Annotated in this window: 98 protein-coding genes, 1 tRNA gene and 1 riboswitch (1 of these 100 only partly in view); of the genes, 14 read left to right on the top strand and 85 right to left on the bottom strand. The window is 41.1% G+C overall.

The window, feature by feature from the left end; translation table 11 throughout:
* Positions 1–150: 150 nt before the first annotated feature.
* A complete protein-coding gene (locus BPR_RS05310; RefSeq protein WP_013280433.1) occupies positions 151–723 on the top strand; it encodes a GNAT family N-acetyltransferase in 573 nt (190 codons plus the stop codon).
* Here the strand turns inward: BPR_RS05310 and BPR_RS05305 are convergent.
* Genes BPR_RS05305 through BPR_RS05295 form a run of 3 tightly spaced genes read right to left on the bottom strand, consistent with a single transcriptional unit; the run spans position 718 to position 3,662 of the window.
* Positions 718–1,359 (bottom strand): trimeric intracellular cation channel family protein, encoded by a 642-nt coding sequence (locus BPR_RS05305; protein WP_026663600.1) that lies wholly within the window; start codon positions 1,357–1,359, stop codon positions 718–720. The two genes, BPR_RS05310 and BPR_RS05305, sit on opposite strands and share 6 nt — an antisense overlap.
* A 31-nt stretch (positions 1,360–1,390) precedes the next feature.
* A complete protein-coding gene (locus BPR_RS05300; RefSeq protein WP_013280431.1) occupies positions 1,391–3,160 on the bottom strand; it encodes a sensor domain-containing diguanylate cyclase in 1,770 nt (589 codons plus the stop codon).
* A gap of 16 nt (positions 3,161–3,176) precedes the next feature.
* Positions 3,177–3,662 carry a hypothetical protein gene (locus BPR_RS05295; protein WP_013280430.1) on the bottom strand — a complete coding sequence of 162 codons (486 nt, stop codon included), beginning with the start codon at positions 3,660–3,662 and terminating at the stop codon, positions 3,177–3,179.
* 200 nt (positions 3,663–3,862) lie between these two features.
* Between BPR_RS05295 and BPR_RS05290 the strand changes: the two genes are divergently transcribed.
* On the top strand, positions 3,863–4,810 hold the full coding sequence (locus tag BPR_RS05290; protein ID WP_013280429.1) for a NifB/NifX family molybdenum-iron cluster-binding protein: 948 nt from the start codon (positions 3,863–3,865) through the stop codon (positions 4,808–4,810).
* Between the two features lie 61 nt (positions 4,811–4,871).
* Here BPR_RS05290 and thiC read toward each other — a convergent pair whose 3' ends face one another.
* The 5 genes from thiC to thiW are packed head-to-tail and all read right to left on the bottom strand — an operon-like array spanning position 4,872 to position 9,032.
* Positions 4,872–6,176: a phosphomethylpyrimidine synthase ThiC gene (thiC, locus tag BPR_RS05285; RefSeq protein ID WP_013280428.1), complete on the bottom strand. Its 1,305-nt coding sequence runs from the start codon at positions 6,174–6,176 to the stop codon at positions 4,872–4,874.
* A 38-nt stretch (positions 6,177–6,214) separates the two neighbouring features.
* Complete coding sequence (gene thiD / locus BPR_RS05280) at positions 6,215–7,057, bottom strand: bifunctional hydroxymethylpyrimidine kinase/phosphomethylpyrimidine kinase (RefSeq protein ID WP_013280427.1); 843 nt, start codon at positions 7,055–7,057, stop codon at positions 6,215–6,217.
* Positions 7,058–7,059: 2 nt separating this feature from the next.
* Positions 7,060–7,692 carry a thiamine phosphate synthase gene (thiE, locus tag BPR_RS05275; protein WP_013280426.1) on the bottom strand — a complete coding sequence of 211 codons (633 nt, stop codon included), beginning with the start codon at positions 7,690–7,692 and terminating at the stop codon, positions 7,060–7,062.
* Positions 7,689–8,495 carry a hydroxyethylthiazole kinase gene (gene thiM, locus BPR_RS05270; RefSeq protein ID WP_013280425.1) on the bottom strand — a complete coding sequence of 269 codons (807 nt, stop codon included), beginning with the start codon at positions 8,493–8,495 and terminating at the stop codon, positions 7,689–7,691. The genes thiE and thiM overlap by 4 nt, the downstream gene beginning before the upstream one ends.
* Positions 8,496–9,032, bottom strand: coding sequence for an energy coupling factor transporter S component ThiW (thiW, locus tag BPR_RS05265; protein WP_013280424.1), 537 nt, complete (start codon positions 9,030–9,032; stop codon positions 8,496–8,498).
* An 88-nt stretch (positions 9,033–9,120) separates the two neighbouring features.
* A riboswitch (TPP riboswitch) is annotated at positions 9,121–9,225 on the bottom strand.
* Between the two features lie 185 nt (positions 9,226–9,410).
* Here thiW and BPR_RS05260 point away from each other — a divergent pair.
* The 3 genes from BPR_RS05260 (at position 9,411) to BPR_RS05250 (ending at position 12,096) form a co-directional block, all read left to right on the top strand.
* The gene (locus BPR_RS05260; protein WP_013280423.1) at positions 9,411–9,953 is read left to right on the top strand and encodes a QueT transporter family protein; all 543 of its coding nucleotides are present in this window, start codon (positions 9,411–9,413) and stop codon (positions 9,951–9,953) included.
* 197 nt (positions 9,954–10,150) lie between these two features.
* On the top strand, positions 10,151–11,572 hold the full coding sequence (locus tag BPR_RS05255; protein WP_013280422.1) for an amidophosphoribosyltransferase: 1,422 nt from the start codon (positions 10,151–10,153) through the stop codon (positions 11,570–11,572).
* Positions 11,573–11,703: 131 nt separating this feature from the next.
* On the top strand, positions 11,704–12,096 hold the full coding sequence (locus BPR_RS05250; RefSeq protein WP_013280421.1) for a pyridoxamine 5'-phosphate oxidase family protein: 393 nt from the start codon (positions 11,704–11,706) through the stop codon (positions 12,094–12,096).
* Between the two features lie 102 nt (positions 12,097–12,198).
* On the opposite strand, the gene BPR_RS05245 is transcribed toward BPR_RS05250, so the two are convergent.
* Both BPR_RS05245 and BPR_RS05240 read right to left on the bottom strand, forming a co-directional pair.
* Positions 12,199–12,828 carry a GDSL-type esterase/lipase family protein gene (locus tag BPR_RS05245; RefSeq protein WP_013280420.1) on the bottom strand — a complete coding sequence of 210 codons (630 nt, stop codon included), beginning with the start codon at positions 12,826–12,828 and terminating at the stop codon, positions 12,199–12,201.
* 149 nt (positions 12,829–12,977) lie between these two features.
* Positions 12,978–13,361 (bottom strand): heavy-metal-associated domain-containing protein, encoded by a 384-nt coding sequence (locus tag BPR_RS05240; protein WP_013280419.1) that lies wholly within the window; start codon positions 13,359–13,361, stop codon positions 12,978–12,980.
* 146 nt (positions 13,362–13,507) lie between these two features.
* Here BPR_RS05240 and BPR_RS05235 point away from each other — a divergent pair, with 146 nt between their 5' ends.
* Positions 13,508–13,747: a Fur family transcriptional regulator gene (locus BPR_RS05235; protein ID WP_013280418.1), complete on the top strand. Its 240-nt coding sequence runs from the start codon at positions 13,508–13,510 to the stop codon at positions 13,745–13,747.
* 6 nt (positions 13,748–13,753) lie between these two features.
* Here the strand turns inward: BPR_RS05235 and BPR_RS05230 are convergent, their stop codons facing one another.
* Together BPR_RS05230 and BPR_RS05225 are read right to left on the bottom strand one after the other, a co-directional pair.
* Positions 13,754–14,239: a hypothetical protein gene (locus BPR_RS05230; RefSeq protein ID WP_013280417.1), complete on the bottom strand. Its 486-nt coding sequence runs from the start codon at positions 14,237–14,239 to the stop codon at positions 13,754–13,756.
* 231 nt (positions 14,240–14,470) lie between these two features.
* Positions 14,471–16,729, bottom strand: a complete 2,259-nt coding sequence (locus tag BPR_RS05225) for a glycoside hydrolase family 31 protein (protein WP_013280416.1) — start codon at positions 16,727–16,729, stop codon at positions 14,471–14,473.
* A 162-nt stretch (positions 16,730–16,891) separates the two neighbouring features.
* Between BPR_RS05225 and BPR_RS05220 the strand changes: the two genes are divergently transcribed.
* The gene (locus BPR_RS05220; RefSeq protein ID WP_013280415.1) at positions 16,892–17,269 is read left to right on the top strand and encodes a CidA/LrgA family protein; all 378 of its coding nucleotides are present in this window, start codon (positions 16,892–16,894) and stop codon (positions 17,267–17,269) included.
* Positions 17,269–17,961 (top strand): LrgB family protein, encoded by a 693-nt coding sequence (locus tag BPR_RS05215; RefSeq protein ID WP_013280414.1) that lies wholly within the window; start codon positions 17,269–17,271, stop codon positions 17,959–17,961. Before BPR_RS05220 ends, BPR_RS05215 begins: the two co-directional genes overlap by 1 nt.
* Here the strand turns inward: BPR_RS05215 and BPR_RS05210 are convergent.
* From BPR_RS05210 to BPR_RS05195, 4 genes are all read right to left on the bottom strand, one after another.
* Entirely contained in the window at positions 17,958–18,554 is a 597-nt protein-coding gene (locus BPR_RS05210) for a TatD family nuclease-associated radical SAM protein (RefSeq protein ID WP_013280413.1), read from the bottom strand. The genes BPR_RS05215 and BPR_RS05210 overlap by 4 nt on opposite strands.
* A gap of 1 nt (position 18,555) precedes the next feature.
* Positions 18,556–19,068: a TIGR04002 family protein gene (locus BPR_RS05205; RefSeq protein ID WP_013280412.1), complete on the bottom strand. Its 513-nt coding sequence runs from the start codon at positions 19,066–19,068 to the stop codon at positions 18,556–18,558.
* Between the two features lie 92 nt (positions 19,069–19,160).
* Entirely contained in the window at positions 19,161–19,991 is an 831-nt protein-coding gene (locus tag BPR_RS05200) for a bifunctional hydroxymethylpyrimidine kinase/phosphomethylpyrimidine kinase (protein WP_013280411.1), read from the bottom strand.
* 123 nt (positions 19,992–20,114) lie between these two features.
* Positions 20,115–20,756: a YoaK family protein gene (locus BPR_RS05195; RefSeq protein WP_013280410.1), complete on the bottom strand. Its 642-nt coding sequence runs from the start codon at positions 20,754–20,756 to the stop codon at positions 20,115–20,117.
* 222 nt (positions 20,757–20,978) lie between these two features.
* Between BPR_RS05195 and BPR_RS05190 the strand changes: the two genes are divergently transcribed.
* Together BPR_RS05190 and BPR_RS05185 are read left to right on the top strand one after the other, a co-directional pair.
* Positions 20,979–21,539: a hypothetical protein gene (locus tag BPR_RS05190; RefSeq protein WP_013280409.1), complete on the top strand. Its 561-nt coding sequence runs from the start codon at positions 20,979–20,981 to the stop codon at positions 21,537–21,539.
* Complete coding sequence (locus BPR_RS05185) at positions 21,536–23,284, top strand: carbon starvation CstA family protein (protein ID WP_013280408.1); 1,749 nt, start codon at positions 21,536–21,538, stop codon at positions 23,282–23,284. The genes BPR_RS05190 and BPR_RS05185 overlap by 4 nt, the downstream gene beginning before the upstream one ends.
* A gap of 137 nt (positions 23,285–23,421) precedes the next feature.
* On the opposite strand, the gene BPR_RS05180 is transcribed toward BPR_RS05185, so the two are convergent.
* From BPR_RS05180 to BPR_RS05160, 4 genes are all read right to left on the bottom strand, one after another.
* Positions 23,422–24,360, bottom strand: a complete 939-nt coding sequence (locus BPR_RS05180; RefSeq protein WP_013280407.1) for a DHH family phosphoesterase — start codon at positions 24,358–24,360, stop codon at positions 23,422–23,424.
* Between the two features lie 133 nt (positions 24,361–24,493).
* Positions 24,494–27,478, bottom strand: coding sequence for an endo-1,4-beta-xylanase (locus tag BPR_RS20315; RefSeq protein ID WP_167531148.1), 2,985 nt, complete (start codon positions 27,476–27,478; stop codon positions 24,494–24,496).
* 276 nt (positions 27,479–27,754) lie between these two features.
* Positions 27,755–29,428: a DUF362 domain-containing protein gene (locus tag BPR_RS05165; protein WP_013280405.1), complete on the bottom strand. Its 1,674-nt coding sequence runs from the start codon at positions 29,426–29,428 to the stop codon at positions 27,755–27,757.
* A gap of 3 nt (positions 29,429–29,431) precedes the next feature.
* On the bottom strand, positions 29,432–30,574 hold the full coding sequence (locus tag BPR_RS05160; RefSeq protein WP_013280404.1) for a tocopherol cyclase family protein: 1,143 nt from the start codon (positions 30,572–30,574) through the stop codon (positions 29,432–29,434).
* A gap of 147 nt (positions 30,575–30,721) precedes the next feature.
* On the opposite strand from BPR_RS05160, the gene BPR_RS05155 reads away from it, so the two are divergent.
* Positions 30,722–32,140 (top strand): aldehyde dehydrogenase family protein, encoded by a 1,419-nt coding sequence (locus tag BPR_RS05155; protein WP_042256596.1) that lies wholly within the window; start codon positions 30,722–30,724, stop codon positions 32,138–32,140.
* 13 nt (positions 32,141–32,153) lie between these two features.
* Here the strand turns inward: BPR_RS05155 and BPR_RS21260 are convergent, their stop codons facing one another.
* Positions 32,154–33,470 (bottom strand): tyrosine-protein phosphatase, encoded by a 1,317-nt coding sequence (locus tag BPR_RS21260; RefSeq protein ID WP_013280402.1) that lies wholly within the window; start codon positions 33,468–33,470, stop codon positions 32,154–32,156.
* Between the two features lie 190 nt (positions 33,471–33,660).
* On the opposite strand from BPR_RS21260, the gene BPR_RS19675 reads away from it, so the two are divergent.
* A complete protein-coding gene (locus BPR_RS19675) occupies positions 33,661–34,818 on the top strand; it encodes a PqqD family protein (RefSeq protein ID WP_013280401.1) in 1,158 nt (385 codons plus the stop codon).
* Between the two features lie 4 nt (positions 34,819–34,822).
* Here BPR_RS19675 and BPR_RS05140 read toward each other — a convergent pair whose 3' ends face one another.
* The 59 genes from BPR_RS05140 to BPR_RS04850 form a co-directional block, all read right to left on the bottom strand.
* Positions 34,823–36,592 (bottom strand): ABC transporter ATP-binding protein, encoded by a 1,770-nt coding sequence (locus BPR_RS05140; RefSeq protein WP_013280400.1) that lies wholly within the window; start codon positions 36,590–36,592, stop codon positions 34,823–34,825.
* Between the two features lie 58 nt (positions 36,593–36,650).
* Complete coding sequence (locus tag BPR_RS05135; protein WP_013280399.1) at positions 36,651–37,076, bottom strand: hypothetical protein; 426 nt, start codon at positions 37,074–37,076, stop codon at positions 36,651–36,653.
* A 181-nt stretch (positions 37,077–37,257) separates the two neighbouring features.
* On the bottom strand, positions 37,258–38,004 hold the full coding sequence (locus BPR_RS05130) for an N-acetyltransferase (protein WP_013280398.1): 747 nt from the start codon (positions 38,002–38,004) through the stop codon (positions 37,258–37,260).
* A 49-nt stretch (positions 38,005–38,053) separates the two neighbouring features.
* Positions 38,054–38,563 carry a GNAT family N-acetyltransferase gene (locus BPR_RS05125; RefSeq protein WP_013280397.1) on the bottom strand — a complete coding sequence of 170 codons (510 nt, stop codon included), beginning with the start codon at positions 38,561–38,563 and terminating at the stop codon, positions 38,054–38,056.
* Positions 38,560–39,459 carry a GNAT family N-acetyltransferase gene (locus BPR_RS05120; protein ID WP_013280396.1) on the bottom strand — a complete coding sequence of 300 codons (900 nt, stop codon included), beginning with the start codon at positions 39,457–39,459 and terminating at the stop codon, positions 38,560–38,562. Before BPR_RS05120 ends, BPR_RS05125 begins: the two co-directional genes overlap by 4 nt.
* Positions 39,460–39,480: 21 nt before the next feature.
* Complete coding sequence (locus BPR_RS05115) at positions 39,481–39,849, bottom strand: GNAT family N-acetyltransferase (protein WP_013280395.1); 369 nt, start codon at positions 39,847–39,849, stop codon at positions 39,481–39,483.
* 4 nt (positions 39,850–39,853) lie between these two features.
* Positions 39,854–40,432, bottom strand: a complete 579-nt coding sequence (locus tag BPR_RS05110; RefSeq protein ID WP_013280394.1) for a TetR/AcrR family transcriptional regulator — start codon at positions 40,430–40,432, stop codon at positions 39,854–39,856.
* 263 nt (positions 40,433–40,695) lie between these two features.
* Positions 40,696–41,877, bottom strand: coding sequence for a MerR family transcriptional regulator (locus BPR_RS05105; protein WP_013280393.1), 1,182 nt, complete (start codon positions 41,875–41,877; stop codon positions 40,696–40,698).
* Positions 41,878–41,965: 88 nt separating this feature from the next.
* Positions 41,966–42,769, bottom strand: coding sequence for a hypothetical protein (locus tag BPR_RS05100; RefSeq protein WP_042256591.1), 804 nt, complete (start codon positions 42,767–42,769; stop codon positions 41,966–41,968).
* Between the two features lie 18 nt (positions 42,770–42,787).
* Positions 42,788–43,009 carry a hypothetical protein gene (locus BPR_RS05095; protein WP_013280391.1) on the bottom strand — a complete coding sequence of 74 codons (222 nt, stop codon included), beginning with the start codon at positions 43,007–43,009 and terminating at the stop codon, positions 42,788–42,790.
* A gap of 591 nt (positions 43,010–43,600) precedes the next feature.
* Positions 43,601–45,013: a 23S rRNA (uracil(1939)-C(5))-methyltransferase RlmD gene (rlmD, locus tag BPR_RS05090; RefSeq protein ID WP_013280389.1), complete on the bottom strand. Its 1,413-nt coding sequence runs from the start codon at positions 45,011–45,013 to the stop codon at positions 43,601–43,603.
* A gap of 137 nt (positions 45,014–45,150) precedes the next feature.
* Complete coding sequence (locus tag BPR_RS05085; protein WP_013280388.1) at positions 45,151–45,414, bottom strand: hypothetical protein; 264 nt, start codon at positions 45,412–45,414, stop codon at positions 45,151–45,153.
* Between the two features lie 177 nt (positions 45,415–45,591).
* A complete protein-coding gene (locus tag BPR_RS05080; RefSeq protein WP_013280387.1) occupies positions 45,592–48,135 on the bottom strand; it encodes a UvrD-helicase domain-containing protein in 2,544 nt (847 codons plus the stop codon).
* A gap of 52 nt (positions 48,136–48,187) precedes the next feature.
* Entirely contained in the window at positions 48,188–48,847 is a 660-nt protein-coding gene (locus BPR_RS05075) for a DUF1836 domain-containing protein (protein WP_013280386.1), read from the bottom strand.
* A gap of 54 nt (positions 48,848–48,901) precedes the next feature.
* Positions 48,902–50,590, bottom strand: a complete 1,689-nt coding sequence (gene recN / locus BPR_RS05070) for a DNA repair protein RecN (protein WP_013280385.1) — start codon at positions 50,588–50,590, stop codon at positions 48,902–48,904.
* Between the two features lie 90 nt (positions 50,591–50,680).
* Positions 50,681–51,130, bottom strand: a complete 450-nt coding sequence (locus BPR_RS05065) for an arginine repressor (RefSeq protein ID WP_013280384.1) — start codon at positions 51,128–51,130, stop codon at positions 50,681–50,683.
* Positions 51,131–51,190: 60 nt separating this feature from the next.
* Entirely contained in the window at positions 51,191–52,039 is an 849-nt protein-coding gene (locus BPR_RS05060; RefSeq protein WP_013280383.1) for an NAD(+)/NADH kinase, read from the bottom strand.
* Between the two features lie 2 nt (positions 52,040–52,041).
* Positions 52,042–52,944 carry a TlyA family RNA methyltransferase gene (locus BPR_RS05055; RefSeq protein ID WP_013280382.1) on the bottom strand — a complete coding sequence of 301 codons (903 nt, stop codon included), beginning with the start codon at positions 52,942–52,944 and terminating at the stop codon, positions 52,042–52,044.
* 26 nt (positions 52,945–52,970) lie between these two features.
* Positions 52,971–54,824: a 1-deoxy-D-xylulose-5-phosphate synthase gene (gene dxs / locus BPR_RS05050; protein ID WP_013280381.1), complete on the bottom strand. Its 1,854-nt coding sequence runs from the start codon at positions 54,822–54,824 to the stop codon at positions 52,971–52,973.
* A 32-nt stretch (positions 54,825–54,856) separates the two neighbouring features.
* A complete protein-coding gene (locus BPR_RS05045) occupies positions 54,857–55,798 on the bottom strand; it encodes a polyprenyl synthetase family protein (RefSeq protein ID WP_013280380.1) in 942 nt (313 codons plus the stop codon).
* 2 nt (positions 55,799–55,800) lie between these two features.
* Entirely contained in the window at positions 55,801–56,040 is a 240-nt protein-coding gene (xseB, locus tag BPR_RS05040) for an exodeoxyribonuclease VII small subunit (protein ID WP_013280379.1), read from the bottom strand.
* 64 nt (positions 56,041–56,104) lie between these two features.
* Positions 56,105–57,328 (bottom strand): exodeoxyribonuclease VII large subunit, encoded by a 1,224-nt coding sequence (xseA, locus tag BPR_RS05035; protein WP_081441740.1) that lies wholly within the window; start codon positions 57,326–57,328, stop codon positions 56,105–56,107.
* Entirely contained in the window at positions 57,318–57,719 is a 402-nt protein-coding gene (nusB, locus tag BPR_RS05030) for a transcription antitermination factor NusB (protein WP_013280377.1), read from the bottom strand. Before nusB ends, xseA begins: the two co-directional genes overlap by 11 nt.
* Before the next feature lie 57 nt (positions 57,720–57,776).
* Entirely contained in the window at positions 57,777–58,130 is a 354-nt protein-coding gene (locus BPR_RS05025; RefSeq protein ID WP_013280376.1) for an Asp23/Gls24 family envelope stress response protein, read from the bottom strand.
* 91 nt (positions 58,131–58,221) lie between these two features.
* Positions 58,222–59,700 carry a transglutaminase domain-containing protein gene (locus BPR_RS19670; protein WP_052301798.1) on the bottom strand — a complete coding sequence of 493 codons (1,479 nt, stop codon included), beginning with the start codon at positions 59,698–59,700 and terminating at the stop codon, positions 58,222–58,224.
* Positions 59,701–59,755: 55 nt separating this feature from the next.
* Positions 59,756–61,360 (bottom strand): peptide chain release factor 3, encoded by a 1,605-nt coding sequence (locus BPR_RS05015; protein ID WP_013280374.1) that lies wholly within the window; start codon positions 61,358–61,360, stop codon positions 59,756–59,758.
* Positions 61,361–61,683: 323 nt separating this feature from the next.
* Positions 61,684–63,774 (bottom strand): polyribonucleotide nucleotidyltransferase, encoded by a 2,091-nt coding sequence (locus BPR_RS05010; protein ID WP_013280373.1) that lies wholly within the window; start codon positions 63,772–63,774, stop codon positions 61,684–61,686.
* Positions 63,775–64,027: 253 nt separating this feature from the next.
* Complete coding sequence (rpsO, locus tag BPR_RS05005) at positions 64,028–64,294, bottom strand: 30S ribosomal protein S15 (protein ID WP_013280372.1); 267 nt, start codon at positions 64,292–64,294, stop codon at positions 64,028–64,030.
* Positions 64,295–64,679: 385 nt separating this feature from the next.
* Complete coding sequence (locus BPR_RS05000; RefSeq protein WP_013280371.1) at positions 64,680–67,892, bottom strand: cell surface protein; 3,213 nt, start codon at positions 67,890–67,892, stop codon at positions 64,680–64,682.
* 256 nt (positions 67,893–68,148) lie between these two features.
* Positions 68,149–72,813 (bottom strand): cell surface protein, encoded by a 4,665-nt coding sequence (locus tag BPR_RS19665; RefSeq protein ID WP_013280370.1) that lies wholly within the window; start codon positions 72,811–72,813, stop codon positions 68,149–68,151.
* 382 nt (positions 72,814–73,195) lie between these two features.
* Positions 73,196–75,820 carry a hypothetical protein gene (locus BPR_RS04990; RefSeq protein WP_013280369.1) on the bottom strand — a complete coding sequence of 875 codons (2,625 nt, stop codon included), beginning with the start codon at positions 75,818–75,820 and terminating at the stop codon, positions 73,196–73,198.
* A gap of 104 nt (positions 75,821–75,924) precedes the next feature.
* On the bottom strand, positions 75,925–76,833 hold the full coding sequence (locus tag BPR_RS04985; protein WP_042257631.1) for a bifunctional riboflavin kinase/FAD synthetase: 909 nt from the start codon (positions 76,831–76,833) through the stop codon (positions 75,925–75,927).
* A 24-nt stretch (positions 76,834–76,857) separates the two neighbouring features.
* Positions 76,858–77,817 carry a tRNA pseudouridine(55) synthase TruB gene (gene truB, locus BPR_RS04980; protein ID WP_013280367.1) on the bottom strand — a complete coding sequence of 320 codons (960 nt, stop codon included), beginning with the start codon at positions 77,815–77,817 and terminating at the stop codon, positions 76,858–76,860.
* Between the two features lie 81 nt (positions 77,818–77,898).
* Positions 77,899–78,855 (bottom strand): DHH family phosphoesterase, encoded by a 957-nt coding sequence (locus tag BPR_RS04975; protein ID WP_013280366.1) that lies wholly within the window; start codon positions 78,853–78,855, stop codon positions 77,899–77,901.
* 42 nt (positions 78,856–78,897) lie between these two features.
* Positions 78,898–79,326: a 30S ribosome-binding factor RbfA gene (gene rbfA / locus BPR_RS04970; RefSeq protein ID WP_013280365.1), complete on the bottom strand. Its 429-nt coding sequence runs from the start codon at positions 79,324–79,326 to the stop codon at positions 78,898–78,900.
* 114 nt (positions 79,327–79,440) lie between these two features.
* A complete protein-coding gene (infB, locus tag BPR_RS04965; protein WP_013280364.1) occupies positions 79,441–82,389 on the bottom strand; it encodes a translation initiation factor IF-2 in 2,949 nt (982 codons plus the stop codon).
* On the bottom strand, positions 82,389–82,754 hold the full coding sequence (locus tag BPR_RS04960) for a L7Ae/L30e/S12e/Gadd45 family ribosomal protein (protein WP_081441739.1): 366 nt from the start codon (positions 82,752–82,754) through the stop codon (positions 82,389–82,391). Before BPR_RS04960 ends, infB begins: the two co-directional genes overlap by 1 nt.
* Before the next feature lie 3 nt (positions 82,755–82,757).
* Complete coding sequence (gene rnpM / locus BPR_RS04955; protein ID WP_013280362.1) at positions 82,758–83,015, bottom strand: RNase P modulator RnpM; 258 nt, start codon at positions 83,013–83,015, stop codon at positions 82,758–82,760.
* Positions 83,016–83,051: 36 nt separating this feature from the next.
* Entirely contained in the window at positions 83,052–84,206 is a 1,155-nt protein-coding gene (gene nusA, locus BPR_RS04950; protein ID WP_013280361.1) for a transcription termination factor NusA, read from the bottom strand.
* 30 nt (positions 84,207–84,236) lie between these two features.
* Positions 84,237–84,701 carry a ribosome maturation factor RimP gene (locus tag BPR_RS04945; RefSeq protein ID WP_013280360.1) on the bottom strand — a complete coding sequence of 155 codons (465 nt, stop codon included), beginning with the start codon at positions 84,699–84,701 and terminating at the stop codon, positions 84,237–84,239.
* Between the two features lie 247 nt (positions 84,702–84,948).
* Positions 84,949–85,020: transfer RNA gene (locus tag BPR_RS04940), tRNA-Glu, on the bottom strand.
* Positions 85,021–85,344: 324 nt separating this feature from the next.
* Positions 85,345–86,013, bottom strand: coding sequence for a phosphatase PAP2 family protein (locus BPR_RS04935; protein WP_042256585.1), 669 nt, complete (start codon positions 86,011–86,013; stop codon positions 85,345–85,347).
* 50 nt (positions 86,014–86,063) lie between these two features.
* A complete protein-coding gene (locus BPR_RS04930) occupies positions 86,064–90,653 on the bottom strand; it encodes a PolC-type DNA polymerase III (protein WP_013280358.1) in 4,590 nt (1,529 codons plus the stop codon).
* A gap of 66 nt (positions 90,654–90,719) precedes the next feature.
* The gene (gene ispG, locus BPR_RS04925; RefSeq protein ID WP_013280357.1) at positions 90,720–91,784 is read right to left on the bottom strand and encodes a flavodoxin-dependent (E)-4-hydroxy-3-methylbut-2-enyl-diphosphate synthase; all 1,065 of its coding nucleotides are present in this window, start codon (positions 91,782–91,784) and stop codon (positions 90,720–90,722) included.
* A gap of 10 nt (positions 91,785–91,794) precedes the next feature.
* Complete coding sequence (rseP, locus tag BPR_RS04920; RefSeq protein WP_013280356.1) at positions 91,795–92,847, bottom strand: RIP metalloprotease RseP; 1,053 nt, start codon at positions 92,845–92,847, stop codon at positions 91,795–91,797.
* Between the two features lie 34 nt (positions 92,848–92,881).
* Positions 92,882–94,024, bottom strand: coding sequence for a 1-deoxy-D-xylulose-5-phosphate reductoisomerase (locus BPR_RS04915; RefSeq protein ID WP_013280355.1), 1,143 nt, complete (start codon positions 94,022–94,024; stop codon positions 92,882–92,884).
* A 121-nt stretch (positions 94,025–94,145) separates the two neighbouring features.
* On the bottom strand, positions 94,146–94,970 hold the full coding sequence (locus BPR_RS04910; protein WP_013280354.1) for a phosphatidate cytidylyltransferase: 825 nt from the start codon (positions 94,968–94,970) through the stop codon (positions 94,146–94,148).
* Positions 94,971–94,985: 15 nt separating this feature from the next.
* Positions 94,986–95,708, bottom strand: coding sequence for an isoprenyl transferase (locus BPR_RS04905; RefSeq protein ID WP_013280353.1), 723 nt, complete (start codon positions 95,706–95,708; stop codon positions 94,986–94,988).
* A gap of 210 nt (positions 95,709–95,918) precedes the next feature.
* Entirely contained in the window at positions 95,919–96,470 is a 552-nt protein-coding gene (gene frr, locus BPR_RS04900; protein WP_013280352.1) for a ribosome recycling factor, read from the bottom strand.
* 15 nt (positions 96,471–96,485) lie between these two features.
* The gene (gene pyrH, locus BPR_RS04895; RefSeq protein ID WP_013280351.1) at positions 96,486–97,184 is read right to left on the bottom strand and encodes a UMP kinase; all 699 of its coding nucleotides are present in this window, start codon (positions 97,182–97,184) and stop codon (positions 96,486–96,488) included.
* A gap of 20 nt (positions 97,185–97,204) precedes the next feature.
* Positions 97,205–98,239: a polymer-forming cytoskeletal protein gene (locus BPR_RS04890; RefSeq protein WP_042256580.1), complete on the bottom strand. Its 1,035-nt coding sequence runs from the start codon at positions 98,237–98,239 to the stop codon at positions 97,205–97,207.
* Between the two features lie 33 nt (positions 98,240–98,272).
* The gene (locus BPR_RS04885) at positions 98,273–99,253 is read right to left on the bottom strand and encodes a polysaccharide deacetylase family protein (protein WP_042256578.1); all 981 of its coding nucleotides are present in this window, start codon (positions 99,251–99,253) and stop codon (positions 98,273–98,275) included.
* 114 nt (positions 99,254–99,367) lie between these two features.
* Complete coding sequence (locus tag BPR_RS04880) at positions 99,368–100,048, bottom strand: hypothetical protein (RefSeq protein WP_013280348.1); 681 nt, start codon at positions 100,046–100,048, stop codon at positions 99,368–99,370.
* A gap of 133 nt (positions 100,049–100,181) precedes the next feature.
* Positions 100,182–101,801, bottom strand: coding sequence for a DUF5722 domain-containing protein (locus BPR_RS04875; RefSeq protein WP_013280347.1), 1,620 nt, complete (start codon positions 101,799–101,801; stop codon positions 100,182–100,184).
* Positions 101,802–101,842: 41 nt separating this feature from the next.
* The gene (truA, locus tag BPR_RS04870; RefSeq protein ID WP_042256575.1) at positions 101,843–102,595 is read right to left on the bottom strand and encodes a tRNA pseudouridine(38-40) synthase TruA; all 753 of its coding nucleotides are present in this window, start codon (positions 102,593–102,595) and stop codon (positions 101,843–101,845) included.
* 54 nt (positions 102,596–102,649) lie between these two features.
* Positions 102,650–103,834: an NAD(P)-dependent oxidoreductase gene (locus BPR_RS04865; protein ID WP_013280345.1), complete on the bottom strand. Its 1,185-nt coding sequence runs from the start codon at positions 103,832–103,834 to the stop codon at positions 102,650–102,652.
* 101 nt (positions 103,835–103,935) lie between these two features.
* Positions 103,936–104,511, bottom strand: coding sequence for an ECF transporter S component (locus BPR_RS04860; protein WP_013280344.1), 576 nt, complete (start codon positions 104,509–104,511; stop codon positions 103,936–103,938).
* A gap of 23 nt (positions 104,512–104,534) precedes the next feature.
* Positions 104,535–105,962 (bottom strand): 23S rRNA (uracil(1939)-C(5))-methyltransferase RlmD, encoded by a 1,428-nt coding sequence (gene rlmD, locus BPR_RS04855; RefSeq protein WP_013280343.1) that lies wholly within the window; start codon positions 105,960–105,962, stop codon positions 104,535–104,537.
* Between the two features lie 64 nt (positions 105,963–106,026).
* Positions 106,027–106,428 (bottom strand): hypothetical protein, encoded by a 402-nt coding sequence (locus BPR_RS04850; RefSeq protein ID WP_013280342.1) that lies wholly within the window; start codon positions 106,426–106,428, stop codon positions 106,027–106,029.
* 177 nt (positions 106,429–106,605) lie between these two features.
* Between BPR_RS04850 and BPR_RS04845 the strand changes: the two genes are divergently transcribed.
* Together BPR_RS04845 and BPR_RS04840 are read left to right on the top strand one after the other, a co-directional pair.
* Positions 106,606–108,264, top strand: coding sequence for a hypothetical protein (locus BPR_RS04845; RefSeq protein ID WP_013280341.1), 1,659 nt, complete (start codon positions 106,606–106,608; stop codon positions 108,262–108,264).
* 193 nt (positions 108,265–108,457) lie between these two features.
* On the top strand, positions 108,458–110,038 hold the full coding sequence (locus tag BPR_RS04840) for a serine hydrolase domain-containing protein (protein ID WP_013280340.1): 1,581 nt from the start codon (positions 108,458–108,460) through the stop codon (positions 110,036–110,038).
* Positions 110,039–110,089: 51 nt separating this feature from the next.
* Here the strand turns inward: BPR_RS04840 and BPR_RS04835 are convergent, their stop codons facing one another.
* The 5 genes from BPR_RS04835 to BPR_RS04815 all read right to left on the bottom strand — a co-directional run.
* Positions 110,090–111,430 carry a DUF4153 domain-containing protein gene (locus BPR_RS04835; protein ID WP_013280339.1) on the bottom strand — a complete coding sequence of 447 codons (1,341 nt, stop codon included), beginning with the start codon at positions 111,428–111,430 and terminating at the stop codon, positions 110,090–110,092.
* Positions 111,431–111,441: 11 nt separating this feature from the next.
* Positions 111,442–111,660, bottom strand: coding sequence for a helix-turn-helix domain-containing protein (locus BPR_RS04830; RefSeq protein WP_013280338.1), 219 nt, complete (start codon positions 111,658–111,660; stop codon positions 111,442–111,444).
* 10 nt (positions 111,661–111,670) lie between these two features.
* Complete coding sequence (locus BPR_RS04825; protein ID WP_013280337.1) at positions 111,671–112,150, bottom strand: DUF2975 domain-containing protein; 480 nt, start codon at positions 112,148–112,150, stop codon at positions 111,671–111,673.
* A 335-nt stretch (positions 112,151–112,485) separates the two neighbouring features.
* Complete coding sequence (locus tag BPR_RS04820; protein WP_013280336.1) at positions 112,486–114,354, bottom strand: glycoside hydrolase family 35 protein; 1,869 nt, start codon at positions 114,352–114,354, stop codon at positions 112,486–112,488.
* 275 nt (positions 114,355–114,629) lie between these two features.
* Positions 114,630–115,343 carry the final stretch of an ABC transporter substrate-binding protein gene (locus BPR_RS04815; RefSeq protein ID WP_013280335.1) on the bottom strand. Its footprint extends 930 nt past the window's final position, so only the last 714 of its 1,644 coding nucleotides appear in the window; the start codon falls outside the window, past its right edge; its stop codon occupies positions 114,630–114,632.

Below are 115,343 nucleotides of genomic sequence, written 5' to 3'. Positions count from 1 at the left end.
TCTTGAAATATATCCCCATAAAAATATCCGCCTATATTATACTAAAAAAGCGCTGTAATTTCCACTAATGTTAAATCGATATATAAGATTGTAAGCAATGCAAAACCATTGTATAATCTAAAACTAACGCTCTATTGTATGGAGGAAATTATGAAAATAGAAAAAGTCACTACAGAAGATGCAAGGGAGCTTTTAGATATCTACACTCCTTATGTCACAGACACAGCAATTACTTTCGAGTATGATGTACCATCCCTTTCAGAATTTGAAGAACGTATCAGAAATATCTCAGCCAAATTCCCATATATCAAGGCTGTAGATGATAATGGTGCAATACTTGGTTATGCCTACGCTTCAACTTTTAAAGGCAGAAGTGCCTACGACTGGTCTGTTGAGACAACAGTTTACGTCAGAAAAGATTCCAAGCGCTGCGGTGTAGGTTCTATGCTGTATGACACTCTAGAGAAATCTCTTGCAAAAATGGGCATATTAAACGCAAATGCATGTATCGCATATCTAAAAGAAGGTGCTACAGACGAGCACCTTACAAATGATTCCAAATATTTTCATGAAAAACATGGTTATAAACTGGTTGGAACTTTCCATGACAGCGGATTCAAGTTCAATACCTGGTACGATATGATCTGGATGGAGAAGTACCTTGGCCAGCATACCACATCACCTGCACCTGTCAGATTCGGGCAGTGGACCCTTGAATCATAAATTAACCTTAGGAAGATTCCAAAGGAAATGACGAGCCATAACTCTTAATACAATAACAAGTGCAAAGCTTAGGACCATGGCAAGATTCCATGTTCCAAGAAGTTCATGCATTATCACCATGAGGATGCCTCCTATTATGACAGGCAATGCATACACATGCTTGACAAAAATAGCCGGCATCTGATTGGAGAGAACATCTCTTAAAACGCCTCCTCCAACTCCTGTGATAAAACCAAGGAATACCAGGAGGAACAAGTCATCTTCATATCCAAAATTAGCGCCTATCATTACGCCATCTACCATAAAGGCTGCAAGACCGACTGTATCAAATATGAACAGCCCTCTGTCATATAATCCAGAAAACTTCTGGGGAATACCCTTGTGAAAATACATGATTCCAAAAACTATATTTGCTACAACCGCTGCCACAAGAACATAAAATGGATTGATAAACATCTGCGGCGGGAAATTTCCCATTATGATATCTCTTGTAAGACCGCCTCCACAGGCTGTTAATATCGCAAGAATATTAACTCCAAAGATATCCATTCTCTTCTGAATTCCGGTAATAGCTCCGGACACAGCAAAAGCTACTGTTCCAATAAAATCAAATATAACAAGTAAAGATAAAGACAATTTAAAAAATCTCCCAACCAAAAATATTTAGCTATTTAATGCAGATTCTGTTTTTGCCGCTTCCCTTGGCTTCATAAAGAGCCTGGTCAGCCCTGCAGAACACATCATCTGCGCTATCATCATTTTTAAACTCAGTCATTCCGACGCTGATTGTTCTATGCCCAATCGCACCAAACTCAGTATCAGCTATCTTCTGCCTGATCTCATCAAGAAGGTCTCTGGCCTCTTCAATAGAAACACGCGGACACATGAAAAGGAATTCCTCTCCGCCCCAACGGCCTATAAGAGAACTAGGAATTCTGCATATCTGCTCATTGAGCATATCGCTTATAGCGACAAGTATCTTATCTCCCTCGGCGTGTCCATAAGTGTCATTTACAACCTTGAAATCATCAATATCAGCAATTCCAAGTACTATGTCAATTCCCATAGTCTTGAAGGTTGCTATAGTACTACGAACAACTTTATCAATAACACGCCTGTTACTAAGGCCTGTAAGAGCATCGGTATCTGCAGCCTGACGAAGCTCATCGTTGGCCTGGCGCAGCTCTGCTGCCGTAACATTGATAAATGTAGCAAGTCTTCTGACCATTGAGATCTGACCATGCATTTTCTGCTCTTCACTCATCTCAATTGTCTTATCGCCTTCACCTGTAGGCTGGGCCTTGGCATGCTCGCCCTCTCTCATACTGATTGCTATGAGAGTGACATGATGCTCAATAAGATATTTACCCATGCGCATGATCTCGCCGCTTGAATAAAAGCCGGAAACAGGCGCTACCTGACTAAATGGCCCGGTTTCTTTATTGATAAGATATTTCCAGTATAATCTTCTGACGCCACATGAATACAAAAAGACTGCCTGTGGTGCGAAGTCTTTAACATGTTCTACAAGTTCTGCCACATCCCCTTTGATCACATCAGGGTCGCCATATGAAAGATTAACCTTGGTTCCCTTATCAAGATCAGCTGCAAGCAATATCGAGCCGCTCTCAGGATCGCAGGAAAACGGAAGTCTGAGCACATGTTGATCATGCTGTGTAGACATGATCGGGAATTCAAGTATATTGGAAAAGAAATCATCATTGGCCTGAATATCGAGGTACTTACTGTAAATCTGAGTAGCAGGAACGCCATCTAGTTCATACAGGCGTTTTCCCTCAATTCTGGTAGCTGTCATATCTTTGCCAAGAGGCTTCCATCCTATTGCATGCCTGACATCCACAACGAGATCGTCGCCTGAATAGGTAATAAGGAGAACACCTGCGTGGCTGATACTGTCCTCATTCATTACGCTCGTATAAATCTCAGATATTTCTACGTTGGCACTTCCGCCTCCAAATATCTTGACATCATTTCTGCATTTCTCGGCTTCATTGAGAATCGTATGCGAATTTATTGTTTTTAGGGTTATGAGGATTTCCGCAGCCTTAATATTTTCGGTTGAATCAATAACCTCCCTTATCCTGTTTCCAAGCGCTGACTCTCCGTCTGGTTCGCAGTCAAACAAAAAAGTGCATGTCTCAGTAGATTCAAATACCGATACTGCCATTACCATTCCGTAATCGGCCAGATGTCCATCACAGATATCTCCATTAGAGCTGGTTCCTCCAATGCTTGCATCCGGATAAACATCACGTATCATTCTCTGAACATGACTTATCTGCTCGTCATCAAAGACGATTGAATACAGGTGGAAAAGAATAGATTTATAAGGATGATCAGATGTGTAGCCGTAAACTGCCTTAAGAGCAACCTCTACATCCTCAACCCGCGTAAATTCGTAGTTAAACTGCCTCATTAGCCTTCCTCAAATCTCAATACTTTTTTTCATTACCGGCATATCTCGCCATGAGTATTTTAAAGAATAATGGTTGAAAAATAAAGATTAAAATATATCCGGCAATAAAACAGATCAAAAGTGATGGAAGAAACATGGAAAGAAGGTTTAACTGGGCCATGCCACCTGACTGCTTCATAGTCATCTGATAAGCAAGAAATACCATACAGAATGTCATCAAAGGCGTATAAATAAGATTTGATATCAGACTTGAAAACAGCCTCTCAGGAAGAGTTCCCTGCTTAAGGCCAAGCTTCCCCGCCAAACTATTAGTAACCTTGCCCATAGGAATAACAAATCCTATTATCATGCTGATAATAGTGCTGACAATAAAGCTGAGAATAAAGCCCGGCACAGTGAAATGACCTGAGAAAAGGGTTCCGATAAGAGACAGACAAAAGCTCATGAGCAGCCCCATTCTGATATTCATTCCTCGTCCTATTTTTTTCATTTTTTCTTCCATTTGAGACCTCCATTGTGTTTTTTATAGTAATTATTATACCTTTTTATCACTATTACGACAGCTATTTTTCCTTGTATTTTCAAGGTATTTGAACAAAACACTCAAATATGATACTATCGTTTAGTTGTATAAAATTCATGTAGAAGTTAAGGCTATGCTTTTACATATATTGAATTATTGAAAGACGAGGACAAACACTAATGAAAATCGCGGTAACATATGATAATGGCCAGGTATTCCAGCACTTTGGCCATACTGAGAATTTCAAATTTTACGAAGTAAATGATAACAATGAGATTGTTTCATCCAAGGTATCCGGCACAAACGGAACAGGTCACGAGGCTCTTGCAGACCTTCTTTCAGATGAGGATGTAGATGTACTTATCTGCGGAGGTATCGGTGGTGGTGCCATGGATGCTCTTGAGAGCAACAGCATCACAGTATGTTCAGGTGCTTCAGGAGATGCTGATGAAGCAGTTAAGAATTATCTCTCAGGTGCCTTAGAGAGCACAGGTGTTAACTGTGATCATCACGATCATCACCATGAGGATGATGCTCATGATGAGGTTTCAGCTCAGAATGAAGAAGATATTGAAGCAGAGTCCGGTTGCGGCGGATGCGGCGGTTGCGGAAGCGATGATGAGGAAGGCTGCGGCAGTGGCTGTGGCGGATGCGGCGGCGGATGTGGCGGATGCCACTCAGGCCCTCTTTTTGAAGGCAAGAATGTAGGCAAGACATGCCGTGTACACTACACAGGTACTTTCAATGATGGTACCAAGTTTGATTCATCTTATGACAGAGGTCAGACACTTGACTTTGTATGTGGTATGGGAATGATGATCCTCGGCTTTGATAAGGCAGTTGCCGAGATGAATGTTGGTGATATCATTGACATCCACCTTGATCCTAACGAAGCTTATGGTCCCTTTGATCCAAACGCTATAATCAAGCTTAAGATTTCTGACCTTCCCGGTTCTGAGGAGCTTAATGTTGATGAGAGAGTTTACCTTCAGGATGTATATGGAAGACCAGTACCTGTTAAGGTAATTGAGAAAACTGATTCCGAGATTACTTTTGATGCCAACCATGAGATGGCAGGCAAAGAACTTAATTTCAAGATTGAACTTGTAGAAGTTAAAGATAATTGATATTTTAATCAATGGCAAAGAGCCTTCGGTAATATCTCCGAAGGCTCTTTTACTTATAATCTTACAGAATATCTATGTGTTCACCGGCAAGTGCCTTGTTCATGCTGCGGACAGCACAGAATTTTCCGCACATTGAACATGTATCATCAAACTCAGGTGCTCTGTCTGCACGGATTGATTTAGCAGTTTCAGGGTCAATTGCACATTCCCACTGCTTATCCCAGTCAAACTCTTTCCTTGCTTCTGCCATTTCGTTATCAATATCCATCGCATGTGGAATCTTCTTGGCAATATCTGCAGCATGAGCTGCTATTTTAGAAGCAATTATTCCCTGCTTGACATCCTCAACATTAGGAAGTGCCAGGTGCTCTGCAGGTGTGACATAGCACAGGAAAGCGGCTCCTGCTGCCCCTGCAATAGCTCCTCCTATTGCAGAAGTAATATGATCATATCCGGGTGCAATATCCGTAACAAGAGGTCCTAATACATAGAAAGGCGCTCCCATGCAGATAGTCTGCTGCATCTTCATATTGGCCTCAATCTGGTCCATTGGCATATGTCCCGGACCTTCAACCATAACCTGTACATCCTTCTCCCAGGCCCTCTTTGTAAGCTCTCCAAGCCTTACAAGCTCTTCTATCTGGCAGACATCACTTGCATCTGCAAGGCATCCCGGCCTGCAAGCATCTCCAAGAGAAATTGTCACGTCATGTTCTCTGCATATATCAAGAATTTCATCATAATACTCATAAAATGGATTCTCCTCTCCTGTCATGCTCATCCAGGCAAAAACAAGTGAGCCTCCTCTAGAAACTATATTCATTTTACGCTTGTGCTTTTTGATCTGATCAATAGTCTTTCTGGTAATTCCACAGTGGAGAGTCACAAAATCTACTCCATCCTCTGCATGAAGTCTTACCACATCGATAAAGTCTTTGGCAGTAAGTTCAGATAAATCTCTCTGATAATGAATTACGCTGTCATATACAGGTACAGTTCCAAGCATTGCAGGACATTCTTCCACAAGCTTTTTTCTAAATGGCTGGGTATTTCCATGGGATGAAAGATCCATGATGGCATCTGCTCCCATATTAACTGCAGCCATTACCTTCTCCATCTCTACATTGTAGTCCTTACAGTCTCTGGATACTCCAAGATTTACATTTATCTTGGTTCTGAGCATTGAGCCCACTCCCTTAGCCACAAGGCTTTTATGATGTTTGTTTGCGCATATCGCAACCTGTCCCTTTGCAACAAGATTTCTTATTTCCTCAGGAGTCCTGTACTCATCTCTTGCGACCTTCTCCATCTCGGGTGTTATGATTCCCTTTCTTGCTGCATCCATTTGTGTTGTGTAATTGCTCATAGATTTTCCCTTTTCTTTTAGTATTATATTTTCATCATTTAATGCAAAAGAGGTCCTCTCCCTGACCCGAGTTTAAGACCTGCATCAATGCATTTTTCTATATATTTTTTGGCTTCTGAAACTGCGCTTTTCAGATCATGTCCATTGGCCAGATTAGATGCTATTGCACTTGATAACGTGCAGCCTGTCCCATGAGTATTAGGATTATCAAATCTCTTTCCTTCAAGCCATATAACCTGAAATTCAGTATCTATCGCATTTCCCAATGGTCTTATGCACAGAAGATCAGCTGATACATCCTCTCTTTCAAAAGAACTATGTCCGCCTTTTATCAGTACATTGCACCCATATTCGGACGAAAGCTTTTTGGCTGCATCTTCCATCGCTTCTCTGCTATCAATTAAAAACTCCTTATCCCCGCCTTCTTTTGTCGATAACAGTGTCTGTGCCTCCGGGATATTGGGTGTTATCAGAAGGCTGCGGCAAAAGAGCTGTTTTTTCAAATACTCCCTTGCTTCAATTCTTGTAAGTTCAGTTCCGGAAGTTGAACTTAGCACCGGATCAAGGACAACGTTTTTTAGACTGTATTTATCTATAGCTTTAGCTACAACCTCCATAACTGATCTGTCAGGCAGCATTCCTATCTTTACTGCATCAGGAGGTATATCCTCGCACACAGCCTGAATCTGTTTTTCTACAAAGCTCTTTTCAACCGGAAGGATACCGGTTATTCCAAGAGTATTCTGAGCAGTGAGTGCTGTTACAACACTCATTCCATACACCCTGTGCGCCTCCATTGTTTTTAAATCAGCCTGGATTCCTGCTCCTCCGGATGAGTCACTTCCTGCAATTGTCAGAACTGTCTTTTGCACAATACTCATGATCATTTTCCCGCCATATTAAGCTCTTCATAGGCCCTTTTAAGTTCACTTGCAGCAGTTCTGCTGTCAGGAGCCTTCATTATTGCTGTAACAACGCAAATACCAGCAATCGGAACACCTTTTAGTACCTGAATATTATCTTTATTAAGTCCTCCAATGGCATTGGCAGGGATCGGTACAGCTTTACAGATATCCCTTAATGTATCCACCGAGGTAAGGACTGTTTTTACCTTGGTTGTTGTCGGATAAATTGCTCCAACTCCAAGATAATCTGCCCCATTCCTATAAGCTTCAAGTGCCTGTTCAACAGTCTTGGTAGTGGCACCTATGATCTTATTCTTCCCAAGTATCTTCCTTGCTATGTCTACAGGCATATCAGACTGCCCCAAATGTACGCCCTCTGCATCTATAGCCATTGCAACATCTATCCTGTCATCTATTATCAGAGGAATATCGTATTTTGCGGTAATCTCATGAACCTTTCTTCCAAGGTCAATATATTCTCTTGTAGTCTTATCTTTTTCCCTTAGCTGCAAAATGGTAACGCCGCCTAAAATGGCATTTTCCACCTTTTTCAGGAATTCGTCCTCGGACAAACCGGTGCTGTCAGTGACCAGATATAACTGCGTATTCAAAGCTTTTCTACCTTCCTTCTCTCACTAATGGTTTTATCATCAAGCAGGGATATTTCATCAAAAAGAGCGGTATAAAAGCTACCACTTCCGACTTTCCCTGCATTAATTGAGCTTACAGCTTCATAGGCAAGTTCACCTGCTATTCCCATATGCTCGCAGGCTCTTACAGCAGCAAATAGCGCTCCGCCTCTGTCTTTTACGCCTGCAAAAAATGTTGCACATATGGCGCCAAGCATACATCCTGTTCCTGTTATCTTTCCAAGCTGAGGATTACCGTTGTTTACTAAATAGGTCTTTTCCCCATCTGTAATAATGTCCGTGGCCCCACTGGCAAGAACAATTGCATCAAGTTTTCTCGAAAGCATGATTGCATGTTCAGTAGCCATATTCTTCGTAACTTCAGCCCCGGCATCTACTCCATTTCCCTTATAATCTGGATTTAAAAGAGCTATGATCTCAGAATAGTTACCCTTTATCAAAAGAATCTGTTTATCACTCCGTGGAGTACTGCTGATAAGACTTAAAATAAAGCTCCTTCTAAGTTCAGAGCAGGCCACTCCCACAGCGTCAATAACGACAGGGATTTCTTTATCCAGGGCCTTGGAAAAAGAAACCTTCATGGCTTCCATTCTGGTATCAGAGATGTTTCCCAAATTGATCAATAGTGCACCCGCAGTTTCTGTTATCTCACTAACCTCAAGAGGGTGCTCTGCCATAATAGGCCTAGCACCCAGTGAAAGAATTGCGTTTGCACACATCATCATTGATATTGGATTTGTAATGCAATGGATCAGATCTGACATTTAAGCCACCTTTTCCTTAGATGAATCTATATCCTTTAGGCTGTTCTGAATCTTGGACAAGACTCCTGCTGCCTTTAATGTCCTAAGTAGAAGGTAAGCTATCGATCCGCCAATAAGTGTTCCGCAGATAAAGGATGGAACATAAAAGAACCATGTAAGGCCCTCCTTGCCCCAAAGGTAAGTCATTACAGGGTAAGAAACGATCGCTCCTATTACTCCTGTTCCAAAAACCTCTCCAAGTACTGCAGCTATTATTTTTCCTTTGGATAATTTGTAGAAAATACCTGAAAGGGCAGCCCCAAAGATTGCGCCGGTAAGGGCAAGTGGCGGGATTCCCATTACCATCATTCTGATGATACCTATAAGAACTGCACATAGAAATGCATAGGCAGGTCCCATGAACACTGCACAGGTGATGTTGATAAGGTGTGCCATCGGGCACATTCCCTCGATTCGAAGGATAGGTGATATTACTACGCCAAGGGCAACAAACATTGCCAGCATCACCATCCTCAGTAAATAGTTACTTTTTTTCATACTTTTCCTCTTTTCCCAGACGGTGGGCTCGCTTTTAGTTCCAAGATGCAAAAAGCGGAAGCCCCCAATATGGTTGCTTCCGCGAATATACTCCTATTATCAGGCATCCCTACGTTGGCATTATCCAAATCAGGTTCTCGGTCGAAGGTCACACCTTCCTCTCAGCCTGTAATACAAGCTCCCGTCTGTTTAGTTGTCTTATACTTTATACACCTTTTAATAAATTAACGCAATAATAAAATAAAAAATAGACAAAATGGCCAAAGGATGTTAGTATTGTAAAGTTGCACTCAGAAATAAAATTATTTCTAAGACAAAGGTAATAATGTCAGTTCGTGACCTTCCTGACACAAAACAAAACTAAAGGAGAATTTAAAAATGCGTAACAAAAAGGTATTATTCATCACTCAGGCTGCTGTGATCGCAGCTCTCTATGTAGTTCTCACACTACTTGCTAATTCACTTGGACTTGCTAATTATGCTATCCAGGTACGTTTTTCAGAGGCACTTACTATTCTGCCTTATTTCACACCTGCTGCTATTCCGGGTCTTTTTATCGGATGCATCATTTCCAACACACTTACAGGTTGTATGCTTCTTGATACAATATTCGGATCCCTTGCAACTTTAATTGGTGCAGTTGTGACTTATTTGATCGCACACGGCTTTAGATCTTATCGTAACCCTGACTATTACAAGGGTTCTAATATCAGAAAATGGCTGTGTCCTATTCCACCTATTGTAGCAAATGTTATTGTGGTTCCACCTGTACTCATTTATGTTTATCACATGGAGGGAACACTTCCTCTTTTCATGTTAACAGTTGGTATCGGCGAAGTTATTTCATGCTTTGTTCTTGGAATGATCCTTCTATTTGCACTTGATTCAAGAAAAGAGACAATCTTCCGTCTCAACTCTTAATAAGAGTTTGTAGACGCTGCAATTCATCAGATAATCCCTGTCACGTTTTTTAAAATCCTGCAAGATTTGGGCGTGACAGGGATTTTTTATTTTTCACACATATTTCAATATAAAATTCCTTTTGTCTGTGGTATGATACTTCCCGTAAGCATTTTCTTTAAGTTACTAGTACTAAAATCACGCTTTAGGAGGAGTCCATGGGAGGATTTTTTGGAGTAGCATCTCGTGAAAGTGCAGTTTTTGATCTGTTCTACGGAACTGACTATCACTCACATTTAGGAACCCGTCGTGCCGGTATGGCCGTCTACGACAGGAAGAAAGGGTTCGATCGTTCTATCCACAACATTGAGAGGTCATATTTCAGACCTAAATTTGAAGACGATATGCTCAAGATGGAAGGTCATCTTGGTATCGGCTGTATTTCTGACTACGAGCCTCAGCCGCTTATTGTCAGATCTCATCACGGAACATTCGCAATCACTACTGTTGGCAAGATCAACAACATCGACGAAATCACTAATCAGCTCTTTAAAGATAACCACTCACATTTCCTTGAGATGAGTGGCGGAGACATCAACCCTACTGAGCTGGTAGCATCAATCATCAATCAGAAATCTACACTCGTAGAAGGAATTCGCTATGCACAGGAAATAATCAAAGGCTCTATGTCTCTTCTGCTCATGACATCAGAAGGCATTTATGCAGCCAGAGACCGTTTCGGAAGAACACCGGTCCAGATAGGTCAGAAGGATGAAGGTTTCTGTGTCTGCTTTGAGAGCTTTTCATATTTAAACCTTGGTTATACCGCATATAAAGAGTTGGAACCGGGAGAAATCGCCTTTATCACTCCGGAATCTGTAGAGATTGTAGCTCCGGGCTTTAGCGAAATGCGTATTTGCACTTTCCTGTGGATTTATTATGGTTTCCCGGCATCAACCTACGAAGGGCTTAATGTAGAAAATATACGATATGCCTGCGGCGGCAAGCTTGCCCAGAGAGATATGCAAAGAGGCATCCACCCTGATCTTGTAGCAGGTGTACCTGATTCCGGTGTAGCTCATGCTATCGGATACTCCAACACCTCAGGGATCCCATATTCAAGACCCTTTGTTAAATACACACCAACCTGGCCTAGATCCTTCATGCCTACTATCCAGTCAAGACGTGATCTTATTGCCAAGATGAAGCTGATTCCTGTTAACCAGCTCATCAGAAATAAGAGCCTTCTTCTCATTGACGACTCTATCGTAAGAGGAACCCAGCTAAGAGAAACGACAGAATTTCTATATAAGAGTGGTGCAAGCGAGGTTCATATAAGGCCCGCATGTCCTCCTCTCATCTATGGTTGTAAATACCTTAACTTCTCTCGTTCCAACTCTGAAATGGAGCTGATAACCAGAAGAGTTATAGAAAAACTTGAAGGATATCCTTCACCTGATGAAGAGACCGTAAGGAAATATACAGACCCTGATTCTCCGGAATACGATGCAATGCTGGAAGAAATCAGAAAAGATCTCAATTTCACATCTCTTCACTATCACAGACTTGATGATATGATTGAAGCAATTCCGCTTGAGCCATGTAACCTGTGTACCTACTGCTGGAGCGGCAGAGAGTGACCTGTTTAAATGACATCTTGGATCATAGCTTCAAGGAACATGTAAAAAGAAGTCTCTCTATAAATTGTGTACAATCTATTTGCGTGATATAATCATTTTCATAAAACATCATTTATATTGGAGGTTTAATCATGAAAAGAGTAGAACAGTTCTTAAAAGAAGCAGGAACCTACTATCTGGCTACTGTTGAAGGCGATCAGCCAAGAGTAAGACCCTTTGGAACAGCACACATTTTTGAAGATAAACTTTATATCCAGACAGGTAAGGTAAAAGAAGTATCCAAGCAGCTTCATGCTAACCCAAAGGCTGAAATCTGTGCTTTCAAAAACGGCGAATGGCTCAGAGTTGCAGCAGAGTTTGTAGAAGATGACAGAATCGAAGCTCGCCAGTCCATGCTTGATGCATATCCTTCACTTCAGAACATGTACAAGGCCGATGACGGAAATACAGAAGTATTCTATTTAAAAAATGCTACTGCTACTTTCAGTTCATTTACACACGAGCCTGAAGTAGAGAAATTCTGATAAAATATCAGCGGCAAAGGCCTTTATTTAGGACATAAAGTCAAAAAGCTTAACATGCAGGCATGCTAAGCTTTTTGACTTTTGTTCCCTTTATCATATATATCAAACAACTTTCATTTCTCTTAATTTATCATAAATAACATCTGCAAAGATGCGGTGTCCTTCTTCATTTAGATGTTCATCATCCTTCTCATCAGCAGAAACATAATCAGAAGCTGCAAGAAAGTTTACTCCTCTTCTCTTTGCAATTTCCTCATATACTCCCTTTAACTGCCTGCTGGTATTAACAGAAGCCAGATCAAACTCAGGGTCTTTCTCCGGTCTCCATACTTCATCACCAAGATATATAGGAGAAACCAAAAGAACTTTTTCAGGCGAAACATATTCTTCGAGCTGGTCTATACACTCCTCAATCCCTCTGCCAATGTCTGTAGGAGATGCAGCATAATCTTTTTTGCAATCATTTGTTCCAAGCATCAGAACTACGGAATTAAAAGAGGATTTACCTGCGAGTATCTTCTTTAGAGTATTGACGCCCTTTCTGCCGGATCTGTACTTGTCTTCAAAAACAGTTGTCCTGCCGCACAAGCCCTCTTCAAGAACTCTCATATTCCTGACTTTTTTCTGAAGTACGCCTGTCCAGCGCACCTTCTCAGAGTATCTTCTGTATGGAAATGATCCGGGAATAAGTCCCCAGGTATTAGAATCTCCAAATGCAAGAATATTTCCCATTTTCTGTTCCCCTTTACTACCACCATTACAAGACATAACAATTACCTTTGTTGCTTTATGTTTGCTTACGCTTTGATAGTAATATCATAGCATCGGGGTACAGAATTGAATATTTGATTGATTTTATCGTTTGTGATAAGAACTATTTATCACAGTTTTATATCATTAAAATCCTTAATAACGTACGGAAGTCCATTCATAAACTGTGCAACATCATTTCTGCCAAGTTCGCGTTTGGCATGGACTATAGCTCTCTTATTTTCCAGATCAACCTTGGCATAGATGCCATCATTTTTGTTAAAAGCATTCTCTACTCTGGTCGCACAGTTACTGCACACCATCTGCCCTATTTTGACTTCATAGTGATAGCTGTAATTGCTGATCTTCTTATCAGCAACCTTGATCTTGCGCTCTGAAGCTTCATGCGTTCCACAGCAGGAACTTCCATGAGTAAGCTTTCTCCTCATCATAAAAATAAGTAAAGACAATGCTGCCAGTAATACTACTGCAGCAATAATTGTTGTAGTATCCATAATTGCTCCTCTTATTTATGGGCTTCATATACCCTTTCGACACGTAATTATATCACAGAAAGTTACCTATTGCTAACAGAATAATAATGCGTTATAATTTTCGTTAGCAAAAGCTAACCATTCTATACGCATCAGACGGGGGTATCATGAGTAACGAATTCGTGATTTCACTTTTAAAAGATAAGGGATTTAGAATAACCAAGCAGCGAAAGCTGATAATAGACATCATCCTCAGCAGCGATGGAGCTTCCTGCAAGGAAATATACCACAAGGTTTCTGCCAAGGATAAAACAGTAGGCTCTGCTACTGTTTATAGAATGATAAGGCTTTTAGAAGATATCGGTGTTCTCAAACACGTTGATATGATAGCTCTTCAGGGAAGGTAATTACTCTTATCCAACCTTCCGAAGAGCCATGTCCGGCTGCGCACTTGTTCTAAGTGCTCTTTTATCCATCTGTCTCTTGGTGTAATTCACCATATAGAAAATAATCCCACATACAATAACAGTTAATAATGATACCAGTTCAGAGAATACATCTGATTTCATAAAGAGATTTCTGATAATTCCAACTACAGCAAAGAAAAGTGATGATAAAGATAATCCCCAGATAAAATCAACCTTAAATTTGCTGATGATCGGGAATAATGAAAAGAGACACAGTATCATAAGTACTATCCCGCTTACCAAAATCACTGATCCATTGATAACTGCATTTACTATAAGATTTGTAGCTCCAAATCCAATAGAGAGATTATATAAATAGCAGCTTATTCCTGAATACAACATTAGTGATCCCCAGATAAGACCGGTAAGCCCCAGCACCATAAACGCAACACTCATTTCACTAAATCTTCTAATGCAAGTTACTTTTCTCATATGCCCTCCTAACTTCGATCAAATACCTTTTTATCTTTTTTAATTTGGAACGTCACAATTATTTATACGAATCAAAATGAAAAAAGGTAAATATCTATATATAGTATACGGAATTTCATTTACGAAAACGATTAAGAAAGCATTAAAAAAGCAAAAACAATTATTATGAAAATATAAAGAGCGAATACTATATATAGTATTCGCTCACAAATATATTTTTTTGACACTAGGTTAATCATATTTTTTGATGTTCAATTTTTTGTTATCACAAATAATTTTGCCTGCTTTATCATCCCAGATAATCCTGCTGATACTATACTCACCTCTTTCATATCCATTTGATTCGCCATCATCATCGTAGAGGTCAAAATAGGCATCTTTTCCAGGAAATACCCTGACACCGATTGTCTGTCCGTTATAGTATTCTGTAGAGTCTAAAGGCTCCGTAACAGGAATTATACTGCCGGCCTTGGCAAAAACAGCAATTCTGTCAATTGGACATTTATAGTCTATAGTCCTTCCGCCTTCATAAAAATCTCCTGTGTAATAGTCGTACCAGTCATTTCCGGCAGGCAGATATATACTGAGCTTGTCATCTTCATCCAGAACAGGACAGACCATAAGGCTTGGCCCGAACATATACTGATCTGATATTTCGCATATATTCTCTTCTTCAGGATAATCAAAAAACAGCGGTCTTATTATCATGTCATCCCTGATGCACGCCATAGCACCCACAGAATAAATATACGGAAAGAGTCTGTATCTGCCCTTAATTGCACTTACTATCGCCTCGTAGTATTTATCTCCGGCGTCGCCAAAGGCCCAGGGCTCCCTGCTGACATCAGTTCCATGAGATCTGAATATTGGCAAAAAAGCTGCAAATTCAAGCCACCTTGTGTAGAGCTTTTTGTAGTCTTCGTTGATTCCATCGTAGTCACCATTCCAGTACCACTGAAATCCTCTTTTAACGAAGAATGCTCCTGCATCAAGTGTCCAGTAAGGCATTCCACTTGCTGCCATCTGAAGACCTGCTCTTACCTGCTTTCTAAGGCAATCCCAACTTGCAGAGACATCTCCGGACCAAAGTATTGTTCCGTATTTCTGGCTTCCGGCCCAGCCGCTTCTGGTCAGGTTGACCACTCTTTTATCAGGCCTGATCCTCCTAAGGCCGTCCCATATTGTCATAGCATGATATAGCCCATAGGAATTAGCCATTTCAAGTGGCATGATATTTCCCGCATCTGTTTTAAATTCGCAGTATTTTTCTCCATCCTCAGGCTCTATATGATGCTCCCACTCAGGCGTAATAGGTTCACTTGAGTCGCACCAAAAGGCATCAACTTCTGAAGGGAGCAGATTTCTTTCAACCTGTGAAAAATACAGATTTCTCGCCTTCTCATCAAAGGCATTATAAATATCAGTTCCCGGAAGTAAAAGATTTAATGCCTTAAATTCTGCATTATCTTCAGTATTTGGACTCATATTCGGCCAAATGGACATCATGAAATGGATTCCCATCCGGTGAAGCTCATCAGTCATCTCTTTGGGCGTAGGGAACCTGCTCTTATCAAAGCTTTTCTGTCCCCATTTGCCATCTTCCCAGCTAAGCCAGTCAAGAACAAGGCAGTCAATCCCTATTTTCCTTCTTCTAAACTCTTTGGCGACCTCCAACATTTCTTCCTGAGTTTTGTACCTCTCTTTGGACTGAATATATCCATAAGCCCATTTAGGAAGCATGGAAGCTCTGCCTGTGAGCTTTCTGAAGCCTTTTATAACATCGGTTGTGACTGTGCCCGGAATAAAGTAATAATCCAGATAATAGTCCGCCTCAGTCTGAACAAAAGATACTCCATTTTTTTCGGAAAAAAGAGCCGGTGACTTGGTGCTAAGCAAAATTCCATACTTGTTTGTCGATACGACCATGGGGATTGCTATCTTACGATTAGCCTGATGAATATAATAGGTACTGCCGCGAAGATTCCATTCGCCATTTTCTCCCTGTCCAAAGCCAAGGAGCATCTCATCTTCTGCAAACTCAAAATAGGTCCTGGTCTTATAAGCAGAGCCGTACTCTTCCTTATCAGCAGCTTTTATTTTCTTCTTGATCCCGTCAGCTGTAGCAATTTCTTCAACTATAGCGCTTTTGTTATCAGAAACTCTATAAAGACTTATCTGTTCAAGCTGCCTTGGACAAACTGCCCTTTCAGTTAAAAGAGATCTGCCATTTATGTCCATATATGAAACAGCTGCCGTCTCTTCATTAATCTTAATTTGAATATCCGGGGTTCTTATCACTATTTCATTTTGCCCCTGAATGACTTCACAGTTTTTCTCCGGCGGAAGCGTATTTATATCCTCCCCCTGCCTTGGATCAAATACTCCATCCTGTGAAAAAGATGTTCTGACAATACCTCCCTGCATGAGCATCAGCCTCAGCATGCCCTTGCCAACAGGATAAAAGATGTTACCCTCACTAATGTTAACCATTTTCTTATGCCTCGATATGTATGTTTATTATTTGTAAAAAAGCCAACACATCAATAATACCATGATATCGATATCAAAAGTTAGAAACCATTTATCGACTTGCTTCTTTTTTCACAACGAGTATAATGTGTAAGGATTTTTTATATAATGAGGTGTTTATAAATGAAGTTTTTAAAGCAGTTTTTAATTATTCTTGCTGTTTCTCTTATGGGAGAAATCTGTAAGGCATATCTTCCGCTACCAATTCCTGCAAGTATTTACGGAATGGTTTTCATGTTCGTCTTTCTTCTTACAGGAGTTATCAAGCTTGAACAGGTAAAAGATGCAGGGAAATTCCTGATAGAGATCATGCCGGTCATGTTCATTCCGGCAGGTGTAGGACTTATGTCATCCTGGAGTGTTCTGCAGAGCGTGCTTCTCCCTGTATCAGTAATTACAGTTATCACAATATTCACTGTTATGGCTGCAACCGGCCTTGTTTCTCAGGTAATAATCAGAAAGAGTAAGAAGACTACCAATGAGTACAAGGAGGCAGCGTGATGAGTGAATTTATGCAAAACAGCGCTTATGCCGGAGTTACAATAAGCCTTTTATCATATAGTCTTGGTACATACCTTAAAAAGAAATTTGGATTCGGATTTTTGAATCCTCTTCTCATATCCATCATCGCAACAATTCTTTTCCTGTTTGCCTGCGGTGTTGACTACGACACATATAGCGAAGGTGCCAAGTACCTTAGCTGGCTCCTGACGCCAGCCACAGTCTGCCTTGCCATTCCTTTATATGAAGAATGGGAACTGCTCAAGAATAATGCCAAGGCAGTAATGCTCGGCATATTATCAGGCGTTCTGACGAGCCTTGTAACCGTATTTGTCTTATCCAAGCTCATGGGGCTTTCTCATGAAAGCTACGTAACTTTGCTTCCCAAGTCCATCACTACAGCTATCGGAATGGGCGTATCTGAGGAACTTGGCGGATATGTGACTATCACAGTTGCCGTCATAGTAATTACCGGTGTTCTGGGAAATATACTAGGTGAATTTATCTGTAAGATATTCCGAATCCATGAGCCTATATCCAAGGGTCTTGCTCTTGGAACAGCAGCACACGCTATTGGCACTGCCAAGGCCATGGAAATCGGAGAAATAGAAGGAGCCATGAGTTCTCTTTCAATTGCAGTTGCCGGAATTCTCACTGTAATACTTGCAACTGCGTTCGCAGGACTGATTTAAGTTTTCTTTCTTATCCTAAGAGGAATATCGTATTTATTGGACAGGGCTATGCACCTGTCCTTTTCTTCTTGTGGAAGGACATCAACAATTGACCATCTGACGTCTCCAATTTCTTCTCTGCACCTTTTTGTAAACTTGATCATACTTTCAAAGGCGTTGTCATGCTGAGGTCTTGTTACCTCTTCATACTCTTTTTGGGAAGGAGCATTAAGACTTACGGAGACGCTATCTATCACCCCTGCAAGTTCAGGAACTATGTCTCTGCCATTTTCTACAGAGCCCTGCCCATTTGTATTGAGCCTTATTTTAAGTCCTTTTTCCTTCTTTGCATAAGCAGCAGCCTCTAAAAGAATATCAAGCTGACACGTAGGCTCTCCATAGCCGCAGAAAACAAGCTCTTTGTAGCCTGAAAAATCAAAGTTTTTAATCGCATCAAGTACTTCTCTAAGAGTCGGGTTAACCTGATGCCATAGAGTCGTGGCATCTCCTACTCCGTCTTTTACAAAACGAATACAGAAGGTACATCTGCAATTGCACTTATTAGTAATATTTGCATATACGCTGTCTTTGTATGTATAAATTATATCTGCCATTTCATGCCCCCATTTTAGCCTTAAAACCAACTCTGTCCAAAGTTACTCCAAGCATCAGGAAAAAGATCATACTGCCTGATGATTGTACAAGACTCCCGGAAAAGCTTGTAAGAATAGCTGTCTTTGTTCCAAATAATAATGCCTCGGCAAGGAAGTAACCTGTAGCCGAAATAAAGTATGAAATAACAGGTGCCACAATATTTCGCTTACTGACTATTTTATTTCCCTTGTTTGAAAACGGAATGACTATGAGCATCTTGATCATCACAGTTGCTATAGCCCAGGCAGGTGCTGTCAGAAGATCTGCAATCCCTCCTCCTATGGCGCCAGCCAGCATTGCATATGGCATTGGAAGTATCGCGGCAGCAAGGTAAATCAGTCCGTCGCCAAAATGAACATAACCGCCATTTACACCTACAGGAACATGTCCTATATAGGCGGTAAAAACTGTAATGAGTGCTGCAAATACTCCGCAAAGCGCCATGTTGTAGATTCTGCTGTTTTTTCTTTCCATTATGTCTTCCCCACTTTCTCATATTTCTTTTTTCAAATACTTTATTTTTACCCTTATCTGATCATTTATAGCTGATCATTTATAGCTGATCCTCATCTTATCAGCATTTTCAGATTCTTCTCATACTCAACTCCTGCACGAGGCGGCATATCATCAGGTGTGTCATTTACCGAAGTGCGAATGAAATCACTCGCTATTTCCGCAGCATCATAAGCACTTCCTCCTCTTAGTATTTCTCCAAGAAATACCGCTGCGAACAAATCTCCCGTTCCTGAGTAGTGGACTCCGTTACTTTCTGATGTAACAACCTTTCTCTCCCCCTTCTCGAGAATGAAATTCCCCACAACTCCGTCTTTTAAAAGAGGAATACCTGTAACAGCCACTGTCTTGCCCTTATCTCCTCCTGTAAGCATCGAGAGTCTGTATATTTCCTCTATCAAGTCATCTCCTTTTAGTCCCATTATCCTGTCAGGGTTTTCACCTGCAAGAAGGACCAGTTCAGTTAAATTGGGAGTTATTATATCTGCCTCTTTTACCATTTCTCTTATGATTTCCAAAAGCTCATTTGAATAATTCCTATAAGTCTTACCGTCATCTCCCATAACCGGATCAACCAGTACTTTAGTCTCTGATGACTTAAACTCTCTGATAAATTCAAGGCTGTTTCCCGCTTGTTTGCTGCTCATCATAAAGCCGGTTATTATGCCGTCAAATTTTTCTCCCTGTTCATGCCATTTTGTCTGATACTCAGGAATTATTCCTGTAAGATCTTTAAAAAAATATGACGGATATCCTGTCTGCGCACTTAATACCGCTGTGGGTATTGGACAACATTGTATCCCCATAGCTGCCAGAACAGTCATATCCGCCACTAATGAACACTTACCAAATCCGGAAAGATCGTTAATTGCTGCTACCTTCATGATGTGTCTTCTCCTTTAACGCTTTGTCATGTTAAAGAATATACCCATCATTTGGTATTATAAAAATATTCAGTTTAGTTTATTTTATTAATACCAGATTTCAGATTTATAAAAGTCTTACGCTCATTCTCTTATCATCATCAAAGTCACTAAAACAAGTATCAGTGGTGATATCCATATCGTAGTGATCCCGAGTTTACCCGATAATACTCCGCCTATCCCGGCTCCTATGGCAAATATAATGATGATCCCAAAGAAATGAAGAGATTTATAAAGGGATTTCTTTTCCCCGGTCCTGATGAACTGTGAAAGGCTCTCTGTCCCGCTTCTAAGATTTCCTATACACATGGTGCTGGCATAGCCGTATCCGTGAACTTTTCTAAAGGTCTGAACCTGCATGGCGCATGCAAAAGATACAAGCATATTTGCTATCATGCTACAGGAAGCAGGCAAAAAGCCAACAATTACAAGCATAACGATCTCCACCAAAAGAACTATCTGCCGCCAGTGAATTCTGGAGCTGCTCTTAAATCTGCTCTCTATTCTCTCTGCAAGAAATACTCCGGCAGCAAACGAAACAAGCGGGAAAAGATAACGAAGTCCTTTGGTCCACTCACCCAGCATAAAGTTCTGGCTCATCAGAACCACATTGCCTGTCTGGGCATTGGCAAAAACGCCATCTCTCACATTATAAGTATATGCATCCTGCAAACCTCCTGAAAAAGATAGTAGCGCACTTAATCTAAAGCTTTCAGATTTCTGCATTTTTAGATCTCCTATTTCTCGTTTCTGCTCATATCCTCACAAAACCCGTAAGCAGAGCGGTTTTTTATTATTAAAAAAGTCACAACAGGATATTATAGTACATTATTTTGCAAACAAATACATTACAAAATTAATGTGTAAGAGATTAATTCTGTTATCTTGCAATAATGCGTCACAGTGATAAAGTTTATTACAAATCATTTTTGGGGAGACAAATAACCTATGGGAGCCGCTTCTGATAAATACTTAAAAGAACTTTTAAGAAGATACAGCGCAAATTTTGACATCACAGAGGATTACGCTCTGGAAGGCAAAGTTTACCCCGCCTACGCACAATTTTTTTCTCTCGGTGAAAAATATGTTCTAAAAAAAGAGGCAATCATCTGGTCCATCAGGGCCTATGAGCATGTTCTTTTCATAAAGACCGATTCCATAGATGAAAAATTGTTATCTGAACTAAAAATGACAATGGAACAGGTCATGGAGCCTGTGCTCGTAAGGAAGGGCAATAAATACCCTGAAAAGGATCACATGTGCTCATACCTTACTTTCGTTATTATATCTGATACAACTCCCGCGCCCCAGGTACAAAAACTTATCAAAAGCTTTTCTTTTGACAAAGGTTATCTATTTAATTTCCGAGGACATACAGAAGGCAGACTTGGATGCGTATTCCTTGACAGCCGGAACTGTGTCACTAATAAAGCGGCCAAAGAGCTAAAGACGCTCTTAACCAATAATTTAAAGTCTCTTGATGGAGACAAGGAGGAGAAAGTATCATGAATGCAGCAGTTTTACTTCTTGCAAGCGTTGTAGTCCTGGTGGCAGGATATGTATTCTACGGCGGATGGCTTGCAAAACAATGGGGAATCGATCCAAATAGAAAGACACCGGCTCATGAGCTGGAGGATGGCATGGATTATGTTCCCGCCAAAACACCGGTTGTCATGGGACACCACTTTTCTTCTATAGCAGGAGCAGGTCCTATAAACGGTCCTATCCAGGCTGCAGTTTTTGGCTGGGTTCCGGTTCTTTTGTGGGTTTTAATAGGTGGAATTTTCTTTGGAGGCGTGCACGACTTTGGTGCTCTGTTTGCTTCTCTTAGAAATAAGGGACAGTCAATTGGTGAGATCATCGATAATTCAATGGGAAGAGCAGCCAAAAAGCTGTTTTTGACCTTTGGATATCTTACCCTGATCCTTGTTGTAGCAGCTTTTAGTTCTATTGTAGCCAGCACTTTTGGCAATACCACAGCCAAGGGAGATGCTGTTACAGGCGCAACTCTTGCTGCCAACGAATCAACTGCAATGATTTCTATTCTGTTTATAGCACTTGCCATAGCTTTTGGTTTCCTTATCTATCGCAAGAATATATCTATAGGAATTGCTTCTGTTGTTGGTGTTTTGGGAATCGTAGCTATCGTAGCACTAGGCCTTAATTTCCATCCGATCTCACTTTCCTACAATGCATGGATGTGGATTGTCGGAGCATATATCCTTGTAGCATCCGTTACACCTGTTTGGATCCTGCTCCAGCCAAGAGATTACCTCAGCTCTTTCCTTCTCTATTTCATGATCGCTGCAGGTATCATCGCTGTTGTAGGTGGTGTTGTAACAGGAAACGGCAATTTCCAGATCCCTGCTTTTGGAGATGCTGCGCTTAAGGGCACAGGAGTATTTACAACCGGAACTGCTTTCCCCGCACTGTTTGTAACAATCGCATGCGGCGCTATATCAGGTTTCCACTCACTAGTTTCATCCGGCACAAGTGCCAAGCAGCTTGATAATGAAAAGAATGCTCGTCCTGTAGCTTATGGTTCAATGCTGATCGAATGTCTTGTTGCAGTCATCTCTCTGTGTGCGATCGGCTTTGTATGGGCCGCAGCTTCTGACGGAACATACGCAAGTCCAACTCAGGTTTTTGCAGGCGGCTTATCAGCTATGATAGCAACCTTCGCACCCGGAATGCAGAATATCATGTATCAGCTCCTTATTCTTGCTGTTTCAGTATTCTGCCTTACATCTCTTGATACAGCTACAAGACTTGCAAGATACATGTTCCAGGAATTTTTCTTAAACGATGGTCAGACCAATAAAGATGTTACCGGACTTAGGAAAGTCATCACCAATCCTTATGTATCTACTGCTCTTACTGTAGTTTTGGGCGTTGCCCTTGGCATGAATGGATACACCAAGATCTGGCCGCTGTTTGGTGCAGCCAACCAGCTCCTTGCAGCTATCGGACTTCTCGCAGTTTGCACCTGGCTTGGAAGCGTAGGCAAGAACAACAAAATGTTCTATGTTCCTATGGTATTCATGCTCGCCGTAACAATCTGCTCACTGGTTCAGACAATCAGCTCCAAGATGGCTGCTTACACCAGTGGAAATGCAGATTACTGGGCACTTATCCAGTCAATAATCGCTGTGCTCCTCGTAGCTCTTTCACTTGTACTTGCCTTCATTGCTGCAAGAACCCTTATCCAGCAGCACAATGAAAAGAAAGCTCAAAAAGCTCAGAAGGCAGCATAACACAATCCATAGCAGATTGCTTTTTATATCATAGGAATTCCTGTTGAACCAAAAAGCAGCAAATGCTGCATTTCGATGTTACATTGAAATCAGCATTTGCTGCTCTATTTTTTTGTGTAAAAAAGTAAATAGCAGGTTTAGCCCGCATTGATCCTACTTATAATTTCAGGAAGAACTGAATCTATCTTATCATTATCAATCTGGCAGGTTCCTGCATTGGCATGGCCGCCTCCGCCATATTCAAGGCAAAGCTCACCAATATTGAACTTGGAAGATCTGTTGATAATAGATTTACCGATCATTACTGCAGTGTTCTGCTTTTTAAAGCCCCATGCGACATGAACTGATATCTCAGCTTCCGGATAAAGAGCATAGATCATAAATCTGTTTCCGGCATAAATTGTATCTCCGGCAGCTTTCTGGTCAACTACGATGACCTTGCCATCCATATGAGATATTTCTTTGAGCTGAGCCTTGAAGCGCTCAGACTGCTCCATATACAGATCAACTCTTTCTTTTACATCAGGGAGCTCTAATACTTCCTTGATACTGTGGTTTACACAATAATCAATAAGTTCCATCATCAGATCATAGTTGGATATTCTGAAATCATGGAATCTTCCAAGACCTGTTCTTGCATCCATAAGGAAGTTCATAAGAACCCAGTCCTTGGGATTTAGAATCTCATCTTCTGTAAAATCAGCTGAATCACCCTTATCAACTGCTGTCATGATCTCATCTGAAATATGCTCAAGGGCATATCCCTCTTTCTTATAATAATCATAGACAACTCTGGCTGCAGATTTAGCGTGACCATCAATATGCCAGTTGTTCCTGTCCTTCATCTCTTTATTACGGGTAAGCTCTGACTCATGATGATCAAAACACATAAAGACACGCTGATCATAAGGTAAGTTGGTAGTAATATCTGTATTGGACAGCTCAATTTTGCCGTCCTGAACATCCTTGGGATGTACAAACTTAATGTCTTCGATAAGATTACATTCCTTAAGGATCATTGCGCAAACCAATCCATCAAAGTCACTTCGTGTTACCAGTCTCATTTTATCGCTCATATTGCCTCCTGATTCGTCCTACAAGGATTCATGCAAAAAACAAAGTGTCCTAAATAAGTATATCACTATTGACTTTTTTACGATATGAAAAAAGGCGTCATTACGTTAATTTTATTTTAATTTTACAATTGTTTTATTTAAATGCAATCTGAGCAAAATTGTAGAAACCGAGGTACCAGATATTAAAATCATGTGCACCGTTTAATTCCTGCCACATATAGTTCTGACCATCTACAAACTGATCACATACAGAAGGCAGATTCTTGGCAGCCTGCGAGTGGCTTGAATAAGCTACGTTATCCTGAAGTCCACATACATTATAAAAATAATGGATTGGATATGAGTTGCCATTAAGTAGTGATGCAGTCTTAGAAGCAGCATTACTTGTTGGTGCAGCAGAGAATGCTCCAAAATAGCTAAACAGATCCATGCACTCGCCAATACCGATATTAATTGTCTGCATGCCTCCCATTGAAAGACCTGCAATAGCTCTGTGGTCTCTGTCAGCATTGGTGCTGTAATGAGAGTCGATATATGGAATAAGGTCATTTCTAAGCTCTGCTCCAAAATTGTAGAAAGAGTTCACAGAACCGCTTGCAGAAGCCTTTCCATTTGGTGTAACCACTATGAAGGAGTCGATATCTCCATAATATGCGAGGTTATCCATTATAGCCTTAACTGTAGATGAATTACCTGTCATTCCCCATTCATTTTCATTTCCGCCAATTCCGTGCAAAAGATAGAGTACATTGTACTTTTTATCTGTACTATATCCGGCAGGTAAATATACGTTAGCTTTTTTGGTATATGTTCGTCCATTTGCCTCTGTATCATGCGCTGTGTAAGAGATGTTCACAATTGTTCCTGAGCCCTCACCATATCTTACTGAAGAGTACTTAGAAGGAATTGAGTTTTCAATTCTTGCAGTAGGATTGTAATTGGGATTAGGTGCAGGAATAGGTTCAGGCTCCGGTGCTGGCTTTGGATCTTCACTTCCTGTTTCTCCGCCTGAAGAAGAACCGCTTTCATTTCCGGTAGAGCTTCCTGCAGCAGATTCAAGCACGTATTCAAAAGAGCTACCTGCCTGGCCAACACCAATTGAACCAAACTCGATACTTGTTCCGTTTGCAATTGTCTTGTTCCAGTCAACAGGTGTTATCACGTAATAATCTCCTGAATCTTTAATGTTAACATTCCAGCTTGAATCAATATTAAGCTGATTTTTGTTTACCTTGAGAGTCCATCCATCAACAGTATTTCCTGAGTTATTAGAAATCTTGTAGCTTACCTGATAGCCTGATCCCCAACTGTTAATAGAATATTCAAGTTCAAGACCTGACCCTGTTACAGGAGTAGGATCCGGTGTAGGTGTTGGTGTTGGTTCAGGAGTTGGCTCAGGGTCAGGTGTTGGCTCCGGGTTCTGCTGAGCATTTTCTTCAACCTTTTCAAACTGCCACTGCTGATTTGCATTTCCGTTGTAAGTCCACTGGCAAACATTTGCGCCGTCATTTGTCTTTTTCTCATAAATATCAAGGAATCTGGCTGCATTTGAACACTTGGTACCAATTGTATAAACACCATTTGTTCCGGTTGTTTTAATGATAAACTGCTGGGCATTTCCGCCATAGCCCTGATATGTTCCAATGTTTGCGCCATCAGTATTCTCACCGTTAGCAACATCCATCATGATATTTCCAAGCTTACTTGTGAGTGTTACGTAACCATCAGATCTATTTGTCACATACCACTTCTGTCCGTCAACACCGGTTCCTGAACTGATAACAACGCTGTTCCAGCCATCAGCCTTGTTGCCTTCAACAGTAAGGTATTTCTGAGATGCAGGATTTTTGATATAGTACCAGCCATCCTCTATACGTGCTGTAGCATTTGTGTTTCCTGAAGGCTTAGTCTCTGAAGATCCGCTTCCACTGCCACCACTACTCTGTCCAGGATTTCCAAATACATCAGTATAAGCCTTAACTACATAATCATAAGCAGGCTTGCTGACACCAATGTTGGACCAGATAAGTGGCTTCTGGCCTGAGAGCCAAGTTTCTGCATCTGATGGTCCCCACCAGGTAATGCAGGAAATATTGCCACCATTCTTTTTGGCTGTATTGATATTCTTAAAGAGCTGATAGCAATAATTATTAAGATCATTGTCACCGTTGTTCTTAATATCAAGCTCAGTGATCTGTACCTCAAACCCAGCTCTTATAAATGCATTAAGAGCCTGTGTATAGTAATCAACAGATGGATAACTTGTGCTAAGATGAGACTGCATTCCGATGCCGGCGCAGACTTTTTTGCCCTGGTTGATATAGTTCACAAGCTTGATCTCGTCGTTAACTACCATATAGGTGTTGTAATCATTGTAAAAGAGCTTTACTTTATCTGTGAGTTTGAAATATTCAAGACACTCATAGGCGTAATTGAAAGCCTTCTTTACATAGGCCGCATTTGTCTTGTTGTTTCCATACACAGCCTCCCAGCCTGAGTTCTGGGCATGCATAATCTCATTGGCAACATCCCAATATACAACTACGCTTCCATACTGGCTTGAATACACATGATTGAGAACTGTCTTAACATAGAACTCAAGACGAGCATCCATTGTAGACTGATTTACAAATCCGCCATTGCCTGAAAAGCCATTCCTGAAAAACCAAGTCGGAGTCTGTGAATGCCATACCAGAGTGTGACCTCTCATCTTAAGACCATTTTGATAGCAGAGTTTCATAGCTTCATCAACAGTGCTAAAGTTGATCTTGGGAACAGTACTCTCCCTGTAGTTTGAAGGGATGTAGTAGCCAAGCCTCTTGGCCTCATCAACTGAAATCAGAGTTGCAGACCTGCTTCCAAGAAGATAATCAGGTTTAAACTCATTTCCAAGTGTAACTATGTTAGAATCCTTTTTGATGGAATTAACTGTGTTCTGATTTCTGAGCATAAAGGTGTGAACACAGTTGCCGGAATAACCGTACTTGGCGCCGTAGGTTTCCATTAGATTGTACGCGGCAGCCTGTACATTAGTCTTGAAGCACACTCCCATTGTGCTAACAAGGAGAAGCATGACTAGCAGTTTGGAAATAAAACATTTCACATTTCTTTGTTTCATACTCATTTCCCCATTTCTTTGTTTGTGGAATCTCGTGAACCTCATGCGAGATATCCCCCAATATCCACATATTTGACTATTTAGTTACGTGCTCGAGCACCATCATTCTAACAGTAATATTTCGTAATAACTTCTTAATAATTGCTTAATAATTTGCACAATTTGCTACTTTTGTGCATTATTTTCATACAATTAATCAAGTTTCCTATAAATGTGACAAATATCTATATATTTTTACGAAATATTAGATTTAGTGTTTTGGAAATTTGTGCAATACTAGAATTTCCTGCTACCTGAGCCAATGACTGATAGCAAAATTTTCCACTGATCTCTCAACTGCGCCTTTTTTTCTTCTTTGGACATAGGAGGAAGGGGCCATGGAATATAGTCCTTTTGTGCATCCTCTGCGCTCAGCTCCGGAAGAGGAAAAATTCTATCCTCTTGAGCATGAGGGCAGTCCACATATTCGCCACTTCGGATAAACCTGCGGCGGGTGAGTATCGTACCAAGCATACCTGTTACTGTAGGCACAAGTCCCTTATTTTGGGGACTCATAATTGGCATCGTAACGCCCGCAGCGTGACATACCACAGCCATACATTTAGCAGGATCACAGCACCCTTCTGCAAAGTAGTCGCAACTTGGGCGAGCTGCAGCAGCACAATTTCCCAGTGCCATACGGTGCATAGGCAAGGCTGCAATATCCTGCAAGCTGTATGGTTTACCGGCCTTATCAAACCACCATCGCGTTCCCTCAAGCTCCACACCTTCACCTTCTACGATGCAGAGAGAAAAATCCTGTCGTGCACTCTTTTTATAGTTATAATAGTCAAGCCCTGTCTTGGCGGCTGCAAGACATCCTCCACTACACGCCTGTTCCAGCGCAAGTGCCTGCTCAGGAGTTACAGTATCCTTGTCTGTAATGACCGGAGCACCGTTCTTGGTGTGCCCTGCCAGTGCCAACAGATTTGGAAATTCCCGTGCCGTCTTTTCATCCATAAAGCTGCTGATTGCCGGACGAAATGGAATAACCTCCGGCTCTCCAATAATTACCGTCTCAGGGTCGCCAAAGCCTCTGGCCTTTGCTTCCATCATCAGCTTGTTTTGATCCGGGTCAAATCCCATCATGCGGGTTGTGATCCTGTCTACCTCCACGCTGTTGTTACCTGCGATAATCTTGCCGACACGCACCGGATCCACAGGAGCAGGCGTATTGCCTTCGCCGCCGATAATTCCGTCAATGACAGTCAAATCCGGCTTAAAAAGGTAGAGCAGATCTGCCAGTTTTTTATTGATAAGATAGCTGTGGTTGCGTTCCCTAAGAAAATAGGGAATCGTACCCATGGCATTCTTAAAGCCTAGTGTCACACCGGTATAGAGATTGGTTTTCATCTTGGGCACCGAAATATAAAAGGCGTTACCCTTTACCACCTCATCAAGCGTGTCCGGAATATATATCTCCTTCATTACCTCCGCCTTGGGCAGCATATACCGCACAACAGGCCTTAGTTCTAATGCCACCAGCCCGGTTCTGTAATACCTGGCAATTCGGTCATAGCCTGCTATTCGAAAGCTTGCAGGTGTAGGCATGGGTTTTCCCGATGACTCCGCAATGGTTATTTGATTGGTAAAGCGCCTTATATACCTTACTACTGCCTCAAAGACGCGAGGATCCGTTGTCTCAGGATAGTCTGCCTTGTCAAAACCGCTGTTGTGATAGACTGATACCAGATTAGGCTTGATAATGACCGGACGATTATTATTAAGTTTCTCTGAAAAATGTGTCTTTTCATCAAGGGTGTCCAATGCGCTGTCCACGCAAGCTCTGATAGCGATAACGTCTTCTCTGTTATCGTAGGCATCAGTGCCAAAAGAATCCGGCAGTACCACAAAATCCTTCAAATAATCGAGTTCACGTGCTTTTTCGATTACGACATAACTCCCCGCCATATATTATTCTCCCAATTCTCCGTATTCTCCGAATTCACAACCAATGTTTTTGGCCTCAACTCTGTCTATCAGTTCGGTTTTGCCGCCCTTCTTGCGGTAGAGCTCAATAATACCAACTCCGTTTCCACCATTAAAAAGACGATTGTGGAGCTTTTGGCCATTGGGTGCTTCATAATTTACGAATAACATATCTTTCTTTTGACAACTGATTTTGGTATCCATAATAGCAGAAGTCGTTTCCTGTCGAACGTGCCATAACACCTCTGTATCGGTCTCACTGCACTCGAACTTAGTACGACAAAATGTCCAGAATTTGGAAAAATTGAATTCATAGCTCTTGCCCTCATACCAGAAGTCTGAAAGAAGCTTACGGTTCAAAGCTACTCCAAGAACCTTAGGGCGCCCACCACCGATATCAAACACGCTATTTTCCAACTTTTTTCCTGTGAGAAGGCTTGTAAGATTATTGCTGCTGAGCCAAACCCAAGGGCTGGTGAAGTCTCCGCCCCAATTCTTGTCAGCATAGCCGTAGCAGGTCTTTGGTTTTACTATATACCTTCGACCATTACAGATGATCATACCGGAATATTCGGTTTTCATGCCTTCAGCATGCCAGAACATCTCAAAAGCGTTCAGGCGCTGAAAAAATTTGCTCGCACCATAGCCAACATTGAAAGCAACCTTTTTATCAATACTAAGGTCCCATATCATACTCCCGCTGTCACTCATATATTCAGGGTGAGAATCAGCCTCTTCTTTTGAGACCGTAACCGTACCGGTCATATGCGTCTCTGTCAAGCTGCATTCAGGCGCGGAGAGATTCAGATTGGTATCATAAGGGAGGGTTACATCCTTCCATGGGTAAAAGCGATGCAGCTGCGTGGCGTCTTCGCCCCACCAGCCAGCCTTCACCATCAGATAAGATGGCTTCTTGCCATCCTTCTTTCTACCGGGATGTTGTCCCAGAATAGGTTCATCTTCAGCAAGATCAGGATTGCATGTAAAATACTCAATAAAAAATGGCTTCTCTTCTCCGGTTTCCTCATCCTCTGCCGTGAATGAATGCCACCACCAGTCATAGCCCCGTTTGCTCAAAGGGCCACGTAACATGAAATGATTTCGCTGCTTATCACTAATATTTGCCATAATTCCCCCATATTCTTTTTTCCCGACGGTTACTAATTCATAGTATCATAGAAACATCCCCAAAAGTAGTTATATTGATAATTAATTATCGAAAGGTTATAATATTTAGAAATCAAAAAAGCGAATTAGTTGAGTACGGAGGCTCCTATGGTTTACACGGCAGAATACATTCAGAGCATTGTGTCAAAACAGCGACAGTTTTTCAGAACAGGAAAGACCCTGAATGTCGAGTGGCGCATTAACAGCCTAAAGACCTTAAAAAGGATGATGGTTGACAACGAAGCTCTTTTTCTGGAAGCTCTGCAAAAGGACCTTGGTCGCAGCAAGGTCGAAGCCTATCTTTGTGATATCGGCCCAATTATTACAGAGATCAACGAGACTATCCGCGGGCTTCGCCGATGGGCACGACCTGAGCGCCATTTCAGCGGTATCATGTGCTTTCCTTCTGTTACCACCATGGTATATAAAATGCCCTATGGCGTCTCACTTATTATCAGCCCCTTCAACTTCCCATTGCTGCTTGCGGTAGGAGTGTTGGCAGCATGCATTTCAGGCGGTAACACTGCAGTCATCAAGACCAGTTCCAAGACGGTTGCCTGTACTGAAGTCTTAAAAAAATGTATTTCTGAATACTTTCCTGAAGAATATATTACTGTTATAGATGGTGGTCACGATGTGGCCGACCTATGCCTTGCTGAGCGCTTTGATAAGATTTTCTATACAGGTTCTCCCAACGTAGCCAAACATGTAATGGCGGAGGCAGCCAGACACCTGACTCCTCTGGCACTAGAACTTGGCGGCGAAACAGGCAACTGGTGCGTAGTGCGTAAGGACGCTAACCTAAAGGATGCGGCACGTAAGATTGCTTTTTTCAAGCTCTGCAACGCCGGACAAATCTGCATCAATATCAACCAGATTGCCGTAGCTCAAGAGGTTGCAGATGAATTTCTCAATGAACTAAAGGCTGAATTTACCAGACAGATTGGTGAGCACCCGGAGGAAAACGCTGAATATCCGCACCTCGTCAGCACCTCAGCCTACGATAATAGCGCTCAGACAGCGGAGCAATATCGTTCCAGAATACTCTTTGGCGGTAACGGAAACCGAGATACACTTCGCTATGCTCCCACTATCATCTACCCTGTAAATGCAGACGAGGAAATTGTCCGTAAGGAACTATTCAGCCCACTGCTGCCCATAGTGCCCTACAAGGACGATGAAATTGACGAAATACTGGATATAATTGAAAAAAGAGAGCATCCGTTGGCAATGTATGTTTTTACCAAGGATACGAAATGGGCAAATAAAGTTATGCAGACCCTCCAATACGGAGGCGGTTGCATCAATGAGGTATGTATACATATGATGGTCAAGGGCGTACCCTTTAACGGGACCGGGCACAGCGGAATGGGGGCTTACCACGGCGAATGGGGCTTTCGTGAATTCACTCATCCCCAGACTGTGCTTACAGGCAAAACCTTCTGGAATCTCCCTCTAAGAGAACATCCTTACACCGGAAAAGTCGAAAAAATGAAAATGCAGCTATTAAAATGGTTTGAGCGGTGATTTGATAGTTTTCTCAAGTCTCCGTCAGCTTTGCTGTTATCTTTTTCTGCTCATCTCTGCTAATGCCTATAGCTGAAAAATAGTTCTCCACAGTGTCATAGCTTTCTTCTATCATCTTCATAAAAGAAATCATATTATTTTCGTTAGGAATCACAATATTCATGTCAAGTTCAGGGAAATTCTGATGTATCAGTTCGAAACGCTCTTTATTGTTTTTCTTGGTTCTCATGTAGTCATATACGATATCACTCTTTCTGACACCACAGAGCCACAATAAAAGAGCAGAATTGACACCGGTTCTGTCTTTTCCCGCAGAACAGTTAAACATTACTCCCCCTTCAGCATTAGCTATTGTCTTAAACACTTTACTTATTTTTTCTGAATGTGCAATTTGTATATAGCTATCCGGAACCGCCTCTACACTATCCGGAACGCCACTTCCTTCAGGAATAGGAATATCGTAATATTCAAAGCCTTCTACTTTGGCAAGGCCATGAGGCTTTTTTTCTTTTTCATCTACGGATCTGGTATCCATTATGGTTGTAATACCAGTGTTTTTCAAAAATTCTATATCTTTTTCAGAAGGGTAACTTGCAACATCACTTCTTATCAATCGCCCGTATTTTGTGTAGTTTTCTGTTCCATCTATCCTGTAGCCGCCAAGATCTCTTGTATTTAATGTAGTTTCTAAAAGAGAGTAGATTTTATTATCCCAAGCATTGTCGTAGCTCTCTATAAGCTTTCCTCCGTTCATAAATGCGCTTAGCTCTTTTAAGCATAGTTCAACTGCCTCGGCGATGTATTCGTCTGCCATTTCTCTGGTAAAAAAGAAAATGTCGCCATCCACTTTTTTAAAGTATTCCCCCATAGATTCCATAAGCCAGTTAACGTCATATACGCATAGGTCATTTATTGATTCCCTCTCAAAGTCCTTGGGAGCTACTATGTCATTCTTCAAATCATATTTTTCAGTTACATAGTAATTTATTATGGAATAATCATTGTGAAGTTTCTCTACATTGCCGGGAATCATGGGATTCCAGTGATACTTGTCATATACAAAGTGCCTGTAGCATATGTCCTGAACAAGGTGAAGATAATAACCAAGATATAAGTCGTCCTGCCTCATCAGCTCTCCGAACTTATCTCTGAATAATTCGAAATCATAAGACTTTTTATTACGTCCCCAAATATACTTATTTAAATGACCTGCTTTACCTTTACCTGCATCAGGAAGAATAGCTCCAAACTTAAGTCTGTTTTCATCCTTAAAGGCATGGTGCTTAATAAGCTCGTTAGTAACTGCAAGATGTATAATACTTGATGCCATTGTTTCCCCTTTGTCCCCGATTATTCAAAACTTTTTCTTATAAAACTTTACATATGAGATTACTGTTTTCTAAAACATACTCATAATCATAGCATGTAAGAATCAAAAAGCCTACATAATAGCTGCTTTAATGCTATAATAGGCTGGTATTATTCGTATTAAACCGTATTTTCTTAAAAGTGGGGAACCTATGATCAGAAATAACGATTTTACTCTTGAATATATCGGCGACACTCCTTGTCTGCTAACGCATGGTCAAAGCGCAGCAGATAGGAAGAAAAGCTTATTTCTAAATGATACCGGTGTTTTTATCTGGAATTTACTCTCCAAAGATCTGACAATTGAAGAAATCTTTGATAGCTGCTATAAACACTTTGAGATAGACGAGGCAGATCGCCCTGACGCAAAACGTTCCATTCAAAGCTTTATGGATTCCCTTTGTTATTCAGGAATGGTTATAGATACCGATTTTTATAAAAAGCTTAAACTCAAGAAATATGTCAGCATGAATATTGCCGGTATCTGCGTAAATCTGTTCGGCAAGGAAGAACTGTTTGATGATAGCTTTATGTCTTTTGCTGATGATGAATACACTTGCTCAGCTGATAAAACCCAGAATATTTATGTCTATCATATTGCACCTGTAATACATAAATCCGGTGAACTGATCATTCGTGATAAAGAGGTATCCGTCATAAAAACATGTGATAAATATATTCTCATTTTCCCGTTATGGGAGCATGTTGACGAGCTTCATATATCACCGGACGGACAGAAGGTATCTGTTTTTGTTAAAGATACTGATAATGCCAAGGAAGAAGTATTCTGGGCTATTCGTCACGCTTTCCTTTATATGGCAAGAATCCATAACTTATTTGCCATACATTCGGTTTCCGTAGAGTATGATCACAAGGCTCTTCTCTTTTCTGCCGGATCCGGAATCGGCAAAAGCACACATGCAGCGCTTTGGAATAGGTTGTACGGCGTAAGACAGATCAACGGCGATTTGAATCTATTGGGAAAAGGTGATGATGGCAAAATATATGCGTATGGCATGCCATGGTGTGGAACTTCAGGAATCTATGATGCTAAAGACTATGAGCTTAGAGGAATAGTACTGCTTCGTCAGGATCCTAATAATTTTGTAAGTCATTTGCAGCCGGAAGCTAAAGCTCTGGCTATTATGAACAGAATCATCTCTCCGATGTGGAATAGTGAGATGTCCTTAAGCGTTATTCGCTTCGCGCAGGAAGTTAGCGCTGACTATCCTGTATGGAATTACAGCTGCAACACCTCAGATGATGCAGCTGCATTCATAAAGTCCCAAATCGATAGTACAACAGCTTAAGTATTCAGGCGATGCTTTCCATCTCGCTGATTTCCTCATCAGATAACTTACAACAGTTGCCGTTTCTGATAGCATATACTCTATCGCATTGTTTCAATACTGAAGGTCTATGTGTAGTAATAATAGTGGTCCTTGGATATTCATCTGCCATGATATTCTTAAGGACCTCTTTTTCTGTCCATACATCAAGAGCAGAGGTTGCTTCATCCAAAAGAAGTATAGGCGACTGTCTAAGGATTGCTCTGGCAATAGACAACCTCTGGGCCTGTCCCTCTGAAAAGCCACTGCCATGCTCTCCCATTTCACTATTTATGCCTTCAGGAAGTTTCTTGACAAAGTCCCATGCACAAGCCATTTTCAGGGCTTTGATGATCTCGTCATCCGTTGCATCCTTTTTTACATTTCTCATATTTTGAGCTATAGTTCCCGAGAACATTGTATTTCCTTGTGGAACATATGCAAAAAGACTTCTCGTTGCAGCTGTTGCATAGAGACTATCTTCAAGTTCCCCATCACCTGTCGTTATACGCACCTGTCCCTCACCAGGCCTTATTATAGCAAGAAGAAGTCTTAGCATAGTTGTCTTTCCTTCACCTGAAGGTCCGACAAATGCAACTGTCTCATGAGGATTAGCATTAAATTCGGCCTTGGAAAAGACATTTTCTGCACCTTCGTAAGCAAATGACACGTTTCTGGCTTCTACTCCTATTCCCTTACCTGCATGCTCCTGCCCAAATCTTTCAACATCTTCGGCATTGGAATAATCATCTCTTGGAAGGTCCAATATGCTTTTAACTCGGTCAGCTGAGTTAAACAAGCTAAGAGACGTTGGTACAAAACTGATAAGATTAGAAACTGAGCCTGTAAGAGAACTTGAAAGGCCTATAAACATGGTCATTGTTCCGTATGTGATAGCTCCGCTCCAAACCTTATATACGCCCCATGCCTGTGCAGAGTAGGATACAAGCATAGATACAAATGTCAGTATAAAAGTATTGAGCATTGATATCTTCTGGTACTTAAGCGTAGCTTCTGAATATCCTTTTTGTATTTCTTTTAGCCTGTCTATGTGATATGACAGCATATCAAAAGCTTTTATTGTCTGAATATTCGAGAAGGTCTCCTGATGAAAACCGTTCATTCTAGCGGATGCTGACATAGTTCCCATTCCGCTCTTTCTCATCATCTTCATAGAATAGCGCGAACTGATCAGTGTTATCGGGATGCTGGCAAGCGCAAAAATAGCGAATGTCCAATCGTATATGCAAACCATATATAAAGCGGATGCAAATCTGAAAATATAGATTATAAGGTTTGGTACAAGTGTCAAAATTCCTGATGCAATATTGGAAGCGTCACTTCCGCATCTCATAACAAGGTCACCGGAATGATATTTAGACAGGGATTGCCAATCCGTTCGTAATATTCCTTCAAAGATCTGCGCCTTTATCTCATTATTAACCTTAAGACTGATTTTGGTGGAAAGGTAACTTGATATCTGCGAAACACAAGTATTCACTACTGTAAGTACAATCATGATTATAAATGTGCGCAAAAGTTCCCCTGTGCGATGTCCTGTGATTATATCTACCAGGTCTCGTGAATTAAGGCTTGTAAAAAGACCAAGTATTATGCCGGTCATACCAAGTAAAGTGTATATTACAATAGCGGGTATATGGTTTATTGCGTATCCATATATCCACTTGAATATCAATAACTTGTCTTTTAGCTTTCCTTCTTTAATTTTGTTGAAATAATATCTTATCTTCCCCATATCGTAAAAAAAGAAGCACCACGTTCATATGTGGTGCTCCAATAAAAATCTTTAATAATTAGTTAAGAGGCCGTACATCTCTTATTTTAAGTTCAGTCATTGTACCACTTGTACCTGATTCACGAATAGAACCGCCTTCAACAATAGCTTGGAAAATGAAATCTGTCCATTCGTTAGCATTAAGATGCCTATTAACATCAATACGAAAAGATGTATCAGATTCTTTTGTTATTGCAAACTCAGAACTTCCAAAGCTCTTAATTGGTACTGTTGAATCAATAAAGATGCTGAATCTCTCACAAACCACATTTAATGGATTCTGGAAATGTACTCTGACGTCTGTATGAGATCCGCCATTGTTGTTATCGTCATTAAGCCATGCGCTGGGTGGATTCGGAACAGGAGTTCCACTTCCGCCAAAAACACCTTCAGCTGTAAATTCGAAACCAAGTTCCATTAACTGTGGTGCTTCAAAAGTCTTCATTGTATACCCCCATTAAAATGGTTTTTTATCATCCATTTTCATTTTTGATAGTGAAATTATAAAATAATTATAAAATAATTATTAACAAATAACAATGTGATATCTATAATCTAACAAAATTGAAAGATTGTTATTCCTTAAGAAGTTTCCTTGTCAGTCGTCTATGTTAAAAGCGGAAAACTTAATGTCCGATAAGTTTCAGAAACCTTTTTTCATTCATCTGCTCATTTGTAACATACTCCCCATCATGGAATAATGCATAACTCGTCACAGGAGTCGGAGCATTCTGCGCATCCTCCCTGTTCTCAATATGAATAGCATGGAATGGAATATCATTTTCTTTTGCAGTCTGCTCCAGAACTGGAACATACTTTGCATTGAACGGACACTGGCTCGTGTAATACAAAACATAGCCCTTCTCTTCTATATGAGGATGTTTGGCGCATTCTTTGAATCGTGGTGCGCCCGCCTTCTCTTCAAACGGCAGATGCCAAAGCTGGATACCATTATCAGCTTCATCCGCAACGGTAAAGCCCTTGTATTTCAGGAACTTCGGATCAGCCAGGAACGGTTTTTTCTTAGCTGCACATAAAATACAAAGCCCCTTCTTACCTTTTCCTTTACTATCTTCGATGCAGGCAGTAAGCAGATCCGTGGAATATCCATGCCCTTTGAAAGAGCCGGACACCCATAAGCAGTCAATATACATATATCCATCCGCCTCGATCGGAATCCATGCATATTCTGCAGGAATATATTCAATGAAACACTTACCACGTTCGGCGCTTTTAAGAAAGACAAGACCTTCATCAAATCTGTCCGCAAGCCAGGCTTTCTTTGAAGATACTTGTACATCTTTATTATTGGAAATGGCACAGCAAATATGTTCCTTTTCCAAATTATCCTTTGTTACCCTGATATAATCCATGCTCATTCCTCCATTATCCTTATCAGATAAAATGCACATCGTCTCCTCTTCAGATACTCCTCAAATTCCGGTGTCCTTTTCCACACACGGTTATTTTCTTCTCTAAGACGAATCTTGGTCCTTCCTCTCCTACTTCACCGTTTGGAATAAATCCAACATTAGCCAGTATTCTCTTTGATGGCATATTGTCCGGATCAGTTTCTGCCTCGACTCGTGATACTTTGTTTTGAGACAAGGCCCATTCAGTTAAAGCCCTTACTGCCTCAGTCATATATCCATTCCCACAGTAGCCTTCCTTAAGGCCATAGCCTATTTCTACCATTCCGTCATCTGTGATTCCTTTGAAGCAGAGGTCTCCCACGATAGTATTAGGCTGTTCCTTAAGTTCCATGTTCCAGGTTGCAAACCATACTCTGTCTTCCGGGTTATCAAGGCATCCTTGAAGCATCTCTAAATATGCCTTCTGCATTTCCGGATTTTTCTCGTCATCTATAATCTTCTGCATTTCCTCATCTGATATCGGATGCAGGAGCAGCCTTTCCGTCTCTATTTTTATCATGTATCTCCTTTCTTGCCATCCTTTTTCCAGAAAAATGAATAATGATGTTTCTTCCTGAATCCAAGCCTCTCATAGAATTCCATATTGGAAATCACGTAAGCCCTGGTTGCTCCAAGGTTTTTGGCTCTGCGAAACGCCTCAAATATCAAGGCTTTTGCAATGCCCTTCCCTCTGTATGCCGGTATAGTACAGACAGGCTCAACATAAACATAATCAGTCCCTGCCATATACCAGAGCAGACAACAGGCCACCATTTCTCCCTTTTCATTTACAGCTGCAACACCTAAGTCCTTATTAAAATGCTTTCTGACTCTTGGAACAATCTCCTCTTCTCTCTCAAATTCGGCTTTATCATCACCATGATCAAATCCCTGCCAGAAAAGCCATTGCAGATCATACGCATTTTCAACAGGATCCGGGCAAAAAAACTTAAGGCCATCCGGGAGTTTTGCATCAAGTGAGCGAACATCAAGACTCCTTTCCATGATGGTCTCATCCAGGTCCGAAGGTGTAAATCCAAGACTCTTTGTCATCTCTAATTCGTCCATATTCTCATCACAGATTGCTAGTCCGAAGCCGGAATCATCCCTAAGCTCTTTGCAGGCATATTCCAGAATGGCCTTATATAAATCTTTATACTCCGGAAGTACTCCACAAAAGCCCTCGCCAAAATACATATCGTAGATAGCAGCGCCAACGATTTTGTCGTCCACAGTCCAAAGGCCAATGGAATTCTTTAAGCTCTTATCAAATTCAGGATGTTCAATCATCCATTCCAGCCTTGCCCAGTTCCAGATAATATGCCTGTCATCGCTCTCATTTAATGCAATCAGAAAAGAGCATAAAGCCTCATAATCACTGTCAGTATAATTCTTAAAATCTATATTAGCTCTCATGATCAATATCTTCCTTATAGTTTACTCAAAAATCTGCCCGGGCAGCTTAAGCTTTTCTTTTGGCGGAAAGTTCTTATCAAACTCTTCAACATCAGCATCTTCAACATAGTAGCCCTTTGGAGTCTGGTACACACCGGTGATCCCATCAAGATATCCAGGAATCAGCTCCTTGCACAGGAAGAATGAAGAATCAGCATCTTCCGGAAGGTCATGGTATCTGATTCCGAACTTGCTGGCATAGTCAAAACCGCTGTGTCCATAGAAACCAATATTTCCTTCAAAAAGCACCGCTCCAAAGCCCATTTCTGCAGCCTTTTCAAGAGAGTAGTCCAGGATTGCCTTGCCATATCCTTTTCTTTTAAGCTCAGGAGCGATGCCGATCGGTCCCATTGTATCATCTCCTATACTGCTCCATACCAGATATCAGTACATTCATAGATATCTCGAAGCTTTCATCAATAGAAATCGGATTGCCAAAAGAATTATGGATCTGTAGCATGATAAATCCTTCAAGAAAAGCTCTGTAAGTTCTAAGCAAATGATTTGCCACCTCTTTATCTATACCAAGACTATCTGTTTGTTCAAAGAAGAATGAATACAAGCCCTCTGTAGCTTCAAGCAAAGTTTCATCAGAGTATTTGTTATACCAAAGCATCGCCTCAAATACACCCGGATTCTCCATAGAAAATCTGTAAAATGCTATGGCACATTTTTTGAGTTTTTCTTTTGGACTGGCTGAATCAATTCCTGCTACTATCTCATCCGAAACCTTCTTCCAACCATAGATCATAAGCTTATAGTGCAAATCATCTATTGACTTTACATGATTATAGAGAGACGGTTTTCTGATTCCTAAATATTCAGAAAGCGTTGTGACGCTCAAATATGATAAACCCTTTTCATTTGCTAATGTAGCAGCTTTTTCTATTATTTCTTCCTTAGATAATCCTGTTCTTGGCATATTTACTTCCATTCCTCACAAACTAACATTGTTAGTTTTATTATACTAACACTGTTAGTTTTGTCAATAATAATTTCTGTACGACCACTTTACCAAGCATTTTTTTATAATAGAAAAAGGACAGGTTTTTTATTCCCTGTCCTCAAACTTATATCATCTTAAAAAAATTTAGTGCCTCAGTAATAGCATTCTCCTTTTCTGGTATTGTTCCAGGTTGCCTGCTGTTTTCTGATTTTGGCTTGTTATAATAGTGTTGACACTCTTCTTGAATCCGGTCACTTTTTGTAGCAATGCCAGAACTGGCTTCTTGCCTCAAGCACAAACTCACCGTCTTTTTCAATTTTATCTTCAAAATATGCAAGGAGCTTGTTCTCATATCCGGCAATAGCTTTCTCATGAGCCCTGTAGTAATCCTTCATCTTCTCCACGATTTCTTTTGCCTCAGTGTAATGCCAAAAATTAGGCAAAAGAACTGACTCCACCCTTGCAAAATATTTCTCCATCATGGATATATACTGATTTCTCTTCTCTGTCTGACCAGCTATTGTTTCATCTATGAATGATGAGTCTTCTCCTATAGCTTCAATAGCTTCTTTAAAGAGATTGTTCCAGTTTGCCACGTTAGCACCGTTGAAAGAAAACAGACCATCCTCTGCGACTACCTTGCTGGCATGTGCCACGATAGCTTCGATATCTTTTATCTCAGAATCAAGGTAATGAGCTATAACTACGTCATATTCGCCATTTTCATCAATCTTATCCCAGGTCTTCTCATCCTCAAGATCTGCAAATTCAAGCTTAATGTCTGCGCCTTCAGGCAGTTTATCTTTGTTCTCAGGAATGAACCTTGCAAAATCATCTGCCCAGCTGCCGTGAATGTCATACCCTGTAATCTTTGTTCCCTTGGGAATGTCAGTCCAATTGTTTCTCCAGAGCTTAGCGTATCCGCATCCCAGATCAAGAACTCTTTTTCCGTCTTTAAGATCAAGAGAATTGAAGATTCTCACATACCAGTCAAGTTCTCCGCTTGTATGCTTCAGTGCATCCCAGTGGCGCTCATCAGCAGACTGGTCAGCACTTACATACTGTACGATTTCTGCAACGTCATCCCAGTCTAGTTCTTCCTTTCGTGCCAAAGTTCTTTTAATTGCGTCAGTGATCTTCTCCAGTTGATATTTCTTTTCCTCCATCTTCTGAAGCTGAATTTCCAGCGCGCCCTTAATGTCACTGGCTTCACCGCTCTTTAGATTATCTCTGATTTCTTCGAGGGAAAACCCTATCTGCTTAAGCGCGACAATCTTTTCCAAAATCTGCAGTGCTGCGTCATCGTAAAGACGATAGTTACCTTCAGAGTATTCGGTGGGTTTAAGTAGCCCTTTTTCATCATAAAGACGTATTGCCTTCTGTGATACTCCCGCTTTCTTTGCCATTTCTCCAGATGTCATTTTCTTTTCCATTTTGAGAACCTCCTTATTTGTTTATAAAACCACCTTAAGGGATTCCCTAAGGGAAGAGTCAACAGGCTTTTTATTTTTTCTCTAAGTATTATAGCAGGAAATTATCAATCATTTTCTTTATTGTTCTGTCATTGAGCACAGTGCTTGATGTCTCAAATGTAAGCATTAGTCTATCCCCGGGTATTATTCCATTATAAATATACGAATTGATCTTCCTTACTGCTTTTTCGGAGTATTTGGGATCATCCATTCTTCCATCATGCTCCCAATACATTTCTTTTCCTGTCTTGCGGCTGAGAATTGTAAAGTCCGGATATACCAATCCATAGCCTTTTAAACTGATTGGGCATTCATACTTATATTCAATTCCCCTATCGAATAAAGTATCTGCAATCAGCTTTTCTGACTTTGATCTTACCCTCTCTCCTTTTTTGGTATATATTTCAGGTATACCTTCATCAAACGCTTTTCCTGTATATGGAATTGATTTCCAATCAGCCACTTTCTGCTGCCATATCTTTTCTACAGGTGTTACCAGAGCCTGTCTATTGATGTTCATATTGGTATAGATAAGTTCAATCTCATCATCTGAGTACTCCTTACTAATAATCTGGATTTGCTTAAGTCTCCTATCTACCAATTTTTTCATCTTCTGATCATAAGACTTTTGAGCCAATGCCCTTACAAGAGACATGTTTTCTTTCTTAAGATATTCTCCTTGTTTCTGGTACTTGCCATCCTTTTCTTTGCAATGCATGTACTGAATATGTTTGCCGGATGATGTTATCCTCAGATTACCCTCAGGTATATCGATAAGCCTTTTATCTATAACTTGTTTGATTTTATTTAGTCTTTCCTCTTCTGCAATTAAGTATTTCTTTAGTCCTAACATTTCTTTCAAATTCTCCTTTTATGGTTCTTTTTTGTTTTTGATATTTCTGTATTGTTTGTTGTTGCTTTTGCTTGCTGTTGTTTTTATTGTTGTTATTTTTGCTTGCTGTTGCATTTTCTTGCTGTTACTTTTTATTGTTGTTATTTTTGCCTGCTCTTTCTTTTTATTATTGTTATTTTTGCTTGTTGTTATTTTTCTTGTTGTTTTTATGGGGAGAGTGGTATTTGTTCTAAACTTCATGCCTATATCAGAGTATGCCCAATAGGGGCAGTGCCTTTTCCAACGGTAATTCTGCCTAAATCCAGTTCATCCGCAATTCAGGCATTGCAATTTCTGTTAGCAGTTCTGCCCATATCCAGTTTCTTCACAATATAGGCATTGCATTTTTCATTGGCTGTTCTGCCTATATCCAGTTGGTTCGCAATATAGGCATTGTTTTTCAGCAGCAATTTACTGCTACCAAATGCCACTCCTGGCATATAGGCAGACACATCCCCGAATAATCAACTGCCTATACCAACAGGCTATAGAATATAGGCAGACACATCCCTGAATAATCAACTGCCACTATTGCCAAAATTGCTGAGGTAGCAGAAATCAGACCATATGAAGTTAAACTTTGGAATATCAGCAGCATTCAGATAAGTAATTATCACTGCCTATCTTTCGAATGAAAGAATAGTAGCAGTCCGCCAGACAGGCGGACTGCACATAAAATCATTAAATCGCAATTGGAACAGCTATCGCATGGCGTCCCACCACTTTTTCACAAGGAAGTTCTGCTCTCGCCCCCAAAAGCGGGGCTCGCCAGAACAACAGCGTTCTCTAAACTCAAACTTCCTTATCAGTCGTTTTCGTTAAGAGGACGACGGTTTCAACATGGCTTGTCCATGGGAATTGATCAACTGCAACGGCTCTTGTCATTACATAGCCGTTTTCCTGGAGGACTTCAAGGTCTCGGGCAAGGCTAGTTGGCTTACAGGATACATAGATCATGTACTTAACGCCGTAACCGATAATTTTCTGGAGAGCCTTGGGATTGATACCATCGCGGGGAGGATCAAGGATGATCATATCGGGCTTATCTTCGATTTCATCGAGAACCTTGAGGACATCACCGGCGATAAATTCGCAGTTATCGAGGTTGTTGAGCTTGGCATTTTCCTTGGCTGCCTCAACTGCTTCCTCTACGATCTCAACACCTATGACTTTATTGGCAACAGGTGCAAGGAGCTGAGCGATAGTGCCGGTTCCGGAATAAAGGTCATAAATTATTCCATCTTTGCTGATCTTCTTCTGGTCATATAGGCTCTTAATATAGCTTCTGACTGTCTGATAGAGAACCTCTGCACTCAGGCTGTTAGTCTGGAAAAAGGAAAATGGAGTAATTCTAAACTTAAGTCCCAACAGGTGCTCGTAAAAGAAATCCTGACCATATAGAATTTCTGTGCCTTCATCAATTACTGCATCAGCGAGGGAATCATTTTTGGTATGAAGAATACCTGTTATCCTGCCTGAAAGAGACAGGCCAAGCAGAGCGTCCTTAAAGCCTGTAAGGTCATGCTCTTCCTGAGTAGTAGTGATAATATCAACAAGGATATCTCCGGTTCTGACTGCCTTTCTGACCAGCAGGTGTCTCAAATATCCGGTCTGCTTCATCCTATGGTAAAAAGATATCTCGCCACTTGCATACATTGGAGAAAAATAGTCCAAAGTTGCTGACAAAATAGCCCTGTAATCATCATCTACAATTCTGCATCCGCTGACTGTAACAATGTCGTAAAAGCTGCCTTTCTTGTGCATTCCAAGGCACAAAGGGCCTCCCATTACCTCGTCGCCAAATGAGAATTCCATTTTATTTCTGTAAGCAAACTTAACCGGGCTTGTCTTGATTCCTTCCCAGGTAAAGCGCTCAGTCTGTCTGTCCATTGCAGGTTTGAGAAGAGCTCTTACCTGCTGCTCTTTAAGTCCAAGTTCCTTGACATATGGCATAGTAAGATAGCTGCAGCCACCGCACTTGCCAAAATGAATACATGGACTCTCTATTGAATCAGAAGGTTCTTCCAAAACTTCTACAAGTCTTCCTTCTGCTCTATCCTTCCTTACTTTCTGAATCTGTACAGAGACCTTCTGATCAGGAAGTACACCTTTTACAATTACCTTCCCTTCTTCAGTTTCAACGATTCCTTTATTAGGGAATTCAACCCTTTTTACTATTCCTTCGATTATGTCTTTCTTTTTCACTATTTTCTTACTTTCTTAATTTTAAATATTTTCCTGTGGGTACTATAACATATTCAGAGCCAAGCTTCAGATATAATCCCCCACTTGGCTCTAATAGTTCATCTTGTTCTTATAGGTTCGAATTGCAGTACCTTGAATCACTCCTTGATGAAGTCCTCATCATCAAAATCATCATCGAAATCATCAAAGTCATCGTCATAATAATCATCCTCAAAAGCAGGTGTCATATAGCGATAAACCATAAATGAGATGATAGCTACAGCTGAGCATGCACCAAGTACAGCCAGAATCCAAAGGATCACATTGGAAGGCTTCTTGGCATTAGCAGCTTCTCTTTTGTCAAGTAACTCGTTAATACGTGTCAATTCAATAATGTCGTTGATCTTAGATTGTACTTCCATGGTAACCCCTTTCTCATATAAAAATTTTACATTATTAGTATAACATATTCATTGCGCCCATTCTCAAAATTTACATTTTCTATTTCATATTCTTTTGAAATCATTCTTCTTACTAAGATTTCTATATGAAATTACCAATATCTAAATTAACGTCTGTCATATAACAGCTTTAATCTCTCACACCTTCTTGAGCTTGGCAAAAGCCGCATACATTATCTTCTGGCCACAATCATCGAAATTAACGGTAACTTTGTAGTCTCTTGGCCCCTCTTCAAGAGAAGTCACGGTTCCGATGCCATATTTAACATGTGATACTCTGTCACCTGTCTGATATTCAGGTTTAGTAGTCTGGGTTGGCATTCCCTTGGAAAGACCTGCAAGGCTTCCCTTGGTATGTGTAGCCGCAGCTCCTGAAATGTAAGGCTTATCCTTGGGCTGAGCACGTTTTATCACAGTAGTCTTAGGCGAAGCCTTGAGCTTATAGGTTGCAGAAAGCCCTGACTTTGGCGTTCCTGCACTCTTGGAGCTTCCAGAAGAACTTGCAGCGCTCCTTGCATTTGCCTGTCTGATACCCTTGGCATAAGCAGGCTTAATTCCTGAGTAGCCACCGCTTATGCTGTTATCATCATAGTCATCTGAATAGGTATTATACTTCTTGTTATATCCGGAGCTATAAGCAGAATTTCCGCCTGAGTAGCTGTCTTCTACACCCTCATACTCATCAATTGAATCGCCATCATCAAAAAGAAATGCCGGCTTCTCGCTAGATGCACCTGACTTATCCAAAAGATTATCCGGAATCTCTGTCACAAAACGGCTAAGGCGGTTGTACATAGTCTCGCCCCTTACCATCCTGCGTCTTGCTGCGCATAGAGTCAGATGCTTCTTGGCACGGGTAATTCCTACATAAGCAAGACGTCTCTCCTCCTCGATTCCCTCCGGATCAGAGTCCTCGTTCTGAAGAGTCATATAGCTTGGGAAAACACCCTCTTCCATTCCTGCCAGGTAAACATGCTCAAATTCTAGTCCCTTGGCGCTGTGAAGAGTCATGAGAAGAACCTTCTCATTATCCTCTCCTATCCTGTCTATGTCTGCAACCAGTGCTACCTCTTCCAAAAATCCTGAAAGAGTCGGCTGCTCAACTTCCTCATTCTCCTCATAAGATGCTATCTTGGAAATAAGTTCATCTACGTTCTGAGCTCTGTCATTGTCTTCGCTGTCATCATCTTCATCAAGAGTACGCAGATAATTCATATAGCCGACAGTATCAATGACGTCCTTGAGAAGGTCCTCAAGAGAGTATGTCTTCATCTTGGTCCTGAAAGCCCTGATCATTGTCACAAAATCCTTGAGTTTACCGGCACTTCTACTAACAGCCATTATCTGGTCTGCTTCGCAAAGAGCATCATAGAAGCTGATCTTTCTCTCATCGGCATAATTCTGAACATAGTCTATAGTTGTTGCTCCTATGCCTCGTTTTGGAACATTGATGATTCTTTTAACAGCTATATCATCCGAGCCGTTATCTATAGTCTTAAGATATGCCAAAAGATCTTTTATCTCGCGTCTTGAATAGAAATTAACGCCGCCAACTATATCGTAAGGTATTCCCTCATGCACAAAACGTTCTTCTATAAGTCTGGACTGCGCATTAGTCCTATACAAAACAGCGCATTCATCATAGCTTAACTTGCCATTTCTCTTGAGCTTACCTATATCACCTGCAATAAACTCTGCCTCGTCATAAGCTGTGTCAAACTGCTTTAGTTTAACAAACTCACCATTTTTTTCATCAGTCCAAAGAGCTTTATCCTTACGTCCTCTGTTGTTATGAATAACAGCATTGGCAGCATCAAGGATCTGCTGAGTTGATCTGTAGTTCTGCTCGAGCTTAATGACTGTGGCATCAGGGTATACCTTTTCAAAGTCCAGAATATTCCTGATGTTGGCTCCACGGAATCTGTAGATACTCTGATCATCATCACCTACAACGCAGAGGTTGTGGTATTTATCAGCAAGAAGCCTTATAAGCTCAAACTGAGCATTATTGGTATCCTGATACTCATCCACCATGATGTAGCGGAATCTCTCCTGATAGGAATCAAGTACTTCAGGACAGGCTTTGAAGAGTTCCACAGTCTTCATGATAAGGTCATCAAAGTCCATGGCGTTATTCTTTTTAAGAGCAGCCTGATACTCCAGGTATGCCTTGGAAATCTTGGCTTTAATAAAATCATTTTGAGTAGCAAGCGCATATTCTTCAGGTGAAACCAGATTATCCTTACACTTGGATATGCTGCTCATAATCTGCCTGAGCTTGAGCTGAGTTGTTTCCAGCTGATACTTCTTACAGATATCCTTCATGAGTGTTTTGGAATCATCAGTATCATAGATTGTAAAATTATTGCTAAATCCCAGCTTATCAGCATATCTTCTGAGAATGCGAACGCAGCTGGAATGGAAGGTTGAAACCCAGATACTCTCAGCGCCAAAGCCAACAATCTTGTCAACTCGCTCACGCATCTCACCTGCTGCCTTATTAGTGAAAGTGATAGCCATTATATTCCACGGATTAACATTGCATTCATCTATAAGGTAAGCAACTCTGTGAGTCAGTACTCTTGTCTTACCTGAACCGGCACCGGCCAAAATAAGGACAGGTCCGTCTGTCTGAAGCACAGCCTTTTTCTGCTGTGAATTAAGTGTATCGTAAATTCCCATTAAAACTTATAATTCCTTTTCTCGATCTTATTACCAATTAAACAGTATGCAGTCATGACTTTTTCTTGTCTTTTCCCTTGTCTCTTGCTTTGTCTTTAGCTTTCTGACTCTCTTTTTCTGTCACGACATTATCAAGTATCTTCTCAATCAGGAGCTTCTTGACATAGACATCATAAGATAGCTCCACGATAAAAGAGAACATCTGCATTCTCTTTTTTTCTTCATCTGAAAGGCTATCATCATCAAAGGTTTCAAGACTCCTTGCATATTTCTTTTTAAGATCCTCAATAACAGGCTCCAGTGCCTCACTCTGAAGTTCATAGGCGGTGTTATAGATCTTGCTAAGATTAAGCTCGTCATCGCTCATGTGGAATCTTTCCTTGAGCGGATCAATAAGCGTCTGTATATCGTTGATGGACAGGATATTCTTGAGGTAATAGATGAATATCAATAAAATCAGATGATCCTTGGAATACTTCTTCCTGACAGGAGGAGGTAAAAGATCATTCTTGGCGTAGTTATTGATCATGGTCTTAGTCAGGATCTTATCTGTCTCAGGGTGCCTTGTTGTCTTCTTGAGCCTCTCATCCATAAAGGTCGTGAGCTGATCCATATATAGATCTATATTTGGCATCTCATCAAGAGATATAGTATTGATCCTGCCAAGCGAAGCAATTATGCTGTTTATCAGGTCTTCATTATCAATAGTCATCTTGTTGTCCTCATGTATCAAGGGCATCATGAGTTAAAAGAGCTTTCTGCAAGATCACCCTTTGCTCTCTAATGCCATCTTCTTCATATCAAGAGCGTTCTGAATTGTAGCCTCAGTTATTTCTTCTCCTCCCAGAAGTCTGGACAGTTCTTTGGTAGAATCATCCTCAGAGAGAGAATAAATATTTGTAACTGTTCTTCCGTCGGATAAGCCCTTCTCAATCATAAAGTGCGTATCTGCCATAGCCGCGATCTGCGGTAAATGAGTAATGCAGATAATCTGATGGTCTCTTGAAAGCTCACCCAGCTTTTGAGAAACCTTCCAGGCAGTTTTGCCACTGATACCGGCATCAATTTCATCAAAAATAAGAGTGCTGATGTCGTCCTTATCTGCAACTACCGTCTTAAGAGCAAGCATTATTCTGGAAAGCTCACCACCACTTGCAATCTTCTCGAGAGGACGAAGTGCTTCCCCCGGGTTAGTGGAAATCATAAATTCCACGTCATCATAGCCCCTTGCTGTAATGTTCTCTTCATCGCTGTTTACAGCTATTTCAAACTTAACATCAAGGAAGTTAAGATCAATAAGGGCGCTTTTTAATTTCTCTCCAAGTTCTTTGGAAGCTTTTTTCCTGATCACAGAAATCTTCCTGCACAGGTCAAGAACAGTCTTTTTCTGCTCTTCAAGGTCTTTCATAAGCTTTGCTCTGTGCGCATCCAGATCCGAAAGAGCATCCAGCCTTGCCTGTTTGTCAGAGAGCTCAGCAAGCACCTTTTCTATAGTGCCGCCATATTTATCCTTGAGATGGTTGATGATATTGAGCCTGTCCTCAGTCTCTTTAAACTCCTCATCGTCAAACTCAAGATCTTTGATATATGCAGAAAGAGAATGATTAAAATCTGTTAAAAGATTCTCTACATCCGACAGCTGCGATAAAAGATCTGACAGCTCCGCGTCATAGGAAACAACTGTTGAAAGTTCCCTTACTGCCCTTCCTACAATATCAGAAGCACTCTCTTCTGATTCACCTGAGCCTGTCATGGCATAAGCAGTATAAGCCGCCTCAGAAATTTTGCGACTGTTGACCATCTTGTGATAAGCACTTTCAAGCTTCTCATCTTCGCCCACTAAAGGAGCAGCCTCTGAAATTTCATTGACTTCAAATTCCAAAAGCTCCTGCTCTCTTATCCTTGATGCCTCATCAATATTCGTTTCATCAAGGCTGTTTTGTAATTCCTTCATTTTCTGAAGGTTTTCTTTTAATTTATCAGGAAGATCACCCAATTTATCCATGCAATAATCATCAAGAATATCAAGGTGCTTCTGCTTGTGCAAAAGTTCCTGATGATCATTCTGCCCATGGATATTTATAAGAATGTTAGAGATATCTTTGAGCTGCCTTGCAGATACAGATTCCCCACATACCTTGGATACACTCCTCCCCTGCATGAGCTTTCTCTGGATAACAACTGTTCCATCCTCCTCTACAGGGATATCCATTGCTTCCAGCAGTTTTCTCTGGCTATCATTCTCAAGTCCAAAGACAAGCTCTACAAGTGCATATTCCTCCCCGGTTCTGATAAGACCGGCATCGGCTTTTCCGCCAAGCGCAAGGTTTACAGAACCAATAACTACTGATTTACCTGCGCCGGTTTCTCCAGTAAGGATATTAAGTCCTTTGGAGAACTCGATCTCCTGCTCTTTGATAAGAGCAAGATTCTTAACGTGTAAACTGTATAACATATTTCCCCATCTTTCTATAAATGAGAACCCCGTCTTGATTTATAATGAAGACTTATCTGCTGCCTTATGAATCTATGATCCATAACAGCGTCAAGCCAACATTTCCCTAAACTTCTCCATCACTTCGATGGCTTCTTCATTGGTTTTGATCACCATCATGATGGTGTCATCTCCGGCTATGCACCCAACTATCTCCGGCATATCTATTGCATCAATTGCCGCTGCAAGCGCCATTGCCATTCCGGAAACGGTCTTGATAACGAGAATGTTCTGTGCAACATCCATTTTGACAAAGCCAGCCTTAAGGACACTTACGTATTTATCCTGCATCACATCACTGTCAGCAGTTGAATAAACGTACTTTTGTCTGCCATCTTCAGTAACCTGCTTGCTGAGCTTCATCTGTCTTATATCTCTTGAAACAGTTGCCTGAGTAACATCGTACCCTTCGCCTCTGAGAAGTTCTGCAAGCTGTTCCTGAGTTTCTACCTCATATCTGGCTATAAGTTCAATTATTTTATCATGTCTGTTTTTCTTCATATACGATTACCCCCATAAAACTTAAACAACAAGAGTGTTCCATAACACTCATTCAGGTGATCATTTATCAAATTTCTTACCAAGTACCTCCAAAAAGCTTACTCTGTTAAGCCTTATTATCTTGGTAGTCTTGTCAGACCTCTCGATTTCTATCCTGTCCCCGGTATTCATATCAATCTGACCGCTTCCGTCAAAATAGGCAACGGCCTCCTGATTACTGCCGTCTCTTCCTTCCCTGATCACAACTGAAATCTTGGTATCAGCAGCCAGTACCATACTTCTGGCATTAATTGTATGCGGACAGATCGGAGTTACCAGTATCATACTGCCTGATGGCTCTACTATAGGGCCTCCGGCTGACATGCTATAGCCGGTAGAACCTGTAGGCGTAGAGATTACGATTCCATCTGCATGATAATTACATAAAAAGAGATTGTTGACATAAACATCAAAGTTTATTGTAGAAAGCGCCGAGCGCCTTGTAACGATGATATCGTTAAGGGCGTAGTCATGCTTATCACACCCGTCACCATAGAGCATCATACGATCTTCTATCTCGTAATCACCTGCAAGAAGACGACGAAGAGCATCATCAACACCACTCTTTTCAACCTCTGCAAGATAACCCAGAGTTCCAAGATTGACACCTATAAGAGGTATATCAAGGTAAGCAGCACTCCTGGCAGCCTGCAACATTGTGCCATCGCCTCCCAGAACTATGATGCACTCTGAATTCTCCGGAATATCACTAAGAAAATCTCTCTCTACCCTGTGCTCCTTGACAGCACCCGATAATTTTTCCGCAATAACACACTTCTTACCATGCTTCTCAAGGTAATCCTTGATATGCATAGTCATTTCCATTTCACGATCCTTACTGGTATTAGTAACAATGCAAAAATGATCCATAGTTATTTATCAAGACTCCCATGCGCTCTTGCAACTGTTTCTGCAATGAGCTTCTCCATTTCAGGGCTGTGTGACAGTCCCTCTTTACTCTCCTCCACGGCTTTAAGGGTTTTCTCTCCCTCAGCCTCAGACAGATCAGCAACCTTCTCGTTCATATCCGGATTCTTGCTGATGTGTATCAAATACTCTATATTTCCCTCAGGCCCCTTGATAGGTGAATAATCAAGGTGAAGAACGCTAAAGCCTGCAATATCTACAAAATCCATTATCCTGTGAACAACTTCTTCATGAACAGCAGGATCTCTGACTACGCCTTTTTTACCAACCTTTTCTTTGCCTGCTTCGAACTGTGGTTTGATAAGACATACCATCTGTCCTCCGTCCTTGAGAAGACGTCTGGCCGGCAATAATATCTTGGTAAGTGAGATAAAAGATACATCGCAGGAAGCAAAATCAAGATCATCTGCAATATCATCTCTTACCATATATCTGAAATTGGTCTTCTCCATACAGACTACTCTGGGATCACTTCTTAATTTCCAGTCAAGCTGGCCGTGACCAACATCAACCGAGTAAACCTTGGTTGCCCCGTTCTGGAGCATGCAGTCCGTAAAGCCTCCTGTAGAAGCACCAATATCCATACATATTTTATTTTCCAGAGAAAAGCCAAAATTGTTAACAGCTTTTTCAAGCTTAAGACCGCCTCTTGAAACGTAGGGAAGTGTATCGCCCCTTACTTCAAGGCTTGTTATCTTGGACTCCTCAAAGGTTGTTCCAGGCTTATCCTCTCTTTGTCCGTTTACAAATACTTCTCCGGCCATTATAAGTGTCTTGGCTTTTTCTCTTGATGGGGCAAGTCCTCTGTTAACCAACAGGACATCAAGCCTCTCTTTATCTTTTGCCATGTTATTTCCTTACTATCTTTCTATTATCATCTCTTAATTTCATCCATGATACGCATTGCAACTGATTCTGCGTCCATTCCAAGCTCTTTATATAGTTTGTCAACGCTACCGTGAGTTACAAACTTATCAGGTATTGCAATCTGCAGAACATAGGAATCAAGTCTGTTCTCGTCCACATACTGTCTGACTTTTTCTCCATAGCCGCCTGTTGCAACATTTTCTTCCATTGTAACAAAGAGTTTGTGCGTCTTACTGGCCATATGAATATACTCAGTATCAATAGGCTTAACAAATCTTGCATTTACAAGTGAACACTTTATTCCATTTTCCTTTAGTATTTCTCTTACCTTTTCTGCTGTCTTGACCATACTGCCTACTGCAAGGAGACATACATCTTTTTCCTCGTAAATAGGCTCGCACTTGCCCATAACGATAGGTGCCCTGAAATCTTCAAGGCCGTCGTAAGCAGTGCCCCTTGGATATCTGACTGCGCATGGACAGTCAAGGTCAACAGCGAACTTGAGCATATCTGACAGTTCCCATTTATTCTTGGGCGCCATGATATGCATATTTGGCATTGTAGACATGTAGGACAGGTCAAATATACCCTGATGAGTTTCACCGTCACTTCCTACAAGTCCGGCTCTGTCTATGGCAAATACCACAGGAAGATTCTGAAGGCAGACATCTTCCATTATCTGGTCATAAGCCCTTTGTAAAAAAGATGAATAAACCGCAAATACCGGTTTGTAGCCGCCAGCTGCCATTCCTGCTGCAAAAGTTACAGCGTGTTCCTCAGCAATTCCGGCATCCACAAATCTGTCAGGATACATGTTGCGGAATCTCTTAAGCCCTGTTCCGTCAGCCATTGCTGCTGTTATAGCAACGACCTTGTCATTTCTGGCTCCAAGCTTGCACATAACTGTGCTGAAAATATCCTGATAATTGGCCGTCGTTCTCGGCTTTCTAGGAAGTCCGTTTTCAATAAGGAAAGGCTCAGTACCATGGAATCTTGCAGGATGTCTCTCTGCAGGTTCAAAGCCCTTGCCCTTCTTGGTCATGACGTGGATGATAACTGCTTTTTTGACATTTCTTGCCTCTTTTATTGTCTTGACAAGACTTGCCGTATCATGACCATCAACAGGTCCCAGATAAGTAATTCCAAGGTTCTCAAATACCATTCCCGGCACAAAGAGCTGTTTAAAGCTGTTCTTGGCACGTCTGATGCTGTCAACCATCTTGGGATTAGAATTTCTGAGCTGTTCATATACATCCCATTTCAGATTCAGATAACCTTCAGCTGTGCGGACAGAATCAAGGTATTTTCTCATTCCGCCTACGCTCTCGGAAATTGACATCTCATTGTCATTGAGAATGATAATGTAGTTGGTCTCAAGCTTGGCTGCATTGTTAAGGGCCTCATATGCAAGACCGCCTGTAAGCGAGCCATCACCAATAACAGATACTACTGTGTAATCCTCACCTTTTAAATCTCTTGCCTTGACCATTCCAAGTCCGGCAGAGATAGATGTGGAGCTGTGTCCTGTGTCAAAGCAGTCAGTATCAGATTCGCATCTCTTGGGGAATCCACTCATACCGCCGTACTGACGCAAACTGTCAAACTTGTCCTTACGTCCTGTAAGGAGCTTGTGTGTATAGCACTGATGTCCTACATCCCAGATTATCTTGTCCTTGGGAAGATCAAGTGCAATATGAAGAGCCATGGTAAGCTCGACTGTTCCAAGGTTAGATGCAAGATGACCGCCTGTAACCGATAATTTATTTATTAAAAAATCTCTGATTTCCTGGGCAAGCTCCGGATACTGATTCTTGGGTATATCCTTGATGTCCCCAGTCTTATTTATCTGATCAAGAAGCATTTGTCCGCTCCTTTCATTGCCATATCATTAATTTATTTTTCTCTGTAGATCAGGTAGTTAAACAGTTCATGTAAAAAGCTGTTCTCAAATCCCAGACCATCCAGAATATCTGTAGCTTCCTCAGACAACTTTTTGACGCTGTCCCTGGCATTATCCATTCCATAAAGGCTGACGTATGTGCTCTTTCCATTTTTCTCATCGGAGCCGATAGGTTTACCAAGTACCTCAGAAGTGCTGGTAATATCAAGAATGTCATCCTGAATCTGGAAGGCAATTCCCACATTGCTGCCAATCTTTTCCATCATGGAAACCTGCTGGGCAGAAGCACCACCAATTACCGCACCTATCATAAGACTCGCCTCGATAAGGGCGCCGGTCTTGTTCTCATCGATGTAATGAAGTGTATCCTTCATCTCATCTTCAGGAATTTCTGTGGCATTCTCTGCACAGATATCAGCACACTGTCCACCTACCATTCCATAAATGCCGGCTTTCCCTGCCAAAATGTCAAGTGCAGCCAGATATCTGTTACTGTTATCTCCATCATAATCAGATAATGTAGTGCCTCGCATAGCTCCGTTAATTGCTGTCTCGTAAGCAAGGTTTAGAAGTCCGTCTCCTGCAAGAGTTGCCATTCCTGCTCCATACACTGCATGAGTAGTCTTCCTGCCTCTTCTGTACTCATCATTATCCATGGCAGGCAGATCATCATGTACAAGAGAATATGTATGGATCATCTCCATTGCTGCCATAAAAGGATAAACTACTTTCTCATCCGCATCATTTCCTGCAAAAAGCTTATAGGCTTCAAGTATCATCATCGGCCTAAGTCTCTTACCACCTGCCAAAAGACTGTAATTCATAGCCTCTATGACTGTTCTGGCATAGCCCTCTTCCTTTGGCAAAAAAGCTTTCAATATATCTTCAATATGAGCTGCCTTATCAGCAAGTCTCTTATTAAAATCATTTCCCATTATTATTCAAATTCCTCCAGACTTCCGTCCTCGGCAATCTTCTGAACCTTCTGTTCAACCTCTTCAATAGCCTCATGACAGTATTTGAGAAGCTTCATCCCTTCCTGATACTCTTTGAAAGAATCTTCGAGACTGATCTCATCACTGTCAAGTGCCTGAATCTTGGATTCTATCTGCATAAAAGCTTCTTCAACAGTAAGCTTTTTTTCTTCCTGATTATCTTCTTTTTTCTTTGCTGCCATTTTTTCTCCCAAATAATGAGTGTAGAACTATGATCACTAATGCAGTTTGCAATAACATGTAGCTTTATCTGTCATTGTCATACTGAATCCTGTCAGTATCTATTACTCTGGTCCTGATCACACCGTCAGTTACGTATAAAGACAACTCATCATCCCGCTGAACGCCTGAAATACTGCGTATATTATTGCCTTTATCATCAGATATATAGGAATATCCGCCCTTCAACCTGTCAAGAGGAGACAAACCTTTCAATTTCTCAATATCTATATCAAGTCTGTGACGGGCATCTGTTATTTTCTGATCCATGAGATGCTGGAGTTCGTCCTGATACTGGTCTATCCTAAGAAGTCTGTCTCTGACTTTCCCCATAGGACTGAGAAGTCTTAACGTTTCCTGATATCTCTTTTCCCTCTGTCTAAGATCAGATAGCGCCCTGTCCATGGATTTATGCAGAGAATATGCATAGTCCTGAATATCCTGCTCAAATCTTGCGTATTCAAAAACCGCAAGTTCAGCAGCCGCTGAAGGAGTAGGTGCTCTCCTGTCTGCAACATAATCTGCTATTGTAGTATCAGTCTCATGACCAACTGCGGATATTATAGGAATCGGGCAGTCAAAAATTGCCTGCGCAACTATTTCTTCATTGAACGCCCATAAATCTTCTATAGAACCTCCGCCTCGGCCCACTATGATCGTATCCACCTGCCTCTGAGCCAGGGCCTCAATGCCCTTAACAATGCTCTCAGCAGCCTGATCACCCTGAACTATGGCGGGATAAAGAATAATCTGAATATGTGGATTTCTCCTGGTAGCAACATTGATTATGTCGCGAACCGCTGCACCCGTCGGGGCTGTTACAACGCCGAGAGTATGTATATATCTGGGTATAGGCTGCTTGTACTCTTCTGCAAACAAGCCAGTCTCAGCCAGTCTCTTCTTGAGCTCCTCATAGCGCTCATAAAGAACACCAGCCCCATCCAGCATGATCTGTCTGGCATAGAGCTGATATCTGCCGTCTCTCTCATATACATCGATGCTACCGGTAACTTTAACCTGCTGGCCTTCCTGCATATTAAATCTAAGGCCGCCTCTTTCTCTGTCACCGCGGAACATAACACAGGCTATTGCTCCTCCGGCATCCTTGATAGTGAAATAGATATGACCGGACGAGTGATACTTGCAGTTACTCACTTCCCCCTTGACTGTAATAGCCTTGAGGAGGAAGTCCTGCGTGAACATATTCTTGATGTATGCATTAACCTGTGTGACTGTATATTCACTGCGCAAATTTAGCTAACACTCCGTTTACAAATGCCGGTGAGCCATCCTGTCCGAATTTCTTGGCAAGCTCAACAGCCTCATTTATTGCTACTCCTGTAGGAACAGTTTCATCGAACTTGATCTCATAAACTGCAAGTCTGATAATGGTAAGATCAACCTTGGCCATTCGGCTTGTTTCCCAACCTACAGCTTTCTCATTGATCGCCTTATCTATTTCTTCTAACTTGTCTGCGATCTTCTCATATTTGTCTCTGATGTAATCTGCATCAGATTTGGAGAATTCCAGGTCACCTTCTGTTGTAAAGAGTTCTTCCTGCTCCATCATTTCTTCTTTGCTGTTGAATTCAACACGAAAGAGCAACTGAAAAATCTGCTCTCTTAGTTCTGTTCTGTTCATAATATCTTCCAATCTATAATTCTAATTAGCCGGTTTAAGATGCTATTACGCCTTCATTCAAGCCTTAGGCATTGTGATTCCTGCGATTCTGATGTTAACGTCTGTAACTTCAAGTCCTGTCATGTTCTCGATTGTTGTCTTGACACGAGTCTGAGCCTGCTGACATGTAGCAGGAATATTAAACCCATAAGACATCATAAGTGCAAGATCAACCTTAACTTCAGAAGCGCTTACCATAACCTTGGCTCCCTTGGTAAGATTCTTACGTCCTACCTTCTCAAGGGTATCACTTGTATAGTTGCCAGCCATAGCTGATACGCCATCAACCTCGAGAGCTGCCAGCACAGCAATTCTGGCTACTACATCATCTGCAATCTTAACTGAACCAATCTCTGCTAACTCTTTTCCCATATTATCTACTCCTAAATAGTTTATTCGAAGTCCATACTAAGTTATTATACCATATCCCAAGGATTAAGTATAAATATACATTTTCCGGTCACTAAGCTATCCAGAAAATTATTGTATATGTATCCACAAAGGTTGTATAAGACACTGTAGCATTATCGCCTTGCAAATAGTCAAATACCAGTCTCTGGGTCACAAGCTGATCGAAGAGCTGATCATACACGTTCTTATCAGCACACTTTATAACCACGCTTGAGCTGCCATCCTGATATCTTCTGTCAAAAAGATCTCCAACCAGCACAAGTTCAGGTGATGTAAAGTACTCATCCTCCCTGACATAATAGTTATCCTTCATGCTGGTACAGCCCGGCATATAAATCTCATCAGAAATTGTATGATTTCTCAATATTTCATCTGTTGTGACATTGAGATAATCATAATTAACTGTAGGAAGCCTTGTAGCATCTGCGCTCTCGCCGTTGCCTACCTGATAAGAAGAATCTCCCCAGGTAACATCCACATAGTAATATGCATCGTTACACAGCACCAGATTCCATGCATGCCTGATATTCTTGGCCTTCTTGGTATCTACTGTACCGGTGACCAGCGTACACTTGACTCCAAGCTTGTTAAGAAGAAGCTGTGCGGCCTTGGAATAGCCGTTGCAAACGCTCTTTCCTCCAATAAATACGGAGCAAATGTTCTGATTGTCTTCCGCATCCAGATCATACTCCACATTCCTGATCAGGTATTCATAAACATATTTGATGGCATAGTAATCATCCGTTGATGATGGCGCGCCAGCAAGACATTCGTTAACCGCCTGATTGATCTGTGCCTGTTTGGTAGCTACCTGCTCAGGTGTATATATGTAGCTTCCGGAAAAACCTATCTTGGTAATCGTGTTGTCTATAGTATAGTTGGTATATTTATAGCCATCGACGTAAAAGAGCTCCGGATGGTCTGCACAAACATAATCAAAAACAAGGTCTATTGCTTCATCACTTGTAGTTGAAACAAGAACATTTTCTGCCTGATGCTGAATAATAGTTAAAATCTCAGCATAAAGAGTCTGCCCCGAACCTGTAAGTCTGTCGAAAGCGTACAAGCCTTTTTGCTCTCTCTTGATCGCCTCAATGTTTTCAGGGGTAATGCCTGCCTCTAATCTGGCATTCTTCATTTCTTCATTAAGCTCAGTCTCTGTCAACTGCTTGTATGAAGATTTGAAAATACTGTCCGCATCAAACCCAAGCTCCGACTGAGCCTGTTCTTCTGATTCCTGGTCAAAAAAGATAACGTTCTCACTACTGTCTGAAACACTATAAGCATAGTCTTCTTCCGAAGGCTGATATATAGTGGTCACTTCATCTGAACTGACAATTGAATCCTGTGAAAGAACAAGCGTATCCTCATAGGTAGCTATATCCTCCACCTCATGATACGGTGGATCCTTCATGCCGAGAGCTTCAAGATATTCATCAAAGCTTGAATACTTACAGCCAGACAGAGTCACAGGCAATGTGCCCAGAATCATAAGTAAAGCTATTTTCCTTGTAGCACGTTCTCCCTTCAACTTAATTCCTCCAAAGTTTGTAGCAGCCCCAGAGTCAGGAAACCTGCGGCAGCAATCAGTTCTTCTTGAATTCAGAAAGAACCAGCCCCTTGTTTCTATCCATTGTCATGCCAACACTCCACTCATTAATAAACAAGAGAAGTGGTCTGTCATGCATATCCTTGATCTTCTTCATGTCAGATGTTCCAACAAGTGTAGACATATCGATATCTTCATTATCTACCCATCTGATGTACTCATATGGAAGGTTCTCAAGTATGATATCTACATTGTACTCACTCTGCAGTCTGAATTTCAAGACATCAAACTGAAGAACACCTACTACGCCTACAATTATCTCTTCAAGACCTGTGTTGTACTCCTGGAAGATCTGAATCGCACCTTCCTGAGCAATCTGAGTGATACCCTTAACAAACTGCTTACGCTTCATGGTATCAACCTGACGAACTCTTGCAAAATGCTCAGGTGCAAATGTAGGGATTCCCTCGTAAGTGATAGTATCCTTAGGCATGCACACAGTATCTCCGATTGAGAAAATACCGGGATCAAATACACCCATGATATCTCCTGCATATGCCTCTGACAGGATCTTACGCTCATCAGCCATAAGCTGCTGTGGCTGTGACAGTCTCATCACCTTGCCGCTCTGAACATGCTTAACTTCCTTGTCCGCATCATATCTTCCTGAACATATTCTCATAAATGCTATTCTGTCTCTATGAGCCTTATTCATATTAGCCTGGATCTTGAATACAAAAGCAGAAAAATCTCTCTCAAGCGGATCAATCTTCTCTCCATCAGATGATGTACGTCCTGTTGGAGGTGTTGCCATCTTGAGGAAGTGATGGAGGAACAACTCTACACCAAAGTTCTGAAGCGCTGATCCAAAGAATACAGGTGTAAGCTGGCCTGCACGAACCTTATCAAGATCATACTCAGCGCCTGCTCCATCCAAGAGTTCTATCTCACCTGTAAGCTTGTCAAAAGCTTCCTGTCCAACTTCTGCATCAATTGCTGCCTTATCATCAAGGCTTATAAATGTCTCTTTTCCCTCTTTGGTACCCTTCTGAGTTTCTGAGAAAGTAACAATGTGTCCTTCTCTTCTGTCATAGATTCCCTTGAAATTCTTACCGGAACCGATTGGCCAGTTCATAGGGCATGTGGCGATACCGAGATTGTTCTCAATGTCATCAAGAAGATCAAAAGTATCCATAGCATCTCTATCAAGCTTGTTGATAAAGGTAAAAATCGGAATATGGCTCATAGCGCAGACTTTGAAGAGCTTTCTGGTCTGAGCCTCTACACCCTTACTGGCATCGATTACCATGACGGCTGAGTCAGCAGCCATAAGTGTACGGTATGTATCCTCTGAGAAATCCTGGTGTCCAGGTGTATCAAGGATATTGATACAGCAGCCCTCAAAGTTAAACTGCAGAACAGAAGATGTTACTGAAATACCTCTCTGCTTCTCGATTTCCATCCAGTCGGATACTGCGTGTCTTGCTGTTGCCTTACCCTTAACACTTCCCGCCATATTGATAGCTCCGCCGTACAGAAGGAACTTCTCTGTAAGAGTTGTCTTACCAGCATCCGGGTGGGAAATAATAGCAAAGGTACGACGCTTATTTATCTCATTAATTGTTTCTTTTGTATTACTCATTTCTAAATTCCTTTCTGATATGTATTGTCTTGAATAATTCACTTAATACGTATCAGATTCAATGTGGGATTCTCATATCTTCTACCTACTCAAAAATAGTCATGTACTGTAATCGAGGCCGGTATGCGTTTACATGCCGGCCCCAATAATATCTCGATAATTCCATAGTCCAAGGAAGTTCTACTCTCGCAAGGAACTTACGCTCTCGTAAGGAAGTTCTGCTCTCGCTAGAAGAGTCTCTTCACAAGGAACTTCCGCTCTCGCTTCGCTCGCCGGAAGGCGTTCAGACTAGACTCGAAAGTACCTCGTCAAGTCTTCACAGCTCAGTTTTGAGCTACATCCTTCATAGAGAAGCTGATTCTGCCCATCTTGTCCTTGCCAAGGCAAACAACTGTAACTGTATCGCCAAGTGTAAGAACATCCTCAACGTGCTCGATTCTCTCTCTGGAGATCTTGCTGATGTGTACCATACCCTCTTTGCCAGGTGCAAACTCAACGAACGCACCGAATTCCTTGATGCTTACAACCTTACCTGTGAATACCTGGCCTTTCTCAAAATCAGAAACAATGATGTTGACCATGTTTACAGCCTCATTGATCTTGTCCTGATCCTCGCCGCAAACTGAAACCTTACCATCATCTGTAATATCAATCTTAACACCTGTACGAGCGATGATCTCGTTGATTGTCTTACCTCTCTGACCAACAACATCGCCAATCTTCTCAGGATCGATCTGGATAGAAACGATCTTAGGAGCGTACTTGGATACTTCCTTACGAGGCTCAGCAATAGCCTTGCTCATGCACTCATCCATGATGAAGAATCTTGCTTCACGGCACTGTGCAATAGCTGTCTCAACGATAGGCTTTGTAAGACCATGGATCTTGATATCCATCTGAATAGCTGTGATACCGTCCTTAGTACCTGTAACCTTGAAGTCCATATCTCCGAAGAAGTCCTCAAGACCCTGAATATCTGTAAGTACTACGAAATCGTCATCTGTATCACCTGTTACAAGACCGCAGCTGATACCTGCAACCATCTTCTTAATAGGAACACCTGCAGCCATAAGTGACATACATGATGCACATGTAGAAGCCATAGATGTTGATCCGTTAGACTCAAATGTCTCTGATACTGCGCGGATTGCATATGGGAACTCCTCAACGCTAGGAAGAACAGGAAGAAGTGCTCTCTCTGCAAGTGCACCGTGTCCGATCTCTCTACGTCCAGGTCCTCTTGAAACCTTAGTCTCACCTACTGAATAAGCAGGGAAGTTGTACTGGTGTACGTATCTCTTGTCTGCTGCAAAAGAATCAAGACCTTCTACCTTCTGTGCCTCTGAAAGAGGTGCAAGAGTTACAACGTCACAGATCTGTGTCTGTCCACGTGTGAACATAGCACTTCCGTGTACTCTTGGGATAAGGTCAACCTCAGCTGAAAGAGGTCTGATCTGCTTGATCTCACGTCCATCAGGTCTCTTGTGATCCTTGAGGATCATCTTACGTACAGTCTTCTTCTCGTACTGATAAATAGCCTCTCCGAGGATTGCAAGCCACTCTTCGTTGTCTGCAAACTTCTCTGTAAGTCTATCTGTAATATCGGCAATATTAGCCTCTCTTGTCTGTTTGTCATCTGTGAATACAGCCTTCTCCATCTCTTCAGGAGGAACAACTTCCTTGATAGCTGCAAAGAGTTCTTCAGGAACTGCACAGCTTGTATATTCGTGCTTAGGCTTACCAACCTCAGCAACGATACCCTTGAAGAATTCGATGATCTGAAGGTTTACGTCGTGAGCCTTGTAGATAGCTTCCTTCATCTTCTCCTCAGGAATCTCGTTGGCACCAGCCTCGATCATGATAACCTTCTGTCCTACAGATGCAACTGTAAGCTTGAGGTCACCTGTGTTCCACTGCTCCTGAGTAGGGTTAACGATAAGTTCTCCATCGATCATACCGATCTGTGTCATAGCACATGGGCCATCGAATGGGATATCTGAAATTGAAACTGAAACTGATGCGCCGAGCATAGCTACAAGCTCAGGGCGGCACTGAGGATCAACAGCCATAACCATTGTCTCGATTGTTACGTCGTTTCTGTAGTCCTTAGGAAAAAGAGGTCTCATAGGACGATCGATAACACGGCTTGTAAGAATAGCATTCTCAGAAGGCTTGCCCTCTCTCTTATTATATCCGCCAGGGAATTTGCCAACAGCATAGAATTTCTCACCATACTCTACTGAAAGAGGGAAGAAATCGATTCCATCTCTTGGCTTAGCGCTTGCTGTTGCAGTACAAAGAACAGTTGTATCTCCATACTGCATGAAAGCGCAACCATTTGCCTGTTTACCTACCTTGCCGATCTCAACCTTAAGTGTACGACCAGCCAGTTCCATTGAATAAGTTTTTACCATTTTGTCTCCTTCCTGCTCATCCGTGATCCATCATCTGGCCGGGGACAAAAATATGGCCCCATTGCCACTTCAGGCACGTGTGCAGTTCAATCATGTTTATTGTTCTATTTATATGATATTAAGTTTTCAAGGTCATAATAAAAATCATGTTAAACACAAGTTTTATTATAACTTTGAACACTCATATCATATAAATGTATAAAAGCGGAACAGGCTGATTCTCATCAGCCTAGTCCCGCCTTTAATTGCAAAATTACTTTCTAAGACCAAGATCAGCGATAAGCTTACGATAAGCCTCGATATCCTTCTTCTTGAGGTAACCAAGAAGGCTACGTCTCTGACCTACCATCTTAAGAAGACCTCTTCTTGAGTGGTGATCCTTAGGGTTCTTGTCAAGGTGAGCATTGAGCTCCTTGATTCTCTCTGTGAGGATAGCAACCTGAACCTCTGGTGATCCTGTATCGCCAGCTTTTCTAGCGAACTTCTCGATAACTTCTGTCTTTTTCTCTTTTGCGATCATTTCTCTTCTCCTTTTCTCTGGGCTGAATATATTACTCAAGCCCTTAACTTTGTGTGATCCGCCTGCTACGCAGATAAAGGTTGGAGTATCCATTATCCGGGTAAAAGGTAGTTTCTGTAACTGTTACTGAATTCTCGTCAGCAACTAATGTAGTTTAGCATAGAAAAACGTAAGTGTAAAGTCTTTTTTGCTATATGCCGGCCCCGTAACTTTCTAAAATTTTCTTAAATTATCAACGTTTTTTCCTATATGCCATAGTGTCTGCCTGTCTTGTACAACACATTAGGGAGCCGGTCACGAGGACCTGCTCCCTAATTTAATGTGTGAGTTCCAAAAAGGACTATATATTATGGGCATAATATTCCCTATTTGGTGTATTAAGCTATCACTTCTTGTCAGACTTCTGATCAGCTTTATTCTTTTTAGAATTTCTTCTAACTACTTCCTCAACAGAAATTCCAACTGCTGCAAGGATTGCAACAATAACTGCTGGAAGAGGGCTCTTCTTTTCTGAAGGAGCTGCTGCAAGAGGCATTTCTGTCTCAGCGATTTCTGTTGCTCCACCATTAAGATCATTCTTATTCTCAGATGTTGTGCTCTCCTCTGACTTAGCGTTGTTCTCTTCAGTCATTGCTGCATCTTCAGAAACTGCTACGGTCGCATCAGATCCTGCTACCTGTGTATCGTTTGAATCAGCCTTAGCTACCACATTTACAGTTGCAATCTTTGTTCCTGCTTTTGAAGACTTCTTAGCTCCAAGAACTGCTGGTACAGCCTGTGTATTAACAGCTAATGAAGGAACCTTAGCTGTAAGTGTCTTTGCTGTAGCTACTGCAGTAATAACGTCTACAGTTGAATCTGCTTCATTTCCAAGGTCATTGTCACCTGAATATACAGCGTCAGCATTTCTATTGTCATCTGACTGATTTGACTTAGCACTGTTTTCAGCATTTCTTCTGATGATTTCTGCAATTTCTGCTTTCTTATCAGCAAGCTTTTCTTCAGCCTTAGCAAGCTCATCATTAGCATTCTTCTGAGCTTTCTGAGCAGCAGCAAAAGCAGCCTTAGCCTCTTTATACTGTTCTTTGAGATCATTAAGCCTTTTTGTAACCTTATCATTTGGCTCTCCTGTCACATCATTAGTTGTAAGGTTATCAATTGCAGCGTTTACTTTTTTAAGCTCATCAGATGCATTATTAAGTTTCTCATTTGCTTCAGAAGCAGCTGTTGCAAGCTTGTTGTAATAGTTGAGTACTGCCTCATATTCTTTTGTATATTTCTGGGCTAGTTCAAGATCAGCTTCTTTTTTCCTTTGAACCTTATAAAGATCCTTAAAGTTCTTCTCAACAACATCAAGTTTTTCTGATGCTTTAGTTCCTTCATCAATTACATTCTTCACCTTATCAGCAACATGCTTAGCATGATCCTGAGCCTTTTTTACATCGGCTTCTGCCTGTGTTCCTGCTTTAATTGTATCTTTCTTCTCTTCTGCGAGTTTCTTAGCGTCGTCCTCAGCCTTCTTTACATCAGCTGCCGCCTGTGTTCCTGCTTTAATTGTATCTTTCTTCTCTTCTGCGAGTTTCTTAGCGTCGTCCTCAGCCTTTTTTACATCAGCTGCTGCCTGTGTTCCTGCTTTAATTGTATCTTTCTTCTCTTCTGCGAGTTTCTTAGCGTCGTCCTCAGCCTTCTTTACATCAGCTGCTGCCTGTGTTCCTGCTTTAATTGTATCTTTCTTCTCTTCTGCAAGATTCTTAGCATAGTTCTCAGCATTTGTAATTGCCTTTTTCGCTTCTTCAAGCTTATTATCATAGTCATTTAAATAATCATTTCTGGATTTTATCTTTGAAGAATCAATTCTTTTATTTGATTTTCCTTGCTTTTCAAATACTGTAATCTCATTCTTGTTACTGCCGAAAATAGAGCCTCCAGGAGTTCTAAAATCAAAGTATCTATCTACTCCATTGATATTAACTACAAAATAGTGATAACCTGCGCCTCTAAAATCAGTAAAGTGTTCTGTTCCAGTCATCATGACTGTTGCATTAGGATCTGTTTCTCTTACCCAAATCCTTATTAACTCAAATGCAATTGCCTTGTTATGACCAGTATCCCAAACACCTTCTACGTTGTCGAGCACTGCCTTGGAATTCTCAAGCTCGGTTTTCTTATTCTGAGCCAGTGTTATTTTCCCTTCAGCATCCTTCACATCCTGTGCTGCTTTTGTTCCTTCTTTAATTGTATCTTTCTTCTCTTCTGCAAGCTTTTTCGCATCGTCCTCAGCCTTCTTTACATCAGCTGCTGCCTGTGTTCCTGCTTTAATTGTATCTTTCTTCTCTTCTGCGAGTTTCTTAGCATCGTCCTCAGCCTTCTTTACATCAGCTGCTGCCTGTGTTCCTGCTTTAATTGTATCTTTTTTCTCTTCTGCGAGTTTCTTAGCGTCGTCCTCAGCCTTCTTTACATCAGCTGCTGCCTGTGTTCCTGCTTTAATTGTATCTTTCTTCTCTTCTGCAAGATTCTTAGCATCATTCTCGGCTTCTGCTTTAGCACGCTTTGCTTTTTCCGCCTGTTTAATTTTGCCTTTAATGTCACTTAATTCTTTTTTGGCTTTATTACTAGATTCTGTAGCTTCCTTAAGTTCCTGCTCCTTGCGTTGTACATCAAGCTCTTTTGCTGCTTCGGCATTCTCTCTTGCTATAGTAAGAGCCTCAGTTGCTTCTTCAAGATCTGAATTTAACTTATTTACATTTACCTGTGCTTCTTCAAGATGTTTTTTTGCTTCTGCAGCCTTACCATTTGCAGCATCAATTGCAGCAAGATAAGCTTCCTGGGCTTTATTTGCTTCATCAAGTGCTTTCTCAAAAGCTTCTTTTGTAGTATTAAAGTTACTCTCAGCCGCTTCGAAGTCCTGATTAGCTTTATTAGCAAGTTCTTCAGCTTCCTTATATGCAGCGTCTGCCTCAGCCTGAGTATTAGCATCTTCAATTTTCTGGCTGACTTTTTCAATACTATCGGCAACGTCTTTATATGCCTCTGTAGCTTCATTTGCAGCTGACTCAACATTAGCAATTGGCTTGTCAAGATTATCTACAGCTTCGTTTCTAGTATCCTGTGCACCAGAAATGTTCTCTTTACCTGTATTAAGTTTTTTTACGTCTCCCTGCAAAACCTCTATATTACCAGAAAGAGCATTCGCATCTTCCTGAATCTTGTCTGCATTATCATCATATACTTTTTTAAGCTCTTTGTTTGTTATAGTATTATCATTTGATGTATCACTATTTGGAACTGATGTATCGCCATCAGAAGCTGAATCTGTTGCTTCATCAAATACATTACCAATGTTTTTACTAATATCCTCAACAGATTTTGCCAAGCCATTCTGTTCTTTGTTAATTGAATCAGCAAAATCTTTCTCTGCATTTTTTACACTATCGAGTGGTGTATTCTCAACTTTTTCGATGACGTCTTCACCACTTGGATCTGGCACATTGCTATCCTCGTTTCCAGCAAATACTGTAACTGGCTGAAGAGCCATGCTGGCACTAATTCCTACTGCAATTGCTTTAACGAGTTGCTTGTTTAAAAATTTCTTTTTCATACTAAATTCCTCACACACATTTTTTAACAACTCATTATTTATAGCAAAAGCAAAATCATAAGACTAATCATATTTAATATTATTTTTGTATTTGTGATTACGCTTTATGATTTTCGAAAGATGGTATGTGAGTACTGTATGGAGCATTGTCTTCTACAATTCGTTTGGCTTAATGCAAGAAAAAAGGGAGAGTTCCATGTATGTTGGAACCCTCCCAATCAATGAATAAGAGGAATGTGTGTGTTTCCTTTAATTATTACTTCTGAGAATCATTCTTATTTGTAGCCTTATTGTTCTTTCTTCTCATGTATTCTTCTGCTGATACTCCGGTTACTGCTGCAATAACGATTATCCACCATGGGAATCCCTTCTTGCTCTCGTCTACCGGCATTGCTGACTTAGCTGTTTCTTCGTCTTCGATATTGGATACCTTAGAAGTCTTTGTCTCATCTTTAGTTTCAGGAGTCTTTTCCTTAGTCTTTACTTCCTTAGCATCATCTGTAGCCTTATTGTCTTCGTATTCTCTCTGTGCTCCGAGAACTGATCCGCCTGCATTTCCAGCACCTGCTCCGATGCCTGCGCCTGCATCAGCTGCTCCAGCGCCTGCTGCACCTGCTACTCCAGCGTCTGCTGTGCCTGTACCGCCTGCTGCGTTTGCCACTGCTGCACCTGGGTTAGCTGTTATTGCTGTAGGAGCATCAACTATTGTAGTAGCTGTTCCTGTTCCGCCTGTTGTTCCAGCTCCAGTTCCTGTACCTGCTCCGCCAGCGCCTGTACCGCCCTGGTTAGCTGCTGCATTTGCAGCGTCGATTGCCTCCTGTGCATCATCAAGTGTATCCTGTGCCTTTACAAGATCATCAGTTGCCTTGTCGAGATCATCCTGTGCCTTACCAAGGTCATCTTTTGCTGTCTTGATCTGAGAAGCAAGGTCTGCGATTCTAGCTTCAAAGCTTGCCTTATCAATGATGTTACCTGCGATAAGAGCCTTAAGAGAATTCTCAAGAGCTGTAAGTCTATCCTGAGCATTAGTTACTGCTATTGCTGCATCGATGGCCTTCTGGCTAAGTGCATTGTATGCATCACGAGCATCCTGGAATGCTGCTGCAGCTGCTGCCTTAGCTCCAGCCTTCTCTGCTGCTGCACTCTGTGCTGCTGAATCAGCTTTTGCCGTGTCTATAGCTGCCTTATCATCGATGGCTTTCTTATCTGCTGTTGCCTTATCATCAACATCCTTCTTATCTGCTGTTGCCTTGCTATCTACTGCTGTCTTAGCTGCTGTTGCCTTACTTTCTACTGTAGCCTTATCTGTCTTAGCCTTGTCATCAATAGCCTTCTTAGCGGCATCAGCGTTAGCCTTGATAGTATCTTTATCTTCTTTGGCCTTCTTATCAATGGCATCTTTAGCTACCTTAGCGTCTTCGTTTACCTTCTTCTTATCCTTATCAGCCTGATCATTGACTGCCTTCTTATCATCAGCAGCCTTCTTGTCAATGGCCTTCTTGTCAGCATCTGCCTTCTTGTCGATGGCCTTCTTGTCAGCATCTGCCTTCTTATCAATAGCCTTTATTTCATTTTCAAGCTTCTTCTTTTCATCTTCAGTAGCCTTCTTAGCTTTCTTTTCTATCTCTTCTTTTTCTTTCTTAGCTTTCTCGTCTACTGCCTTCTTATCTTTTTCTGCCTTATCAGCTATCTTCTGCTTCTCTTCTCCAGCCTTCTTATCGATGCTGTTCTTCTCATTTGTAGCCTTTGTATCTACGGCTGCCTTATCTGCTGTTGCCTTTGTATCAATGTCTGCCTTATCTGCTGTTGCTTTATCATCGATAGCCTTCTTCTTGCCAGGAACTGCATCATCGATAGCCTTCTTATCTGCTGTTGCCTTTGTATCGATGTCAGCCTTGTCAGCTGTTGCCTTGTTCTCGATAGCTTCCTTGTCAGCTGTTGCCTTAGCATCGATAGCTGCTTTATCTTCTATAGCCTTTGTTTCAATGGCTGCCTTCTTACCAGTTGCTTCTTCATCTATGGCTGCCTTCTTGCTAGTTGCAGTATTATCAACTGCTTCCTTGTCAGCCGTTGCCTTATTCTCAATGGCTGTTTTCTTACCTGTTGCTTCTTCATCAATACCAGCCTTTTCAGAAGTTGCCTTTGTATCGATAGTTGCCTTCTTTTCAGCTGCTTCTGTCTCCAAAGCTGACTTCTTACCAGGAACTGCATCATCAATGGCCTTCTTATCTGCTGTTGCCTTTGTATCGATAGCTGTTTTATCTTCAGATGCCTTCTCATCGATAGCTGCTTTTCTACCAGCTGCGCCATTTATGATCTCATCATACTGTGCATTGAGTTCCTGTCTTCTTGCATTCTCTGCTGCATAATCTGCTGCGAAATCAAGCTGAGAGTACTGGATTGTATGATCATTTTTCTTGTAAACAACTATATATGTATAAGAATAGTTTTTCTTTTCTTCTTTGAGCTTGCCAGATTCAGCATCTGCTCTCTTATATGTCCAGAAATCATATTTCTCAACTGTAGGCTCTGTTGCGCCCTTAAGGTAATAAGATACTGTAATATGATTATTGTCTGAATTGAGCTGATGTACATGGGAATCAAAATATACTTCTTTAGTCAGGTCTACATTATTGATCTGATCTCCCTTATAGAACATGTACTTAACCAGATATTCAGCAATCTGCTCATTATTGTTAAGAATTGCATTGTTATTAGCGGCCCATATAGCTCCTGTAATAGCACCTATAATAGTAGGTTCATTATCAGATCTTTGCTGGTTATCCTGCTCTAATGCTGCAATCTTGCCTGCAAGATCAGTGTCAATCATGTACTTGCTAGCTGTAGCTTCATTAACCTCTGCATCAATATCATCCTTATCTTTCTGAGCTTTAGTGTCTATTGCAGTTTTAGCAGATGTAGCCTCGCTATCTATATTATTCTTGGCCTCTGTTGCATCGCTATCTACCTTAGCAAGCTGTCCTGGAAGTGCATCGTCAATTGCCTTCTTATCGTCTGTAGCCTTAGTATCGATGGCGCCTTTGGCGATATCTGCCTGATCATCGATAGCTTTCTTATCTGCTGCTGCTTTTGTATCAATAGCTTCTTTTTCTGCTGCTGCGTCTGTGTCTATCTTATTCTTAGCTGTTGTTGCATCAGCATCAATTTTACCCATTTCTGTTCCAGCCTTAGTGTCGATATCAGATTTCTTTCCGTTAGCCTCAGTATCAATTCCTCCCTTAGCTGCTGTTGCTGCTGAATCAATATCTGCCTTATCCTGAGTTGCCTTAGCATCAATATCTTTCTTATCTGCTGTTGCCTTAGTATCTACCGCTGCTTTATCCTGAGTTGCCTTGGAATCGATATTGTTCTTATCTGTTGTTGCCTTAGCGTCAATGTTATTCTTTTCCTGAGTTGCCTTTGTATCTACATTTTCCTTATCTTTGCCAGCCTTAGTATCTACTGCTTCCTTGTCTGTTACTGCCTTCGCATCAATAGCTTCCTTTTCGGCCTTAGCCTTAGCATCTACTGCTTCCTTGTCTTTTTTAGCCTGTTCTTCAATCTTCTTAATTTCAGCTTCAGAGGGCTCTCTCTTATTCTTTTTAGCTTCCTCTGCTGCCTTATCTATAGCTTCTTTTTCAGCCTTAGCCTTAGCGTCTACTGCTGCCTTATCTTCTCCAGCCTTCTTTTCGATGGCTGCCTTGTCCTCTGCTGCCTTCTTTTCAATAGCTTTCTTATCTTCTGTTGCCTTCTGTTCTACAGCTGCTTTATCCTTGTTAGCCTGCTCGTCAACTTTTTTCCTGTCTTCATTAGCTTTCTTATCTACTTCAGCCTTGTCTTTGTTTGCCTGAGTATCAATATCAGCCTTGTCCTTTGTAGCCTGTGTATCAATAGCCTTCTTATCGTCAACTGCTTTCTTTTCAATGGCTTCCTTATCAGCTGCCGCCTTAGCATCTACATCAGCCTTATCCTGAGTTGCCTTAGCTGCTATATCTTTCTTATCCTGCTCTGCCTGACCAGCCTTAGCATCTGCAAGAGTCTCAATCTGCTTCTGTAAATCAGCTTCCTGAGTTGCAATATCGCCAGCTGCTGCCTCTGTAAGCTCCTTAAGAGAAGCTGCTGCGAGCTGTGCCTTAAGAAGGTTTGCCTTTGCTTCTTCTATATCAGCGCCAGTCTGTGTAAGAGCTGCATCATATTCGGCCTGCGCCTGAGCTTCTGCCTTCTTAGCTTCCTCATACTCTTTTTCTTTTGCTTCATAATCAAGCTTAGCCTGATCAAGATCAGCCTGTGCCTTCTCAACGTTTTCTTCAGCTGTCTTAATAAGCTCATTTGCAGCATCAACATCAGCCTGTGTCTTAGCATTTTCTGCTGCCTCACCCGCTGCTGCAACTTCATTATTGATTTCAGTAACTGTTTCCTTTGTTTCCTGAGCTATAGAAGAAATCTCAGCTGCCTTATCTTCTACATCGCCCTGAGCAGTACCAACTGCTTCTTTGTTTGTATCTATATCAGTAACGTCAGTTGCGATTGCTGGAGCATTAGTTTTATCAACTTCTCCTACGCTATCCTGAAGCTCGCCGATCTTATTCTGGATAGAACCATTTGTATCTTCGTTAACAGGATTAGAAACTATTTCCTCATCTCCTGTATAGCCTGTAACTGCTGAATCATTCTCTACTGCATTGTCATAAGCATTTGCAACATCTCCTGCTGCATCAACTGCTGTATCTACCGCTGTATCGAAAGCCCCCTGCGCTTCGCTCTCTGTAATAGCATTATCATCATCAGTAGATTTGATAGGATCCACTGAATTGTTCTCGTCATCAATAGCGAGTGCTGTCATAGGCTGTAATGCCATGCTTGCACTAATACCGATTGCAATCGCCTTAATAATCTGCTTGTTCATAATATTCTTCTTCATATCTCATTCCCTCTCATTCGAAAATTTACACACACATTTTTGATATATCAATTAGGTTTATATAGTTATACATGACACCAAATCATATATATAATCATAAAATACATTTCTTTTGTATAATCAGCGATTATTTATGATTTCTTTAGAACTATTTATTTTCTGTTTATAAACAATCGAGTAGGCTGATTCCTACTCGATTCTGCACACAGACATTCCGCACTTTGTGCTCCATGTCCTTACGACCGGCAAATGAATTTGTATGCAAGCATCCATTCGCTTGCCGGTCTTGTGCAACAAAAAAAGAACTATTCCTCATAAAGAAGAATAGTTCTTGGCAAATATCAGTATTTATGCAGCCTTTACTCCTTTTTTATACGATAAGTTACTCGCTGCTTTCCTCTTGTTTTTCTTCAGACTCATTAGCTTCGTCGTCATTACTTCCATCTGATTCGTTGTCATTATTGTCTTCTTGTGATTCATCTGGAAGCTGAGGCTTGGGATCCTCCGGAACTGACTCATCTCTGTTTTCATTCGAAACCGGGAATTTTGTATCTGTTATATTTGTCTGATCATTAGTTACTGTAGGTGTACACTGGGCATCCTCAACAACTTTATTTTCATTATTATCAGTTGCAGATTCTTCCTGTTCATCTCCGGATTCAGATGAAGATTCTTTTGATGCTTCATCCTGAGCTTCTGTCGCTATCTCCTTTTCTATATCAATATCAGAAGAAGCATCCTCAGATATTTCTTTTGCCATATCAATACTATTACTTGCAACTGCCTCATCAGAGGTACCTGAAGTATCCACTATCTCGGAAATTCTGGCTGCTATCTGTCCTTCATCTTCCGATGCAGAATCAATTTCATCATTCTGATCATTATCCGGAACAGCTGGTCCTTTCACTCCGGCAGAATGCCAGGCAACATCATTATCAACCGTAGAAGTAACATGATCACATGAATCAGCTATTGTAAATATGCTCTGTTGTGGCATATCATCCGGCAGTTCTCCGGAAAACGGAGATTTTAACTCCGTGCTAAAGTCTAAAAGAATTGAACCATTTGCAAACGCTACATTTTCAGAATCTCCCGTAAGATCTTTACTAACTCTGTTTAGATAATTCAGAAAATCTACGCAAAATGTTGCTGAATCATCATAATTCTCGTAATTTCTGCTCTCCTCATTATATGTTCCGGTCAGGAATGCATTCTGGAAACTCTCAGTGCTTGTATATTTTCCATCTGATATATCAGTAATAATAGAGTCAAGTGAATAGCCATCGTGAAGCCTACCAAGAATTGCGTCAAATCCGCCTTTTATGGCAAAAGAGCTAAAGGATACATTTCCTTCTTCATCAGTGGACCTTGACGTTGTAATATCCTGAACATATCCCTTATTGACAGCCAGATCAGCCAGATACAAACATGCAAGATATCCGGACACATAAGCACTTGCAGCATTCTTAGTAGAATCATAGTACTTATTGGTTGAATCTATACTAGGAGATCCATACTCTTCATCATTATAATTCTTGTAATATTCAAGAAGTGAATCAATGGTATAGTCAGACAATGCATCTTCACTATCTGTATGCATAGCGCAAAAGATATCATTTCTGTATGCATAGACATTATCTACACTTGTAGCACTTCCTTCTATAAACCAGGTAGGGAATTTGTTTTCATCAGCTGTATAATCAAATGCAACGTTTGAATACCCCTCCATACCGGTTCTTGTATAATCGTCCATGAACGCGTGCATCATTTCATGAACAAGCGTATTATTCAGATTGTCAATTTCATCTGCTTTTAGTTCATAACTTCCATCTTCTGCTTTTTCATAAAGAGATTCCGTATTTACAGCTACATAGTATCCATAAATGCTATCACCTTCTTCATCAGTAGTCATTTTAGAAGATACATAAGCCAGGACTCCATTTTTATCTTTGTCAGGGTCATTCTTAAATCTGGAGTCATAAATATAAAGACCTATTTCTTTTCCAAGAGCATTATTGGCAGCTCCCTCTCCATAGGAAGAGAAGCTTTCCTTGAGCCAATATACTGCCTGCGGCTCTACAACATTCATGATCAGGTTGAGAAAATTAGACACGATATCTCTTCCCAACTCATCAATTACATTTTGAGAACAGTGGATTGCAACAAGGTCAACCTGGGGCTCATCCGGCTCATCAGGATCGTCATCATCTCCTCCATCCAATGGTTCTTCATCTTCATCATCCCACTCTCCATCCTGACTGCCTTCATCCTGATTTGCAGATGTACCGGGATTACCCGACTCTGAATCGTAATTGTTTTGTGCATACCAGGAATCACTCAGTTCTTCTGCGGACTGCTGAATATCGCTGCTAATCGCATTTCCAACTGCCACAAGATCACTCATAGAAGACATCTTGGCGATAGATGTATAATTTTTTAACTCAGGTGAATTAAAGATTCCTGCTCCTCTTTCAGAGCCAAGAATCCTTACAACAGACGGTGTCGTAATATACGTAATACCTGAAAGCGGATTAACTACAGAAAGAAAGCGTTTTTCCGCATAGAGTTTTTCGACAAAATCCGGGAGTTTAACACTAAAAGTAGATGAACCGTTTGGACCTATAACAATGTAATTATCAGGAATATAGAATGCAAAGATTGGTGCATATTTTTTGCCCGGAATACAAAGACTGGATATTTCCCCTGCTTCATCAAGCCAAATTACAGGAATATTCCAAAAGAATCCCTGAGAAGTCCTAACTTTAGCAAAATTATCTAGTAATTTGCCACTGGTAGGCTCCTCAAGTTCATCTATTCTAAGATCTGCAACAGTAGTTTTGCCCTCTGTATTTTCTAAAGAAGTAGCATTTGAAACAGTATTTCGGGTAGACAGCTGAATAGTTGGCTCTGCTGCTCTAGTGGTCAAACTAAAGGTATTAAAGCCAATCAAGAGCGCTACCAGCAAAAAGCTGATTTTCTTGGTAAAGTTTCTATGGTTGTAATTCATAACACTTATCCCCTGTAATTAAATTTCAACTCGTAAAAACTTTATCATAATTTCATATATAGTTTTGTTAAAAAACAGTTAAAAATTATTAAGAAAATATAATTTCATTTAGAAATGTTCTCTATATCTCTTGTCATCTGGGCCTTGAGTTCATCGACACTCGCAAACTTCATCTCAGGTCTCTTAAACTCTAGAAGTTTAACTTCTATGCTCTTTCCATATACGTCAGCATCAAAATCATAAATATATGTTTCTACACCAACCTGATTATCGTTAGAAACTGTCGGTTTACGTCCTATATTAGTCATACCGTGATATTCCACTTCATCAATGACTACTGTGCTACTGTACACACCAAAAGGAGGCAGGAGTTTACCTGCAGGAGGCATAATGTTGACAGTAGGAATTCCGATCGTGTGTCCCAGATGCCTTCCATGCTCTACTATTCCTGAGATACTATAATCATTTCCCAGTAGCCTCTTTGCCATAGGTATATTTCCATCTGCAATCTGGTTTCTGACTCTTGTAGAGCTGACTTCGTCGCCATCGAGCATGACCTTATCTATAAGGCATAGCTCAAAACCAAGCTCCTTGGACATATTGCGCAGAAGATGCTGATCTCCTCTTCCCTTATCGCCAAAAGATACATCACAACCCGCTGCGATATAATCTGCCTTTAGATCCTCTACCAATATAGTTTTGACAAAGTCCTCAGGTGGAGTTGCTGCGGTCTCTGCATTAAGCGGAAATTCAACCAGGATATCGATTCCCATATCCTGAAAAGCTTTTCTTTTCTCTTTTCTGGTAAAGAGCTGCTTAACAGGATGACCAACAAAGAATTCCTCCGGTGATGGCTCAAAGGTAAATACTGTTGCCTTGAGTCCGTCCTGTTTCTGATCAAGTATCAGATTAAGAAGCTTTTTGTGTCCAAGATGAATGCCATCAAATTTGCCGATAGCGATAGCTGTCTTGTCATTTATATTAAGTTCATCAAGTCTAGTAATTATCTGCATTTTGTTATCCAATTCCATATAGTCTTAGTTCTTTTCAAAAAAGAACTTATCAACCTTGAACTGTCTGGTTCTGGCGTCATACTTATATATTCCAAAGAAGGTCTCATCCTGGGCATATACACGCACCATATTGCCATCAACAAACATTTCATCCGTATACTCTGTGTCATTAACTCCGTCAGGATCTTCATTTATTATATTATCTCTTCGGAAGCTGTTGCCATTTTCTAAAAGAAGTCTGCATGATTCCTTGACATGGATCTTATCAAGATCTTTAAAAATATATTCCGGAGACTGAATGATAGAATCGAGCGTTCCATTATCTCTCATTTCTTCTACCTGTGACAGTTTAACCGCACTATCAAGGGCAAAAGCTCCGACTCTTGTTCTCATAAGATTCTGCATAGCTGCACCACAGCCAAGTCTTAATCCTATATCGTGACATAGAGTTCTGATATAGGTTCCTTTAGAGCACTTAACTTCCATAACAAAAGTATTATCTTTATCAAGATTACTGTCATCAAGTATTGTTATTGCACTGATGTTGACTCTTCTTGGCTTACGCTCTACCTCTATTCCCTCTCTTGCAAGCTCATATAGCTTTTTGCCGTTCTGCTTAATAGCTGAATACATTGGCGGAATCTGGTCATATTCTCCCACAAAAGCCTGAACAGCTTCATGTAACTGTGCTCTTGTGACATGTACATCTGCCTCTTCCAAAACAGTCCCGGACATATCCTGAGTATCTGTTGTAACTCCAAGCTTACATACTGCAATATACTCTTTATCATGATCAGTCAGCATCTCCACAAGCTTGGTACCTGTTCCAAGGCAAACTACCAAAACTCCGGTTGCATCAGGATCAAGAGTACCGGTGTGACCGATTTTCTTTTGATGAAGTATACCGCGAAGTTTAGCTACCACATCATTTGAGGTAAAACCTGTTTCTTTATATATATTTATAAGTCCGTTGTATTTGTTCATATATAATCCTGTATCTTATCGATTAAAAAAATAGCCGCAAGACTAGTGTGCTGATTAATCCTGCGACTATGTGTTTATGAATTATTTCTTCTCATCATACTGCTGCTGAATGTATTTGGTAATGCTGTTGATCGCATCGTGAGCTGTACCATTAAGTGTACATCCTGATGCTCTCACATGTCCGCCGCCGCCAAGAAGCTTGGCAACCCTTGATACATCAATATTACCATTACTGCGAAGACTTACTCTGTACATCATAGGCTCATCTTCATACATAAAAATAGATACATCCGTTCCAATAGTGAACATGAGCTGATTAACTATTCCATCAAGATCACTTCCGGTTACGCCATAGAAGTCCATAGTTTGTCTGGAAACAACGGAAGCAATAACCTTACCGTCCATAAGAGTAATGCTCTCAAGAAGCGCTCTTCCAAGAATCTGATTCTGAAGATAGGTCTTCTCATAGAAAACATGGTCAATAAGCCAGGTAAAATCAAAGCCATATGAAATAAGCTTACCGGCGATTTCATAAGTCTTGGGAGATGTGCTGTTGTATTTGAACACACCTGTATCTGTTACCATTCCTGTATAAAGAGCCTGTGCAATATTAATATCAAGCTTATCCTTGTCCATTACATCGTAAGCAAGTTCGCAGGCTGAACTTGAAGTAGGAACTATATAAGTTACATCTCCAGTTCCTGTGTTACTGATATGATGATCAATATTGATAGTTTTCTTGGCAGCATCAAAGATTTTCTCTGCTTCGCCTGTTCTACCCTTTTCACAGTCGATACATATAAAAAGGTCATAGCTCTCAACATCAGTTGTAAAAGTATGGTTTATCTTGTCTGCATCCTTGATAAAAAGAAATTCCTCAGGAATATCCTCAAGAAAAACATCTACTCTTACATCGGGATAATTCTTTTGAAAATAAAGATATAATCCCATACTGGAGCCAATGCAGTCACCGTCAGGTCTTACATGACCTGCAATCGCAACTGTTTTTACACCATTCATATGATCATCAATTCTCATTTATAACAACCTTCCTCAATTCAACTCTAAACTAATGTAGGATTAGAAATCCTCTTCTTCGCTATCTTCTACAGAATCAGCTTCTTCGATTTCCTCACCACGGGCAACTCTAGCCTCATTATCCTTGGCAGTAACTTCGTCAATCTTCTTGGACATATTGATTGCATACTCAATTGAATCATCCATGATAAATCTGATTTCCGGAGTATATCTCATGTTGAGCTCTTTGGCCAGGGTGCTGCGAACATATCCTGCTGCACTCTTAAGACCTTCTGCTGTCCTTGCTCTGTCCTCATCATCACCCATTACGGTCACCCAAACCTTACATGTCTTAAGATCTGGTGCAACCTCAACATCCATTACAGATGTCATAGGGCTGATTCTTGGATCTTTGCTGTAACGGAGGGCCTCTGAAATTACTTTCATAACCTCACCGTTAATTCTTTTATTCTTGTTACTATTTTTTCTCATAATGTATTATCTCCATGATATTCGCTGTTCAAGGCCATGAAGCATTCTTGAACTTTAACATTCAGGAATGCTTCATTAAGGCTTATAGCCATGACCATGATTGATCTTATATCATTAGGTTCTAGGTACTTCTACCATCTCGTATGCTTCTACGAAGTCGCCTTCATGGATTGAATCAAATCCATCAAATACAAGACCACACTCGAAGCCTTCTTTAACTTCCTTGACATCATCTTTGAATCTCTTAAGTGAAGCAAGATCACCCTCGAAGATCTGTTCGCCATCTCTCTGAATACGAACCTTGCACTCTTTCTTGATGACACCATCCTTAACAAATGCACCGGCAATGTTACCAACCTTGGATGCCTTGAAGATCTGACGAACTTCTGCATGTCCTGTTACTCTCTCCTCATAGATAGGAGCAAGCATACCCTTCATAGCATACTCGATCTCTTCGATAGCCTGGTAGATAACCTTGTAGAGCTTGATCTCAACACCTTCATGCTCAGCCATGCTCTTAGCTGTAGCATCAGGGCGAACATCAAATCCGATGATAATAGCGTTTGATGCAGCTGCAAGTGTTACATCTGACTCGTTGATCGCACCAACACCACCATGTATAACCTTAACAACAACTTCTTCGTTAGAGAGCTTAAGAAGTGACTGCTTAAGAGCCTCTACGCTACCCTGAACGTCTGCCTTGATGATAATATCAAGTTCCTGAAGTCTGCCTTCCTCAATCTTGGAGTACAGATCATCAAGTGACATCTTCGCCTTAGTTTCTTCGATAAGATCTTTCTTATGCTGCTGAAGGTATGTATTAGCATACTGCTTGGCAAGCTTATCTGTAGCATGTCCAAGGAATACCTCACCGGCATTAGGAACATCTGAAAGACCAAGGATCTCAACAGGCTGTGAAGGCTTAGCTTCCTTAAGCTTGTTGCCCTTATCATCAACCATAGCTCTTACCTTACCCGAACTTGCTCCTGCTGAAATGAAATCTCCAACATGAAGTGTACCCTTCTGAACAAGTACGTTAGCTACAGGACCACGGCCCTTATCAAGTCTTGCCTCAAGTACAAGACCTCTTGCTTCTCTGTTAGGATTAGCCTTGAGCTCAAGGATATCAGCTGTAAGAATGATTGTCTCAAGAAGGTCTTCAATACCTTCTCCTGACTTGGCTGATACAGGAACAAATTCTGTTGTTCCGCCCCAATCTGTAGAAATGAGACCATACTCGGTCATTTCCTGCTTAACTCTGTCTACATTTGCATTTGGCTTATCAATCTTGTTGACAGCAACAATGATTTCTACCTCTGCTGCCTTAGCATGGTTGATAGCTTCTACTGTCTGTGGCATTACACCATCATCCGCAGCAACTACAAGAACTGCGATATCTGTTGAATTAGCACCACGCATACGCATAGCTGTGAACGCTTCATGACCTGGTGTATCAAGGAATGTAATCTTCTGATCATTAACTGATACAGTATAAGCACCTATTCTCTGTGTGATACCGCCCGCCTCTCTGTCTGTTACAGATGTCTTACGGATAGCATCAAGAAGTGATGTCTTACCATGGTCTACGTGACCCATTACGCAGACAACAGGAGGTCTCTTCTGAAGTGTCTCAGGAGCATCTTCCTCTTCCTTAAGAAGTTCTTCAATAACATCAACCGGAACTTCCTTTTCGCAAAGAATCTCGTATTCCATTGCAATATTCTCAGCCTCTTCATATGAGAGCTCTGTATTAACTGTAGAAATCTGGCCTGCCATAAAGAGCTTCTTGATAATAACTGAAGGCTGCATTCTCATCTTCTCAGCAAGTTCCTTGATAGAAACTTTCTCAGGGATAGTGATAACCTTGATCTGCTCTTCAGGTTCCTCGACCTTCTTGACTTCAGGTTTGATGAATCTGCCGACTCTCTTACTTCTTGGCATCATCTCTTCCTGCTCATAAGCAAGATCCTTCTTGTTTCTCTTATCCTTCTCCTGGCCCATACGACGTTTTTCTTCGTCTCTATGGTTTCCACCCTCTTTAGCAGGTGCTTCGAAAGCTGGTCCTCTATCGTTTCTGTCTCCGCGCTTTCCATCGAACTTACCGCCGAACTTATCATTCTTGCCGACAAATTTACCAGCGCCACCCTGGCCCTGATTAAATCCGCCTCTGTTATTATTGTCGCGGTTAAATGATCCGCCCTGGGCGTTGTTATCTCTTCTGAATCCGCCCTGGCCGTTATTATTATCTCTTCTAAATCCGCCCTGACCGTTCTGATTTCTATCTCCGTTTCTGTTAAAGCCGGAGTTTCTATCATTGCGATTATTTCTATCGCCACGATCATTTCTGTCATTTCTGTCGTTTCTGTCATTTCTATCATTTCTAAATGACTGATTATCTCTGCTCACATTCTCTGCAGGTGCACTTGTTACAGGTGCCTTAGGCTGCTCCTGTACAGGTGTCTTAGGCTGCTCCTGAACCTGTGGCTTGGGCTGTTCCTGTACAGGTGTCTGAACAGGAGCTTCCTTCTTGGGAGCCGGAGCAGGTATTTTCTTGATAGGTGAATTGTAGCTATCAAGCTGTGAAGGAGCTGTAAGTGGCTTGATTGGATGGTAAACGTTCTGAGACTGCGCAAACTGTTTACGCTGAGGCTGGTTGTTACCACCTCTGTTATTGTCACGGCGCTGGTTATTTCCACCATTGCCTGAATTATTCTGGTTATTAAAGCCGCCCATCTTAGAATTGCCTGCATTAGTAACCATGATTATTTTCTTCTTTTTCTTGAGGCCATCGCCAGCAGGCTTATCTGAACCTTCAGCTGGTTTAGCCGGCTTCTCAGCAGCTTTTGCAGGCTTCTCAGGAGCCTTTTCAGCTTCTTTCTTAGGTGCTTCTTCCTTTTTAGCAGAATTGCCACTAAAGTGCTTACGTGCAACTTCAGCGTCTGCCTCCTCTATAGAACTGTTCGAACGTTTTGCCTCAATGCCTTTTTCCTGCAAAAAGCTTATAAGCTCTTTACCTTCGCATCCAAGCTCAAATGCAAGATCGGATATTTTTATTTTTGCCATTACATTTCCTCCGTATTTCTGTTTGCCGAATGTAAGTCGTCACCATCAGTAGCATCTAATGGCAACTGTAAGTTCTTCCGAAGCGACTGTGCAAAGCCTTTGTCTGTTATAGCCAGACTTGTTCGAACATCCTTACCTATTGCATGCCCTAAGTCCTCCTTGGTTCCAAAGAAAACTATAGGCACGTCATAATAACTACATTTATCCTTAAATTGTTTCCTGGTGTTATCAGAAGCATCCTCGCTCACAATAACCAGCTGCGCTTTATGCGCCCGTATCGCTTCAAGAACAGCAAATTCTCCGCTCTTTAGCTTACCCGCTCGCATACACAGCCCCAGTAAAGAATAAGTTTTATTAGATTCCAATATTTAACCAAGCTCCTTTTGTAGCCTAATTGAAACTTCCTCCGGTATCCGTGATTTGAGAGATCTCTCAAGGCCCTTATTCTTGATTGCCTTCTTAAGGCAGTCCGGATCATTACACAAATAAGCACCTCTTCCATTGGCTCTGCCAGTGGTATCCAGAATGATCTCGTCTTCAGGTGTTTTCAAGACTCTGATCATTTCCTTCTTTTCTTTCATCTCACCGCAACCGACACACTTCCTCAAGGGAATTTTCTTTTGCATATATCTCCTACTCCTGAAAGATAGTACAACGAGGGATTACTCTTCTGTATTCTCAGTCTCTTCGTACTCGCCTTCCTCGTACTCGCCCTCTTCATACTCATCGTAATCTTCATCATCGAGGTAGTCTTCCATACGGAATCCAGGAGCATCCTTAGCCTGAGTCTCACTCTTGATATCTATCTTGTATCCTGTAAGTCTTGCAGCAAGTCTTGCATTCTGACCTTCCTTGCCAATTGCAAGTGAAAGCTGATAATCAGGAACTACAACCTTGGCACTCTTCTCATCAGGATCAGCAAATACTGCAACGATCTTGGCTGGTGAAAGAGCATTCTGAATAAGGTTACCAGGGTTCTCATCCCAGTTGATAACATCTATCTTCTCGCCGCCCAGCTCATCTACGATAAGGTTTACTCTTGCACCGTTAACACCAACGCATGCACCAACTGCATCTACGTTAGGATTGGTTGAATAAACAGCGATCTTAGTACGGCTTCCAGCTTCTCTTGCGATTGACTTGATCTCTACTGTTCCGTCCTGGATCTCAGCAACTTCCTGCTCAAAGAGTCTCTTAACAAGATCAGGATGTGTACGTGATACAAGAATTCTAGGTCCCTTAGAACCATTCTTAACCTCAAGGACATATACTCTAAGTCTCTGTGTAGGTCTGTAAACCTCTCCCTTAACCTGCTCATTCTCATTAAGAATAGCATCTGCACGTCCAAGGTTGATTGAAATATTCTTGCCGATAAATCTCTGAACAACACCGGTTACGATGTCATGCTCTTTTTCAAAGTATTCATTATAGATTGCGCCACGCTCTTCCTCACGGATTTTCTGAAGGATAACGTTCTTGGCATTCTGTGTTGCAATACGTCCAAACTCCTTGGAGTTAAGTGATACTGCTACGATATCGCCAACCTTAGCCTTCTTGCTGATCTTCTTGGCATCATCCAGGCTGATCTCAATCTGAGGATCCATAACATCATCTGCAGTCTCTACAACTTCCTTATCTGCGTAGCACTTGAAGTCACAGTTATTTCTGTCAACCTCTACTCTGATATTATCAGCCTTGCCGAAGTTGTTCTTGCAGGCTGTGATAAGGGAATTCTCAATTGCATCAAACAGAGAATCCTTGCTGATGTTCTTCTCCTTCTCTAAAAGGTCAAGGGCATCCATTAATTCATTACTCATCGTAATCTCCTTTTTCCGCTCATAGGATTGTCAAAAATCTAGAGCAAGCTTAATCACTGATATCTCTTTTCTAATAAATGTTTCGTCTATATCATTAATAGTTACAGTTACTGTAGTATCATCAAAACTCTTAAGTGTTCCGGCAAATTCCTTGACACCATCTCTTGGTTTAAAGAGTTTGAGTTCAACATCCTGTCCAATGCTGTTAGCAAAGTGTCTGTCCTTCTTGAGCTGTCTGCCAAGTCCGGGACTGCTCACCTCCAGGGTATATGCCTCTTCAATGAAATCATCCACATCGAGCGCATCCGAAAGTGCATGGCTAACATCAACACACTCATTGATATCAACACCGCCATCCTTGTCGATATAGGCTCTCAAATACCATTCTCCGGCTTCCTTGACGTATTCCACATCATAAACACGTACACCGTTTGCTTCCGCAATTGGAGTAAGAAGCGCTTCTGTTTTCTTCTCAATATCGTCTTTTTTGGACATATTGTGCTCCTTATTACATTAAACTTATTTCCGGACATAATTAAAGTGGACTCGCGAAAGTCCACTTCTACTCTAGTAATAATCTTATGTTTACTTATGTATACTAGCACAGTAGTGATATTCTGTCAAATATGACAGTTGCGATCATTTGTATAACAGTAAATGCGGGTTAAATTACTTATCATACAAAAAAACCCAAATCACTAAGTGATCTGGGATTCGGGTTGGGCTGTTATTAAACAGTCAGTACCTCGTAGCGGAATCGAACCGCTGATTCTGCCGTGAGAGGGCAGCGTCTTAACCGCTTGACCAACGAGGCTTGTTCTTGTTTGTCGCTGCTGTATCGCGGCGACTTGTTTATATTATCCCAACTTAGAAAATAATGCAAGCACTTTTTTTTAATTTTTTTTATTTTTTTTGCAAATATTTTCAAAAAGCCTGTATTTATGCAGTTTTCGTGGGATATTTTTTCTGGAAAAATTCTCAAAATCACATTTCAAATCATCAAATAACTACATTGTTTTCTTTTTACAAAAGAAAACAGATGCCAATTATTATCTTGGCACCTGTATCATAGTAATTATTTGATATATGAATTGTTCCATGATCAACATCATTTTCGCAATCCTACAAATCTATATCATCATCTTTTAATTTCGATTTTATCAAGCAGTCCTGAAAAAAGAAATAACAGCGTTGCACTTATAAGGACGCCACCAAGAATATCAGTAAACCAGTGGACACCACATACAAGTCTTCCTATCACAGTAAGAACAATCACAACCGCAGCAATGATCCTTATTATCAATCTGTCACTACTGGATGCCTGCAATCTGTACTTATTGATCATGAGTATCAGCGCTCCCATTACAACACATACAAGCATTGTGTGAGATGAAGGAAATGACGCTTCAACGTGCTCCGCATCCTCTTCTATTATTGGTCTGTAATTGATGATGACTTTTTCAAAGAGACCATATAACCCAAATACTACTATGTATAATCCTCCAAGTAACAGAATAGGCGCATCTACTCTTGCAAGGCTCTTTCTCTTAATAAGCTGATAAGCTCCCGCTACTGCATACTGCAGCACAACTCCAATAGCCAAAAGGCCAAATATCTGTGTCAGAAAATACCAGAACTTGCTGTATCCAAAGAACTCATGTACAGCACCATTTAGATGTGAAAATCCTATTTCTGTTTCCTCAGGTCCGATAGCTGCCACATCATAAGTCTTGATAAGTGCTATCAAAACAAGAAATAAAGCAAAAAACACCCCTGACAAAATAAACTTGTAGCTACTTTTTTTCATACTCATATCTCCCTTGTAACCAATCTTTCTATGTACTTCTTTAAACTATCTCAGAACTTCATAAGATCAAACAAGCTGATCTGGTTGGAATCAGGTATATCTCCCAAAAGTCCCATATCTGCCATTTTCTCAATAACACCCTGTGGGCACTTTGTTCTCTGCCTGAAATCATCCTTGGACAAAAACGGACCGTCCTTGGCTGCTTCTACTATCTGGTCAGCAGCCTTCTCACCCATACCGTCTATGCTGGTAAGGGCAGGCATGATCTTATCTCCGATAACCTGGAAATCTCTGGACTTAACCTTGAAAATGTCTATAGGCATGAATTCAATGCCTCGTTCATACATTTCCTCAACAAGTCTCATATCTCCATATTCAGCCTGCTGAGCATTTGTAAGCTCATCCTTTTTATTCTGATATTCACGCATGATCGCATGAAGATGATTTTCTCCAAGGCACATATGCTCATAGTTAAAGGCCTTGGCCCTGATACTAAACCACGCAGCATAAAAAGCCTGAGGAATATACACCTTAAAGTAAGCAATACGCCATGCCATCATAACGTAAGCTGCCGCATGGGCCTTAGGGAACATGTACTTGATCTTCTCGCAGGACCATATGTACCAGTCCGGAACGCCATGCTCGATCATATCTTTTTTCCATTCAGGCCAGTTCTTCTCTTTGCCTCCGGCAACCTTACCCTTTCGAACAGCCTCCATGATCTTGAAGGACTCTGACTTATCAAGTCCCTTCTGAATCAGGTAGATCATTATATCGTCTCGACAGCAGATACAGGTATCGATAGTTGCAGTTCCTTCCTGGATCAAAGTCTGTGCATTGCCAAGCCAAACGTCCGTACCATGAGACAGACCTGAAATTCTGATAAGGTGCGATAAAGATGAAGGTCCTGCATCGATAACCATCTGCATAGCAAAGTCAGTACCAAACTCAGGAAGTCCAAGGCATCCAAGCTTGGTTCCACCCAGCTGTTCAGGAGTAACATTAAGAGCCGTTGTATTCATAAAAAGACTCATTACGTTCTTGTCATCCAAAGGAACAAGCTTAGGATCAAGTCCAGTGCAGTCCTGAAGGAATCTGATCATTGTAGGATCATCGTGTCCCAGGATATCGAGCTTGAGCAGGTTATGGTCGATTGAGTGATAATCGTAATGTGTAGTAATTGTTGCCGTTGTCATGTCATTGGCAGGATGCTGAACAGGACAGAAGGAATTAATATTCTCTCCCACAGGAAGAACTATGATTCCTCCCGGATGCTGGCCTGTACCACGTCTGATTCCGGTACATCCCTGAACAATTCTGTTTATCTCGCTTTTTCTTTTACTTGCTCCTATACCGTCATAGTACTTTTTGACAAATCCAAATGCTGTCTTATCAGCAAGCGAAGCGATAGTTCCGGCTCTGAAGGTCTGTCCATAGCCGAAGATAACCTCTGTATACTTATGAGCCTTGGACTGATACTCTCCAGAGAAGTTAAGGTCGATATCAGGCTCCTTGTCACCCTTGAATCCAAGGAATGTCTCGAAAGGAATATCAAAGCCGTCCTTGTACATCATTGTTCCGCACTTAGGACATCTCTTGTCAGGCATATCGCAGCCCGAATTACCGCCAAATGCAAGGACTTCCGGTGAATCAAAATCGCTGTACTTGCACTTAGGGCACACGTAATGAGGACTAAGAGAGTTAACCTCTGTGATACCTGACGTAAACGCAACGAAAGAAGATCCAACAGAACCTCTCGAACCTACCAGATATCCGTCCTCATTGGATTTCCAAACAAGCTTCTGGGCAATAATATACATAACGGCGAATCCATTCTTGATAATAGAGTTAAGCTCTCTCTCAAGTCGCTCCTGAACTATCTCAGGTAGTTCTTCACCGTATATTTCATGAGCCTTGTCATAACAGATCTTGGTCAGTATTTCATCACTATTCTCAATTACAGGCGGACACTTATCCGGACGAACAGGAGAAATACTATCGCACATATCCAGAATTTTTCTGGTGTTATCAATTACAATCTCTTTGGCCTTGTCACCGCCAAGATAGTCAAACTCTGCCATCATCTCCTCTGTGGTTCTGAGGAAAAGAGGTGCAGGCTCCTCATCATTCATACCTTTTCCGGCCATGATGATGGTTCTGTATATCTCATCCTCGGGATTGAGGAAATGAGCATCACAGGTGGCAACAACAGGCTTGTTGAACTGCTCTCCAAGCCTTACTATTTCTTTATTGATCTCTCTGATATCATCATCAGAATTAATATCCTCATATCTATCGGAATCAACCATAAAGTGGTTATTACCTACAGGCTGGATTTCCAGATAATCATAGAAGTTTACAAGGCCAGCTATCTCCTCAGGTGGTCTTCCCTCTACAACTGCTCCATACAACTCTCCTGCACAGCATGCGCTTCCTATTATGAGTCCCTCTCTATACTTCAAAAGTTCACTCTTAGGAATAAGCGGGAATCTTCTGAAGTAATCTATATGTGACTTGCTGACAAGGGTATAAAGATTAACCCTTCCCAAAGTATTCTTGGCAAGAATGATACAGTGATTGGGGCGAAGGTGCCTTATCATCTCAGGTGTAGGCTTACCCAGAATATTAACATCTGTCAGATTCTCAGCCTTCTGTTCCTTGAGCATAGGAATAAACTTGTTAAAGATAAGGGCTGTACACTCTGCATCATCGACAGCTCTGTGATGGTGATCAAGCACTACATTAAGAGTCTTGGCAACTGCATCCAGAGTATGCTTGGCCTGAAGCGGGAAAAAATATCTCGCAAGCCACAGGGTATCAACTGTCGTATAATCAACATCTATTCCAAGGTCCTGACAGTTCTGATTTATAAAGCTTATATCAAAAGCAACGTTATGTCCTACAAGAACAGCATCTTTGCAGAACTCAACAAACTTAGGGATAATAACTTCCCTTGTAGGCGCATCCATTACCATTTCATCAGTAATGCTGGTAAGCTTCTCAATCCTGTATGGAATAGGAACCTGAGGGTTGATAAATTCTGAAAATCTCTCTAATATCTCGCCATTTCTGATCTTAACAGCACCAATCTCTATAATTCTGTTCTTAATAGGTGAAAAACCTGTTGTCTCTATATCAAATACTACAAATGTAGTGTCATCAAGTGGCTGTCCCTTGTCATTAACAACAATCTCCTTGAGATCATCAACAAGATACGCCTCAACACCAAGAACAAGTTTAAAGAAATCCTGCCTCTCTATCGGTGGCTCACCGGCTTCTTTTCTTCTCTTATTCTCTCCGGAATACAGATCCTCCCACACATGGTTGGCATCAGTAAGAGCCTGAACAACGCCATGGTCCGTAATGGCAATTCCCGGCATTCCCCACTTATAGGCCTGTTTAACTATATCTTTGACCTCGGAAACACCATCCATGTCGCTCATCTTGGTATGGCAATGAAGCTCTACACGCTTAACCTCAGCATTGTCCTTACGCTTGGTTGTAAAATCCGGAATCTTCTTGACTCCTACAACAGACTGAATCGACAGCTCGTGGTCAAACTTATCAACTGCAGCAATACCCTTGACCTTAACAAAAGCTCCCTTCTTGATATCCTTGGTAACTTCAGGCGCATCCTCAGTCTTAATGAACATCTTAACTGTAATAGAATCTGTAAAATCAGTAATATCGTAAATGAGGATACTCTTCTCATTTCTGATATCTCTCTGCTCAAAAGCTGTTATCTGGCCATGAATAGTAACTTCGCCAAGTTCTCCCACAAGATCAACCAGCTTCATTACTTCATCATCAAAATCTCTTCCAAAAATAACATCAGGATTATCTGACTTCTTGAATCCGCCTCCAAAGTCTGACCTTCTGCCGCTCCATTTTCCTTTTCCAGCAAAAGAGCTCTTGGCACCCTCCGCAGTAGTTCCTGCCTGAGTCTTCTCCTGGCTCTTAGCTCCCTGGGCATTTCCTTCAGCAAAAGACTTTCCGCCATTTTTCTCAGCTTCTTTAGCGGCCTTCTTTTCTTCTCTTTCTTTTTTCTTCTCAATAGCTTCCTGTTCAACAGCCTCAAGCTTTTTAGCAAGTATCGTAGCTTCTTCTGTATAGTCAGGTTCAGCTTCCTCTTTTTCAATCTTGACAAACTCAGGAGAAATAGCGGCTGTAAGGCCACATCTCTCATTAATGATCTTGGATAAAACTCTCACCAGATCTGGAGCTTTCTTCTTGCCAACTACGCTATCTTCAAGCTGAACTACAATATTATCATCATCAGGATACACAAACTGGGCAGAACGAAAAAGACTATATTCCATATGGTCATAGTCTTTCAGTTCCATCTCTATACTCTCTCTGTACAAATCAATCAGGTTCTCAGGAGTATACTGCGCTGACAAGCTAAACTTCTCGTAAATCTTGACCGTTAGATCCTGATTTCCAAAGAGCTGCTTCTTGATTCCGGATTCAGTCTTGAGAATGTCAGATTTATCTATCAGTTTGTTACTGGAAATATATATTCTAATAAAATCCTGCTTCCTCGTGGTGGATACCTTTTCAACCATGGTCTGTTCCATGATCTCTTTGGTCCCCGCATCCAGCTTAAGCGCAGGAAAAACATCAAAAAAACTCTTACTCATACCATTTCCCTGTCAAAAATACCTTTGAAGGCTCCTTGACGTATCAATAATTTCAGATATGTACAATCACTTATTGTCAGACCAATTATCAAGTTCTGACTTAAGGACATTTAAAAGTTCGCTTTCAGGAACTTTTTTGATAATTTCACCTTTTTTGATAAGAAGTCCTTCGCCATCTCCTCCTGCGATACCTATATCTGCTTCCTTGGCTTCACCAGGTCCGTTAACGGCGCAGCCCATTACAGCCACTTTGATATCAAGAGGATACTTCTGAACAAGTGTCTCTACCTGATTGGCAAGTCCGATCAGATCAATCTTGGTTCTGCCGCACGTAGGGCATGAAACAACCTCTATTCCGCCCTTGCGAAGGCCAAGAGTCTTGAGAATGAGCTTGGCTGTTTTGATTTCTTCAACAGGATCTCCTGAAAGAGACACTCTGATAGTATCTCCTATTCCCTGACTTAAAATAATGCCAAGGCCAACAGATGACTTGATATTGCCGCCATATAAAGTTCCGGCTTCAGTAATTCCTACATGAAGCGGATACTGGCATTTTGCTGCCAAAAGTTCGTGTGCCTTTGCACAGAGCATAACATTGGAAGACTTGATGCTGACTACCATATTGTCATAGCCGAGATCCTCGATAATTCCAATCTTATCAAGTGCACTCTCCACAAGGCCTTCGGCAGTTACTCCGCCATATTTTTCAACAAGATTCTTTTCCAAAGAACCGCTGTTAACGCCGACTCTGATCGGAATATTTCTCTCCTTGGCGCAAGCTACAACTGCTGCAATTCTGTCTCTTGAGCCGATATTCCCGGGATTGATCCTGATCTTGTCAGCACCATTTTCCATAGCAGCAATAGCCATCTTGTAGTCAAAATGTATATCTGCGACAAGAGGAATACTTATCTGCTTCTTGATCTCTTTGACAGCGGCTGCTGCTTCTGCATTTGGCACAGTGCATCTGATGATCTCACAACCAGCTTCCTCAAGCCTCTTGATCTGTTCAACTGTAGCCTTAACATCCTCTGTTCTGGTATTAGTCATGGACTGAATGAGAATAGGATTACCTCCTCCTATCACTCTGTCACCTATATGAATAACCTTAGTATTATCTCTATATGCCATAGAACGCTCCTTACCTTGTAAACTTAGTAATATCATTAAACAGTACAAAAACCATAAGCCCCAGAAGAGCCACCATACCTATCATGTGTACAAAGCCCTCTTTTTCCGGTGGAACAGGTTTTCCAAAAATAACTTCTATGAACTGGAACACAAGCCTTCCGCCATCAAGTGCAGGAATCGGTAAAAGATTCATCACACCAAGGTTTACAGACAAAAGCACTGTCAGGGACAGCATTGTAAGTACAACTGCTGATATTCCATAAGGCTTGACCTCTTCATAGGTATCATCTACCATCTTGACCATTCCTACAGGGCCGGAGACATCATCAGCAGTAAGTCTTCCCTTAAACAAAAGAGCCAGACTTCTGTAGGTTGCCTTAAAGTAGTATCTTACGTTATACCAGGCGTATTTAAGTGACTGAGGTCCCTTGACTTCGCCGTATTCGCCAAGGTAAATTCCCATATAATATCTGTGAGCTTCATCGCTGTACTTGGGCTGAAGAGTTGTTGTATATCTCTGGCCATCTCTCTCATACACAATCTCCATTGGGCTTCCCTCGGCAAACTGCGATATGAGTGTAACCTCTCCGGCCATATAAACCTTCTCGCCATCGACACTTATGAACTTATCTCCAACCTGCATTCCAGCTTCTACAGCAGCAGAATCTTCTGTCATATTGCTGATAACAGGGAAATCCCAGGTAGAAAAATTGACCAGAACGACTGCAAGAATATACGCAATTATGAAATTAGCAAAAGGGCCTGCAAAAAGAGTTGCAATCCTTCTCCAGACAGGTGCATTTAAGAATGAACGCTCATCATAGCCTTCCTTCTCTTCAGCAATCGGGTCCATTCCGTCAAAAACACATGCACCGCCAATTGGCAAAAGCTTGATGCTGTAGAGAGTCTCTCCCTTTTGTTTCTTCCAAATAGTCGGCCCCATTCCAATAAAAAACTCATTGACTCTGATGCCTCCCGACTTGGCCACAATAAAATGACCAAACTCATGAGAAGCTACAAGCACTCCAAAAATTATAAAGAAAATAAGTACGCTTACTATCATAGTTCTCCTTATTATCAGTTACTGTTATTATGTCTTACCTGCCAAGATAATCGTAGGTTTCTTTTTCTGCAGCAAGAATAGCCGCAACATCAGGGTTATCAATTCTAACATGATGATTCATTGCTCTCTCGATCATGTCATAGATCTCAAGATATTTGATATCCCCCTTGAGGAACGCCTTAACCGCCATCTCGTTTGCAGCATTGAATACTGTAGGCATACTGCCCCCTGCATATGCAGCATCAAAAGCAAGTTTAAGACCTCTGAATGTATCTGTGTCAGGTTTTTCAAAAGTGAGACTGTGAAGTTCGAACAGGTCAAGTCTCTTCTCAGCCATAGGTCGTCTATCCGGGTAAAAGAGTGCGTACTGGATAGGAAGCTTCATATCCGGAACTCCAAGCTGTGCAATTACTGCTCCATCCACATACTGAACAGCACTGTGAACAATACTCTGCGGATGAACCACAACCTGAATATTATCAAGACTCACATCAAAGAGCCATCTGGCTTCCATCACTTCAAGTCCCTTATTTACAAGTGAAGAAGAATCTATTGTTACCTTAGGTCCCATATCCCAGTTAGGATGCTTAAGAGCATCTGCAGCAGTCATGGTAGCAAGCTCTTCTCTCTTTTTCCCTCTGAAAGGACCGCCGCTGGCAGTAAGAAGAATTTTCTCTACCTTATCCCTTGGTTCTCCGTTTAAAGACTGGAAAATGGCGCTATGCTCACTATCTACGGGCAATATCTGTACCTTTTTCTGCGCTGCAAGTGGCATAATAATATGTCCCGCACAAACAAGTGTCTCTTTATTGGCAAGAGCGATATCCTTGCCGCTCTCAATAGCTCTTATAGTTGGCTGAATACCAATCATTCCTACAACTGCTGTAAGCACTGTATCAGCTTCCGGAACGGATACTATTTCAAGAAGTCCTTCCATTCCTGACATAACCTTGATACCAAGGTCAGCAATTCTTGTCTGAAGGTCCTTTGCTGCCGCTTCATCATACATGCAGACATATTTAGGCTTAAACTCTCTTACCTGAGCCTCAACTTCTGCAACTCGCCTGTTAGCCGCAAGTCCCACAACTGTAAGCTCATCCGGATTATTCCTTACTACATCCAAAGTCTGGGTTCCAATCGATCCTGTTGAACCCAGTAGTACTATATTTCTATGCATCAAACACTCACCTCTAAATCTATTCTAAAATTAAGTAAACTCAATCAATGTATACTATATCACTATAAGACCACAAAAAAAATACCCCTCTCCTCATACAAGGAAAGGGTATAAATCTAAACTATATAAAGATTGGGGCAAGTACAGCCGCCAGGAAATATATACAGGGAATAACAAAAATAACGCTGTCAAAACGATCCATTATTCCTCCATGCCCGGGAATAAGTTGCCCATAGTCCTTGATATTATGATCTCTCTTTATACCTGATGCAAGAAGATCACCGAGCTGAGCTATAATGCTGCCTGCAAATGTAATGAGCATAAATGCAATAATGATTCCATAATCAAGTGATTCTCTGACATACAGAATATATCCCATGATCGCACCGACTATAACGGAGCCCACAACACCGCCAATAGCGCCCTCAATAGTCTTCTTGGGAGACAGCTTGGGCACCAGTTTGTGTTTACCAAAGGCTCTTCCTGTAAAATATGCGCAGGTGTCGCAAACCCAAGCAATAAACGGTATCCAAGCAAAATACTGTCCCAAAGGTCTTATTCTGAGCAAGTATACAAATGACATATTCACCGGTGCATAAACAAAGCAGAAAAATGTAGTGATAGCCATCGTCGCAGTGAATTTAGGAAAATTCATAACATAGCATACCATTATCAGGAAAAATGCAAACATGATTGAAAAGATATAGTATCTGTAATCCTTCACCAGTATCATCTGCACATAGTGAACAACTATAGAAATATATCCGCACAGCTCAAGTGCATTGCATTTCTTGCCCTGCACATGAATTCCTGTAGCTCTTGTAAGCTCAAAAAAGCTTATAAATGATACTGCCAGAAGCGTAGCCGCAAGCAGATATCCTCCTGTAAGCAGCACAACTGCAAGTACGACACCTATAACAATTCCACTAATTACTCTAGTCTTCAAAATTATTTACCAGCCTTACTGTTCAGTTTTGAGTCCGCCAAACTTACGGGTTCTATTGCCATAAGCCTCTACAGCCTTGAGTAACTGTTCTTTGTCAAAATCAGGCCATGCAACCTCTGTAAAGTAGAATTCTGAATATGCACACTGCCACAACAGATAATTAGAAATGCGCTGCTCATTGCATGTTCTGATAAGAAGATCAGGATCCGGAAGATAGTTAGTATCAAGATTCTCCGCAATCATATCCTGAGTAATATCAGCTGCTGTTATCTCGCCATTCTGAACCTTCTCGGCAACCTTGCGTACTGCTCTTGTAATCTCATCCCTACTACCATAGTTGATGGCAATAGTAAATGTAAGACCGGTATTTCCTGCAGTAGCCTCTTCAAGCTCTCTTATAGCCTCCTGAATGTCCTCAGAAAGCCCGCTCTTATCTCCAATAACGCGGCAGCGAACATTGTTCTTCATGGATTTCTTGATACTTGTCTTGAGGTAGTTTCTAAGTATAGTCATGAGAGCAGAAACCTCTGCTTCCGGACGTGTCCAGTTCTCTGTTGAAAAAGCATAAACAGTAAGATACTTGATACCTATATCTCTTGCATCTACCAGGATATCTTCTACTGCCTTGGCTCCCTGCATATGTCCATAATTTCTGGGCATTCCCTTGGCCTTGGCCCATCTGCCGTTACCATCTAAAATGATGGCCACATGCTGAGGAATATTTGAAATGTTCTCCATAAAACTCACCTTATCTTCTGATGTGATATACAAATTGCTCCATGATCAACATCATTTTCGCAATCCTACAAATATTCGGAAGCCGCTAATTTACTACGTAAATTGCAAATTTCTCATATTTGTTCCAGTCATAAATATTGAAATGTCATGAAATATCAATCTGTTACGAAAGATATTTCATGACGCTAATGTTTGTCGTAATTAAACAGATCAGACTGTCATTACTTCCTTATTCTTTTCTTCTACAGCTACATCAATATCCTTGATGAATTTATCTGTAATCTTCTGAAGCTCTTCGTTAAGATCATTGATCTCATCCTCAGATACTTCTGTTCCCTTAAGCTTCTTGAATGCATCATTACCATCACGACGTACATTTCTGACAGCAACCTTAGCATCCTCACCCTTCTTGCGAATGTCCTTGGTGAGCTGCTTACGGCGTTCCTCTGTAAGCTCAGGGAATACAAGTCTGATAACTGTTCCATCATTGCTAGGTGTGATACCAAGATCAGACATCATAATAGCCTTCTCAATATCCTTGATAAGTGTTTTGTCCCAAGGAGCTATCTGAATGATACGAGCCTCAGGAACAGAAACATTGCCAACCTGCTGAAGAGGTGTAGGTGTTCCATAATAATCAACCTTGATCTTATCAAGTACATGAGGATTAGCTCTACCTGCTCGGATTGATGCAAGATCCTCTCTCAGATAATCAAATGACTTCTGCATCTTATCGTTATATGCTTTTAACTTTTCATTCATACCGGATTCCTCCTATTAAACTCTAGTAGTAACTGTTGTTCCGTTAAATTTGCCTGAAGCAGCATTTACAATACTGTTCTCTTCCTGAAGAGCAAATACTCTCATAGGAACATTATTATCTCTTGCAAGAATAGAAGCTGTCATGTCTACAACCTGAAGATTCTCTGCAATCACTTCATCAATTGAAACAGTATCGTATCTCTTGGCATCTGGGTTCTTGGCAGGATCGCTGTCATATACACCATCAACTGCCTTGGCAAGAAGAATGTAATCTGCCTCAACCTCAATTGCTCTCAGAACAACACCTGTATCTGTTGAGAAATAAGGATGTCCTGTACCACCTGCAAAGAATACAACCATATTTCTTGCAAAATACTTATTAGCCCTGTCCTTGGAAAAGAGCTTGGTAAATGAACCACATTCGAATGGTGTAAGTATATTGGTCATCATGCCCTCGCTTCTGAATATTTCAGAAACATAAATGCAGTTCATGATTGTTGCAAGCATTCCGATCTGATCAGCCTTAACTCTGTCAATATTTTCGCTGGTACGACCTCTCCAGAAGTTGCCTCCGCCAATAACTATTCCAACTTGCGTTCCCTTATCTACAAGCTGCTTAACCTGCAAAGCTACCTTTCTGACTGTCTCTTCATCAAATCCAGTCTTTTTGTCGCCTGCAAGGGCCTCACCACTGAGTTTTAATAAAATTCTCATAACTATCTCCGACTATTCTATTATCTGTTTTTAAGTGTTTCAAAGAACTCTGATGGATTAACATCAGCATATGCCTGTGAGCACATACCCTCAATAACTGCACCATTGTTGATCTGTACAGACTGAGACTTGATGTTACCCATAACAATAGCTGTTGTGTCAAGAACTACAGGACCATGAACGTCGATATCGCCCTTAACAGCACCTGCAATAACTGCACTGGAGCCAAAAATATTACCAACGATAACTGTGCTCTGTCCAACCTTAACGCTGCCCTTACTTCTGACTTCGCCTGTAATTCTTGCTGACTCTGCATAAATTTCTGCAGCATCTGAATCACCTACGATTTCACCTGTTACGTTAAGTTTACCAAGACATTTAAGGTTACCTGTCACCTTACCAATAAGATCAAGAGATCCTGTTGTCTGAAGGTCACCTGTAATGACCATACCTTCTGTTATGCTGGCTGTCTCATCTGTTGGTGTCTGCTGTTCAAAATCCATAGTTTCATATCCCCCATCGTTTGAATTATTATCTACAGTTGCAGGTTCTTCTGCAACGTACATATCTACAGGCTCAGGCTCATGTGCAACAAACTGTGCATTGCTGACTGCCTCAAAACCAGTCTGTGGCTGCTCCACCTCAGTTTCAGCCTCTGTCTGCTCTTCAATACGCTCCTCAAGCTGCTCCAGTTCTTCCTGTGCGACAATAGCTTCAGCTTCTGCAGCTGCGCTCTGCTTGAGCTCAGCCATAACATCCAAAGCACTCTTAGGAGCTTCCTCCGGCTCAGCTATCGGCTGTAAAGTCTCTTCAGGTTCCTCGGCTACTTCCGGAGTAACCTCTTCTGTCTTATCCCCGCCAATCTCATCTAACTTGATATCATCCAGTTTGTTAAGCATACTGTCGATATCTACTCCCTTAGATTTGTCCCCGCGAGCAAGACCTTCCCCATTCTTGTCACTATCAAGAGCAGCTGTCTCATCAGCCTTATCATCAGGCATGAGAGTATTAACAGCCTGTGAAAGGTCATTCTTCAGCTCAGAAAAAAATCCCATCTTGATATCCTCCATTCGCTATAAATCTTGTTATTATTTGATATGTTGAACCGGTAACGTATCATCTGTTATCGGATATATCACTGTGTCATCCATTTCCTTAATAGCCTCTATGATTTCAGGAAGCGCCTCTACTGTAGCCTTCTTATCAGCGGCATCATGCATAAGTACTACGCAATGTTTGAATCTGGGAACATTCCCAACAATATTATTGTATATTGTGGTCTTGTTAGATCCCGATTTGTCATCTCCTGCAGATACATTCCAGTCAAAAAAGGTAATGTCGCCATCATTAAGGCATTCTATAAGCTCATGCATATCTACAGTACTGACGTTATTAGAACTTCCGCCGGGAAATCTGTAATACTTGGTCCAAACGCCAGTAGTCTCATACAGGAAAACTCTGAGTTTATCAAGGTCTGCCTTAAAAGAAACAGCTGAATCATAAATCACTTCATATTTGTGGCTATAGGAATGCATGCCAAGAGTATGTCCCTCATCAACAATCCTCTTGTACACATCTGTATATCTTGCATCAGGCTTGCCACATACAAAGAAAGTAGCCTTGACATCATACTCAGCTAAAATATCCAATATCTCATTGGTATTGGAGCTAGGTCCATCATCAAAGGTCAGATAAACATATCTGGTTCCCTCGATATCCTCTGGATTCTGTGCACCACTAACCTCAACATTGGCATAGTCAACGTCCATACTGACAGATTCTTCATTTTCTACTTCAGCGCTGGCAATTTTCTCTGCTTCAGCCTTCTCTTCAGCTTCTCTTGCAAGTATCTCCATTTCCGTTCCATACTTGTCCCTATACCAGTTGAGGTCTGTCCTACTCTGTTCATAGCTGCTATGAAGTCTGTCATATTTAATTGAAAGAATAATGCATATACAAGTTGGGATTAGACAAGAAGCAATTACTGTAGCAACAATCAGCCTCCGCAAGCGCTGAATACGTTTACTATAAACTTTCCCCGATCTACTAGTCTTCTCGTCAGACGTCATTACAATAAATCTCTTTCGTTTCAAAATATGTAACCAGTGAATAGTATAGCATAATTTATCCCTAAAAGAAAAGAGCGCAGGTCTATTTCCTGCGCTCTAAAAAAACTAATGATATTAAAAATCCATCAACGGATCATTTCCTGCCGAAGTATAAGTCAGTATATAAGTATCATAGCGGCCTGTATTGTGTCCAACAACCTGGGAATTAGAGCTTCCTCCATGAAATGTATAGCCAGTATCTGATATATTTACAGTATCAAAGCCGATTGCTTTTCCATTTCTCAGAAAAACAGTTCTGACTCCTACTCCCTGTATGTCATGCTCTGAATAATTTGTAGCCGACACCTGCAGACACTCTCCATTGTTGACAGCATCTATGTCCACGGAATTATAGGTACAGTTATCTGTTGTCGCAACACGGAATGAATATTTATAGCTTGCAGCGCCAGCTATTTCTGTATTTTTGAATTGTCCATATAGTATGAACTGCTGATCTTTTTTGACTGCATCAGAATAGTCCTGCGATCTTCCAAGAACATTTCCCGCTTTGTCAAAGACTGTAAAATCAGCCTGTACAGAAATATCAGCTCCTGTATTATTTGTTGCTAAAACAACATAATAAGTACACCAGTCAAAGCCATCAGGTATAACATATTCGCTGTTCACCCTGATATCTTCTGCTGAAGGTTCTGCAGCATAAACAGTCAGCTGACCGATTTCCAATATGCAGTTAAGCAAAATGAGGATCAAAGACATTCCCAACGATACAGTAACAAGAGCGATTTTTTTCCTCATAACCGGAACCCTCCAACCAGAATTTTTGATAAGTTAATTATCCTAGTTTCGGGTTAATTAATCGATGGTATCAGTGGTTATTTAATCCTTTTTTAACTTTATAAAAATATATGAACCCCGCGCCAGCACTGGCTTAGCGGGCATTCATCGCAGCGTTCCAATCACCAATTCCCATATAAGAAGCTGCCTGCTGCGTACATGTCGCATTACCAGCTCCGCTCATCTGTTTGAACACTTCAAAAGCCAGTTTTCTTCTACCTTTTTGGTCAGTAAGTCCCACAGAAAGTCCCTGTCTGACTTCAAGTGGAAAGTCCGTCTGCCTGTTAAATATGATCATCTTGATATATCTGTTAGTCATAGTCCTCTGATACGCATAAACCATGGCATAAGCCTGTGCCTCTTCTCCCTGAGTAGAGGAATAACCTATCTCCGTCAGAAGCACCGGACGTACATTTCCCTTAGTATTGCGCATTTGTGGCAGGCACAGATAATCAGTAAGCTGCTCAATATTTTCCATTGAAAGATATGGTGTATCAATATTATGCTGGATCATAGCCGCACTGGTCGCATCCTTGGGAGTCCAAAAGCTTGTCCAGGTCATAGGATAATTGTAAGGATGCTCTGCCACAGCCCAGTCAAAGTTTCCTTGAGCTGATGCAACGGCATTGATAGCTTCAATCATACTTCTTGCTGAATAATATGATCCGGGATTGTGTACATGTGTCCAATTCTGATCCAGACTGATACAGACAGTAGCATTTGCATTCTTACTCTTGATCGCATTGTAGCAGACTCTGAGAGAATCTACATACAATTGAGCATACGCAATCTCATCTGTTACTGTTGAATAGTTCCAGACATGCTTGGCATTAACTTCATTTCCAATTACCCAATTGTCAATCTGTCCCTGCCCATTCCGGCCATTATATCTGTTGGCAAGAAAAGAAACAACGGCCTCAAGATACTCAAGTCCCTTCTGTTCAGATGTATTCATCATATAATAGTTGCATCTTCCAAGACCGCTTCTGGAAGATGGAGCTATCATAAACTCCTCGCCCCTGGCATAGGGATTTAGCAAAACCATTGTAAGCCCTATTCCCTGATTGGTAGTTGTTCTTACGCAGTGGTCATATTGACTCATATAGTTCGAATCAAACCCATACGTCTTGCCATTATATTCATATTTAATCGCACCATTACCACCAATAACGTCTTCTAAATTGATATTATATGCGGCCTGCTGAACTCCAAGTTCAACAACCTCATTATTACCATTACCTATCTTGGCGCCATCAAGAATAATGCCTTTTTTTCCGCCATTTTTAGCCGGAATAGCTGCTCCAAGAACTTCGGGATTAGTTATGTACCTGGGATTAGTGACTGGAACCATAGTCCCTCCCTGAAGTACGCAAATCTGAAATTTGTCGTAGAGACGACAATCTGCTGTATTCATACCAAGTGGTACGCTAAAAACAGCTGAAGAGCCGACAGGAAGTGTTGAAACAGCATTTCCAGATGGGCCATTCTGATATACCTTCTCAGAATAAAGATAATAAACACCGTCATCACTAGATGGAAGGTCTGTTGCAGATGCAACGATATTTACATTGCTACCGCCAATTGTAACCGAATTAATTGCAACCGCACCTGTGCCGGCAGCATGGACAACAGCAGGATCCATTAAGAAAACAAACGCTATTGCAAGCGCTCCCGCCAGTGTCATAAATAGTTTTTTGCCAAATCTGTGATTCATATAACCCCCGTTATTAAAAAAATTGTATATACTAATTTAAATTAGTAATCCACCTTCATCATGCAAAGACCCTCAGGTCTGGCCGTAGGTCCTGCCTTTTTCCTGTCGCACGCTTTTAGAATATCCTGGATTTTCTCCGGTGAAATATTTCCATATCCCACTTCAAGCAACGTCCCCGTAAGTATCCGCACCATATTCTGCAAAAAGCCATTTCCATGAAAATAAAAACGTATGTAATTACCGTTTTTCTCAATATTGATAGTATCCAGTACCCTGACAGTAGATTTCTTCATCTTGGAATTACCGCAAAAGCTTCTAAAATCATGTTCCCCAATCAAAAGCTCAGCCGCTTTTCTCATCATATCTACATTCGGTTCACGATCAAGTACAGTAACGTACTTTCTGTCAAAAACCGGCTTACCGTCCCCATACCAGCAAGTATATCTGTAAGTTTTCCCTATAGCATTGTATCTTGCATGAAATCTGTCAGAACATACCTTGACTTCGTTGACGCTTATATCCTCCGGAAGATATGTATTCATGTAAGACTGAATCTCCGCTTCGGATAAATGCGTATCAAGAACGGCGCTGGCAGTCATTGCCCTGGCATGCACCCCGGCATCTGTCCTACCCGCGCCTATTAGATTTACTTCCCCGGTGCCTTCCGCACCTATCATTCTATTCAGCACGCCTTCTAATTTGCCCTGAATAGTCATTTCAAGGTCAGGCTTTTTCTCCCAACCATGGTATCTTGTGCCATCATAACTGATAATAAACTTATAATTCTGCTTCATTTCCCTCTTATTTCCAGACGTTAATTTGCAGAATCTATTATACATTAAACTTCACTAGTTTGTCTGCATAAATTTATGCATATCTTCAGCAATTTGCTTAGATACTGCTACTGCCGCAACCACAGTCTTGGCACCTGTCACAACATCTCCCGAGGCAAATACTCCCGGAATGGTAGTTTCGCCCAATTCATTAGTGGCAAGATTCCCTTTCTCATTCAGCTTCAGATTTTTTTCCTTACTGATAATCCTGTCCTGAGGAACCTGAGAAATCGCAATCAGGATACTGTCCGCAGGAATGAGTTTCTCTCCATCCTCCATCTTGAACACAGGTCCATCATCTTCAATTCTGACAATCGACATATTGTATTCAAATTTAACGCCGTCCACCTTGGCGTATTCAAACTCCTGCTTGGAAGCTGATACTTCCTGTCCTCTGACATAGACAGTCACATCTCTTGAACCATGACGTATTGCTGTTCTGGCAACATCCATAGCAGCATTACCTGCGCCAATTATAGCCACTTTGTCCCCAAGATCATATACGTCAGGATTATTGAGATAGTTGATAGCATAATAAACATTTCCAAATGTTTCTCCAGGAATACCAAGTTTTCTCGGTCTCCACGCTCCGGTGCCGATAAACACGCTCTTATAGCCATCGTTTAAAAGATCCTGGATATTTGTTGAACCCCCAATAGAAAAATTAGGTCTGAACTTAATGCCAAGCTCTCTCATCTTGACATAATACCTGTCAAGAATTGATTTAGGCAGCCTGAATTCAGGAATTCCGTATCTTAATATTCCCCCGATCTTATCATGTGTTTCAAAAACAGTAATAGAATAGCCTTTGAGTGCAAGGATAATAGCAATTGTTATTCCTGCAGGTCCCGCACCTATAACAGCTGCCTTTATTCCGTTTGAAGGAGCTTTCTTAAGCTCGAGCCTCTCAAAGCATGAATCCGATATGTAATTTTCAATAGAAGAAATGTGGATGGGATCCCCTTTTATCCCACGGACACAGTTTCCCTCACACTGATTCTCATGATTACAGACAAGGGAACAGATCATGGAAAGCGGATTGTTTTCAAACAACATCTCCGCCGCTTCCATCATCTTATTCTCCTTGAAAAGCCTGATCATCTCAGGAATATTAGTGTGAATAGGGCACCCATTTTCCCTGCATCTGGGATTAGGGCACTGTAAACAACGACTTGCTTCATCAATGACATGTACAGACATAGAATAATCCTCCCTTTTGGATTATTCTAATAAGAATAGTTATAGATAAAAACCTATTATTATGTAATAAAACTTGCCAAAATTGTAAATAATCACTGTTATTATTTCAGATCGCTTTTTCTAAGGAACCTGCTAAGTGCTGCCCAAATGATAAATGCATACACAAATCCGATGCAGGCAGTGATAAACTGAGTAGTAGAAAACGTTGTCTGAAATACAGGCATTTTCTTAATAAGAGGGCTTTCCTCAGAAATAAAAGTAGGAAGGAGCCATAGCGCAATAGTAAGTCCCATGAAAACGCCCTTTAAAAGCGCGCAGACTATAGCCTTTAAATAGCTCTTTATATCTCTGAGCCCTTTTCCGTCAGTAAGATCCTTTTTAAGTAAAAAATGTGTAGCAAGAACCAGTACTGCATTTCCTGCCATTATAAGCGGAATAATTCCAGGAACAGCCATCATAACAGGAGAAGCAGCAATAATATAAGCCGTAACAGGTGTTATAATGCTGAGAATTATGCCACTTGCAAGCCCCGCTGACAGCACAGCTATTATAAGGCACGCATTTATAACAGGCCCTGTTATAAACACACTCAGATTCTTAAAAAACTGGCTGATAATACAAATAGCCAAAAGTGCTGCAGTTATCACTATCTCCTTGGTCCCAAATACTTTTTTCATTGAAAACCCCCTTCAATTTAATTTTATTTTGTCAAAAGAGTTACCATCTCTATTGAACGCGTAAAAGGAAACATGTCTACAGGAATAGCTTTTTTAACCTTATAGCCTCCCTTAGTGATAAGCTCAAGATCACGTGCAAGTGAATCCGGGCTGCATGAAATATATACAATCTTATCCGGTGACAGATTTATCATCGATTCGATAAATTCTGGTGTGGAGCCGCTTCGTGGCGGATCCATGAAAACAAGATCAGCCTTATCTCCCGAATCAGCCATCTGCTGCATGAATCTTGTAGCATCATTTTCATAAAAAGTAATGTTGCTCACATTATTGATTTTTGCATTAATCTTTGCATCTTTTACTGCATCAGGGTTAAGTTCTACAGAAATAACCTCTTTCACATGAGGACTTGCAATAAGCCCGATAGTCCCAACGCCGCTATAGCAATCGAGTGCTACTTCATCCCCTTTGAGCTCTGCCATTTCAATTGCAGTGTTGTATAATACCTCCTGCTGAACAGGATTAACCTGATAGAATGACTTAGGGCTTATCTTAAATTTCATTCCGCAGCAGGTATCATAGATAAAACCAGGGCCATACATAGCCTTTTCTTTATCCCCCAGGATCATACTGGTCTGCTTGTCATTGACATTAAGAACTATTGTAGTAATCTCAGGATGCTCTTTCAAAAGAGCCTTAACAAAGTTATTCTTGGATGGGAAAATAGGTGAAACCGTAACCAAAACCACCATTATCTCACCGGTATTCTTGCCTATCCTGATGAGTACATGCCTCAAAAGCCCAAAACCGTTGTCCTCATCATAAGTCTTGATCTTGAAGGATTTGAGCATCCCACGAATGGTAGTGATAATAGCATCAGCCTTCTGATCTTCCAAAAGACAACTATCGATTGGAACAACATCATGTGTTCCCTCTCTATAAATTCCAGATAAAGGATTGCCCTTTTTGTCATGGGTAAAAACTGCGTGTACTTTGCATCTATAGTGCTCAGGCTCTTCCATTCCCACAAAAGCAGCAACTCTTGTGTATGGTTCAAGGAGTTCCGCAACATGAGCATGCTTCTGCCTAAGCTGCTTATCATATGGAGTATCGATCATCTGGCAGGCGCCGCACTTTTTAAAATACGGGCAGCGACTTTTTTTGACTGCCTCCGCTTTATTGTCCAGTGCGTCTCTTGTCCTGCCCTTTGATTTATCTACGGCTTTACTATTCTTTTTTACATTAGTATCTGTTTTCGTCCAGGTCGCAGCCTCTGCTTCGGCCCTGGCTCTGCTTCCAGCCTTAAGTCCATCTGTAAACTTCGCCTTTGAAGCAACCTTTTTATTCTTCGCTTTGTCCTTATCCAAGTCAGAGCGTTTCTCTTTATCTTTACCGCCGCTCATCTTCTGATTTATTTTTTCAAACTTTTTAACATTCTGATGATATGACATTATTCATCCTCTCTATCTACTTGCCTATATCATAAAAAGTAGGGGCGCAAGTCCCCTACTCATCTTAGTTTTCTTCCTCGTAGTCTTCAGTACTATTCTCAAACTTGAGTTCCGGCATCTCAAGCCCATCACCGTCATCATTACTCTTGACCGCTTCGCTTCTCCTGCGAATACGTTCATTAAACTTGATATCGCCGTTATCCTTGAATTTGATACCTTCTATTCCCTGAGCAAGCTCTCTGGCTCTTAGTACCTCACTTTTATTAATCCTAAAGGTGCAAACTATCTTGCTGCCTTTCCTGTCAAACAAACGCTGGATAATTGATTTATCCTGCCATTCTATAAAATATGAAATCCTGTGTGCAAGAAATCTTTCCTCGAGCTGCTTCTTGCTCTCCAAGCTATATACTCTGCAAAAAGCTATCTCGTTATTAAACACCTGATTACTCTGAATTATTGACGACATAAAAACTCTCTCCACCTAAACCAAATAATAAACCACTAAAAATTATAGCATAGAGAATAGTTCAAAAACAAGTTTGCATCTTTTTGCAACTTTATTTCAATTTCACATGTTTAACTTATGTAACAAACTTCCAAAGCGCTTTTTCTCTGGAAGTAAAGAAATGGAGGAAATGAAAAAATGTATAAGAAAGCACTAATCAACTTAACTGCTATCACAATGGCAATGTCACTTGCCTTTTCACCAGCAGTTACAACCTTTGCAGCTGAGGGCGCTGCCCCTGCAGAACAGGAAGTTCCTGCAACTCCTGCAGAAGTGCAGGAAACACCTGCAGTTCCTGAAGATGAGACTGAATCAGGTGTTCAGAAAATCGTCAGAGATGAAAATGACAGAACAAGCCTTGAAGTTAGCGAAGGTGTTGTAGAAGTTGAAGGTTCAATCGTAACAGATGAAAGTACAAAGGGAGCTCTTGTTGTTGAAAACGGAGCAGCTGCCATTGTAAATGATCCTGACGAAGGTGCTACTCCTGGTGTTATTTCAGGTGTTATTTCAGGTATTACTGCTAACGATGGCTCTACAGTTGTTGTATATGGGGATGTTACAGCAAGCGGCTATGAGACCACAGACGAAATGTCAGCCGGTGAAGCTAACGGAACCGGTCGTAGCGGTCACAAGCAGGGAAGTGCAATTCTCACAGACGGATCCAGCAATATCTATATCGATGGTGATGCCATCGGTTATTCAGATGGTATCCTTATTAATCCTGAAGTAAATTCCCAGGGTGGAAAAATAGTTGTTACAGGTACAATCGGTTCAATAGATGAGCATATCCACAGTGTACATCCTAAAATCATCGGACTTGTAGAGACACATGATGGTAACGATTTTGGTCAGGCAGGCGAAACAGAAGCAGAAATCGGTGCAAATGTAGTAAATGCTTTTCCTCATATATATGCATACGCATATGAGAATCAGGCTTTTGGTCTGACATATAGCACCATAGGACAGAACGCTGATACAATCTATAGATCTTATGTTCAGAAACAGATTGATGAAAAAATACATTTCATCATCCACACTGATGAAGCCACTAAAGAACATTTTACAATAAGCGGTTATGATGAAGATCTTATGGACGAATGCAATTTGATGACTGTCAGTGTTGATTCAGCCCTCAAGATTGCTGCAGACGCAGGCTATGCAATTTCCGCAGGTGATAACGTTACTGTAATCGACAACGGAGATGGAACTTACAACGTCAAGTTCATTAACTTCAAGGGTGGAATCACTATCTCAGCTTATCTCAAGCCTGTTTACACTCCTTCACCAGTTGCAGAAGCTAATAATTCCGAAACTCCTGTACAGGTTTCAGCTCCTGCAGAAAACGTTACAGAGGTTTCTGAAGTTAATCCTTTTGATATGCCTTTTATCTTCGCCACACTCACTGTAACACGTAACAGTGATCTTCCTGATGTACTCGGCGCTTCCCGCGAAGACGGCACTTCAAATGAAGTTATCAGCGGCAAAAAAGTTGTTAAAGTAGCTGCAGGTGAACTCTCCGCTATTCAGTATAAGAGAGCCTTCATCGATGGTGTTAAGAATGCTCCACAGGGTGCAGTATTAAGACTTGAAACATCTAAAGTTACATGCCTTGACAAGATGATGCTTACAGAACTTGCAAAGCGTCCTGACCTCACACTTCAGGTAGCATTCCCAGTAAATGATGAGCATGTAGAAGTAACTGTTCCTGCAGGCTATGATGTTCTTAGCCTTCTCGATGAAAACGGTTACTGCGGATTCCTGTATCTGAATTCTGTTTTTGCTTCAAACGCTCAGTAATACAGCCTCCAACTTTTCTTATTATTTATATTATTCAAGAAAGCTCCTCTCCTTGCATTTCAGGGAGGGGAGTTTTCATATAAATGTCTAATTTTGTCATGAGATATTTGCATACAATTTCATTGCATCTTCTCTATTCATTAGATAATATAAGGATTATAATTTTAAACTATCCTATTCCCGGAGGAAAACTATGTTTTCATTTCAAAGAGCAATACCAGAAGAAGCAGGAATTGCCTCATCTTCTATAAAAGATCTGCTCCTGTTTTTGGAGTCCAAAAATATACCAATGCACTCCCTTCTCATTATGCGCAAAGAAAGGCTTGTTTTTGAAAAGTACTATGCACCATATAAAGCAAGCACTCTTCATAGAATGTTCTCCATCAGCAAGAGTTTTACAGCACTTTCTATATTTCTTTTAGCTGATGAAAAAAGAATTTCTCTGGATGATCCAATAGTAAAATACTACCCTGAATATGTTAACGAAAGCACTCATAAATGGATAAAAGAAACGACTATCCGCAATATGCTGATGATGCGAACCTGCCACGCTTCTACGACCTACAAAGTTGATATGAAGTCCGACTGGGTTGAAAGCTTTTTTATCGTGCCACCAACCCATAAGCCGGGCACCGTATTTCACTACGACACATCAGCTGCCCATGTTCTGTGTGCGCTTGTTGAGAAGCTTACACATATGCCTATGCTTGACTATATGAAAGAGAAATTTTTAAACTATCTGGACTTTAGTCAGGATTCCTATATGGTCAAGGATCCTTTCGGAGTTTCAATAGGTGGAAGCGGCCTCATGGCTACTCCCATGGATATTCTCAAGGTTTTGTATGTGCTTGATAAAAAAGGCAGAGTCATCTGCAACGATGGTGTTGAGCGGACACTCATAAATCCAGAGTTCATAGAGCTTGCCACTTCAGACCTCAGTGATACCATAATGACAGGCCCTCTTCCAAGCGAATCAGCTGGATACGGCATGCAAATCTGGCAGAATGAAATGGGCGGTTTTGTCATGTACGGAATGGGAGGTCAGCTTGCCATAAGCCTTCCGGATGAAGAACTACTCATCATGACCACTGCTGATACTCAGGGTATCGCCGGCGGAAATCAGGTGATCTATGATGGCATTTATAAATATCTTTTGCAGGGAATACAGGATAATGAATCCGGAAATCAAGGTGTAAATATAAGTTCCTCGAAGCCTGATGATTACAAAGATCTTATGGATACAGCTGATAAGCTTCGTATTTCCATGCCGAGGGTTCCGGGCAAAGATCATAAAATTCAGGCTGCTGATCCTTGTTCCAGCAACGCGATACTGCCTGACAACATTATGAGTATTGCACAAAAGTCAGGTGATTCATATGAGCTTAGATACAATTTAGACGATAACAGGCAAGGTTTTTCTACTCTTACACTCTCATTGTCGGATAAAGAATCTGTCTTGACTCTTGGATCTATGCTCCAAAACAATTCAATTTCTATCAGATTCGGATTACAGGAAATGCTAGAAGGAGATATCGTAACATGTAGTGATCCATCTGCATCAATAAAGCCAGATGATACCCACTATGCCGCAGGTGCCATCTGGCTCAGAGAAAACGTTCTATATATTCGTGTTCACCTTATTGATGAATGTGTAGGTTCTCTTCGTTTCGAGCTTTACTTTGGAGAAGACGATGTTACTGTATTCATGCGCAAGATCGAAGAAACCTATTTTAAAGAATTTGATGGACATCTCTATGGAAAGCTTACCAAATAATCAGCTTATCCCATAGAACAAATCGCGCAAGCCAACCCCATCCATCCATTATCAGAATTTAAAACAAACTACAGCAGAAAATGAAACTGCCGCAAGGATTATACCGATCTGAGCGGCAGGTATTTTTTTGTAGAAGCGAACTATCAAAAGAATGCACCACGCGATCACGTTCATCACCACCCATGAAGACATGATCCTTCTGGGAGTGATGCCAAATATAGCAATGTATACTCCGCAAAGATTACAAGCTGCAAGAATCGCAAATCCAAGTGCAAACACAAAGAGTACAGTTACGAGTATTCTTGTTATTTTTTCCTCCCAAAGAGCCTTTCTGGAAAAGAGACATGAAGCTGCTAGTATTGCAAAGTTCAAAAGCACTACTCTGATAAGGCTCCAAAAGCTGCCAACAGCTCTTACAGATGCCTCATGGGCTGTTGCCGCAAAAAGCCCCTTATGATTTGCAAAATCATAAATAGCTGTACCAAGGAAAAGAGTATAAAGAAGACATACACTTCCGATAATAATATATGCAGAATACGCAGGAAGCTGATGACACCCCTGGGTTTCCTCTTCAAAACCATCCCTTGTAATGTAGGGTTTGTTATTATTAAGTGCTCCGCCTACAAGGCTGAATAAGAACCAGCCAACAGGAATAGAACCTATTATATAAACAATATTCTCAACTGTATAATCCCAAAATTCCTGTTTAAAAAACTTATCAAGGTTAATAAAGAATGTGTCTCCCACTTTACCAAAAGTCTCTGATGCCTCCGAAAGCTGTGCAAAGGCATACATACAGACTATAAGAGCTATGAAAAGTGAGATTAAAATAGTAGCTACCGTCTTGGCAGGAATCTTTTTTCCGGGAACAACATTTCCGTTTTCATCATGTTTGGCTTCTCTCTTGAAAACAGCCACTACTCTCAGGAAAATGTTCATAACCGGAATTACACAAAAGCCCTGAAAACAGTCTAATAAAAACAGTATTCCACTTCGTCCTGCAGCAAGCAATCCCGTTCTTGCAAGAATATAATAGATTATCGTAAAGTGCCAAAAGAAAATCTGGGCAAGTTCCCAATCCTCATGAAAATTCCACACGGCAAGTCCAATTGACTGTAGCAAAACGCATCCAAGAAAGATCAAAGGCTCGACCCTGGAACTCTTTTTATCAGCAAGACTCTGATAAGTTACACCTGCCTTGTATGCAAAAAGCTCAACGCAGAGCATGAACAAAACTCCAAATATGCACATCCTGAGCCCATAATGATCACTCCAAAACTTGTTATCAAGCATTCCGCCGCCCCAAGCCATATACTTGACATAAATAAACCCGACAACATAACTGATTATTGCAGCCCATCTAAAGACCACTCTGTTTCCCTTGATTTCCATACAACTCTCCTTCACTCTTTTTCCTCTTCATCAGGAACGTATTCCAAAATATCCCCAGGCTGGCAATTAAGCTCTTTGCATATGGCATTTAGTGTAGAAAACCTGATTGCCTTGGCCTTGTTATTCTTGAGAATAGAAAGGTTGGCATTTGTAATATCAACCCTCTCTGCCAGATCTCCGGCGCCTATCTTGCGCATTGCCATTACTACATCCAAATTAACTCTTATCATAGATGCCTCCTCACACAGTAAGATCCAGTTCATCCTTCATTGCAACTGCCTTGTCAAAAGCGTGGCCAATTACACTGATGATCGGTGTTACAAAAGCAGCCGTGACAGTGATGACAAAGATCATGTAAGTACATGTGATTCCAATGGCAAACGTAATAATGCAGGCCAGAAAAACAAGATTAGAAAGAATCCTGAGAGCTATGACATTCTGTTCTACAAAGACCTCTCCGATTTCTATTCTGCAAATCAGCTTATATAACATAAACAAAAAAACAAACAAGATTGCTGCAAGAACGTAACCACCGATCAGCATTATCCAATATCTGTATGCGTCAGGTACAAGTGGTGAAGTCTTAGTCATAACAATCTCAACTATCTTCGGTCCCAGAACGCACATAATAACTGCAGCAACAGTCAGGATAACTATAAACGCCTTGGTTGCTCCTATACTTGCAAGTTCTCCAACACTTATCTTCCTGTCTCTTCCCATTAGCTACCTCCTGATTGCCCCTCCGGGCTATTGCCTTTGATTTATTATTCTCTGTTGCATCTCTGTCGCACTGCGCTTACTGATGTAGCGCTGTTGTAATCAGTATAAGTGTCCCGGAATTGAATGTCAATATATTTTTATCGTTTATCAATATATTTATATCGTTATTCATGTAGTCATTCATTTTATGACTCATTTAACGAAAAACGCACCATACTAAATGTATGATGCGTTCTCCAAAAACATTTTATGAGGAAACTTGCGTTATGCACATTAAATATAAAGCCGGTGTATAAATAATATAGAAATTCTATCCTGTCTCACCAGCTCCGTTATCATCCGATATCTGGCTCATCCTTAAGCTCGATAGTATCTCTGACTTTTCCTTCAGTTTCAAATATAATGATCTCATTCTCGCCATCTTTTAAAAGAGGAGCAGGAATATACAGTCTCTTCTGTGGTCCAATCTCCCAGAATCTGCCGAGGTTGAAGCCATTTATAAATGCGACGCCCTTGCCCCAGCCAGTAAAATCAAGGAATGTATCGCCCTTTTCATCAACATTAAATGTAAACTTGTAGAAAGCAGGTGCTCCTTCCTTATAATCTCCTGAGAAATCAACCTTATCTACGTTATCAAGTGGAAGTGTATAAATATCCCAGTCATTGTGAATGTGACCGTTTATCTGGACACATCTGCCAATACCCTTTCTCTGTGTCTCCATACGAGGTCCGAAATTAACACGTCCCATATTCTCAACAAGAATATCAAATTTCTCATTAAGTCCCTGCAGAGTTCCTGTAGACAGGCCTGCTTCTCCGATAGCTGCAGCAGCTGTTTCAGGAGTAAGTCCTCTCTCCATCATGAACTTTCCTGCGAGCATCTGTGCAGGCTGAGAACATGCAAGATATTTTTCCATAGGAATGTTATGCTCATCGTTAAGTTCCAGATCATACAGGGTAATAAGAGGATTTTCCTCAACAAATACATTTGCCCTGTCACCAGTCTCCCAAAGTTTGAGCTTGGCAATTCCCGCCTCTGAATGAAGCCTTGATCTGTAGAGAATATATCCATAGTTCTGATCAAGTTCTTCCATGTTAACTGTATATGGAAGATGTACAGGAGTGCTGATGGTATCAAGTGTTTCAAAAAGAGATACCTTATCAGTACATGTCAGTGTTCCATAGCTCTTTCTCTGAATCTTAGTAGTAAGTTCAACCTCAGGAACATCTACATACTTACCAATGATTTCCTGATATTTACGATACTTCTCTGTTATCTGTCCATCCTCTGTGAGTATTCCATCATAGTCATAGCTTGTGACATCAGGAGTAAGCGCATCATAATAGTTTGATCCATTCATGAACCCAAAGTTTGTTCCGCCCTGGAACATATAGATGCTGACATTACCAAGTTCAAGCATCTTATCAAGGTCCTCTGCGCTCTGAACAAGGTTTCCCTTCATGTGACCGCCATTTCCCCAGTGATCAAACCATCCAACCCAGAACTCAGCACACATGAGAGGTCCGCCATTTGTGTAATCTTTGATCACATCAAATCGTTCCTCTGTCTTGGAACCAAAGTTTCCTGTAGGGTGTGCTCCCTCTGCATAACCGCCTCTATAGCTCTCGTGATAAGGTCCGTCTGATGTAATAAGAGGTACAGTAACGCCATATTTAACCATAAGATCATGCATAAACTTCATATACTCATGGTCATTAGCATAATATCCATATTCATTTTCAATCTGCATGAGGATGACATTTCCGCCATTATCAATCTGATATTTGGTGATCTTGGGCATAAGAACCTTATAGTAATCCTCAACTGCATCCAGGAACGGCTTATAGCTCACTCTAAGGCGCATGTTTCTATCTTTTAACAGCCATGCCGGAAGTCCGCCAAATTCCCACTCTGCGCAGATATATGGAGATGGTCTGATAATAATATAAAGTCCAAGCTCCGTAGCAGTCTGTATAAACTTCTCAACATCACAGAAACCTTCAAAATTAAACTCTCCCTTTTTAGGTTCTGTAAGATTCCAGGGAATATAAGTTTCAACTGTATTACAACCAAGGGCCTTTAGCTTTTCCAGTCTGTCAACCCAGTATTCCGGAACAGTCCTAAAATAGTGAAAAGAACCGGATATAACCTTAAATGGTTCACCGTTAAGGTAAAAGGTATCCTTAATTTCAAATTTTCCCATAATAATCTCCTTTACAATGCTTAAATATAAACCACACCCAAAGCTTAAATATACCCTTATATCAGTATTTTGAAAGTGATTGAAAGAGTATTATACTAGCAAATATCACTTTATAAAATACACATATAAAAGCGTATTTACAGTTTTGAAAACTCGCCGTAGTTTCAACGTTTCCGTCTTATTAAGGTAAAGGGAATACTGCAAGTGATCTACAGTATTCCCTTTTATTTCCTACATTTTAGGACTATTCAGATCTCTTTTACCAAGATATCAAATTACTTGTAAAGAGCATCGAACTGTGCCTGAAGCTCAGCTGTAACATCATCGATACCAGCCTTCTTAAGAGCTTCCTGATATTCAGCAACGATTTCTTCTGCAGTGCCTGTGTACTTACCAAATGCGATCTGCTTCATGTATGTTGTGTGAATATCATTGATGTTGTCGATCTTAGACTGAATGTCATCTACGTTAGGAACGAACTGTCCATATGGATAGTCGATCTTGATTGCATCATACTCTTTGTAGAGCTTCTCGATAGCATCCCAGTTCATTGTAGCGTCCTTGATCTCAAGGTCATCGTTACGTCCCCACCAGTAGTTTACAGAAATACCATCTGTAGCTGAGTTGTATCCATCTGGAGTCTTTCTCATGCCATCAGGTGTGATCTCGTATGAAACGCCTTCAACACCATAGTTGAAGAGCCTGTAGCACTCAGGATCGTTTCTGATAAGGTCATAAACCATAAGTGCTCTCTCAGGGTTCTTGGAAGCTGCAGAAATAGCCATAGCACCGTGTGTGATTGAAAGAGCTACAAGGTTCTTGGTCTCTTCACCAAAGTAGAAGAAGCCTGTCTCTGCGTTAGGATCATCATAGATTGTGTAACCATCCTTGTGTGAGCAAAGATCTGTCCAAGTCTGTGTGTGGTGCTGTTCAGCTGCTACACGGCCAATCTTGAAGTCTTCTCTGTTGTCAGAAGTTGTGTTGTTGAG

Origin of the sequence: Butyrivibrio proteoclasticus B316 (assembly GCF_000145035.1) — a bacterium.
In the GTDB taxonomy this organism is placed as follows: Bacteria; Bacillota; Clostridia; order Lachnospirales; family Lachnospiraceae; genus Butyrivibrio; species Butyrivibrio proteoclasticus.
This window is presented reverse-complemented; position numbering and strand designations above follow the sequence as displayed.

Coding starts and splice junctions, on each gene's coding strand:
- BPR_RS04890 (WP_042256580.1), bottom strand. CDS start 98,239: ATGGGATTTTTTTCTGAGCTGAAGAATGACCTTTCACAGGCTGTTAAT.
- BPR_RS05095 (WP_013280391.1), bottom strand. CDS start 43,009: ATGAAGTTTAGAACAAATACCACTCTCCCCATAAAAACAACAAGAAAA.
- BPR_RS05125 (WP_013280397.1), bottom strand. CDS start 38,563: ATGATAAAAATAGAGACGGAAAGGCTGCTCCTGCATCCGATATCAGAT.
- BPR_RS05300 (WP_013280431.1), bottom strand. CDS start 3,160: ATGAGGCAGTTTAACTACGAATTTACGCGGGTTGAGGATGTAGAGGTT.
- BPR_RS04905 (WP_013280353.1), bottom strand. CDS start 95,708: ATGGAGAACATTTCAAATATTCCTCAGCATGTGGCCATCATTTTAGAT.
- BPR_RS05255 (WP_013280422.1), top strand. CDS start 10,151: ATGGGAGGATTTTTTGGAGTAGCATCTCGTGAAAGTGCAGTTTTTGAT.
- BPR_RS05165 (WP_013280405.1), bottom strand. CDS start 29,428: ATGGCGGGGAGTTATGTCGTAATCGAAAAAGCACGTGAACTCGATTAT.
- rseP (WP_013280356.1), bottom strand. CDS start 92,847: ATGATAGTAAGCGTACTTATTTTCTTTATAATTTTTGGAGTGCTTGTA.
- rlmD (WP_013280343.1), bottom strand. CDS start 105,962: ATGTCATATCATCAGAATGTTAAAAAGTTTGAAAAAATAAATCAGAAG.
- thiW (WP_013280424.1), bottom strand. CDS start 9,032: ATGAAAAAAAGTAACTATTTACTGAGGATGGTGATGCTGGCAATGTTT.
- recN (WP_013280385.1), bottom strand. CDS start 50,590: ATGTTATACAGTTTACACGTTAAGAATCTTGCTCTTATCAAAGAGCAG.
- BPR_RS04885 (WP_042256578.1), bottom strand. CDS start 99,253: ATGACGTCTGACGAGAAGACTAGTAGATCGGGGAAAGTTTATAGTAAA.
- BPR_RS05190 (WP_013280409.1), top strand. CDS start 20,979: ATGGGAGCCGCTTCTGATAAATACTTAAAAGAACTTTTAAGAAGATAC.
- BPR_RS05230 (WP_013280417.1), bottom strand. CDS start 14,239: ATGAGAAAAGTAACTTGCATTAGAAGATTTAGTGAAATGAGTGTTGCG.
- BPR_RS04880 (WP_013280348.1), bottom strand. CDS start 100,048: ATGAGGAAAAAAATCGCTCTTGTTACTGTATCGTTGGGAATGTCTTTG.
- BPR_RS04825 (WP_013280337.1), bottom strand. CDS start 112,150: ATGGGAAGAGACAGGAAGATAAGTGTTGGAGAACTTGCAAGTATAGGA.
- BPR_RS05140 (WP_013280400.1), bottom strand. CDS start 36,592: ATGGGGAAGATAAGATATTATTTCAACAAAATTAAAGAAGGAAAGCTA.
- nusA (WP_013280361.1), bottom strand. CDS start 84,206: ATGAGTAATGAATTAATGGATGCCCTTGACCTTTTAGAGAAGGAGAAG.
- BPR_RS05010 (WP_013280373.1), bottom strand. CDS start 63,774: ATGGTAAAAACTTATTCAATGGAACTGGCTGGTCGTACACTTAAGGTT.
- BPR_RS05100 (WP_042256591.1), bottom strand. CDS start 42,769: ATGTTAGGACTAAAGAAATACTTAATTGCAGAAGAGGAAAGACTAAAT.
- BPR_RS05200 (WP_013280411.1), bottom strand. CDS start 19,991: ATGAAGGTAGCAGCAATTAACGATCTTTCCGGATTTGGTAAGTGTTCA.
- BPR_RS05195 (WP_013280410.1), bottom strand. CDS start 20,756: ATGCAGAAATCTGAAAGCTTTAGATTAAGTGCGCTACTATCTTTTTCA.
- BPR_RS05055 (WP_013280382.1), bottom strand. CDS start 52,944: ATGGCAAAAGATAAAGAGAGGCTTGATGTCCTGTTGGTTAACAGAGGA.
- BPR_RS04975 (WP_013280366.1), bottom strand. CDS start 78,855: ATGAGAATTGATGATCATATGAATGGTGTAAAAACAGTTGCGATTGCA.
- BPR_RS04930 (WP_013280358.1), bottom strand. CDS start 90,653: ATGAGTAAGAGTTTTTTTGATGTTTTTCCTGCGCTTAAGCTGGATGCG.
- BPR_RS19675 (WP_013280401.1), top strand. CDS start 33,661: ATGATCAGAAATAACGATTTTACTCTTGAATATATCGGCGACACTCCT.
- BPR_RS04860 (WP_013280344.1), bottom strand. CDS start 104,511: ATGAAAAAAGTATTTGGGACCAAGGAGATAGTGATAACTGCAGCACTT.
- BPR_RS05295 (WP_013280430.1), bottom strand. CDS start 3,662: ATGGAAGAAAAAATGAAAAAAATAGGACGAGGAATGAATATCAGAATG.
- BPR_RS05015 (WP_013280374.1), bottom strand. CDS start 61,360: ATGAGTAATACAAAAGAAACAATTAATGAGATAAATAAGCGTCGTACC.
- BPR_RS05135 (WP_013280399.1), bottom strand. CDS start 37,076: ATGAAGACTTTTGAAGCACCACAGTTAATGGAACTTGGTTTCGAATTT.
- BPR_RS05205 (WP_013280412.1), bottom strand. CDS start 19,068: ATGGAAAGAAAAAACAGCAGAATCTACAACATGGCGCTTTGCGGAGTA.
- BPR_RS04865 (WP_013280345.1), bottom strand. CDS start 103,834: ATGTCTGTACATGTCATTGATGAAGCAAGTCGTTGTTTACAGTGCCCT.
- BPR_RS05155 (WP_042256596.1), top strand. CDS start 30,722: ATGGTTTACACGGCAGAATACATTCAGAGCATTGTGTCAAAACAGCGA.
- BPR_RS21260 (WP_013280402.1), bottom strand. CDS start 33,470: ATGGCATCAAGTATTATACATCTTGCAGTTACTAACGAGCTTATTAAG.
- pyrH (WP_013280351.1), bottom strand. CDS start 97,184: ATGAGAATTTTATTAAAACTCAGTGGTGAGGCCCTTGCAGGCGACAAA.
- BPR_RS05240 (WP_013280419.1), bottom strand. CDS start 13,361: ATGGATACTACAACAATTATTGCTGCAGTAGTATTACTGGCAGCATTG.
- nusB (WP_013280377.1), bottom strand. CDS start 57,719: ATGAACAGAACAGAACTAAGAGAGCAGATTTTTCAGTTGCTCTTTCGT.
- BPR_RS05160 (WP_013280404.1), bottom strand. CDS start 30,574: ATGGCAAATATTAGTGATAAGCAGCGAAATCATTTCATGTTACGTGGC.
- BPR_RS04830 (WP_013280338.1), bottom strand. CDS start 111,660: ATGATAAGAGTTAATTTGGATGTAGTAATGGCAATGCGCAAGATAGGC.
- BPR_RS05065 (WP_013280384.1), bottom strand. CDS start 51,130: ATGAAGAAAAACAGACATGATAAAATAATTGAACTTATAGCCAGATAT.
- frr (WP_013280352.1), bottom strand. CDS start 96,470: ATGAATGAAAAGTTAAAAGCATATAACGATAAGATGCAGAAGTCATTT.
- BPR_RS05085 (WP_013280388.1), bottom strand. CDS start 45,414: ATGGAAGTACAATCTAAGATCAACGACATTATTGAATTGACACGTATT.
- BPR_RS05120 (WP_013280396.1), bottom strand. CDS start 39,459: ATGAGAGCTAATATAGATTTTAAGAATTATACTGACAGTGATTATGAG.
- dxs (WP_013280381.1), bottom strand. CDS start 54,824: ATGCTTCTTGATCAGATAAATAAGACTGGGGACATCAAGGATATACCC.
- BPR_RS05245 (WP_013280420.1), bottom strand. CDS start 12,828: ATGGGAAATATTCTTGCATTTGGAGATTCTAATACCTGGGGACTTATT.
- rpsO (WP_013280372.1), bottom strand. CDS start 64,294: ATGATCGCAAAAGAGAAAAAGACAGAAGTTATCGAGAAGTTCGCTAGA.
- BPR_RS05210 (WP_013280413.1), bottom strand. CDS start 18,554: ATGGCAGATATAATTTATACATACAAAGACAGCGTATATGCAAATATT.
- BPR_RS05115 (WP_013280395.1), bottom strand. CDS start 39,849: ATGGGACCGATCGGCATCGCTCCTGAGCTTAAAAGAAAAGGATATGGC.
- BPR_RS04820 (WP_013280336.1), bottom strand. CDS start 114,354: ATGGGAAAATTTGAAATTAAGGATACCTTTTACCTTAACGGTGAACCA.
- BPR_RS04915 (WP_013280355.1), bottom strand. CDS start 94,024: ATGCATAGAAATATAGTACTACTGGGTTCAACAGGATCGATTGGAACC.
- BPR_RS04875 (WP_013280347.1), bottom strand. CDS start 101,801: ATGAATCACAGATTTGGCAAAAAACTATTTATGACACTGGCGGGAGCG.
- BPR_RS20315 (WP_167531148.1), bottom strand. CDS start 27,478: ATGAAACAAAGAAATGTGAAATGTTTTATTTCCAAACTGCTAGTCATG.
- BPR_RS05110 (WP_013280394.1), bottom strand. CDS start 40,432: ATGGAAGTAAATATGCCAAGAACAGGATTATCTAAGGAAGAAATAATA.
- BPR_RS04850 (WP_013280342.1), bottom strand. CDS start 106,428: ATGTCGTCAATAATTCAGAGTAATCAGGTGTTTAATAACGAGATAGCT.
- BPR_RS05310 (WP_013280433.1), top strand. CDS start 151: ATGAAAATAGAAAAAGTCACTACAGAAGATGCAAGGGAGCTTTTAGAT.
- BPR_RS04845 (WP_013280341.1), top strand. CDS start 106,606: ATGTATAAGAAAGCACTAATCAACTTAACTGCTATCACAATGGCAATG.
- BPR_RS04840 (WP_013280340.1), top strand. CDS start 108,458: ATGTTTTCATTTCAAAGAGCAATACCAGAAGAAGCAGGAATTGCCTCA.
- BPR_RS05105 (WP_013280393.1), bottom strand. CDS start 41,877: ATGGAAAAGAAAATGACATCTGGAGAAATGGCAAAGAAAGCGGGAGTA.
- BPR_RS05000 (WP_013280371.1), bottom strand. CDS start 67,892: ATGAAAAAGAAATTTTTAAACAAGCAACTCGTTAAAGCAATTGCAGTA.
- BPR_RS19665 (WP_013280370.1), bottom strand. CDS start 72,813: ATGAAGAAGAATATTATGAACAAGCAGATTATTAAGGCGATTGCAATC.
- BPR_RS05060 (WP_013280383.1), bottom strand. CDS start 52,039: ATGGATCATTTTTGCATTGTTACTAATACCAGTAAGGATCGTGAAATG.
- BPR_RS05075 (WP_013280386.1), bottom strand. CDS start 48,847: ATGACTATTGATAATGAAGACCTGATAAACAGCATAATTGCTTCGCTT.
- rbfA (WP_013280365.1), bottom strand. CDS start 79,326: ATGAGAAAAAATAGTAACAAGAATAAAAGAATTAACGGTGAGGTTATG.
- thiD (WP_013280427.1), bottom strand. CDS start 7,057: ATGAGTATTGTGCAAAAGACAGTTCTGACAATTGCAGGAAGTGACTCA.
- BPR_RS05130 (WP_013280398.1), bottom strand. CDS start 38,004: ATGGATTATATCAGGGTAACAAAGGATAATTTGGAAAAGGAACATATT.
- BPR_RS05250 (WP_013280421.1), top strand. CDS start 11,704: ATGAAAAGAGTAGAACAGTTCTTAAAAGAAGCAGGAACCTACTATCTG.
- xseB (WP_013280379.1), bottom strand. CDS start 56,040: ATGGCAGCAAAGAAAAAAGAAGATAATCAGGAAGAAAAAAAGCTTACT.
- BPR_RS05235 (WP_013280418.1), top strand. CDS start 13,508: ATGAGTAACGAATTCGTGATTTCACTTTTAAAAGATAAGGGATTTAGA.
- BPR_RS05215 (WP_013280414.1), top strand. CDS start 17,269: ATGAGTGAATTTATGCAAAACAGCGCTTATGCCGGAGTTACAATAAGC.
- BPR_RS05225 (WP_013280416.1), bottom strand. CDS start 16,729: ATGGTTAACATTAGTGAGGGTAACATCTTTTATCCTGTTGGCAAGGGC.
- BPR_RS04985 (WP_042257631.1), bottom strand. CDS start 76,833: ATGCAGATAATTACTAGACTTGATGAACTTAATATAAATGACAAGACA.
- BPR_RS05290 (WP_013280429.1), top strand. CDS start 3,863: ATGAAAATCGCGGTAACATATGATAATGGCCAGGTATTCCAGCACTTT.
- BPR_RS04835 (WP_013280339.1), bottom strand. CDS start 111,430: ATGGAAATCAAGGGAAACAGAGTGGTCTTTAGATGGGCTGCAATAATC.
- ispG (WP_013280357.1), bottom strand. CDS start 91,784: ATGGCATATAGAGATAATACTAAGGTTATTCATATAGGTGACAGAGTG.
- rnpM (WP_013280362.1), bottom strand. CDS start 83,015: ATGCAAAAGAAAATTCCCTTGAGGAAGTGTGTCGGTTGCGGTGAGATG.
- BPR_RS05045 (WP_013280380.1), bottom strand. CDS start 55,798: ATGGGAAATGATTTTAATAAGAGACTTGCTGATAAGGCAGCTCATATT.
- BPR_RS05180 (WP_013280407.1), bottom strand. CDS start 24,360: ATGAGCGATAAAATGAGACTGGTAACACGAAGTGACTTTGATGGATTG.
- BPR_RS04945 (WP_013280360.1), bottom strand. CDS start 84,701: ATGTCCAAAAAAGACGATATTGAGAAGAAAACAGAAGCGCTTCTTACT.
- thiC (WP_013280428.1), bottom strand. CDS start 6,176: ATGAGCAATTACACAACACAAATGGATGCAGCAAGAAAGGGAATCATA.
- BPR_RS05260 (WP_013280423.1), top strand. CDS start 9,411: ATGCGTAACAAAAAGGTATTATTCATCACTCAGGCTGCTGTGATCGCA.
- BPR_RS05025 (WP_013280376.1), bottom strand. CDS start 58,130: ATGGGAAAAGAGTTAGCAGAGATTGGTTCAGTTAAGATTGCAGATGAT.
- BPR_RS05080 (WP_013280387.1), bottom strand. CDS start 48,135: ATGGGAATTTACGATACACTTAATTCACAGCAGAAAAAGGCTGTGCTT.
- infB (WP_013280364.1), bottom strand. CDS start 82,389: ATGGCAAAAATAAAAATATCCGATCTTGCATTTGAGCTTGGATGCGAA.
- BPR_RS05220 (WP_013280415.1), top strand. CDS start 16,892: ATGAAGTTTTTAAAGCAGTTTTTAATTATTCTTGCTGTTTCTCTTATG.
- truA (WP_042256575.1), bottom strand. CDS start 102,595: ATGAAGCAGAATTATAAGTTTATTATCAGTTATGATGGCACAAGATAC.
- BPR_RS05185 (WP_013280408.1), top strand. CDS start 21,536: ATGAATGCAGCAGTTTTACTTCTTGCAAGCGTTGTAGTCCTGGTGGCA.
- thiM (WP_013280425.1), bottom strand. CDS start 8,495: ATGTCAGATCTGATCCATTGCATTACAAATCCAATATCAATGATGATG.
- truB (WP_013280367.1), bottom strand. CDS start 77,817: ATGAACAAATACAACGGACTTATAAATATATATAAAGAAACAGGTTTT.
- BPR_RS04935 (WP_042256585.1), bottom strand. CDS start 86,013: ATGAAAAAAAGTAGCTACAAGTTTATTTTGTCAGGGGTGTTTTTTGCT.
- BPR_RS04990 (WP_013280369.1), bottom strand. CDS start 75,820: ATGAATTACAACCATAGAAACTTTACCAAGAAAATCAGCTTTTTGCTG.